We start from the raw sequence: 91,124 nt of genomic DNA on the forward strand, positions 1-91,124 counted from the left end.
ACTTAGTAAAAGTGTCACTTTATTATTTAATTCTTTATTAAAATGTGGGCCATCAGAAAAAAAATACCAAAAACCTATAATTTCATCTTTTTCCTTTTTCTCCAGCAATTCTAAAATCTGTTTGCTATTATTTAAAAAAAACAACCTTAATCCAGCCTGAAAATAACTCACTGCATCAGCATCCCATTTACCATTTCTACTAATATCAAATAGCTTTTTGGAAAAAATCGCTTTATCAATACATGTTGAAGTTTTAAAAAAAAGAGCGACATGGTCGGGTGCGAAATCGTAATAAGGAGACGCTCCTTTCTTGTCATCAAATCCGTATAATTTTTGGAAGCTATTGAAGGAATCAGGAAACGTATAAAAGAAGTCTCTTAGATTTTTCAAACTCTGATTACTCTGACATTCTTTATATAACACTCCAATTTCGTTACTCTTTTTATTTTGAGCATGACATAATAAGCTAAAGAATATTAGGCTTAAAGCTGTTATTAAGTTTTTGATTAATTTTATCATTGATTATCAATTTTAAAGGCTTACTATGCGTTGGGACCTTAGCTTGATTTATACATTGAAAGTACCATATCAACATTGCTGTTTTTAATACTTTTCAATTTCTCTATGTAAGCGTTAGCCTTTTCGGAATTGATTGTTTTTAACGCGTGAATACATTTTCTTAATGTCGGTTCCATCTCATCGTCATACTTCCTGTAAGGATCTGGCTCTGTAGCGATTATATATAAAGAATCTGTAAAAATATCATCATTTAAATTTTCTAAATAAATGGTATTTACCAAGTCCTCATGTTGATCATGCCAGGTTTCCGTTAGCAATTTGGCTATAAATTTCGTGTAGCTGCTATCAATTCCGTTCCTATAGGCAATATTTAAAGCAAACAATAATTGCGCAGGATCTTCATGTACTATTGATTCGTTAATAATATTATGGATTTCGAATTTAAATTTCTTATCCGAAAGGGGAAGTCTATCAAAGAAAGAATGTACCATGGGCCGATCTTTTTGCTCCAATTCCTTATATTCAGAATACAATTTTTTAAGGTCCATTTGTTTTTTAGACAGTTGTGTACGCAAGTTAGGCAAAAGAACCTTACATAAAAAAGCCCTCAGAAAATCTGAAGGCTATCTCCAATGCAGGTTACTACATTTATTCGATTCATACCACGTCAACCATTTCTTTTTATCCGCATAAAAATCTGTTTTCTTTCGGTATCTAAAAATATAGCCATAATAAACTGAACTTCTAATCCCTGAATTTCTGATCACATTGTCAATACATTTACCAAAGTCCGTCCTATCCTTTCTTTTCCCTTCTACACATTCTTGAATATATCGAATGCTTTTAAAGTATTTAGATTTAAAAATGCTATTTTCAATACAACTGTCTGTAGAATTGATAAACCTAGGAGAACCCGTCGGGCTAAGTTTATTGGCATAGACATTCGTAACGAAAAGAAAAGCAAGATTAAAGAAAAACAAAACACTGGCCCTCATATCGCTTTATTTTAATAGTTAAGCTGGCTTGCTGATTTTATAATTCCATTTACGATCACATCCTCTTCACCTTTTTTACTAGCCTCACAGTTATACGAAACAAACATAACATCGTTCGATTTCCTGAATAACCAATAGCGCCAGTATGTTTCATCTTCATCTGTTACATTAAAATATGCATAGTTGTTAACTAATTCCACGTTTGCCTCCTCATATTTATCTTCTAAATAATCTTGAAGCTCTTCAACTATACTGACGGAGATTACATTTGGGGTTTGATAAATGGAGAATTGCAAAGCTCCAACTCCATTTTTTTGATTATAAAGACTGACAACGCCATTATCTTTTTCTCCATTCCAGCTGTCTGGAATTTCTACCGTAAAACTTTCATTCAGAGGAAATAATTTCATAGACCAATTTAAACGAATATTTATTCAAATCCAGGATATACAAAATCATATTCTCCTTTTTGAATTCTATGCAAGATACTATTAGGGCTAACAACTCCTCCAATTTCGGCTTTTTTATTAACACCTTTTAGCTTACCAACACTGTTAAACTGAGCATTTCCGAAACAAATTGTTACTTATTTGAACAAATGTCACTTTCAAACATGTAGTCCTGGTAATCTGGATTCGGCTTTTTATATTAACATTCTTATTTTTGGATATAAGATTTTGCTTTTACATAGATTTCAAGTTTTGAAACGATTTCATTTTTAAACCTATCCTCTATTCTTTTCTTTTCCTTGTCACTGTATTCCTTGTTTTCTTTCCAGTATCCATTTCCTATTTCAACACCTCTAATTGCAATCCTAACATATTCCGGATGCTCTGTATAGCCTGCGTCAACTAGAGAAATATAATACATCTCTTCAGGGGCACTTTCAAAATAGAAAATAAAAATCTTATTTCTTATATAGCCTTGTTTAATCCAGTCTTCGCCATAATTTTTCCACTTGTCAGGCATTGCATAATTCGGATATTCTTTGAACAACTTATCTACTGCGACATCCAGCTTCTTTGGCGATATAGGAAATACGATTGTATTCCACCCAGAAAATGATCCAGCGTCAATAAAACGGCAAGAAAGAAAACAAAAAAACGAGGTTAAAAAGAGAAGTTTTTTAAGTGATTTCATAATCTAAATTATCTAGGAAGCGGTATAGGAAATTCATTCTTTAACCCCATCTTAACGCCAGCATACCAAGAAAATTGATCGTAAAATTCTTTCATAACTTATTTAGCTTTGTCAACACTTCATTTCCGCTGTATAGTACGCCACGATTCCGCTTCAAAGATTATTTATCAATATCTCTATAATCTAGAACCAGTTTAGTATTGTTTTTTTTATAAACTTCCAAAATGTATGAAGATTTGTTTTTGGATAAAGAATCCCCGGTTTCTATAAAGCGTTCCCATGGCCTAATAATTGGGCAAGTAGTATGATTATTTAACACCGCATATTTTCCATTATGATTTCTTTCATCAAAATAGAAAGTATCAATTCGCCCTGAAAAATACTGTTCGAAATCTTCCTTCATCATTAATTCTTTTCTATTAGGCCCATGAAACATCGTATATAAACCATAGAAAATCAAAATAATAAGTGGTATACCTATTACTGAATAAATAATTAAATAGTCTTTTTTAACCATTGAGTTCCCTCCATACCTTCAGAATCAATGAATCTAATCGGATTATTGAATATATAATGACTTCGCGTCTTCTCTGCCAGCCAATCATAGAACCGGACTCCATAATCTAAAAACCACTAAGAATAAATCTACCCGCGGGTCTAAAATCTTTTTACTTGAATTGATGCAATCTGGACAAACAGACCGTGGTTTTTTGTTCACAAACATATTTTTATCCCCATTTATTCCAGCTTGATTGAAGAGATTCTCTCCAGAGCCCTTTACCTAAATCCAAATTAATCGCTGGTGTGAGCGTTTTATCTATACCTAAAATTGTTCCTAAGGACACAATCCTCATTTCGTCCTCTTTTACATCTGGACCTGCCCCAGCAAACATCTCCCACTCGTTATTTTCCCACCTGGTTACTTCGGTAATTGTATCCCCTAACAAAGCACTAATATTTGAGACAACTGTTGAATCCTCCGGAACCTTGTAATTCCATGTATGCACCAACCATTTCCAAACAGGTTCTGATGAAGCATCAAATATATTTGACAGATTTGGTATATCCAGAGTATAATGAGCTTTATCCGGCACTATTTGCATGGCCTTTATATGATCAGTTTCATAATAATCAAATACACCTAGCATCATTAGTTTGCTCCAAGATGGCTCCACGTTAGTAAGTGTAAATTTGCCAAAAGAATTCACATTAATGTTTTCACTATTTGTATTGTTTTTTCCCCTAAGTACCTTAACAATTTCATCAATAATCTTTAATGCATCCTCCTTTAGATAATAAATACCGCCCGCAAATATTAATTCAAATCCAATTGATTTACTTAATCCAATTGTATAAATATATCTAGGTTCGATTGTAGAATTCACTATTGTTATATGATACCCGTATTTAATTATATTAGACTGGATTAAATCCAAAAAACGACTCTTTTCATCCATAGTTATTCATGTATTTTTATGAAAATGTCTTGTAGTTGTTCCATTTTTCTGTTAATTTTTCCGCGTCTTTGCATCCAAGCCATTGATATCTAATATTCTCTATTTTAATAATCAATAACTAACTAATCCAATGATAGTCCAAATTTGGCGTATCATAATTCTCATCTAACTCATCTAGAATTTGTAATGCCATATTTCGACATCTATTCCAATTTTCATTATTTCTAAGGCTATTAAGATCCCATAACATTTGATTATTCGACATCTCATCAAAAAGAGTGTTAAGCTCGCTCAAAAGATCAAAGCTCCTCGCAGAAATAAGGTTCTCTTCTTTTAACCGATTGGTCAGCAAATAAGAATCATAAAATGTCAAGGCAATTTCATCTGGAATTACCACAAAATCAGGCATTGATTTAATTTGGGTATCAAACGGAGAAGCCACAAGTCTTAGACTTTTAACTAATTTAAAATAAAAATTTTTCACTTCCATAATCTGGACCATAACCATGCGTTTATTTGTATCTTATCAAAGATGTTTCGTTGCCAAATATTTCAACGTAGCACTTTCTCAAATTACTCTGAAATACCGTAAAAGTCTGCCATATCAAACCATACTTTAGCCAATTGTTTATCTTTTTCTATACCAATGCCATAATAATATAGTCTTCCAACCTCATAAATAGACTTTTTATCTCCTAGTAAAGCCGCCTTCATATAGTTGAGAAATGCTTCATTTAAGTTTTTTGGTGTCCCAATCCCTTTCTCGTAGGAAATTGCAATGTCAAAACAGGCTTCAGCAACATTATGCTCTGCTGCTTCAAAAAGTAGCTCAAAAGCTTTATAAACATTCTTTTTAACATGGGTACCAAACAAATACCAGGTTGCCAAGGCATATGTTGCCTTATAGTTATTTACCTTTTTTGCTTTCATTAGCAATGTAAACACTTCGTCTAAATCAACATCGTCCATTAAGGCTTTCTTCAATGCCAACTGATATAACCGATCTCCTTTCATAATTTATATTTTTAATACATGAAGACTCATCAAAAAATTGGCATATTTCATCTACCTCTATCAGTCAATTGTTTTAGATCCTTCTCTAAGCTACTTATATCATTACTATTACATTGATCTTCAAATTCATCAACAACGCCAATTTCTCCTATTGTCAGAATTCTAAATTCTTCACCTAAGATACCATCCAAAATGATTTCAGCAGCAGTTAAACGTTCATCAGTACTTAGAGTTGATAATCCAGATGCCTTAAAAATCACCTTAAACATTCCATCATCAAATTTTAGCAAAGTATATTGCCAATGCCCACCATCAATCTCAATTTCCTCTCCGTTATCTTTTTGAAAAATAAATAGGAGATTCCATTCCTTTGGTGGCTTAGAATAATAAAATTCCCAACCTTCACAGGATATAGAATAAGATATTATTTCCTTAGTTTTCTTTAATAATTCAGGGTCTCCTCCAGGGGAAATCACCAACATATGGCTATGTTCTACCCCAGGACCAATTTCCCATACAAAATCTCCTAAGTTTAGGATTCTCTCATCTAATTCATTTATTAATATCTCATTTTCAAATTTTTCCCCAAAATCATTGCAATGAGCTAAAAACCATTCCCAGAAATTCTTTATTTCTCCTATCTCCTGTGCTGTTGTTTTCATTGAATTACTGAGTTATTTCTTCGAGTGTGTGAGGTTAGACTGCAAACTTTTAATCCAGGCTGCAAAATAAGCCCGTTGCTCTTCTATAGTACCTATCTCATCAATCATCGCAGGTTCGAATATGTCCACCAGATCATCTAATGTCCCCTGTTTTCCAAGTTCTAGTCGATAAGCTTTTAGTCCATTGCTCATTTGAAGTACCATTCCTGAAGGATAAACGTTCTTTGCAGCACCCATACACAATGCAAACCAATTTTCCTTTTCCAATTCTGCTCTTATCTGCTTAAAGGATTCAAAGAAGTTACTACCTGAAGCTTGATATGTTCCTAAGTCATTAGTTTTAAGGCTAAGCAAAGATTTATCTTGGTCAGTTCTTGCCTCAATATAACCCTCCGAAGAGTGGCCTTCTTTATTCGAGATAGTTATTTTTTTAAGTACTGTCATTAATTCAAAATAAAAGGCGCAACGAATTTACTATTTGATCTGACTTGGTTCTGGAACTCACTCAACATCATACTCAATCGCCCCAAAACCTATAAATTTAGATACAAAGCATACTCTTCTTGAATCATTCCTTGGGAAACAAATTTATCCATTGAAGCGCCATATTCATTTACGGAAAAATCCAATGCTTCATCTTTAGTACTAAAAGTATTTATAACACCTAGCGGTTCATCGGGATCCAGAGTGGAAAACTCGTATATATCTATAAAATCATCGCTCCCCTCATCGAAGGATTCAATGTAAGCAACACTAAATTCATCATTACGCTCCTTCTTCATACTTAACCACTTTAAAACCGTATAATCTTCCTCATGTTTGTGACCAAGCCACTGTTCAACTGTTTTGCCTAAGCTCAAATTTGTTTTAAGTTGTTGTATATCTAGATATTTCATGTAATTTTTCAATTAGCAGTAATTTCCCTTACCTCATCTTTTGCGATCAGTGTTATTTCTATGCAAAAGAATATGATCTCTTCCAGGAAGTACAATGTTTAATTCGAATATATCAAATTTAGTTACCCCAAAACCTATATATTTAGAAACAATTAGTCAGACACCAAACAAGGCCCATGGATATTGATGAAGATATTTTCAATGCCAATTTAGAACTTACGAAGGCGTATTGTCGTTTGCAGATTGAGGGGGAAGTAAAAGATAATGCTAAGGTATTCAGAAGTTATAATCCAATACTCGATGGCAAACCACTTTTCTCCTTTAAAACTGAATATTTCAATTTCGACATTGAGCCGAATTTAAATCACTGCACATTGACGACATGGGCAATTGATCCTCTCGACACTGAAAATACGGTCGAGAATCTATTTGTTGAGCAATTGGCTTTTAAAAAAGAATCTCTTTCCAATAACGAGTTTAAAGAACAATCAGCAGGAAAAATCATCGTTTCAGAAATTGACTATACCTTTGTTGATGGCGCATCAGAAATTCAATCGCTAGGGCTTATTGATCTATATGATATGCCACCAATTGATACCTGGTTCTACTTGATTAAAACTGAGGAAACCAGACTTGTATTTGCCTGGATACCGGATGAATTTGTGCATTATGCAAACGAAGCGGTATTAGTGAATTGTGTTGATTGTATACAATGGTTTGAGGATTATAGCTGATTTCCTAGAACAGAAATATCTTTGTTAAATCAAACAGCCCTTCTGGGATGACCAGAAGGGCTGTGAGAAATTTGATGTATTAGTTAATTTAATTATTCCGTACCTAATCTTGGCTAATGTTCGTTTCATTCATAAGAAAACCAAAAAAAGCTTAGAATAATAATTCTAAGCTTTCTCATCAAATTCATTTAACCCTTATACTATCCGAATTAACCTGATCAGTTATTAAGTAATACTTACTAACATCCACAGAATTAGTATTCCAAACTGGTTAAACTTGAAACCACATATTTTGAATTTTTGGGGATTGAAAATGTTTCAGGAACTTTTATAATAATCTCCTGAGGAATATTACTCTTTATCTTTTCATGATCAATAACAATAGTGGCATCAACCTTCTTCTTAGCAAAATACGGAACCTTGCCACATACGTCAAAGACATATAATGTATCATTATTCTCGTAACTTTTGCAAATATAAAGGTTTGAATTAAGCTCATTTGCTGTACAAGGATCTTCATTAGCGTATGTCTTAATTATACTTATGTCAGTGGTGATTCCTGTTCCTAAAATTGCTTTCTTAAAGTTCGAAAGATGAATCCTTTGTTTACTAAGTCTTACACTATCATGATTTGAACAACCAGAAATCATTAATCCTAATATTAGAAGACTATTACAAACTATTTTATTCAATATTTTCATTCGTATATTGGGCTTTTGTTGCTATCATTTAATTTTCCACTTCTATAAAGGCGATAAATACGGTACATCTGATCTCTTGTTGGTCCCGTTGGATTAAGGATTGTTCCCTGGTTCATAAAATTATTTGTATTCTCCAACCGACTTGTAGATCCTGGGAAAACGTCTAAAATTTTATCCATAGCCGGATGTCTAAGTCCGCCAGTGTGGCCAATTTCATGTGGAATAACCTTATCTCTTTTTCCAGCAATTATATCATCGACAAATCTCTCATTTATTGATATATTTTTTCCACTACTAGCATACCCTACGACCGACGAAGGTGCTTTTTCTGATTTAAAATCATCATCAGTTCTATCTTTAATTTCAAAAAGAGTTTCTTTATAGCCTATTGACTGTGCTTCGGCGTAAACATTTATTTTAGCCTCTGCCTCAACGGTATAACCCGGCCCACCATTTTCATCTCTTTTCACATTTATATTAAATATTTTTTCAAATTGTTTTTTAATTGCTACAGCTAGCTCTCCAGCACGACCATTTTTCTTCGATGTATTATCCACTACGGCACCAGTAAACAAGATTTTATAATGCCCAACGCCATCTTTATCAACATTAAATGTTATTGTCCAATCCTTTCCTGTTGGATCAGTTAATAATAGTGGATTATTTGCTACATAACTATAAGGGGATAATAATGAGAATTTCTCAGACATAGGATCTAACATATTGAAGCGAGCTGTTAAAGGCTCATAGAACCTTGCTCCATAATCCAATTGGTCTAAACTCAGTTCCGTCTGTTTCTCTTTACCATTGTACCTGTATAAGTTATTTGGGCTTGTTCCTTTAGCATTGCCTGGATTCATCTCCAATCCAAAGGCATAATAGTCCTGTACCTGTGAAATCTCACCATTCTGTTTCACCATCGCTCTGATATTACCCAAATGATCTTTTATCATGTATTCATAGGTATAGCTGGAACCTGGGATTGCCCTGCCTTCTTCGGTCTGAATGAATTCTATAGAATTATTGCTGTATTCTATTCCACTTATGTAATCGCGAATACTGCTTCCATAAACCTTTCTCAGCTTCTGGCCTGTGGCATCATAAGTGTAGTTCAGGGTTTCTCCTGTACTGGTCTTGGTGATGGTTTTAGGCAGGTTCAACATATTGTAAGCGATTGTAATTCCTTTACGGCTGTCTGATTTCTGGTTTCCATTCTCATCATATTGGTAGTTGCTGCTTTGGGCAGCGGTACCCGCATCTGTTATTCCCATCAACTGGTTCCCTTTTACAGTTCCGTTGGTATAATTATAGGTAAAATTATTGAAATATGCAGTAGAGCCATTGGTTCTTTTTAAGGTATTCATGTTACCCATCACATCGTAGCTGAGCTCTTCATTGAACCTATCTACTGCTCCAGATGTCGCATAACCAGCTTTGGTTAACCTGTTTAGATTGTCATAATCATACAAGTAATTTTGTTTGTTTTCTGATAATCCGAGGCCTGCAGGCACTTTTGTTTTCCAGTTCATTCCGCTGATGTTTCCATTGAAAGCGTTGGTGCGGTCGGCATAGGTCAGCTCCATTCCGAATACGGTTTTAGCATCCACGGTATTGGGATCATTGACCTTGGTCATCCAGCCTCTTGAATTATAAGCATAGGTATTGCTTTGAGTGAAATTGCTGCCATCTGTGCTGTGCACGGATTTTTTTAACAATTGCCCAACTTCATTATAATCCAATTTATTCAACACAACCTCTGCTGCTCCATTGATGGCTTCAAAGGAAGCCAGTTTCCTACCCATATGATCGTATTCATAGCGGTTGGCAACAGTAGTGACTGCAGTCCCCGCATGATGAACGCGGTTACTGGCCGTGAGTTCTCCTGCAAAATTGTAGGTGTTTTCTATTTCATCATAATTGTTCACATTAACGGCTCCGCCAAGGTAATGCTGTTTATAGATCTTTACTATTCTAGCCTCTTCATCATAGTAGTTCACCGTCCACAGGAAATCGTTTGTGGTGTTCAGTACTTTTACTTTGCTGGCCGTAAGTAACGTTTTCAGCTTTTTACTGTAACTGTCACTTTGGTTATTTGGAAGTCCCGGAATACTGTAGTCGTCATAGTAATTGATGAGCTGGGATTCTGTTCCATTTTGTGGAAAAGCCACATTCGTATAATCTGCTGCTGACCTGCTTTCCCAGAGTATGGTTTGCCCGTCCACCAGGCCTTGCAATGCAGCCCGGGAAAGTGTGGTGGTATTGGTATAGATTCCTGAACTTACGACCCGACCAAAGGCATCGTATTTACTGTATACCCATTGTTTGTTTTTACTGAGCAGACTATCCTGGCTGAGCACCACCTGATCCAGTTTGTTGTAGACCATCCGCTCCCATTCTTTGCCCGGGATCTTTTTTTCTATAAGCCGCTTTCTGCCGTCATAATGATATCCATAGATAAAGCTTTTAAATGCAGCATCACTCTCCGTAAAACTACTGATCGGGCTTTGCCCATTCTCATTGACGGCCGGAGGCAGTACATAACGAAGATTGCCCAGGTCATCATACACATAATAAGTAGACAGGGATTTGGTATCGGTTTCCCAAATCCGTTTGAGCACCAGATGGTTCTCAAAATCTTTGTATTCATCAATGGTACCGCCTTTAAGATTACCCTCCACCCAATTCTCATCCTTTGTCGTTGTTTTGTATAACTTCCCCGCAGCATAGGTGCCTGATGTGGCCCCGTTTGCAGTCACCGTCCACAGTTTAACTTCTGCAGCATTGATACCATAGCCCATCACCACAGTCCTGCCGGCTAAGTTGGTCCGGCTGGCGGCAGGCTGCCAGACATCTCCAGGAGCGCCTTGCTCCAGTACCCGGTTTAAAGGACTGGCTTCAAAAACCGTTTGGCTATAAGGGCTTGGGATGGTCGTATAGTTTTGCCCGGTCTGAGCGTAAAATGTCTTTTGAGCACTGGTGCTATAACCGCTGGCTCCGCTTAAAGCATCAGGTCTGTAGCTTCCGGCGGTACCGCTGGTACTGTAAGGAAGATATTTGGTGGCCTCTCTGCCAAAAGCATCATAAGCTATAGGCTGAACCAAGTCTTTAAAGCTCGGACTGCCCTGAGTAGTCACCGTTTGAAGCGGACGTCCAAGTCCGTCAAAATACTGAATGCTTTGGTTCACCTCACAAACGTTCCGCTGGGCATCTATATTTACATCTGAGACATTCGGAACTTTAAAAACCCGGGTACTGATGTAATTCTGGTTTGCGCTGGGTACACCGGCAAAAGTCGCACAGTTCTTAAAACTGATCCCAGTGATGTAAATTCTCACGTTTTTACCGGATGGAATATAAAAACCAGGTTGTAAAGTGACGCTCGCTTTACCGGTGATTTCTGTTTCGTTGTTATAAATATTTACAATGTTGTCCTGCACTTGCGCTTGAGTATTCGAGGCCAGAAAAAGCGAGGCAACTACTGCAAAGGAATATTTGATCCGCTTTGCCATGTTCGTTGATCTTGTTTTCATATGGAGAGCTGGTTAGGGTTTATAATGGTAGATGTTGTTCTTGATGATATTTCCGTTTTGGTCTTTTACGTTCTTCAACCGCTGGAATTCATCGTATTCATAATAAGTGGTCTGGCCTTTGGCATCGGTCTGACTGGTTGTACCTACCATTGGTGCATAGGTATAGGTAGACATGGAAGCCTCTGAAGGGTATAATCGTACTTCATCAATAATACCTGTACCAGCTAGTTGTACTGTAGCCGCTCCCATAATTTGGTGTTCATACAAGGTCCAGCCACCAAATAATGGGACACTTGTTGCAGTTCCTACTGTTCCTGCCACGGTAAAAGGCGCCGTGTTTTTTGTCCTGTAACTTAGAATATAGGTCTTTCCGCTGGCTAGACCGGATTTACTAAGAGCCCCGCTACTCAACTGATACACTAGGTTTCCTGTAGCTGCTGTACCTGAGACAATCGCTGTACCTGAAAAAGTCCAATTACCTTTTCCTTCAGCCTCAAAACTTGTATAAGCAATGTCGTTTTGAGCAGCGTTAATTGCCTGTGCTATTGGCATTGAAGAATCATAGTCCCAAATCAAAGAGACTTTTATCCCATCTACTGCCTGGTATTCGAGGATATTTGATTTAGCATCATACAGATTTACTTTTAATTTGCTCTTATATAAAGGATCTGCCGAAAATACTGCTGCTGTTCCTGCCGGAGAGAGTATACCGGAGGAAGCCCTGTTGGATAATTTAAAAGTGGAAAGTGCAAGAGGTGCTGCTGTTTCTATAGCCTGGTCTTCATCTTTGAGCCCCTTGCCTCCTGTTTTATATTTGGTGATACTGCCGCTTATGATTTTTATATCGCCTGTTGCATTGGCGGTATATTTTACTTTTTCAATTGGATAGTTCACGATATGGGCAGTGTTCATATCATCTATGAAAGCTGTTCCTGATGCATAGTCCAGTGGGTAGTTTATAAGTTCTGTTTCCTTTAACCCATTACTTTTTGTGGTTTCTACCCTGGTTAGTTGTGCGTGAACAGGGTTTTCATATTTAAATGCTTTTGATATCATTACCGGATTTTGTCCATTCATATCGTATTTAACAGTTTTAGTCGAGTCCTGATAATACCAAAGAGTCTCATATTCAAAAGGATATTCGTTAAAGGTATCTGGAACAAAACTCCAGCCCCTTTTAAAATAGGTGAATTTAGAGCCTTGAATTTTTTTTCCATTGGCAGAGACATCTACCATATAATGATTAGAGATCTCACCGACTGGAACTTTTAGCCCCCCTGCCGTTTTATAATCAACCTTCTTTAATAACAAACCCCTTATAAAATCATATGTGGTAGATGGAGGGGTTATAAGTTGCGTTCCCAACTGATCAGGAAAATCATAAAAAGTAGTAAATTTGGATAAACTACCAGATCCATTACTCTCTTCAATCACCACTTCCCTATAACCAACATACCCCCCTTGCGCACTTCCCAGATAATGTGGTATTGATGTTCGTACATAATAAGCACAACCTAAACCGTCAACATAATCGATGAATCTGGATTCATAAACTGGTTCTCCTGCTATGACCCCACTGGAACGTGCAGGCTCATCACTCATGTTATACTTAAAAGTTCTGATCAGATCAGGTCCGCCACCTGAACCATCATGATCTGTAATTTTTGCGATCCTCAAACCACCTACTGGTTTATTAATAATGGGAATACTAGTCCTCCCCTCGAAAGATAAGAATCCCCCTGTCCTTGTGGTCGGATTTTCTGAATAAGCAACCAGTTTATATGAACCTTCGGGAAGCGATAAACCCAGAGAGCCAGAACCTACGGAAAGTAATTTTACAATACTATTGTCAGCATTATTATATAAAGCTACGTACTCATTAACACTGGGCCACTCGCCTACCTCTTCTGTGATATTGATCTGAAATTGTAATTGAACATCTTGCGCATAATCCAGGACAAAGTCTTGTTCGTCCATTTGGGTTGAAGGAGTAGCGGTTACCCCTACATTTTGGGTAGTATGTTCCCAATCCTGAACTTTTGTAATATTTATAAATCCATAATTGTTGAGTTCATATTCAAACTGCCTGTATCCACCTGTTTTATAGGTGATCTTATTTAAAACACCTGAAGTGGTTTTTGAAAAATCAGGAGACCGGTCAGCTCCCGGATAAAATATGACGGAGTTGTAATTATAGATTTTACCCGGAGGGATTAGCGTTCCCGCACTATTATTATTATAAAACCCCCAATGATCTTGAGCCTTAGAAGTTATGCAAGGCACTGTTTCTGGATTTATATAATCAAAAATATAAAAAGGGCTATAGGTGCTCGTTAATAAATTATATTCCTTAATCTGATTTAACTTCAATTTATTACAGCCAAATGCACCATAGTCAAAAAGATACTTTTTGACCAATTTGTTATCATACTTAAATTCCAATCCTTCCAGTCTCATCTCACCACTAAAATTTGGAAGATCTATTCTTTGTGTATTGGCAATGAAATTCACTATATTTTTACCTATGGAAATTTCTCGTAACCTGCACGTAGTAATTTTATAAGATCTTAAGCAACTGCCTTGGCTCATTCTGTTAGCACAGGCTATTGAAATGTAGTTCGTTTCTACCGGATTTATATTTTGAATCGTTATTCCAGCATCATATTCAAAACCGGCTGTTTCCCCCGAAGGCATCAAAATACCACTCAAATACCAGCTTGAGACAAATGCTGGAGGCGGATAGGTCTCGCAAGCATCCAAAGTCTCTGTATATTCTTTTGCTTCAAATGAGTATTTTATACCAGATTCATCTGTAATTGTAAATCCTTCTGTTGTTTTGACAATCTTAAGATTCTGGTAGGGAGAAATGGCTGGATTCCCGTCAGCGTCAAAAATGATCTTGCCCGATTTGCCCTGAAAGTTAAACAAGTATTGATCCGGTTCGGTATCATATAACCCATCGGCACACCATTTCATGTAAGCCCTGTCTGTATTACTATCATAAACATGATTTTTATGATCGCTCATTTTTTGTTTCATGTAATTATAGCCTACGAGGTTTCCATCACTTACCTCATCAGGCAGTCCTTTAACAACTCTGGTAATTACTCCGGTGCCGGATAATGTCCATCCTAGCCCTACCCATGAGGCAACTTCCTCTACTCTCGCTCCTCCTGCATGATAGTTTAAAGAAATGGGTATGGATAACTCCTTTCCACCAATTGAGCCCAGCGGAAGCGAAATTTGAGGTATACCCGATGCCTGACTTACTGGAAAGTCCACATATTTAGCCAATGCAGCAGGGTTCGGCGAGGGTGGTATTACTTTAATTTTAATAGAACCATCTGAGGAAGATTGGCCCCGCACATTAATCATGAGCAAGCAAAGAGCCAGAATAATAATTAATTTTTCTTTTAACATATGGGTATGGTTTGTTTGATATACGTTCAACTGTAGCCTTCTATTTATTTTTCTTTTCGATCTGGGTTACTCTTTTACTTAATTGGTTATTTTGTTTTTTAAGTTCTATCAGATATAAAGTCAGCTCTTCGATTTTCTTAAGCAGTTTTGCATTCATGTCTCCGACTTCAATTCCTTCAGCTTTTACTTCAGCTTCAGAGGGAATTCCGGGTAAATGACCTTTTTCTTTGATATGCTTTTCTGTTTGCTCCAGCGTTGGAAGTTCATAGTCTTTTTTAAAGACATAGTCGGCCCAGTTTGCGGTTTCTACCCTCACCTCTTTGGTTCGAATCTTGCCGTTTACGGCCAGATCATAGTCTCCCGGTGAAGTTGTTTTTATGCCCACTTTGCCAGCGAAATATTGTTGATCTGACGCTCCGGATTGAATGCCCAATAATTCCATAATAGAGGGTTCATTTCCATTCACAACTTCTACACGTGGCGCATACATATATTGAAGATCAAGCACATTTGTATTATAGTATTGAAAAGCACGGTGATTTGTTGTAGTTGCCCCGGCAGCAAATTTGAAGTCTTTCATATCGACAACTTTTTGTCCAGTCACACCATCATAGATTGCACTATAGTTGTCATTAGAAGGGTCTCCACTTCCATGGATATACCCTACCAGTAAATACCACTTATTTATTTCCGGTAGCTTTCCATACCAGAAATATGGATTTGAATCAGGAACCCCGGCTAGACTCTGAACATTGGTACAACCAAAATAGATTAAACCATCTTTAGAGTTTGTTTTCTTTATCCAAACGGTATATCTGTACATATATAATGGATTAATTGGGAATTGGCTTGTTGCCCAGCCACCATCTGCATCATAAGCGCCGTCAGCCTGTGCCTTCCAGAGAATTGATCTTTTTCCATATGGGCCGTCGCCCCATTCACGAGTACTTTCAGAATCCTGTCCTACTTTAGTAAAGATTCCTGTTGTACCTTGCCCGGGTACCCAATTTTGCAAATCCAGCAGGTTTTGTGCAGAGCTCTGTTTAGAAAAAAATAAACTGGCCAATAATAGACCTGTTACTGGTAATAATAATTTCCTTCTCATACTATTGGTTAATTTGATTTTGCTTTTAGTTCTTTTACCTCTTTTTTGAGTTCAATGAGGTATAATGTCAGTTCCTCGATCTTCTTGAGTAGTTTGGCATTCATGTCTCCGACTTCGATACCTTCAGCTTTCACTTCTGCAGCAGAAGGAATTCCGGGTAAATGACCTTTCTCTTGAATGTGCTTTTCTGTTTGTTCCAGGGTTGGAAGTTGGTAGTCTTTTTCAAAGACATAGTCTGGCCAATTGGCAGCTTCTATTTTGAGTTCCTTAGCTCTGATATTGCCATTTACTGAAAGTCGTTCCCTCGGTGTATCAGTGCCAATACCAACATAACCATTGCGGTTGACCGCAAAAATGTTGCTATTGGGAATATTGCCTACAGAAAATAGCTTATCGACATCAAACTCTACTACATTATATCCAGATGGTACTTCACCCGGCGTCCAATTGATTAATTGCCAGTCTGAAACAGAGAGTGGATTAAAAATATAGGCATTAAATGCTTGGTTATTATTGATATTTGGTTTTACATAGACTTCCAGATACGAATCTGAATATGCAGAACTAGTAATGAGCCTGAGCTTTAAAAAAGCAGGTAAAGAATAATAACTATGGCTAGTTACCGTAAGTGAAGATCCAATTGCATAGTTGTAGCTAGATCCTACTTCAAATCTCAGGGTAGAATGTTGCGAATTGTCTCTGAGTTCAAATGTGGCATTTGCTCTGGAACTCGTTCCGGTAGACATTGCAATTCTATACCATCCCGGCGGACGTTGGGCCACATCCCATCCCGGAATTGTAGTTACATTAATTAATTGTTTGCCATTAAAAGTAGGTGTGTTTTGGGCATAAGTCGCAATTCCTGTAAAAAAGAAGAGCAGGTAAAATAAGGTCTTTTTCATAACGCCATTTGATTTAGCGCTAAGTAAAATAAACTCAGTGCGACCACACTGCACTTAAGAAAATGTTGATAACTTTTTTAAATTGGCTCTGAGTACTTTAAATTGACCTCTATTTACTGCTTTAGTATCATGATAATGATGTCTGTAATAAAGTGGTAACTTCGGTAATTCATTATATTAGGCCTACATGATCCCAAGAGGAAAACTGGATATATCTTTTTTTGCATTACTTAGAGGAATGGGTTATTGTTTCTCGGAAATCCTCGGTATTAAAGATTCCAAAAACACTAAAACGGAGGATCATCAACTATACACTCTTTCTGTTAGAACAGGCTTAGACCTCATTTTAACATCTCTGGATTTTGAGCCTGGCGCAGAAATACTGGTCACCAATGTCAACATTCCAGACATGTTTAGCATTTTAACCGCCCATCAATTGGTTTCCATTCCTTTAGCTGTTAACAAACATTCCCTTGAAATTTCTACAGAGCAAATGGCGGCTTCGATAAGGCCTTCAACTAAAGCGATTCTGATTACTCATTTGTTTGGGGCTACAATGAATACCGAAGCCATCGTCAAACTGGCTAAGGAGCATGGCTTAATAGTATTGGAAGATTGTGCCCAGGCTTTTAATGGTTTGTATGCTGGTCATCCCTTGTCGGATGTAGTGATGTATAGTTTTGGCCTGATTAAAACCAATACGAGTTTAACTGGTACAATGCTCCGGTTTAATAATCCCAGCTTATATCACAATGTTGTTTTGCTCAATGATCAACTTCCTATACAAAGCCCCAAATTGTATTTGAAGAAGTTATTTAAAGCGCTGGCCATTAAAGTGATTACGTTAAGATGGATATTTAGTATGCTTTATGTATTTGCCAGAGCATCCAATAGAGATTTCGACGATGTACTGGCTGGCTTTACAAAGGGTTTTCCCGGGGCTGATGTTATGAAGAAAATCAGATACAGACCTTGCCAAGCGAATTTAAAACTAATGGCAAGACGCATTGATCATTTCCCTGTAGACAGCACACAAAAAAGAAGAGAACTTGCTTTGTCCATATTGAGCAATGTACCTGATGAAATGAAGATAGGTCGGCTTAATCTTCATCATACCTATTGGGTGATTGCGATAGAATCACAAAATCGGGAACAGCTCATTAAAGATTTAAGAGCGCAAGGCTGTGATGCAACTGCAAAGGCATCAAGTTTGGTCAAAATGGAGTCTGCAGCTGCTTTTGATAAAGACGAACTTGATTTGGATAAACTTGTTTATTTGCCTATTGATAAAGCAACAAGGAAAAAACTTCATTCCATACACATGTTCAGTTTTTAGTCAAAAACTGGACATATCACCATTATGTGTTCAGTTTTTGATCTAATAACTGTGACATGTTCGGATTTAAAAGTCATCTATGAAAGAATCTTTCACCTTAAAAAGAGGCTAATTTTAAGGTGAATGGTATTTTTCACCTTAAAATCAATTGACATTTTGATCTTTCACCTTAAAAATAGGCCAACTTTAAGGTGAACGGCATTTTTCACCTTAAATTAAGACAACGGGTAGCAGGCGTCAAACGGCGGAGTGGTCGTGTCGAGAATTGAACTCTAACACTTTCGTATATTTATGAGCCAAGCGTCAGTTTCAAAACTGGCAATAAAAAATTATGAAGAACATTTGTCTATACTTTGTATTCATTTTGATTTCAGTCCAAATGGATTTATTCGCTCAAAAAATCAAACATAAAGACAATTATACTTATCAAGTAAGGGAAGAAAACGGCGATTTAAACAATGATGGCAAAATGGACAAAATACTGGTTAAAATGGATATAATAGACGAAACAAGGCCATTAATACTGCAAATTTTTCTATCTCAGCCAAATGGAAAATTAGCTTTAGCTGTATCTTCAACCAAAATAATTGAACCACAATATCCTCTTGAGAACCAAGGGAAACATAATGAATACCAAATTCCAGATTTTTTCATTGAAAAAGGGATTTTAACCATGTGGAGTGAAATTAAAGGAGGAAATATTACTTACGATTTTAAATACCACAATGGCAATTTTGAATTAATTAAGGTAAAAAAGTTAACTAATAACGCAACCAAAGGATACATTGACGAAAACACAATATTTACAGAAACTAGGTTTAACTTAATTACAGGGCTCAGAACCGAAACTGATGAAAAACTAGGTTCAAAGAAAGTACTAAGTAAAAGAAAAAAAGTAGTTTTAATCAGACCCCTACCGAAAATACAGGATTTCAAATTTTCCGATAAAAAACTATATTAAGTTGACCTCCCCTTTCCATATTTGAATTTCGCAAATAACCGATTGATTTGTCCAAACACCTGCCTCTATTCCTACCCGATATTTGTACCATAAATTCAAAGAAGTCGACATGGAAAACAAAAATCAAATAGCACTGGTAACCGGCGGAAGCCGCGGATTAGGCAAAGACATGGCTCTTAGACTGGCCGAAAAAGGAATTAATGTTATTCTTACCTATAACAATAAAGCGGATGATGCCCAGGAGGTTGTTCATCAAATACAGCAAAGTGGGCTAAAAGCGGTAGCCTTACAATTAAATACAGGTGACATCAAAAGCTTCGGCGCATTCATAGAACAGTTAAAAAGCATTTTGAAGGATACATTTGGTACTGATCATCTGGACTTTCTCATTAACAACGCTGGTACCGGCCATCACGCTCCCATCAGCCAAACTACAGAAGAAGCTTTTGATGAGTTGCTGAACATTCACTTCAAAGGTGTTTACTTCCTGACTCAAAACATTTTACCCATCTTGAATAATGGCGGTGGTATTGTTAATATCTCCTCAGGTCTGGCGCGTTTTGCTATGCCGGGTGCATCGGCCTATGCTTCTATGAAAGGGGCTATCGAAGTGTTTACCCGTTACCTGGCGAAAGAATTGGGTGGCCAAAAGATCCGCGCCAATGTTGTTGCTCCGGGTGCTATCGCGACTGATTTTAACGGCGGGCTTGTTCGTGACAATCAGCAGTTGAACGAGTCGATAAGCAGTATGACGGCTATGGGTCGTCCGGGTGTGGCGGAGGATATTGGTGGTGTAGTGGCCTTTTTATGTACTGAGGATGCCAGATGGATAACCGGTCAAAGAATCGAAGTATCAGGCGGCATGCATGTATAGTTAAGCTTTAAATTTTGTAACTTGGGTTTGATTTCGCTGATTGATTTGTGCAATATGAATGCAATCGGTGAAATCACTAATTAAAATAGACATGATCGGCAAGACATCATTAAATGAGTTTTATCAGGAAAGCGCTGCGCCGCTACCTAGTGATATTGCCAAAGAAATAGGCCATTTTAATGTGTTTGTTACCGAGTCGCTGTTTGATAAGAAGACCGGTGCCCGGCAAATGCCTTACAGCCGCAGGGCCTATTATAAAATAAGCTGGATAAGAGGGAAAAGCAGGGCAGAGTACGCGGATAAAACTATTGATATCCCAGAAAGTGCCCTCCTTTTTGCTACGCCTAAGATCCCATATAACTGGATCCCCGAAGAAGGCAACCAGACCGGCATGTTCTGTATTTTTACTGCTGATTTCCTGGCACAGGGAAAAACAGGTGCCGACCTGGATGACTTACCTATATTTCAACCCGGACAGGTACCGGTATTTCAGTTGGATCCGGATGAAGTTAAGGAGATCGAATATATCTTTAAAAAGATGCACAAAGAGATCGCTTCCGATTATCGTTTTAAATATGATTTGTTGCGCAACCTGGTACTGGAGCTGATCCATTACGGCCAGAAACTGCAACCTGTATCTGTTGTAGAAGGTGCACATAACGCTTCTGACAGGATCTCGTCCTTATTTATCGAGTTATTGGAAAGACAGTTCCCCATTGAATCACAGCATCAGCGCTTAAATCTTCGCACGGCAAAAGATTATGCAAACCGGTTGGCTGTACATGTAAACCATCTCAACAAGGTCCTGAAAGAGATTACCGGCAATACCACTACCCAGGTCATTGCCAACCGCATTGTGCAGGAAGCTAAGATCCTGCTCAAACAAACCAACTGGAACATTGCCGAGATTTCTTACACACTGGGTTTTGATGATATTGCGCATTTTTCTAATTTCTTTAAGAAACAGACATCCGTAGCGCCAGTAGCATTTAGAGTCCTATAGAACCAGTTCATATCTCACCGATCTCCCTGCTCCTTCTGGAGCAAAAACACCCCATTCATGAAGTTCCTGGAGGTCTCTGGTTGCTGTAGCCTTAGATGTTTTGGTAATGCTTATGTATTTTTTAGCCGTCATCCCACCTTCAAAGCCATTAGCACCACTTTCCAGCATACGCTGAATTACTTTTAACTGGCGTTCATTAAGTTGCTGAGTATATTGATCAAAAAACTTCGCTTTTTTGAGTGTAAACTGTATCAGTTCTTTGGCATCTTTTTGAGCTTCCAATATCATTTCAGCAAAATAATTTACCCAATCTGTGATATCTAAAGTCCTTTGTGCAAGCTTCAGTTGATCGTAATACTTATTCTTGCCTTGCTCAATCGTTTTTGACATGGACAGCAATGCTGGGCTTTTCAGGCCTTGAGAAAGTGTAAATTCAGCTAATGCACGGCCAATTCTACCATTGCCATCTTCAAAGGGGTGAATGCTTTCGAAATACAAATGTGCGACGGCCGACTTTAACAAAGCTTTAGAAAGATGATCCTTAACAGGTAATTCCGAATTATGGTACCAATCCATAAAACCCTCCATTTCTGCAGGTATATCTTCTGATGGCGGTGCTTCATAATGCACCACCTCTCTACCATAGGCACCCGAAACAACCTGCATAGGTTCTGTTCCTTTACGCAATTCGCCTGCATTAATTTTTGGATCATATTCCATTAAAATTTTATGCCAGCTGAGGATTTTTTCGAGGTTTAAATATTGATGAATATCCTGGTTGACTTCAAGCATCAGTTTTGCAATACCCGAAACTCTTTTATCTTTAACAATGACGGTAGATTTTATGCCTAAGTTGTTTTTAATAGAAGACATCACATCTTCCCTGCTCATGTATTCGCCCTCGATTTCTGAAGTCTTAATTGCTTCTGAAATTAAAATTTCCAGCACGGTTTCTTGTTTAAGTTCTTCATTTAAACCCAAAACCAAGCCATTTACCAGGCCCAACTCTTGGGCAAATAAAATTGCTATTTCGTGCAATCTCTCTACTTTATAAGTAAACTTGGGCCATTCTTTATGTTGCCAGTTATACATCTTGAGCCAATCAATTATACTAATCGGCTCAAATATAGCAAAATTATGAGCCGATTAGCTAAAATAATCGGCTCATCATTTCACAAACGGCAGTTAAGTCTATGCTATAAAATTGCTTGCTATTCTAATCCTATGTAATTTAGAAAAACTGAAATCCATTCTATGAATACGAAAAGCAGCATGAAATCTATAAAACTCTATTCCTTAGTTACTTTTCTAATTGTAGCTTCACTATACTCCTTTAAGCCTCTACCTCGTAAAATAATCCGGGACGATTTTAAAAAATTCTATGATAAGTATAAAGTACAGGGCTCGTTCATGATGTACGATCAGAAGAACGACCAATATACGATCTACAACGAAGCACAAACTTCTGTACCCTTTACACCAGCATCTACATTTAAAATATGTAATTCATTGGTGTCATTAGAAACCAGAGTTGTTAAAGATGAGCACGTCGTTTTTAAATGGGATGGAAAGGAACGCATGCTTCCGGTGTGGAATAAAGACACAGATATGAAGAACGCATTTAAAAACTCTACGGTATGGTATTACCAGGAGTTGGCGAGACGTGTAGGCGAAGAGCGAATGAAGAATTGGCTGCATAAGGCCAAGTATGGTAATGCCGATATTGAAGGTGGTATTGATGCTTTCTGGCTGTCTGGCAAACTTAGGATTACACCCAATGAGCAAATTGATTTCCTGCGCAGACTACACGACAATAAACTTCCTTTCTCTAAGCGATCAATGGATATAGTAAAGGACATTATGATTGCTAAGGATACCTTAGGTGCTGTACTAAGAGTAAAAACTGGTTCTGGCAAACAAGATCAGCAATATGTGGGTTGGTATGTTGGTTACATTACAACTAAAGATAATGTCTATTATTTTTCAAACTGTATTCAATCTACTGATAAAAATCCCGATTTTGGAAAGGCCAGATTGGATATTGCAAATGATATTATTGAGGAATTAAAGGTCTTGAAGAAGTAGAACCGAATAAGCTTTATTCCGATTATATATTTGTATATCTATATATATATATATATATACAAATATAATCTCTATTTCTAAATAACAACAGACATGGTCAAATTGACCAGCAGTTTGTCTTCCACTTCTTTTATGGCATGAACTGTTTTCATAAAAGAATCTGGTGTAACTGATATGGAATCAATTCCTTCTTCTACCAGAAACTGCGCAAAATCCGGGTAATCGGATGGTCCTTGCCCACAAATCCCTACTTTTACATTCATCTTTTTGGCAGATTTGATCAGATTGGAGATCATCATTTTTACGGCATCATTCCGTTCGTTATACAAACCGGCTACCAGGGAAGAATCTCTGTCGAGCCCGAGTACCAATTGTGTAAGATCGTTTGAACCGATAGAAAACCCGTCAATATGCAAGGCAAACTGTTCGGCCAGAATCACATTGGAAGGAATTTCTGCCATTAAATAAACTTCCAGGCCATTCTCTCCACGTTTTAAACCATATTGGTTCATGACCTCATAAACCTGCAAAAGTTCGTTAACGGTTCTGCAAAATGGAATCATCACCACAACATTATCAAAGCCCATAATTTCGCGGACTTTTTTGATGGCTTTACATTCCATTCCAAAGGCTTCTTTATATGCCTCTGAATAGTACCTGGATGCGCCCCTCCACCCTATCATCGGGTTTTCTTCTCCGGGCTCAAAGTACTTACCTCCCGGCATATTGTAATATTCATTGGTCTTAAAGTCTGAAAAACGGACAATGACTTTGTTTGGATAATAAGCCGCAGCAATTTTTGCTACACCATAAGATAGCTTTTCAATAAAATAGGTCTCTTCGTCTGTATAGCCGGCAATTGTTGATTTAATATGTGCGGTTAGGTCTTCATCGTTCAAACTTTGATGTTTGAGGAGGGCCATGGGATGGATCTTGATGTAATTGTTGATAATGAATTCCTCCCGGGCAAGCCCAACGCCTTTTGCAGGATAACTGGCATATTGAAATGCAATATCGGGTGAGCCGATATTCATCATGACCGGGGTGTTGATTTCTGGCAAATCGGAAAGATCGTGTTCAATCTTTGTAAATGAAATTCTCCCTTGATATACTATTCCTGCCTCTCCTTCTGCGCATGAAACGGTAATTTCGTCGCCTGTTTTCAGCATTTCTGTGGCATGATCACATCCCACTATGGCCGGTACGCCTAATTCTCTGGCGACAATGGCTGCATGGCAGGTTCGTCCGCCTTTATTGGTAATTATGGCTGAGGCTTTTTTCATGATGGGTTCCCAGTCGGGATCTGTCATTTCAGTAACCATAATATCGCCTGGCAAAAAGTTGATTTCGTGGATGAGGTGTTTTTCAAGTCCCTGTAGGTTGTGTACCCGGCCAAAGGCAATTTTATCGCCAACGGCAATGCCTTTTAACAAGATGTTTTGATGTCTGTTGGCCTCTGTGATGCGGTATTCTGTAATGTAATTTATCTCTTTGAGGGAATGAATGGTTTCAGGTCTTGCCTGCACGATATAAAGTTGCCCGGAGGCTCCATCTACTGCCCATTCAATATCCATTGGGCACCATTTTCCTCTGAGCTTGGTGTAGTAGTCTTCTATGATCATTACCCAATTGCTGAGTTGCAGGATTTGGTCATTGGTTAAGCAAAACCTGGAGGAATCTTCTGCGGGTGTTTCTATAACGGTTACGGCTGTTTCTCCGGCTCCGTAGATCATCTTCTCTTGTTTTTTACCTAATTTCTTTTCGATGATGGATGGAAATCCGTTTTTTAGCAGTGGTTTATATACAATAAATTCGTCTGGGTTAATGGCGCCCTGTACAATCAGTTCGCCCAGTCCATAGGAACCGTTGATAATTACGGCATCTTTAAAACCAGTTTCGGTATCAATAGAAAAAGCGACGCCTGAAACGCCTATGTCTGAACGGACCATTTTCTGGATGCATACGGAAAGGCCAACATTAAAATGGCCAAATTGGAAGGACTCTCTGTAGCTGATGGCTCTGTTGGTGAACAATGACGCAAAGCAGTTTTTGATGGCGGTTAACAGGCGTTCTTCTCCTCTGATATTCAAATAAGTATCTTGCTGGCCTGCAAAGGATGCATCGGGAAGGTCTTCTGCGGTAGCTGATGAACGAACGGCAACGCCTATAGAGTAATCGCCATAGGGTCCCATGAGTTTTTGATACGAGGTCAAAATTTCGGCTTCCATTTCTGCAGAAAATTTACCGTTTTGTATCAGTTGCCGGATCTGATCGCCGCTCGAAGACAGCATCTGCAGGTTGTCAATATCTGAATGTTCAATAATGTCTCTTATTTTCTGATCCAGGTTATTGTCATTTATAAATTGAAAATAGGCAGAGCTTGTAAGAATAAACCCATCGGGTATTTTTACACCTAGTGGAGTCAGTTTTTGCAGCATCTCTCCAAGGGACGCATTTTTTCCACCTACTAATTCGATGTCTCCAATTGAGGCTTCAATGAGCCCCATTGTAAATCTGTTCATGTTCATCTATTTATTGTTTTTCCTGTCAGCTGAAACTTTTGATGAGGGTGTATCATAATGCGGTCGTCATCCTGAATTCATTTCAGGATCCCGCACCTGCTATTCAAAAAACTACTTAAATGAGATCCTGAAATGAATTCAGGATGACTATGAGCAGAAGCACGTGGGCAAAAGCATTTTTGATATAACCTCATATTGAGTTCATGGCTTAATTATCTTAAGCAAATGTAGAGGTCAAGCCAGATGTGCCTTTGTTATATATTAAGAGGAAATGATATTATATTAATAACTTTATTGATATTTTTATCGTTTTATATTTATATAGTATAAATGAAGGAATTCTTTGGGCAGGTTTTAAAAGTTGAAAATTCGACGTTCACATTGGCAGATGCCAATATGTACCACGCGTTGAACAGTTTTCACAGCCACCAGGAAATGGAACTTATTTATATTAAATCGGGTGAAGGGACATTTTCTATCGGAGATACTTCCAAAAGGATTTCGGGCGACACCATGATTTTGATAGGCCCGAATGTGCCGCATATGTTCAAATTTGAGACCAACAGGTATTATGATTATGCGATGAAACATGCGAAACCGCCTGTGCCCTTGCAGTTGCTGACTTTACATTTTGATCCAAATAAATTAGGCCATGATTTTTTAACCCTTCCGGAAAACAGGATCCTGAAGAACTTGCTCACGGAAGCAAAGAAGGGGCTTTTGATCGATAAGGGTTTAAAGATGACCGTGGTTGAGTATCTGTTAAAGATTGAAACCTCGCTTTATTATGAGCGCTTGCCTTTATTGCTGCAGTTACTGAATAAGATTGGGGAGAGTGAAGAAATCTTGAATTTATCGGATTATAAAGATACCAACCTGTTTAAAAAGATTGATGAAACCAGGTTAACGATGATTTATCTTTTCACCATGGATAATTTCTACAAGGAAATTAAACTTAAAGAGATTGCGGCTATTGTTCACATGGTGCCTAATGCGTTTTGTTATTATTTTAAATCGCGTACGGGGCGAACTTATTTTGATTTCTTGATTGCGGTTAGAATTGAACATGCCTGCAAGTTATTAAGGGAAAATAACGAGAGCATTACCTCGGTCTGTAATGATGCTGGTTTTAGTAATCTATCAAATTTTAACCGGTATTTTAAATTACAAACTGGAAAATCGCCATTGGAATACCGCCGGACTTTCAGGCATTAAGGTCATTTATGACTTTACAAAAGAATCTATGACAGCGCTTAAAAGTCCTATTGTGATGTAAACTGTGATTATACCTAACATAAAGGCAGCGAGTGCTTTTAAATAGCTGCCTATTTTCTTTTTATCAAAAAATTGTCCAATTGCCCAGGTACAATAAGCCACTTCTATCATTCCGGAAGCTTTGGTTAGGTCTATTTTTGTGATTCCTTGAAGAACGGCAAAAACGGTAATGATCAGCATCCCCATTCCAACAATAAAACATAACAGAATTAACAGTTCAAAAAAATTGTATTCATATTTTTTAAAAAATAGCTTCAGCCAAAAAGCTATAAATAAACCCATTATAATATTGGCATAACCGTAATGACTTTGTACCCAACCGAAAATTACACCTACGGTAGTTGATTTGGCCTCACTGTATTCAATGTATTCCTTTTCGATATGGAAAAAATGGGCGGTTATCGTATAGATTAAAGAAGTGATGATGATAAAGACGACCGGCTTTACGAGTCTGCTCCGGTTATCGGCAATAAACTCTTTGACGCTTTTTTCGGGCCTGATCAGCAATTCTTTTACAGTATATAATATACCTTTCTCGAAATGTAAAATATGCTGAATTTCGTGCAGGACATAATGGCTGTCTACTCTTTTAACTTGTACAGGCTGGCCGCAATTGCAGCAAAAATTGCCATTGACCGCAGTGCTGCAGTTCCTGCAATTGATCATATCTATGGGCATTATTGCTTGTTTTGTTTTATCATTCCTCTTACAATAACAAAAACTGAAAAGAGAAAAGTTAACAAATAGAGGGTTCCCAGGGCTGGTTTTTTAAAACTCAACTGTTCAAAATCTATTTCTTTATATACGGCTACTCCCAAGATAAATGCGATTATCGCAAAAGGTAGCGAGAATGTACTTTTTTTACTTTCCATGCTTTTATTTTTAAAGAAAATTCCATGTTCTTGTTCTTCCTATAGTTAGGTTCAACCTCTATTGAACCTGTATTTTAAACTACAAAAGGACTGTTTCCTACAAAAGTCAACACATTTTCTTTTTCAAAGACTACACTTTAGTGTAGATTTGTTTCTCATCCTATTGCGCCTAATGAAATCTAACGTTAACTCGAGCCTGCTGACCAAGAATCGGATTAAAAAAACATCTGAGGAGGATCACCTTCAGCAACAAAATTATTTGGAGGTGGTAAAGTCTTTTGCCAGGTTAACGTATGAAAGCGTATATGTTATCGATTATGAAAAGATGGGTTTTGAATATGTTTCAGAAAACCCATTGTTTTTATGTGGATACTCTTCTGAGGAAGTGTTAGAGATGGGCTATGAGTTCTATTTTAAAAACGTGCCTGAAAAGGATTTGGAATTGCTGAATCTGATCAATGAAGCTGGATTTGATTTCTTTGCCAAATTGCCTTCCGAGGAGAGAAAACAATATAGCATCACCTACGATTTTCATTTGATTAACCAGGATGGAAAACATATTCTCATTAATCATAAGCTTACTCCTTTGTTTTTGACCAGCGATGAAAAGATATGGAAATCGATGTGCATAGTTTCTATTGCGCACCATAAAAATGCAGGTAATGTTTATATTCACAAACAGGGTACTGACGAAACCTGGGAACTCAATACCGAAAATGGTGTTTGGCGTAAGTCAGAGAAACCGAAGCTAAGCAAAAGGGAGATAGAGATTTTGAGGCTGCATGCGCAGGGTTTAACAATCAACCAGATTGCCGAAAAGGTCTTTGTTTCTTCTGACACGGTGAAGTATTACAGGAGGCGGATTTTTGAGCGTTTGGGTGTGAGTAATATGGTGGAAGCGCTTTCTTATGCGGTGAACAACAAGATGATTTGATTTTTGTCGCGATACCGAGTATCGCGACAGATATCTCTTCCAAAATATCATTGATTCCGATCTGGAACGAATCCATCTTGATTTACATCATCCAATACTACATAGGCCCTTAGCCAGCTTTCTTCACTCAACATTCTCCACTTGTGCCCTGTTCCTTCAACGTCGGTCGCAATAAGTATATCTCCTGGGTTTACCACAAAGGTACTTCCGTCTGTTACGGTAAATTCCAGAGAACCTTGTAGGGTTAATACATATTGATTCCTTGGCGCAGCATGCCAGTCAAATTCCCGGTGTGCGGGGTCATCCTGCTGGAAAAAAGTATAGGATGTGGGAACGCGTTGAAGTGTGGTTATTATTCCCTTTTGAAAGGCTGATCCTCCGTTTGCGGTGTTGTAAAGTTTGTAAGCAATCATAAATATGTTTTCGGCTGCAAAGATAACCCATTCAGTCCTCTTCGATAAACTTCTTAAAAAGGTTAATCAAGAAGTACAATTTACCCGAATCTCCAGCTCCAGTAAATTTTTCTCCATCTGAACTAACTTTATACCAGTCATTATCATCATTCAACGACTCTATAAATATCTTTTTACCTTCATGAGCGGTATCTATTAAATCTGCTTCAAATGACCATCCAGGATTATCCAAAGTATCGATCTTGACACCATATTGATGCTCCCAATCACCATCACAATTTGATTTATACCAATTAGAAAGCCATTCTATTATTTCCATTTTTTTGATTATTGATTTGGTATTTCATCCTCTCCTTCTTTTACATCAGATATAGACTTTAGTTCTATTTAAAATATCAAAAAGTTACTATTCAAACTTGTCTTGAAAAATTTCAATTCCACTAATTTGAAATATTGGGAACTTAACTCCATCAATATCTAAAAGAACAAGCCTTCCCTTTTGAACTAATTGTAGTAAACCAATATGAACATCTTCCAAACTAAAATCTAAGTTGTTCCACTTCTCGTTAGTTCTAATAAATTCATACATTTTCCAGCTGGAAAACTTAACAGGGAAATCATTCTCTGGTAAAAAATCAAATTCGCAAATAACCCCCTCTTTTTCAAGTCTACAACCGGCACCATGATAAAGGAAATTGTAATTACCAATTTTCCCATTATTCGTAAGTATGTAGTCCGCCTCAGTTTTATTTTGATTTTTTATAAGATTCTTATATTCTTCAATAAAACTGATGTAATCAATCAAAACTTCCTTTAAATAATTCTCCATTATAATAATACCATCATAACTCTTTGTTCAGCTTCTTAAAGTACACAAAGATTATTTCCCATGAACAAGATAAATAATTTTACCATCAGACTTCTGTATTTCTAAATGTGGAACGCCTCCTTTTTGCTCTTTCAAGGTGCCTTCTACAACCCAAATATTTCCATTTTTTAAGGTTGCAACAAATGGTTTCTTTTTAAGAACCTTCTCCCCATAAACCCGAACGAAAAGTATTTGCGCAATTTGTACAGCTGTAGTGCTATCGGGTACATACCCTTGACTGACATCCCACTCTTTTTGTTCTGTACTGTGTTGGCAACTTGTTAGGAGAAGCATCGTTATTAATACAATCGACAAAAAGGCAGTTTTCTTCATAGATAGTTAGTTTATTACCTAGTTTTCATCTCCAAAACCATGCAAGTGGAATAACAATAGCATTGAAAATCCCGTGTAATAAAATTGAATACTTCAGGCCATATTTTAATCGGATATATCCCATACTTAGCGCACCAAATGATTGAGATAACATATAAATCACAAATGAAGGGTCAGTTAAGGTAAGACCTTTTACGTTTCCTAAATGTATAATTCCGAAAACCAAGGCTGTAAAGTAGAAATGAAATCCATAATATTTACGCCAGAGGCTGTGTATCTCTCTCTTTCTCATACTACTGACTGTAGCATAAATTGTAATTCCCAGAACAAGGAATACAGCATAGATCACAAACTTGATATTTTCATCCTTAAAAAAATAAGCCATGATCGCTGACAAAGAAATCATTATAAAACAAATTGCCAATTTCCATTTTCGCAATTGATAGCGGAATATGGATTCCTCAATTACCGGGGCCAAGACACAACCTAGAATCATCGCGCCTAGAAATCCATATTTGAAAAGATCAAATGTTTCATAAGTTCGGATCAGGTGATATTTTTCAAGCAGGAAGTATATGGAAACTAGAATTCCGGCAAAAAGGAGATCCAACAGGAGCAACCAAACCAAATCTTTCCTGGCTAATTTGCTGTCTTTACTAAATCTTAGCAGACGAGGCTGTTTTAAAAATTGCCAAAAGGCGGAGAGCGTTTCTTTCATTAAATAATCAGGTTGGGTACTTTCCAGTAAAAATAATTAAAATTACTCTGATCATCACGCGATACTACCATCTGTTACTATACTTTCAAGCAAACCTTGTAAAACTTACAATTAGCAGCGTATAAACATTATGTGGCATAGATCAACCCTCCTCTCGTTATATAAATATCGGTTTCTCAATACTCAATGCCTGAAGCATATTTGAAATTCTTTGCAAATCATAAGGAATTAAATCATCTGACTGCAGCGATTTTTGAAGAGTCTTCCAGTCATCAGTTAATTGTCCTATTGAGAAATCCCCAGGCTCCTTATTGACATCGTAAATCTCCCTTTCATCAATTTTCCAATAATAATCACTTTCTATTTCAATTTCATTCCCATGAAACTCTTTATATTTCAAAAGAATTGCAGAAATCATCTGCTCTATATTGTCCAAGTTTAATTTCATCTTGCCTATCCTTTTTAATATTGGCTTTTGTCTAATCACCCAATGATTTCTCAAAAGTGACGCAAATCCAATAGCAAATAACATTACTATTTAATTCTCTAAATCTGATCGGTATATTGGCATTTTATTAAAGCAATGAACACTCGTATATGACAAATAACGAAAAGCAATTTTGGGATTGGTTTAAAGCTAACGAAGCAAAATACTTTTTTCTCAATCAAATTGATGATGAGAATGAAAGGGAGAGACTTCTTGATGAGTTACTTTTTCATTTACAGGAATACTGTGACCAGTTGTTTTTCGAGGTTGGAGGAGTTCCAGATGAAAAGCAAGACCTAATTCTTTCAGCGGGAGGAAATACCGATTTTTTCAATAAAGTTGACGATCTTGTAAGTCAGGCACCGTCATTAGAATACTGGAATATAATTGCTTTTAAGCCGGCTAGAGAAGATTACAAAATTGAATACAATGGGATTAAGCTAAATCCGGATGAGATGTATTTTATTCCCCTAAGCAGTAAAGCATCTCAACAAATCGGACTTAGAGTATACATAGAGGATTACAATTCCATCAACCAGGCTGATTTTCTAGTGGCTACCTATTTAGTTCTGGACAATGTTTTAGGCGAAAAGTCAAGTGCCCTAGATATTGGCTATGTGGAGATTGAAGACCTATCAGTTATTTCTGAAATAGCCGAGCTAATTGAATTGGTCAAGCTCCCAAGATATATTAAGTGGAAGAAATCTAAGTAACATGTATCACGTACCAAATGATCTCCAGATCCCTGATTTACTTAAAAACAACGTATCTGTTTTTGACTACCACATGCAGCAATCCTCTGGTAAGCTCATGACAGTACTCAACAGGAATGTGATCAGCTTTCTATTGGAAGGCAGCAAGGAGATTTACTATGGTAAGGAATACGACCATACGAACCAGGACCAGTTCATGATGATCTCTGCGGGGAACTGCATTATGACGGAAAAGACTTCAATAAACAATAACTACCGAAGTGTGCTGCTGTTTTTCAATTATACTGCGGTATCCAACTTTATAAAAAAGAACAATATCCTTGTTTCTAAATCAGATAACAATCCTTTCCTTGTTTTAACCTATGATGAATATATCCGCTCTTTTGTACAATCGCTGTTAAAAACAGAAACCATTTCAGACCTATTACTACCCAATTTTATGGAAAACAAACTCCATGAGTTTTTGTATTACATGGTTAGTAAAATAGGTCCTGCTTTTCTTCATCCTTTTCTAGCTAATCATTCAGATGAAAAGGAACAATTTCATGAGCTTATTGAAAAGAACAGTTTAAAAAAGCTTTCTATTGAAGAGCTCGCATTTTTAAACAACATGAGCCTGTCTACTTTTAAAAGAACGTTTACCAGGATATACCATATGCCGCCTGGAAAGTGGTTTTTGAAAAAGCGCCTCCAATTCGCTACGGACTTGCTTTTGAAAGAAGGAAAACGCCCCTCTGAAATCTATGAGGAACTTGGGTTTGAAAGTCTGTCTAGCTTTACCCAGGCTTTTAAAACAGAATACAAGGTAACACCTAGACAATTTAAAGCTTAAAATTGAACTTTTAGCAACATTTTTTGAGCTTTAAGAGATCGTAAACCGAGCTCTTTCTTGCTTCCTTTGTTTAAAAATTTGTTGTATGAAAAGGATAATTTTAACGGCTATGGCATTGTTCACTTTGATAGCCATAACAAATGCACAGACCTTTACTTTGAGGAGTAAAGAGATTGGAGGACAAGGAACAAAAAAGCAGGAGTTTAATGGTTTTGGCTGTGATGGAGCCAATGTATCACCACAATTGTCCTGGGAAAACGTACCTGAGGGAACAAAAAGTTTTGCGGTAACGGTATATGATCCTGATGCGCCAACTGGCAGCGGTTTCTGGCATTGGGTGGTGTTTAATATACCGGCTAATGTAAAGGAATTGGTTAGCGGCGCAGGGAGCCTGGACGGCAAATTGCTTCCGGCCAATGCAGTGCAAGGTATTACAGATTATGGCATTAAAGGCTTTGGTGGCCCATGTCCGCCTGTAAATCATGGTCCGCACCGGTATATATTCACGGTTTATGCCTTAAAAGCGGACAAATTGGATATTGATTCCAATACAAATCCTGCTGTTGTTGGTTTCAATTTATGGTCTAACACCATTCAAAAGGCATCTATTGTGATGTATTACGAAAGGAAGAGCTAGATATTGACTTTGATAAATGGCTGGTCCTGCCATTTATCCTGTAACTAATCTAAATGCAGGAGACATCGTTTCCTGCTCTGCTTGGGATATACCCAATTTCGATGCTAATACTCGCCAATCCTTAACTGCAGTAACGATTTCATGGAGAATTTGATCCATCTGATCTTCATTAAGTTGAAAAAATTGACCAACACTTTTAGCTAGCTCAAAATCCAGTGCATTATTATCCATGTCAACATTTAGAGCCAGCCCATTTTTATCTATTGAGGGGTTAATATCATAGGCTGGCGACAATCTCCAGCCTTTTTCTTCCAGTAAAAACCCGTGGTTCCTAAAATGCGCCCAATAAGAAATCGATCTCATAAAGTTTTGGTGTCGACTCTCCTTTTATGCGAGCTGTTTGTGCAGCACGACGAAGCATGAGCTTTCTACCCCAGGTATCGGGCATTGAATCCATAAATACACCAAAATTGTCTTTTTTAACTGGATATTGAGTACCTGAATATAATCCAATTTCTGGATCAAGTAAGAATACCTGATTTGACTTTAACCAATCTTTATTATACTCAAAACCGAATATCCTGCTCCCTTTACTTTGCTGTGCAGATACTACACCAATGCATTTTGGGCTGGCCATTCCCTTCCAATGAGCGTACACCCATATATCTGTTTTTGTCGCTGCCATTACGTTAACAGATCTAAGTCCTGAAGTTTTCTGCCAAGTTCATCGTCTACAGCGAGTTTAAGGAAATCCTCTTGCAAATTTAATGCTCTCAGAACATTAAAATAAGAACCCATAGAGACAGTAGGATCACCCTGTTCTATCTTGCGGAGGGTTACCCGGTCAATAGCAGCACGTTCGGCAAGCTGAATAGCAGTTAGTTTCCTACGTTTTCGGGCTAACTTGATATTTTCACCAAGTTGATCCCAAATTTTTTGATACTTGGGAAATACAACGACCTTCCTTGATTTCATAATGGATATTATTATATCCAAATATAACTAAAATGAATATAATAATATTCATTTTGACAACAAGATTGAATAGTTAGCATAATCGAGATACGATACAACCTCCTGCCATTCCTTATTCCACTTCTGTAACATCTCTCGCTATAAAAAGATAATCAGTCAATTCTCCTTCTACGGTTACATTTTTCCCTGCGAAACTTTCCAGGTCAGAACATTCAAATGGATTTTCTTCCTTCCGCTGAAGGAGGTAATCTCCTGTAGTGGTTTCCAGGTACACCGCATCATGCTCACTTTTGGAGCCTGTCGCAAAGGGTTTTAGAATGATCTTTCCGGTAAGTTTCATCATTTACCTGCTTAAGTATTCGCGGTAGCCCATGAACTGATTACCACGTTCTTTAACAACAAGGACTTTCAGATCACAGATTCCATTATCAAAGATACTTCCTTTTTGGAACACATGGTAGCGAACTTTCTGTTTACCAGCCAGATTGGGTATATTAAAGGTATGAGCTGCAATAGCGAAATCGTTAGTGAATACTTCATCAACCTCAAAAACTGTTTTCAGATCGGCTACTCCAAATTTAACCAGGTTTTGGAGTGATGGAAACTCCAATAACGGGTTTTGAGATCTCGAATCGCTGATCTTTTCGGTGTTGGGAATGGTTAGACCGAGATTGATACCTTTTGCCTGTAAGGTCATCCGCCTGTCTTCGATGGTGTTCATTTGCTTAGGCTCTGGAGATTGTACGGGATGTATAGACGGGTCTCCCAGAATATGGAATTGTGCCAGGGTTTTCAATTCATGGAAGTCAAGGGTGGGCCCACTTACGCTGAGGAACTTTTGACGTGCAGACAGAAGCGCACTACCGCTGGAAGAACCATTCAGGATATTGATGCTGAAATACTGACACATCAGATCTGCCAAGCCTTGACCCGATGCCGGACCATAAGCTACAGTAGAGCTGCCCATAAAGACCGTAGCTTTGTTTAATAGATAAGTGCTGGCGATGCTCATCCCTGTCCCTGTGGTTAGTAATTGTGCGCCGTAGCAACATTCCGCAGAGACAAAGGCTCCTTGGCTGACTTTTCCCAACAGATCGGCCGGGCGTAATGCTTCAGGATAACTGCCTCCTTTTTGCCCATAAAAGTTTGGCCGGCTGAGTGCACCATGGAGGTTAAAGAAGTGAGGAAGGGTACCTATTTCGCCAGCATTATAGCTCCCTGCCAGATCCGGTGGACTGATTTTCATCTGGAAAGCATTGCTAAAGGTATTTCGCAAACTGATCTGTGTGGATCCTGTCCAGACATCGGCAGAAATGGCAAAATAATTTTTAAAAATACCTGGATCTGCGGGTACTGAAGTGTTGATGGTTTCGATGACCGTTTTTACATATTCAATGTCTCCGGTTCCTTCTTCCTGATCGTTTAAGGGCATATCAGGAATTCTGCCAACCACACGTGTAGGACTGGTAAAGGCATTACAGTCGGTACTATAAGGGGAATCACAGGCATAAGGAAGATCTGACGGAATAAGTACATCGGGGTCGCTGCCTGACACACCTGGCTGGTGAAGCTGATTGACCAGTTGTTGAAAGGGAAAGATGTCCTGGGCACCAAAAATGGCCAGATACTCGGGGCTTTCTTTCCAATAGATCTGATCTACAATATTCTTACAGGCCGCTTCATCAAAGGTTGCTGGAATTGGATAGCCATATTTCCCGGCGGTTGCCACATCATCGACATAAAGAATTAGCGTTGATAAACCCTTTGCAGCATCTGCGGCAACCAGGCTGCTAAATATGGTTTTAAGCTGGGCTATATTGACCCCATATTTCTTTTTGAGTTTACCTTCCAGGGTAAGGACGATCTTCTTTGCCATCTCTATATCGTTATGGGGTTAATTCAATTGAATTTACTTTTTAAAAATGCTTTTAGTGTTTTCGATGCCGCGGGATGTTCCATTACTGCATTTGCAAAGGAATCCCAATGGAGTGCGCTGATTTCGTTAAAGTCTACCTCATCATCACTAATTTGCCGGGCGAGTTCCGGATAGCTGTACAACAATTGCCATAACTCGGTATTGAACATGTCTAGCCTGGACTGTTGTTTTTCATCAGGTACTTCTTTGAATATAGTATTTAAAATCGGGAACCAGGGGGAGCTGTCTTCTGGTGTTTGGGCGATATCGGTCTTAACGGGCACCTTCAAGGCATCGGATGCTTGAATAATTCCATTACCGAAGTATTGGGAATAATCGCCAAATCCAGGTTTAACAGTCTTTTTTGCAGTGCTGAACAGGGCATTTCGAATGGCTTCAACACGTTGCCAGGGTTCGGCCGCGTCTAGCTCCTGGTGGTTCTTTTTATAATAAATGGCAGCAGCGGCTGCAATTTGCGGTGTTGCAGAAGAGGTTCCTGCACCGTTGAATTGTACTGTTCCGGTTGTGTAATTAGCCCAGAGTATATTGGGTGTAAAAGCAGCGAGTGCCTTTTGCATGTCTTTGGACGGTCCGTAATTGCCTTGCATTTCATTGATCAGACTGGTGTAATAGGGCGCGTTATTATAGGTTACTCCACAGGCGGCAATAACCCGATGGAAACGGGCTGGGTAAACGACATGGCGGGTTGGCAAGCCTGCAAAGTTATTTCCGGCAGCGGTTACAATGGTTATGCCTGCCTCATAAGCTGCGTTTACGGCATCGGCCCATGCCCTTGAGGGTGCACCTCCCATGCTCATGGATACCACATGCACCTGGGTTCCGTTATGTACAAGATCTGTCAGGTAATTCAGTGCTTGTGCAAAGGCGCTGGTTTTAAAAAGAATAACTGATTTGGAGATCCGGCAGCTGATCACCTCTGCAAAATAGGCTGCGCCCAGATAATCATTAAACTCGCCGGTAGCTGTGGTCAACTGGATTTTATCGCCGGCTAAAATACCTCCGGTTCCAGTACCATGATAGGGCTGCCTGAGCATTCCTTTGCTTCCAATATCCAAGGCTTTGTCTGCTTGCTCGTCTTCTATAAAATTCTGCTGATAAGGATTGTCTCTTATTTTCTGCGGAATGGCAAAATGATCGGTATAGCCGGTATCCAGATGGCCTATCCGGACAACATAGTCATCAAGCTCGGCTACTTCTTTTCGAGCGCTTCCAAGTTGTGAATGGTCATCGTCAAGATGCCAAACCAGGTTTTGTGATGGCGGCCAGTCTGGGTCTACGTCATCTCCTTTGGCTTCTGTACCAAATGACTTGGCGGAGGTGGTATCGAAATGATCTGGCATCTTATCGTCTACCGTATATTCCTGCCACAGATCGGGCTCTATAAACCGGTAATTGTTACCAGAGTTCAAAGCGGCATGGGCAAGATCCCAGGGATGTACTTCTACATCGTTCACCGCAGTTCTAACGGTCACCTTGGTGGCCAGCACGGAATCTGCGGGCAGAGCTTTGGATTCAACAACTTGTTTAAACAGGGGGGCTGTTTTTTCCACCGGAATACCTGCGGCTTCCAGATCGGCCGCGATATCAGGTACCGTTTTCATCAAAGGATCCTGGCGGTATTCTATGATGAGTTCAATGGGTTCGTTGTATCTTTTCATAATTTCTACTACAATATCGCCATAATTATGTTTGCATAAAATAGCTAAACCTAGTCATTACAGAATGTTAATATTCAGTTGTTTTAAAAGAAATTTAGCCTTTAGATAATGCCAAAAGACACCGCAAATTTGATGAGCTGGGAAAGGGAGTTGGTTTCCAGTTTGTGAATGATGTTTTTACGGTGGTTGTTCACGGTATGGATGGACAGGTACAGACAGGAGGCAATTTCAAAGCTGCTCTTCCCTTCTACAATAAGCCGGATAATTTCTTTTTCTCTCCTGGACAAGAGGTTGAACCGGTGGAGGTTTTTCCGGATAAAGGCATCGTCTTCTACAAGGTTACTGAGTTTCCTGCCTGCATAACTCATGTTATTTACGGAGAAGGCTATATGGATCATTTTAAGGGCATTTCCGGGTTCGTTTGAGGGATAGAGCCTGGAGGTGGTGAAATACCATTTGTAGTCGTTGTTTGCGTCTGGTCTTACCCGTTGGAAAAAAGAGTATACTTTATTGGCGTCTCCTTCATTAACGAATTGAAAAAGGTCATTTTTGATCAGGGTGATTTCTTCGGCCGGAAAAAACCGGCTGAAGTATTCCGGCCCCATTGCTTGTAGTTCTTCTTTGCTGTGTTTAAGGTAATCGCATCCGGTCTGGTTCATATAGGTATTGGTGAGGCTACTGAGGTCCTGAACCATGACGCTGCCGGGGATGTAGTCTCCAATGTCTTCGATCTTAAGGATTTTGCTGGCAATATTATTCCCTAAAGACAGAATCTGTGCCTGGCAATGTTGCTGCATCTCCAGTTGGGAGAGAGATTTAATGGCCATAGTTCAAAGCGTTAATATGAGTAAACTATATTATACAGATTGTGAGACGATTACGTAAAGATAATCAGGATTATTGACAAATGGGATTATTTTTTTACTTCCGGAAACCAAGCCATTGGAATGTCTGCTTCAAATGAAGTACCGTTATTGCTGATTCTTTTTTCAAATCTTCCTTCAATTCGAAAACCGAGTTTTTCATATAATTGAATGGCCTTTGAATTCGTTTCCCTCGCTATAAGTTCAACTCTTAAAATTTCTGGTCTATTGGATTGAACTTCGGCCAACAATGTCTGAAACAACTTTTTGCCCAGCCCTTTGCCTTGAAAGTTAGGATCTACGGCAATGGTAAGTTCGCTTAAGATATGTCTAAAAACCTCAGGTTCTAGCTTGTAACAGTGAATTTCAGCAATAATTTTATCTTCATTCCATCTATCGGCAACAATAAACTGTAAGCCATTTTCAAATGCTTTCTTAGTAAAGTGCTCTACATAGGCTTTTGTGATCTCAGTCTCCGTACGGGCAAGGCCTCCAATTACCTTACTAACATTTTTGTAGAGTTCAAAAATTTTGTGGATGTCTTTTACTTCGGCTTTTCTAATCAGTAATTGGTCGGTGTTCATTTAATGGAGCTTAGTGTATTTTGATTTGGAGTGAAAATTATCTTTTCTATCTAGGACCTGATCCATTTATTCAGAAGCTTAGTTAAAAAAGGCATAACTACCCAGGTTAACATCAGAACCATGCAAGTTGCTGTAATCAAAAGTCGGACTTCTATTGGAAAACCTTTGATCAATGGACCAATTGTATACGACAGAAAAATACTCGTCGGGAAAACTCCACACAGCGTTACAACGGCCATTTTCCATCTTGGAGGTGCTATTGGCGAACGAAACCAGGCTTCCAGCCCATTCAATTCACGATAGACCGGTGCTTCGGTTATCGTCGATGCATAGGCTTCCCAGTCTTGAAATTGTTTAGAAGCATAGAAAGCGTCTTTTTCTGCCTTGTCTTTAAATGTTCTTAGAATTCCAATAGTACCATCATCAACACCTGGAAGCCCTGTAATCATACTGGCTCCGTGCACACCATGATGGTCAAAGGACTCCCCCATAAACTGATGCAAAGCTGCTTTAAATTCTTCTTCCTTTCCAGGTAAAACCTTTCGGGTGATGGCAATGTGAATGGGCATGTCTTTCTTCTTTAACCAAATTTATGAAAAAGATTTAAGCTGTGCTCAACTAATAGGTACGAGATCTATGCGCAGCATTTCTCCAGGCAGCCCATGCTCCCGTGCTCCAGAGCGCCTATATGACTAGAACCGGCTGAAACGATTATCGTATTTTGTTTAATATCGTTTACTTTAACCTATTAAGTTTTTCAGCCCAGATGCTTCTATAAAGGGTACACTGGCTAACATATCAAAATCTTTTCTGCCGAGTCCTTTCTTCTTGCCATTCAGACTAAGCGCTGCATCCTTTGCCCAATTATCATGAATGCGAATCTGTCACTTCGCTAAAAGAGATCCTGTTTCCAAAAGGATCATGTACTGTAACCAGAATCTCGTTATCATTCCACTCAGGTACCATTATACCCGGACGGTTGTATTTATATTCTTTATCAAGAAGTTGCTGATGATAGTCCTTTAAAGACTTAAATTCCTCAATCCGTAGATGTGCTCCAGGGCTGGAATCACCATGATGCTCTGATAAATGAAATACAATATCCCGCAGCGAGATCTGCATATAAATAGGAGAACCTTCTGGGCTATGCTTCCAATCTACTTTGAAACCAAGCCAGTCTACATAAAACTCGATTGCTTTATTGTAATCGAACATGCGGAGGATAGGTATTATCAGTGTCATATAAAGATTTTTATGATTTCACTAATCTACAAGTTTATCAATCTATCTAAAAGAGATTTGCCTCAAAAATGTATCTAATCCTACCTTCTTCATAACCCTTCTATAAAGGAATATGCTTGTAGCTTTAATACAGCTATGGGGAAGTGGGTATGAGATGGTGAATTCTGTAAACGGCATTCCCAAAAGGGTTGTACAATTATACTTCTCCTCTAATTTGCGGTCTTTACAGATTAATACGTTCTATCCATTTTAAATCAGGATGTAATTCCTGATTACAAAACTCGATGTGAATTACCCTTCTTTTATGATTACTGGTCGTTCTGCTGGAGCTATGCATTAACAAAGGCTTCATAATCATAATTCCCCCTTTAGGTACATTGCAGCTAACTTCAGATTCAATAGACCAGTCGATATCTTCAGATCTGTAAATCTCTTTTAAATGTGATCCGGGTATAACTTTTAATGCTCCATTGTTTTCATCCGTATCGTCAAGATGTATACGAACGGTATAGATTTTCTTTAAAATATCCAGGGGAGGTTGAACGGCAAATTGATTTTGCTTTACGGTCCACATTCCATATCCTTCCAATTCTACCTTCTTGTCAACAGAAATAGTGAGGTCCTGATGGTAGGATACAAACCAGTTAGATTGTTCGGGCTTATCAAAATAGATTGACTTTACAATGCAGTAGTCTTTTCCAAAAAGATCTTGAATCAAGGCTTTAAAGTCAGCAGTAAAGATCAATTCGATTGCACCTGGCAATTCCTTTAAAAATTGCCTGATGGCAAACAAATCTGCAGATTTCCTGAATGTTTTTCCAGACGTATCTGCCTGATCAATCACCTGTACCAACTGTTTAACCTGTTGTTCCGTAAAGATATCCGGAATCATTACAAAGCCATCATTTTCAATTTTTGCTGTATAAGAATCGAGCTTTAACATTAAAACGAAGATACAGATTCTATCGATAGAACAAATCAAAAAGGCACCGTGTTCCGGTGCCTTTTTAGATATATTACTAGAAGTCGATCTTATTGATGAAGATCAAACCGGTCCAGGTTCATCACTTTATTCCAGGTGGCTACAAAATCTTTTACAAACTTAGCCTGGGCATCGGTACTTCCATATACTTCGGCAATAGCTCTGAGTTCTGCGTTAGATCCGAGTACAAGGTCTGCACGAGTTGCCGTCCATTTTGGTTGTCCGGTGGAACGGGTACTGCCTATATATAGTTCTTTGTCTTCCGAAGCTGCTTTCCATGCCGTATTCATATCAAGCAAATTGATAAAGAAATCGTTGGTCAGCTGGCCTGGCCTTTGAGTGAAAACTCCATTTTTTGAACCGTCGAAATTTGTATCCAGCACACGTAAACCACCAATAAGCACCGTTAATTCTGGAGCGGTTAGCGTCAATAAATTGGCTTTATCGATCAGGAACTTCTCTGTAGAAACTGTAAATCTTGATTTACCATAATTGCGGAAGCCATCTGCTACCGGCTCCAGGTAACCAAACGATTCTACATCAGTTTGTTCCTGAGAAGCATCCATACGACCGGGTATAAAGGGAACTGTAATTGAACTTCCCGCAGCTGCCGCTGCTTGTTCGATACCTGCATCACCGCCCAATACAATCAGATCCGCAAGCGAAACTTTCTTGCCATCTGCCTGCGACCCGTTAAAGTCTTTTTGAATGCCTTCCAGTACGTTCAGTACTTTTTGTAGCTGTGTTGGGTTATTAACTTTCCAGTCTTTTTGAGGGGCCAGGCGAATGCGGGCGCCATTGGCACCACCACGTTTATCGGTACCGCGGAAGGTGGAAGCTGAAGCCCATGCGGTAGAAACCAGTTCAGCGATACTCAGTCCGGAGGACAATACTTTTGCTTTCAATGCAGCAATGTCGTTCTCATTGACCAGTGGGTGGTTCACTGCTGGAATTGGATCCTGCCAAAGTAGCTCTTCCTGTGGTACATCAGGACCCAGGTAGCGTTCTTTTGGTCCCATATCGCGGTGCGTTAACTTATACCATGCACGGGCAAAAGCATCAGCAAACTGATCCGGGTTTTCCAGGAAACGTCTTGATATCTTTTCATAAGCCGGGTCGAATCTCAGAGAAAGATCGGTGGTAAGCATTGCTGGCAAATGTTTTTTTGAACCGTCAAATGCATCGGGAATAATGGCTTCTGCATCTTTTGCTACCCATTGATGCGCGCCTGCCGGGCTTTTGGTGAGTTCCCATTCAAAACCGAACAAGTTTTCGAAGAAGTTATTGCTCCATTGGGTTGGTGTTTTTGTCCAGATTACTTCCAGGCCACTTGTAATGGCATCTGCGCCTTTACCTGAACCATAACTGTTGCTCCATCCAAATCCCTGGGCTTCCAATCCGGCTGCCTCAGGTTCTTTACCTACATGATCTGCCGAAGCAGCGCCATGGGTCTTACCAAAACTATGTCCTCCTGCAATAAGAGCAACCGTTTCCTCATCATCCATGGCCATGCGACTAAAAGTATCCCTGATGTCTTTGGCCGCAGCAATTGGATCAGGATTGCCATCGGGTCCTTCAGGATTCACATAAATCAATCCCATTTGTACAGCAGCAAGTGGATTTTCCAGGTTACGGGAGTGAATGTCACCATCCTTATCATCATCAGTAACAACTACGCCATGTGCTTTATCTGCACCTTCAGAACCATGTGCATAACGGATGTCGCCGCCTAGCCAGGTCGTTTCTGAACCCCAGTATACGGATTCATCTGCCTCCCAGGCATCTTCGCGTCCACCGGCAAAACCAAAGGTTTTAAAGCCCATGGATTCCAAAGCGATATTGCCTGTAAGAATGATTAAATCGGCCCACGAGATCTTGCGGCCATATTTTTGTTTTATTGGCCAAAGCAATCTGCGGGCTTTGTCAAGACTTACATTATCTGGCCAGCTGTTTAGAGGTGCAAAACGTTGCAGTCCTGCTCCTGCACCTCCACGGCCGTCTCCTACCCGATAGGTTCCGGCACTGTGCCATGCCATACGGATAAACAAACCACCATAATGACCAAAGTCTGCCGGCCACCAGTCTTGTGAATCTGTCATGAGCGCATGGAGATCACTTTTTACCGCTTCCAGATCCAGGCTGTTAAAGGCTTCGGCATAGCTAAAGTCTTCATCCATCGGGTTAGACAAAGGCGAATGCTGACGCAGAATGCTGAGTTTTAACTGATCGGGCCACCAGTCGTTGTTCCTGGTTCCCCCACCGCCAACGTTGTCCTTCAAGGTGCCATTATGAAATGGGCATTTGCTGATGTCATTTGATCCGTTTTCCATTTTAATACTATTTTTAGATAAATACTTAATTCTCTTCTTTGAGTTGATATAAAGTTATAACATTAGATAAAACAATCACAATCAATTAATTCTATAGTGCAATAGCTTCCAACTATTAGAGTAATCTCTTTTACCAATTCCAAAATGCGTCCGCATATTTATCCTCCGCCGGGTCAATAATTTCTTCAAAAGGCTCCTCTACGGGTTCTAGACCAAAATTTTCCATCAGCCATTCGATATAGGCTTCTATGTTGTTGCTCGTTGCATAGCTGTCTCTGTCATTACTCAGTTTAAAAGTTTCACCATCCAGCACAGGTTCTATATCATAGGTGAGCAGACGCAAGAACTGCAATACATTTTCGGCAACCACATCTCTGCCATTTTCTATGTCTAAAACCACAACAGGCATATCTTTAGTTTCCTTACCGGATCCATCATCCCAAAGGGCATAAATTGCACCAAAACTGGTCGCTCTGGCAAAAGGAATAATAGCTTTCTGAAAAGCTTCGTTCTCACTCCAGTTTCTTAAAATGGATAGGTCATATCCCCTCAAGAGGAAATATTGTGCGTAATTGGGATGGTCTTGCTGGAAGTCATATAAAAGAACCAACTCCCGGGGGACTTCCCTTCCTTGAAAATTCTTTTCAAAAGCACTAAAACTCCTGTATTTCTGCAGGCCCTCAAATCCCTCATCCACATCAATATCGTATTTTATTAAAAAGTCGTACAGACTATCGGCAAACTGATCGCTTGCAGCTTTGAGAATAAGATCAGCCTCTTCGTCTGTTGTCACAGGATCCAGTTCTAAGCTTGCTTTTAACCACTGTACAAATGCTTCCCGGTTTTCGCTTTCTTCCTCGCGCCATTCTCCTTTATAGAAATAGACGGAATCCCAACCTACGGTGATTTCGACATCGTAGCTCAGCAGCCGGAGGAAGTCCTCCGTATTTTTTGCCACCGGATGTATCCCTCCTTCGTCACCAAAAACCACAACAGGACATTTGTCGAGGTTTTCATTAATGACCCAAATCGCGTAGGTACTTCCGCCTGCTGTTGCAGTTGCAAACTCAATAAATGAACGCAGGAAACTTCCTTCTTCTGAATAAGTCTTTAGCCCTGTTTTATCTATCGTGGTCAGACAGAAACCATCAGCGTAAGTACCTCCGCCATGCTCGCTTTCAAATTCAAATAATCTTTCCAGATCATAAGGTACTCCATAGATGCCAAACTGTTTCTCAAATGCGGCGTAACTATCCTCTTCCAAATCACCTTCCTCTTCTGCTTTTTCTATATAATCTACAATGGCGGTCCAGGTTTGCCAGGCAAATTGTCTAATATGCTCCGGACTGGCCGCCTCCAGAATTTTAAAGCTATCTTCTTTATTTTCCCGATAAAATGTAAACAAAAAGTCAGATTCTATTCGCATAGAGATGCAGAGACCATTATCGTGTAAAATAAAAATGCTATTGCCCATCTGATCACCATCCGCGTCGATATATGGTTTCTTGATCGTGATTTCCGCGTTGCCGAACTCCAGATCCAGCCCACTGTTGTCATGGGCAGGAACGGCATCTGAGTTAATGATTCTGGTAAAGTTGCTGATATAGAAATCGTATTTCATGGTCATGATTTTTTGTTAAAACAAGATTTAGTTTCTCCATATGGTTTCCCCTAATTTAAGTTTCATAAAAACAGGCAGCAAGTTTCAGCAGGTTACAAAGTATCTACCTCCAGTACAAAGGCATCTACAATATGTCTACATAGCCCATAAACAATTCACAAACAACAAATTACAAGCCTATATTTTTCTCCGTATTGCACAGGCTCTTATCATTTTATAATTAAATTTGAGAACTTATGAAATATTTAATCTACCTATTTTCTGTTCTGTTTTGCCTGACGATCCCCGTGATTGGCTTTGCCCAAACGGAGTTAACGGATAGCTTGACCGCTGTTTTGAAAAATCCTTCCCTGGCCGAAAAAGAAAAACCTGTATTGTTAAATCAACTGGCCGAAATATACAGAACCAACAAGAACTATGGGCTTGCGGAGAGCAAGGCCGGTGAAAGTGCCAGGATTGCATTGCAGAATAAAGATTATACCGATGCGGTAAAAGCCTACACGCTACTGGTCAATATCAAAACCTCTACCGGACAACTTTCATCGGCAAAACGAACCAGCGATTCTACATTAGTTCTGGCTAAAAAGGCTAAGGACCCTGTCGCCATGGCCTATGCTTATTATGCGCAGGTTCTGGTCTATAAAATTTTAGACGATGCACAAAATGTGGTGAAGTTCTGCGGTCTCGCCTTAAAACAACTGGAAAAAAAATCAGATCCTTATATCGCATCCAAAATATATTACAGGCTGTATGCCGTTTATTCTGGCTGGAACAATGAAGCAAAAGCAAATTTGTATGCTTCAAAAGCTACTGAAAATGTGCTTCTAACCACCGATTATAATCATTTAAGTAATTGTTACACGGCATTATCTGTTGCCCATGAGTACAACTACAATACTTCCAAAAACAAGGCCGAGCTGGATAGCGTTCTGTTTTATCTTAAAAAATCGGAAATGCTTTATCATCAATATCCCGGTCATGTGGCCAATCATACTTATGCGATAGCTTGTATTGATATTGCAAGCTTCTACCTCAGATACTTTTCTCCAACTGACCTACAGGCAAAAGACCAGGCCATGCATTATGCCAATACGGCCATATCGGTTTTAAAGGGTGTGGATAACAGCCAGGAAATACTGGCCAGTGGTTTAGGTATATTGAGTGAATATGCAAAACGGGCTGCAGATTATGGTCAGCAGGAATCGTATTTATTACAGGCATATGAAGTGATAAAAACTGGGAAACCTATTTATTATTATACCATGCTGAATGTAGTGCAGGCTTTAGCTGATTTTTATGAAAAGAAGGGTGATCTTAAAAAGGCTATAGATTTTCAGAAAGAGATCACCACTTATACCCTAAAGAGCTTTAATGAAAAACAAGCTTTAAATGCCCAGAAACTGGAAATACAATACGAAACCGAAAAAAAAAACAATGAGATGAATCTGCTCAAAGAAAGAGAGCAGAGTCATAAACGGCAGAACTATTTATATGCCTGCGTGGCAGTGATTTCTTTTTTTGGCTTACTGTTTATGTTCCGGTCTTATCATTTCAAATTGCGTTACTCTTTACAACTGGAGAAACAGCTTGATCTGGAAAAGCAGGATTCTGCTCTTAAGGTTAAACTGGAACAGGAAGAACAGGCCAGGCTAAAAGCAGAACAGCAATTACTGGAGACCCAGCAGCTGCAATTAAAAAAGGAAGCGATGGCCAATGTGTTACAACTGGAACATAAAAACCAGATGCTGCTTCAGATAAAGGAAAAACTGAATGATGGAAACCCGGTCAATATGCAAAAACTCTGGAAGGAAGAAATGGTGCTGGACAGTGATTTTGAAGATGCTAAAATGCAGATACAGAAGGTTCATCCTGATTTTTTCAGCCTGATTAATCATAAAGCGGGAAAGAAGCTCAGTGCACTGGACCTAAAGCTTTGTGCATACATTTATCTTAAAATGGATACCCGGCAAATTGCCCAGATGATGCATATCGAAGCCAAAAGCGTTCGAATGAGCAAATACAGGATCAAACAAAAGTTAGGCCTGGACAAAGAAGAAGACCTGAATGTTTACTTACAAGAAATGGGAACTGTATAGTCTTATTTCCTGGAAATTTTAAGGTTTCTGAAAATCCCCGGGGAGTCATCGCCTGTAAAAAAGCCTATTTTTCCGGATTTCAGATCGCCCAAGGAAGTGATTTCTAAACAAGGCCGTGTCTGATCATTGGTAAATACACTGATTTTACCCGCTTCAACTTTAATCCTGACTTTAAACCATTCATTTGGATCAAGGTTTTCGCCAACAGGCTGCTCATATTGTAGCGGATGATGATCTCTTAAAACTTCCCAATCGTAATTTGGAAGCGAGACATATTGGACTGCATGTTTTTTGCGCAGTTCATCTGTTGTTCTGAAATTAAATGGGCGGAAATAGATGGCTTCATAGTTCTTTTCATTTTTGATATGGAACGCGAAGCCAACAAAACTTTTTTGATGGACATCCTGCCCTTTGACTTCAAATTGAATTTCCCCGTTTTCAAAAGTGGGATACTTGATCATTATAATTCCGCCCCCAGGCCCTGGATTAACAGATAGAATATGCTGTTTATCTACAACATTCATACTAATGGTTCGATTGATGGTGGTCGTTACCTTGGAGATATCGACATTTTCCAGCTTTTGGGCATATAGGTTTGTACTGACTGAAAAGCTAAGGATCGAAAGAATAAGCAGGAAATTGAATTTGTGCATGTCTATTGTTTTCCATTTTCATTCAAGCCTTGTGCCAGATAAATTTATAGGGTATAGAAGGGCTTCGAGCTCATAGCCTACTTAAACGTTGTTCGTAAATGAACATTGGCATGTACATTTACGAACAATGAAAAAGATATAAGCTTTCTAAAACGAAAGTTCGAAGCGTCTGTTATGGCCCGATTAAATGGCATTGACAGTAACCACAATTTTCCCCTGTGTTCTGCCTGTTTCAAGAGCACGGTGCGCATCTGCCATTTGTTCAAAATCAAACACCTCAGAAACATGAGACTTCAGTGTTCCATTTTCCAGCAGTCTGGCAATTTGCTGCATGTTATGCCCGCTCGATTCTACCATAGTAAAGTATCCATTAATCCCCATTGCTTTTGCTTTTTCTGCAACGGCTTCCCTCAATCCGGAGGGAATACTGATGATGGTACCACCCCTTTTAATCACTTTTAAAGATTTGTCAATATTTTCACCTCCTATGGCATCCAGCACAAAATCAACGTCACTTGTAAATTGCTCCAAAGGACCTGCTGTATAATCAATATGTTCATCGGCACCCAAACTCAGTACAAATTGTTTTTTTGCTGCGGAGGATGTTCCAATTACATAGGCACCAAGGTGTTTAGCGATCTGCACGGCGTAATGCCCAACTCCTCCTGCTGCTGCATGGATCAAAACGCGGTCTCCGGCTTTAATTTTAGCATGATCTACCAACACCTGCCAGGCCGTTAGGGCGGCTAAGGTAGCTGCTGCTGCATCCGTATGACTGGTTTGCTTTGGCTTTAAAGCCAATTGATTTGCAGGCGCCACTACGTATTCTGCATAGGCTTTACCATGGCCGGGAAAGTTGACCATTCCAAATACTTCATCGCCTGCTTTAAATTCTTCAGATTTGGACGCCTCTACAATTCCAGAGATGTCCCAGCCAAGGATCATCGGATGTTCATCTTTGATCTTTCCTGCCACTCCTTTTCCTTCGCGGGTTTTTATATCTACAGGATTAATGCTGATGGCTTTAACTTTTACCAATACTTCCTGATCTTTTATTTCCGGGATCTGCAGTTCCTGAACTTGTAACTGAGCTGTGGATCCAAATTCTTTTAAAATGATTGCTTTCATTGTATTCTGTTTTATACGTCAAAATTAGCGGTGTTTTTACAAATTCATTTGTACATTCGTTCGTTAAATCAGTAATTTTACACCATGCATAAGGAAAGTTTATATGAACCCTTTGAGATTGTTTTTAAAGAATTGAATGAATGCCCTAAAAAGGCTCATGAACATACTTTCTTTGAATTGGTTTATATTGTTTCGGGTACCGGACAACAATGTATTAATAAAAATAAATTTTCTTATCACAAAGGGCATATGTTTCTGATCACACCAGACGACTGCCATTCTTTCGACATTGAAGAAACTACCCAGTTTTTGTTCATCCGGTTTAACAATATTTATATCAGGAACAATGTCTTGCCTCAAGACCATATCCAGAAGCTGGAGTTTATATTGCAGCATGCCAATCATCAGCCTGGCTGCATACTCAAAAATCAGGTAGATAAAACATTGGTAGAACCGATGATCAATGCAATTATACGGGAATACGTTAACCGGGACCTGTACAATAAAGAACTCATCCGTCAGTTGGTGAACACATTAATTGTAGTTGTGGCCAGAAATATCGCAAAATCTCTACCCGAAAAAATTAATGAGCAATCGGAAGAAAAGGCACTTGATATTTTGGAATATATACAGAGTAATATTTATACGCCGGAAAAACTCACAGCCGAACATCTCGGCGCATCGTTTGGGATTTCAGAATCCTATCTGGGTCGCTATTTTAAAAAGCATGCCAATGAGACGCTGCAGGACTATGTGACTCGGTATAAATTAAAGCTGATTGAAAACAGGCTGTTGCATAGTGAATTTCGTATTGGTGAAATTGCAAGAGAATTCAATTTTACAGATGAAAGCCATTTGAACAGAATTTTTAAGAAGTATAAGGGAGCAAGTCCATCGGCTTATCGTAAAGCAAGAAAACCGGTGGCTTGATCAATAGGTTTCTGATATTTCTCAAGAGTCTATCAAAATAAGCAATCGTGATGCAACTATTTTTATAACTTAACGTCTAATGGCTAAATGGTTATGAAAAAACTCTTTATCCTACATTTGCTCCTGTATTGCCTGGCCGGTCATACTATTGCCCAGAAAAGATATGTACCGAAGATAGAATCTTGCAATTGCCGGTTTCTGATGGACAGCAATTTTGTGAAGACCGCGCCTGCTTCGCTTAAATTATCCTTTTCCACGCCCTTTGAGAAGATAGACAGCAGTTTTAAAACCAGATGCGGTTACCTTATTGTTCCGGAAAACAGGTCAAAGAAATCATCCCGAATGATCAAACTCCCTTTTATTGTGGTGGAGAGCAAGAACCCTGATAAAAGAAAAGATCCCTTATTATTTACGGCTGGCGGCCCGGGAGGGAGCTCTTTATCCTGGGCTATTGGTGCAACAAAAAGTGAAATCATCAAAGATCGTGATTGTATCGCTTTTGAGCAACGCGGCACACGCTATGCTGTACCTCATTTAAGGGCATTTGACCTAGATCTTGCCATTAAAGAGTCCTACCGCAAAAACCTCAATAAGGACAGTATGGTCCTGGTTGGCCTGAAAAAATATAAACAGACTCTCGAGGCCAAAGGAATTGACCTTTCCGGATACAATACCGATGAAACGATTAGCGACATCCATGATTTACTGACCGTTCTTAAAATTGATTCTGTCAATTTATATGGTGCTTCCTATAGTGGCGGCCTTATGACTGCTGTATTAAAGAAAGACCCAACACGGATCAGGTCGCTCGTCCTGGATTCTCCATTGCCAATTTTCACACCTATTGATGAAGATGAACCTGTTAATTTTAACGAGGCCCTGAATGTATTATTTAGTCATGTAGAGCGGGATTCTACAGACAGACAATTATATGGGAATCTTAAACATCGGTTTCTGGATTACTTTAATGGTATCGCCAATAAAATATTTTATCAGTCTTATCTTGAAAAAGGAACAACCGATTCTGTTAAGATAGCTTACACAAAAAACGAGTTGCTGGCAGAAATTATGAATGCCATGTCTAACAACATGAAGAGAAAAGAGGTCCCTTTTATGCTAACCGAGATGATCAGAGGGCACCATCAGGTGTATATTCAGACCTTTCTTGATAATCTATTCCAAAAAAACCAGGCCCCGGATGGCATGCGAATTTCAGCCTATTGTGCAGATCAAAGTACCTATCACAGCGAGGAAGTGATACAGCAGATCTATAGCATATACCCTTATTTAACGGGCTACCGCATTAATGATGTGATTAAGCCTATGTGTGATTGCTGGAAAGTTCCCCCAGTTAAAGCGACGACCAAAGAGCCTTACTATTCTCTAAAGCCAATTTTGCTTGGTGATGGCGAGATGGATCCGAATTGCCGGCCTATCTATATTCAAAGAATAAACCATTATATGCCCAACGGACAAAGTTTTTTGTTTATCAACAGAGGGCATGGTGTTGGTAGCAAAGACTGGTATGATATGGTTCTTCAGTTTTTGAACCATCCCTATAAAAAAATCTCTCCGCCAAATGAAGGAATAGTGCGTATTTAATATTTATCTCCAGTTTTTACCTTTAATCAGGTAACTCACTGTATTAAAAACGATGGATTTTCGGGCACAAAAATCAAGGACCGTTTTCCTGCCCTGAGCACCAATACCTTTAATTACATTTAAGTCTTTAGGATGCAGGAAGGATAGATCTGGTACCTTCACGATTCCAGCATTGATCAGTGCGTTCCTGGTTAACACAGAAAATTCGTCGACATCCTTGATGAGTTCTTTTTGCAAATTTACTTTTCGTATCATATTCTAATATTTGTATGATCTGTTCCGTATGTCCCGGTCCATCGGCAAAAATCTACCGCTGAAACAGATGAAAATTATTAAATAATAGCTTTCCAGATCTTCTTAACTCAACGCAAACGTTTGCGAACCAAAGCCTATAGAACCTAAAATCAAGCTTTTCCAGATGACTTGTTTCGTTAGCTTAAAAATATCTTGCTTCACAGAACAAATTCATTTCCTTTAATTGTCTATTTGGTTCATTTCACGTTCCAAGCTCATTTATTTGATTAAAAACGAACTTATAAGATGATCTACGAAAACGATTGCGTAAAAATATAAAAAAATCCTTTCCTAGTATCTATTGACAAAAAAATAGCTTTACTTAATCCGCCTGCAGAAAAACTACTATATTTAAATATCAGTCATTATGTATGACACAAAACCCATCACGAACACATGAAACCACCATTTAAACTGATCGCTACACTGCTCTTTTTGAGTTTAACGGCACGAAGCTATGCTCAGGGAGAGAAAATTTTACCGCAGCCACAGCAATCGACTTTTACAGGCAAACGCTTTATCCTGAACCACACCTATAAGTTGAACGGTTTGAAAAATCCGGATCCGGATGCCATTGTTTTATTAGAGCATGCGCTCAACAATAGCAGGCCCGCTAAAAAAAGTTTGCCGCTTTTAATTACAACTATCGATAAAAAGGATACGATTTTACAAAAGTCCGGTGCTTACCACCTGGACATTTTACCCTCTAAAATCACCATTTCCGTATTTGATAACCGCTCTCTGTTTTATGCTGCTCAAACCCTCTCCCAGCTTGTTCATAAAGAGGCAGATGGCAAAATTTCTTTACCAGAGGGTGTAGTGAATGATTTCCCGGACATCGCTTTTCGCGGAACTGTGGAAGGATTTTATGGAGAACCCTGGAGCCACCAGGACCGTATGGAGCAATTCCGTTTCTACGGTAAGCTTAAGTTGAACACCTATATCTACGGCCCTAAAGACGATCCTTATCACTCTTCCCCCAACTGGCGCCTGCCTTATCCCGACGATAAGGCAAAGGAGATTAAAGAACTGGTTACCGAGGCTGGTAAAAATAAAGTAGATTTTGTTTGGGCCATTCACCCGGGGCAAGACATCAACTGGAACTTAAAAGACAGTCTGGCAATCGTAAACAAGTTTGAAATCATGTATCAGTTGGGTGTGCGTTCCTTTGCTGTATTTTTTGATGATATATCTGGTATTGGAACCAAGGCAGAAAAACAGGCAGAACTGTTAAACTATCTGCAGCATGAGTTCGTCAATAAAAAGAAAGATGTTTCGGCACTGATCATGTGTCCAACGGAATACAATAAAAGCTGGGCAGACCCTCAGCCAGGATCTTATCTTGATATTCTTGGAGATCAGCTTGATCCGGCTATTCATGTAATGTGGACCGGGAATACAGTAGTTGCCGACATCACCAAGGAAGGTTTGGAGTGGGTAAACCGCAGAATTAAACGTCCGGCCTATGTGTGGTGGAATTTTCCGGTAAGTGATTATACCCGTGACCATTTGCTGATGGGGCCGGCATATGGTTTAGATACCCAGGCTTCGAAAGACATGTCTGGCTTTGTATCCAACCCTATGGATAAAGCAGAAGCCTCTAAAACGGCCATATTTGGTGTAGCCCTGTATGCCTGGAATTTGGCAAAATATGACCCACAGGCGGCATGGGAGGCTGCAAACCAATATATTATGCCAGAGGCTCCAACTGCCTTTAGATTGTTCAACAGCCACAACAGTGATCCAGGAGCCAATGGACATGGCTATCGCCGGGATGAATCTGTAGAGATAAAACCTGCTATAGATCTTTTTCTTGCTTCCTTTCAACAGGGGGATTATCGCCCCGATCTGGCGGCTCAGATTAAAGCAGAATTTTCGAGAATAATTCCAGTTGCCGCAGAAATTAGAAGCAAGAGCACAAATAAGCGGTTGGTAGAACAAATTTCTCCGTGGCTGAACCAGTTTGAATTACTGGGTAAGGCCGGTGTTGCCAGTATGTCTATGCTCGAAGAATGGAATGCGAAAAATTATACCGCAGCAGCAAGTTCTTATTTGAAAGTAGATCAGCTTCTGGACAGTATGAAACAAGCGGATAAAAAGGTGAGTTCACCGGGCATCAAAACAGGCTCATTGGTATTAACGCCTTTTGTAAAGAATGTCTTTAAGTTAATGGGACCACAAATCAGTAAAACGAGTTCCATTACCATGCCCCCATCTTTCCTTTTTGAGCAGGCTATAGAACGTTCTGTAAATTACAGCAATTCAGAAAAGCTTCGCAATCAGCCCTTGATCTTTGAGGAGAACAGCGTGGCTATTTCTCCTGCTTTAGAGGTAAAATCTCTAAACAAGGGAGAATATCTGGGCATAAGTATCGATCCTAAATTAAAGATTACGCAGTTGCAGTTTAACCTGGAGTCGCCCGATTTGTTAGCTTCCGGTCTTTTTCAATCCTCAGCGGATGGTAAAAACTGGCAGACTTTAAAGGTCGATGAAACTAAGGGAAAAGGCAATTATGCTACTTTTACCGGAGTAGAAAAATATGTACGCTTTTTAAACGAGTCTGAAAAGACGAAAACCTTTTATCTGAAAAGGTTCAAAATAGTACTGGAGGCGGTAAACCAACAATAACATGTTGGCTATCTATTTAGATGCAACACAATCGTTTGCATGCTTATATTAAGCACTATTTATAATCTATTATTTATATCAAAAGATCTATATTTATAGATCTTTTGATATAAATAATAATGCTTTTAAACCATAGCTATATCGGTTTGATCCAGTAACTATAATTGTAATCTGCAAAAGGAATTCTGTATTCCTTTAGGGGTTGTGCTCCCCAACTATCAATTCCCTGAACTCCGGATTGGTTTAAATCTATATGGAGATAAGCTTTGTCTTTCATCACCAGTTCGCCAGAATGGTATTGTTTTTTGTCTTGCTCAGGGTCTAAATCATCAAGGCTATAAGGCAATGCCGAAACGCTCAACAAATTATCCTGATGTAGAATTTGAATCCCCCTACCTTTGGCATTGGTTAAACTCAGCCATCTAACGTCTGTTTTATTGCCGCTTTCCTGAGGACGGGCATAAGGGAAGTACTGGTCTTTGAGTTTTTGGTTGTACAGACCGATTAAAGAAGCGCTTTTCCTGTCTGCATAGTTTTCCCACGGCCCTCTGCCATAAAAGCTAATGTTGCTGTATTGTTTATCCAGTTCCAGATTTGTTCCTGCTCTTAATAAAAGCGGATATTTCCCTTTAACGGCTTTAAAATGCAAGTCTGTTTTTAATGTGCCATCTCCATAAACAGTGATCTGCTGTTCCTGAATCGCGTCACCTCCCATAAGTTCCTTTTTAAAACTTACCGTATAACTTCCGTCGCTATTTAAAACAGCCTGTGCAGACAACAACTTGCCTTCCTTATAAGCGGTACGCCATTTACGCAGATTTTTATTGAATCCGGCACCAATATCATTATCAGTTGGCGCGCGCCAAAACGCGGGTTCAGGGCCATTTTCCAATAAGAGATCTCCTTTGTAAATATAGTTTTTCAGCAATCCGTCCGTTCTGTCAAACACCACCTGAAAGTTCTTACCCTTAAGGGTATAGACCGATTCAGTCTGGTCAAGCTGTAGCATACTTTTAGAGGGTACAGAAACTAAAGAAGACGATTCGGCTGTTTGAAGGGCGAACTGATCATAGGCAATTTCATATCCTTTTTCCAGAAAGGGTTCCGCTTGCTTAAACACGTAATGTACGTTTAGAAAGTACTCTTTACCGGCTTGTTTCTTTGTTTTGACAGGAAGAGAAAGTGTAAGACTTTGACGTGGTGCAATATCCAGACTGGAAATGCTTCCCTTTTCTGTTATCCGGCCATTTTCAGTGATCTCCCAGTTGAGTTGGACATTACTGATATTTCTGAAAAAGTAGCTGTTGTTGATGCTGATCTTATCGTCGCCTAAATATTTGGTTTTGATGAACTGGTTGGTCTTTTTTACCTGCACAGCCATTGGGGTCAGTTCGCGGTGTGCCGTGACAACACCCTTTACACAAAAATTGTTATCACTGAAATTCTGATCTACCGGCCCTTCAAGGGGAAAGTCTCCTCCATAAGCCAATATTCTTTTGCCATTTTTCACGGTATCAATCCCCTGGTCTATCCACTCCCAGATAAAGCCTCCCTGAAGTTTAGGGTGATTTTCAATGGCCTCCCAGTATTCATCATAATTCCCCAGGCTATTTCCCATAATATGGGCAAATTCACTCATGATCAAGGGCCGGGTTTCTTTACTGTTTGAATATTCAACCAACCCTTGAGGATCTGGATATTGAGGAACAATCATGTCTGTATTAAAGTCTTCCTCTGCGCGTTCGTACTGTACGGGTCGGGTTGCGTCGGTCTTTTTAAGCCATTCGTAAGCCTCGTACATATTGATTCCGTTTCCAGCTTCATTTCCTAAAGACCAGGTAACAACAGAAGGATTGTTTTTATCCCGTTGATACATGCGGGTAATCCGTTCAAAATGCGCATTACGCCATTGCTTATCGTTTGCAAAAGTATAAGCAAGGTCATAGCCTCTTCCGTGCGACTCGATATTCGCCTCGTCTATAACATACAATCCATATTCATTACAAAGCTCCATCCAATAAGGATCCGGCGGATAGTGAGAATGCCTAACTGCATTCACATTGAGCTTTTTCATCATTTCCATATCCTTGCGCATATCCGCATGGGTAAGCGTATGTCCTTGTGTAGCATTGTGCTCATGCCTGTTCACTCCTTTTAGAAAGATGCGTTTACCGTTGACTAAAAAGTCACTTCCTTTAATTTCAATGCTTCTAAAGCCTACCTTTTGCGGAACGACCTCCAGCACTTCATTCTTATTGTTTTTTAAGGTGATATACAAGGTATACAGATAAGGAATCTCTGCAGACCAAGCCTTTACACCAGGTATTTCTTTCTTAAAACGAACTTCAGTGTGATAATTACCCAACACTTCTTTGGCCGGCGAAGCATCTTTCCAAAGTGAAGTGCCATTCGCATCCGCCAACTCCAGTTCAACAGAAAAAACATCGGCTCTGCTGTGGAAGGTATTTTGGTCCATCCGGTAATCGTTTACTTTTACCTCCACATCCAGCAAACCATTGGTGTAGCTTGGATCAAGGGTAGAGTTCACTCTAAAATCATTCACATTCAATTTAGGTGTAGAATAGAGGTATACATCCCTCTCTATCCCTGAAATCCGCCACATATCCTGGCATTCCAGGTAACTGCCGTCGCTCCAGCGGTAAACCTCCAGGGCTACAAGATTTTCTCCAGGCTTCACATATTTGGTGATGTCAAATTCAGCAGCGAGTTTACTATCCTCACTATAACCCACTTTCTTACCATTAACCCAGATATAAAAAGCCGATTTAACTGCACCAAGGTGAATGAACACCTGCCGGCCATCCCAGTTTGAAGGAATGGTAATTTTTTTACGATAGGATCCTACCGGGTTGTTATTTTCAGGAATATCAAAAGGTGGGTTTAACCGTGCCCCTCTTTTTCTTTGACCTGTAAATTCATAAGGTTGGTTCACATAAATTGGCAAACCATAACCATTGGTTTCCCAATTGGCCGGTACCTTGAAATCTTTCCAGCTGGCGTCGTTATAATCGGTTTTATAAAAATCAAGCGGGCGTTTGGAAGGGTCCTGTACCCAATTGAATTTCCAGGATCCGTTTAAAGACATAAAGTAGGCAGACTTTTCTTTTTCCCTTTTCTCCGCGAGCGCCTTGCTCTCAAAGGCGTAAGCTTCCGCTCGCATAGGCATACGGTTTACGGATACTACTTCTGGAGTCTGAAGTTCAGATGGCAGATTTTGCGCCCTGAGGATTGCTGGCCCCAGGGTCAAAACCATCAAACTTAAAAATTTTGACTTGTTCATGTAATCGTTCTTGTTTGGTTTAAGACATATTTGTGCATGATTTCATGCATTCAGGTTTCATTTACCTTAAATTAAAGGAGAATATTCAAGGCATAATATTTTTAACCCTGATAAATCCACACAAACGTTTGATATCAAAAACATTTAAGCATCTGAACGGAACTAACTTGCTTCAGTCCTGGTTTCTACTAACTCCCGACTTACCCCCAGGTTAGACCAGAGTAAGTCCGGGTTTTTATGGAAAAACCCGGACTTACTCTGGACTCACACCGGACTTACTCCGGCCGGACTACAAACCAGGACCACAGGAATTAAGGGCCATTCCATAACCTCTGCCTACCCACTTCTCTCTGGCAACTTACCCGATCTCTTCTACACCATGCCCGGTCACCACCCTCTCTCTGCAATTTGCTAAGGAAAATTCTCGTACGCTGCAGAAAGACCTCAGAGATCTGCGGCTTCTTCAGCCGCCTGATATCGTTAGTCTTGAAGCAGCTGTACAGAATTTTCCTCTAAATTCCCTTCTCTACAATTTTTTTTGCATCCTGATCGTCATACTGTGCAATTTGTTTGTTGAGCTCCTTTTTCATCTGATCCACAATCTTTTGATAGTCCTTCTCGCCATATACATTATGGACCTCATTCGGATCTTTCATCAGATCATAAAGCTCCCATGACTCCACTCTTTTATAGAAGCGTATGAGTTTGTATCTTTTATTCCTGATACCGAAATGAGGAGAAACCGAATGTTCCCCATTTTCATAGTAGTGGTAATACAAGTATTCACGGCCCTTGATTTTTTTATCCTTCAATACGGGCAGCATGGATTTGCCTTGTATATCTCCAGGTATAGTAACCCCCGCAGCGTCCAGAATGGTAGGTGCAATATCTAAGTTCATCACAAAATCATTGGATACGCTACCCGGCTTTATAACCCCTGGATAGCGCATGACCATTGGTGTCCGGAAAGATTCCTCATAAATAAACCGTTTATCAAACCAGCCGTGTTCGCCCAGATAAAAGCCCTGGTCAGACATGTAAATGACGATGGTATTTTTGGCCAGATGATGTTTATCCAGATAATCCAAAGTTCGTGCGATATTTCTGTCCAGAGAGGCAGCAGTACTTAAATAGTCCCGCATATAATGCTGATACTTCCATTCTGTAAGCGCTTTACCTGAAAGGTTCTTTGATTTCAAATCAGCCTCTATAGGCAGGTAGTACTGATTGAATTTGGCTCTTTGTGCAGCATTCATTCTTTTGATATTGCCATCCTTGTCTGCAGCGCCTTCTGAACCAAACATTTTCAGGTCATAGCCCATGATCATGGTTTTGGCAATGCTCATGTCTTGTACTTTAGCCGCTTCCCTGCCCTGGTAATCGTCATAAAAATTATGAGGCAAAGGAAAAGTCGTCTTGTCGAACATCCCCATATCGGCAGTATCCGGTAACCAAACGCGGTGCGTTGCTTTGTGCCCGATCACCAGGCAGAAAGGTTTGGATGGATCCCGTTTGTCCAGCCAGTTTTCAGCAGCATCTTCAATCACATTGGAAACATATCCCTCCACTCTTTTCCGGCTTCCATCCTGCATGATAAAATCAGGATTATAGTACTGCCCCTGATCGGGCAATACCTGCCAGTAACTAAAGCCCTGCGGCTCACTTTCCAAATGCCATTTTCCTATCCAGGCGGTCTGGTACCCTCCTTTTCCAAGTTGTTTGATAAAGGAGTCCTGGCTTCCGTCAAAACGGGAGTGTTCATTGTCTTTGAAGCCATTTTTGTGGCTGTACTTTCCGGTAAGGATTACTGCCCGGCTAGGTCCGCAAATGGAATTGGTTACATAGCCTTTGTCAAAACGAACACCCTCTTTGGCAATCCGGTCAATACCTGGCGTCGACATCAACTTACTCCCATATGCACTGATGGCCTGGTAAGCGTGGTCATCAGAGATGATGATGACCACGTTGGGCTTTTCCTGCTGGGCGTAGGTTTCAAACCCGCAGAAAAGTAATAGTAATGCAAATAATTTCTTCATCTGTTTTAATTGTCCTGGTTAATAGTAAGGTTCACCACCGGAAGATTGAAGGTGGGATTGACTTGTAAATTTACATTTCTTTTGACACCGGATGTATTTGCTTTTACAGTTACAGGCAATTTAAAATTTCCGGAACCATAGGTCCGGTTAACTGTTGCCCAATTGGCAGATAGATTACTGATCCACCAACCATCTGTTTGGGTGCTGATCAAAATGTTCACTGTTCCTCCTGCAGCAGGAACAACCGAATTACTTTCCAGCACTGCTGAAAAGGCTGATGCTTCCGGTTTAGCTGGTAAATCCTGTTTTTTACAGGAAATCAAGACCAAAAAACAGAACATGAGTGAAAAGAGCCGTAAGTTATTTTTATTGATACGCATTTCTTTATACAATTTAGTTTGTGTTACCATCCTGGATTTTGGCTCCAGTTTCCGCCTGTCAGTTGAAGCATTCTTTGTTGAATCGGAACTAAATAATCTCTTCCAAGGTTAAAGCCATAGCCACCTGGCAATAAGTTCTTATAGGGGTCAATATATCGTAATGCGTCACCCTGAGCTCCAGTGAGGTATAGATTTACTGATTTTCCCGAAGGAGCTGTATCATAGTACAACAAAGAGGATCCATAAAAGCCGGCACTCGTGTTTTGGCTTGCCATATCACTGCCAACAAAAAGCGCCCCTAGCGGCCGCTTTCCAGCCAGCAGGACATCGGCCGCAGCCCAACGCAGAATATCGTCCAATCGCATTCCTTCCGCTGCCAGCTCCACTCTTCTTTCTCTTCTTACACATTGAATAACCGGGCTTAAAGAATAGAATGGATAAGTGGGATCTGTATTGTATTCTTTGTTGACATCGACCAAGGGCATGCCTGCTCTTAATCGGAGTGGATTTAAGGCATTGGCAATAACCACCGGATCACCTCCAAGTTCGGCTACGGCCTCAGCATAATTTAGCAAAACCTCGGCGTACCTGAAAGCAATTGCAGGGGCCATACTTTTGAAATCGTCGGAAACAGCCGATGCGTTGTTGTATTCGAGGAATTTATACAAGGGAAAACCTGTGGTACTTCTGTTGAACCCAGTTTGATTAATAGGTGGGTAAGCTGGCACATTTACACCTGGTTTTAAGGGTTGCCCTGGCATAGCGACAGTTTGGCTTAATCTCGGATCTCTGAGGTCCGGACTAAGTTCCCTGCCGTAAACAGCTTGCGCCTGCTTCCGCTCGTTGCCGGTAAAAGGACGTCCGTCCCTGGTCAGATAGTCATCCACCAATGATAAGGTAAGCCCCATGTCTGCGCCATCGGTTGAGGTATATTTGCTAATGCTATGCCCTATATTGTCGTTGGTATTGTATTTCTTCCACAGCAAGACTTCAGAATTGGCAGAAAGATCTGTGGTAATAAATAGGTTTCCATAATCCTGTAGGGGTTTTCCTGTTGAATATACCGACCAGCGGGAACTGTTGATCACTGCGGCTGCGGCATCTCTTGACTTCTCATAATAAGTCTTTATTTTATCGTCAGTGATGTCCTTTGCAAAAAAGGCATCATTCTTTGCTTTGTGGTATTTTTCCCAGGATCCTTCATACAAAGCTACCCTGGATTTGAAGGCCAGGGCAACATCTTTATGAACCCTCATGGACGAACTATTGGACGCAACAGGCAAGAGGTCTATGGCTTTATCCAGGTCGGCGAGTATAGAGTCTACAACTAAAGTTCTGGAATCCCGCTTGACAGCCATAACTTCCTGGTCGGCGGGAAGTACTTTATTTACCCAGGTAACACCGCCATATTTTCTGATCATATTAAAATAGATATAAGCCCGGAAAAAACGGGCTTCCCCAACGTATTTATTGATCTCAGAAGCCTGCCCAGTTGCATGTGTATAATTTTCAAAAAAGTAGTTAATTGATCTTATTGTTCTGTACTCTCTAATCGATGTGGTATCACTCAGAGAAGATAAGCCACTGGTACGAGCATTCAAGGAAGAAAAGATCATATTATCTGTACCAGCATCGTTAAATGCTATTCCACTCCCTCCGACCACTGTGGGTTGGCCTGGAAATGCATTCTGATAAAATTGGTTCACGTACATCTTCAATTCATTTGTTGAAGAAAGGCTGTTGGTGGTGCTTAAGGAATCCAGGGGCTGAAGGTCCAGGAAGTTCTTTTTACAAGCAGATAATCCAAGAGCAATGCCTATGAGGGCAACTATTTTTATGGTATTTACTTTCATTTTCATCATCATTTAAAATCCAACATTAACTCCTATAGAATAGACTTTACTAAGGGGATAGATCTTTCCCGGCTCTCCTCCTGCGGTAACGTTTTGAGCATAGCTTTTCCCTGGGTCAACTGCAGCGGCTACTGTTTCTGGATCCAGCATTTTAGCCAGCTTGGTTATTGTGAATAAATTTTCTCCGGTGACGAAAATATTCACTTTGGAAAGCCTGATCTTTTTAATCAAAGAGGATGGCAAAGCATAATTTATCGTCGCATTTTTAAGCCTCAGATAAGCTGCATTCTGCAAATACTGGTCTGACACCTGCTGTGTTTTATTGATATAAGTACTGATTGATCCTGCGGGAGCTGCATATGGATTCGGATAATAGGCTCCTGGATTTTGGGGGGTCCAATAATCCAGATGCTGGTTAAATACGGTAACCTGGGCCAATGCGCCAGCTCCCCAAAAATAGACGTCGCCTGGCTTAGGGGCATAATTCATTTTTCCTATGCCCTGGAAAAGAAACGATACGGAGAAACCTTTCCACTCTACCGCGCCGTTAAAAGAATAAGCGTATCTTGGAGTAGTATTTCCTATAATGCTTAGATCACCCATGTTGCCGAGCACATTATTTCCGATATCGATCTTGTTGTCTCCATTTAAATCTCTATAGTTCACGTCGCCAGGCACCCAGGCTGAAGAGGACAGATAAGAATGGTTCATTTTATTAAATGCGGCTGCCTGATCTGCGTTCTGAATCAATCCTGAAGTACGATATCCCCAAATTTCTCCAACATTTTTACCTTCATACCAGGTGTTTGACGGATTGCTGTTTGTTGGATTTTGGTATTTGGTCACAACAGATTTGTTGTCAGACAACATGGCTCCTATGGAGTACCGGATTCCATTTTCCAGTTGATCTTTCCAGGTTAAAGACAATTCCCATCCGTTGGTTCTTAAATTTGCATTGTTGCTTAATGGCGGTATACCTCCATACATATCCGCGATGTCCAGTGAAGGGCCAAGCATATCGCGGGTATTTCTCTGAAAAACATCAATACTTCCGGTTAAATGACTTTTTAATACTTCGAAGTCCAGACCTAAATTTGCCATCTGGACTTTTTCCCAGGTAACCCCTGGGTTGAAGGGTGCGGGTGCAGCAATATAACCTTCTCTCCCATTTTGGAAATACCATTGACCTCCTGCTCCAGAAGGACCTGGAATGGTGATATTCATAGTCTGGGCATAAGAATATAATCCGGCGCCAGATTGATTGCCTAAAAGCCCGTAAGATCCTCTGATCTTCAATAAACTAATCTGATCTTTTATGCCTTCCATAAATTTTTCGCCTGCCAGGTTATACCCTAAAGACACGGAAGGGAAAAATCCCCAGCGGCTATCGGCTGCAAAGCGGGAGGAGCCATCGTACCGGCCGTTTACTTCTACTAAATATTTGTTTTTATAGTTGTAGTTCAGTCGTCCAAAAAACCCTCTGGTTCCCCAGTGCGTTCTGTTTTCCAAGGTCGTTTGACTACCGGTGGCAAGAGAAAGTCCGGGACGGGAGGCACTGATTAAATCCTGAGTAGAAGAAGAAAGAGCGCTGTACTCATTGAGCTCCTGCTGAAAACCAAACATTGCATTGAAAGTATGGTCATGATTTAAAACATAGCTGTAAGATGTGTACACGTTTGGCGAAAAATAATTGGTTGCATTCATATTTCTCGTATAACCGCCAAGAATTGGAATACCATACTCTGACCTGTTGACATATTTAGGTGTTCCATCTATACCATAGATCAGGCCGGGCAATTTCAAAATATCCTCATTGGTATTGGTCCGCAGAAGGTTAAAATCTGCCATGATCTTCCAGTTTTTTACGGGTTCCAGTTCCAGTCCGGGTAAAATGGCCAGTGTGTAACTCTTGGTTTCATCTTTTGAGCCTGATTGCAGGTAGGGCACCATAGACATTTCTGAAAAGTTACCATTGAGGTCATAAGGTGCAACATTTGGCCGCATCCTGGCCAGGTTGTGAAAAAACAGCGATTCGAAACCGGAAAATGGAGAGACGTAATCAGACTGTGTGAATTTGGTGTTTAGTTTCAACTTGATCCAGCTGTTGAGTTGGGAACTGATACTGGCATTCAGGTTATAACGTTTATAGTCAATATCTGCATAGCGTAAACTTCCGCCTTCTTTATAGTAAGCCCCCGATATAAAATATTGGGTATTTTTGTTACCGCCGCTCGTGCTCAGATTGTGCGATTGACGCATGGCATAAGGCTTATAATGGAAATCAAACCAATTGGTATTGGCCACACCATTTGCAGAGTTTTCCCAATTGGAATAGTAGTTATCTGTTACCTCGGGAAAAATATTCATTCCTGCAGGGTTATTCACATATTGCTGGAGTAAGGCCAGTTTATCATCAGAATATTGTTTGCTTCCGGTGGCATTGGATGTTGCTGCATTAAAATATTTTGCAAATTCATAAGAATTGGCCATTTCCGGCAATTTTACCGGAGAGGTGAATCCTATATTGTTGGAATAGGATAACGTGGTTTTATCTGCTGTTCCTTTTTTTGTAGTAACCAGGATAACACCATAAGGGGCTCTTGCGCCATATATTGCAGACGCTGCTGCATCTTTCAGTATCGAAATGGATTCGATGTCATTTGGATTGACATCTGATAAGGACATCGCCAGGCCATCTACGAGTACAAAGGGACTGTCGCCCCCATTGAGGTTTCCTGCCCCCCGTATATTTAAGTTGAAGCTTTGCCCCGGCTTGGTATTACCGCCAACAGATACATTTAAACCTGGTGCAACACCCTGTAAGCTTTGGGTGGCATTCGTAACAGGCCTGTTCTCCAGATCTTCTCCCTTTACCACAGATACAGATCCGGTGAGGTTTATTTTCTTTTGGGTGCCATAGCCCACTACAACCACTTCATTCAGTTGACCGGACTCTGCGGTTAAACTAATAGTCAATGGCCCCTTTCCTGTAATTTTAACTTCTTTGCTCACATAGCCTACATAGGACACCAGCAGAATTGCATTTTCATCAATTCCAGTCAAACTAAATTGCCCGTTGGGGTCTGTAATTGTTCCTTTCGGGCTCCCTTTAACTTTAATACTTGCCCCCGGAATTCCTTGTCCTGTTTCATCCAGAACTTTTCCTTTAATATCGACTGGGAGGACCAACATGGGATTTGATTTATCGGCACTGATCTTCTTGTCTTTCACAATCACAGCCTTACCTTTGATGTCATAGACAATTAAAGGCTGATTCCTGAAACTCAGTTCTAGTGCCTGTTCCAGGCTCACTTCTTTAACTTGGATGGTGACTGGTTTAGCATATTGCAAAGCATCGGAGACAAAAACGAGGTCGTAACCACTTTGCCTGCTGATTTCCTTTAATACTTTTTTAAGGGAAACATTTTTCTCAGTCATTGTAATTCTATTTTGGGCAAAGCCATTTGCCACCACCTGGAAAGTAAATGATAACAGCAGTATCACTGTAAGTTTCATGGTCAACAGAATTTTACGTTTCATACGGCAATGACCGTAGAAATTAAGAGTTAAAATTTCATACATTTGGTTAGTTTGGGTTGATTTGGTTGGGACACAGCATCTACATGCCGCTACCCTTCCTGGTTAATGGATAATTTACTTCTCTCGATAGAAAATGGATTGCCTGTAACCCAATATTGATCAGAGGCGGCTCAAACGCCTCTGGTCTTTTTAATTACAGGCCTTTGTAGCATTAAGGCATAACTGTAATCCTCCTTCCTTCTATTTTAAAATTAAGCTCATCGGTTGCTCTTAGTATCATCAAAACATCATTCAGGCTTTTTGATTTGGATACCGATCCTCCTATATGCTTCCGGCTCAGATTGCCCTGGTACACCACCTCTATGTCGTACCAGCGGGCAACTTTTCTCATAACGGCATGGATATCTTCATCCTGAAATAAGAAATATCCGTTTTTCCAGGCAATAACTTCATCAAGATCCGCATTGACTACGTTTAGACCGTTCTTTTCATAAACAGACTGCTCTCCCGGTTTCAACAGCGCTGAACTTTCAGACCCCATTATCTTTACCTTCACACTTCCTTCCAGTAAGGTCGTTTTTATACTTTCTTCGTCTTCATAGCCGTTGATATTAAAATGGGTTCCTAATACGGTGATTTCCTGTTTTTTTGTACGCACTTTAAAGGGCATATTTTTATTCTTGGTAACCTCGAAATAGGCCTCTCCAGAAAGTTCTACCTTTCTTTCCGGTCCGGAAAAACTTGCCGGATAACGCAAAGAAGAGGCAGAATTTAACCATACTTTGGTTCCATCTGGCAACTGAATCTGATATTGTCCTCCTTTTGGAGTAGAGATTTGATTGACTGCTTTGCTGGTTGGGTGGTTGTTTACAGCATAGATAATTTCTCCTTGTTGGGTTTTTGTAATGGTAACTCCCGATTGATCAGCGATACGACCATCAGCAGCTTCGTCCAATATAATATTTTCACCATCAGACAGGGTCAGAACAGCTTTGTTCCGGCCTGGAATAATAGGCTTAGTTCTAGCCAAAAGTTTAGTTTCGGACATTTGTGAGGTTGCTTTATATTTATAAACACCAACACCTAATACGATAAGTAATACTGCAGCTGCAGCTACAATCCGCCATAAAACATGCTTTGTTAACTGAGGGGGAGAAAGATGCTGCTCATTTAGGAATTGCCATACTTCATCCAGTTGTTTTTCTTTGGCTTCTGCAGTAACTTCAGGTCGTTCGGCTTGCTCATACTTCATATACCAGCTCTCTAGTAAAGCCCTCTGTTCTTCGCTGCAATTCCCTGAAAGGTATTTTTTTAGTAGGTTCTGAATGTCTTCCTGCATGGTATTTCCCTTATATAAAAGCTAAGACAGCTAAGGGGTAGGCTTACAGGTAGATGGAAATTAAACAAACAGAATAAAAACTGTAACAAACAGATTATCAGTATTATAAAAAATAAAAAAACATCCCCAGTTTCACTTTAAGAATTTTTAAAGCGTTACTGATCTGCTTTGAAACTGTTTGAGGCGATAGATGAAGTTGTTCCGCTATTTCCTTATGTGAAAGGCTTGAATTTCTGCTGAGGATGAATACTTCCCTCATTTTTTCAGGTAAATCGTCAATTTCTTTTTGTATGATCAAGGCAAATTCTCTTTCTCTTATCAGCAGATCTGTAATATAGTTGTCTTCGTTGATAAAATGCTGAAGCGACTGAACATATCTGGATTCCACTTGTTTATGGGATAGGATATTAAATACCTTATTTCTTGCAGAGGTATATAAATAAGCCGCAAGATCTTGTGTTAAAGGGATTTCAGTTCGTTTTGTCCAAAGTTTTGTAAAAAGCTCCTGTAAGACATCTTTAACTTCTTCAAAATCGCCCAGTTTTTTATAAATATGCCCCTGAAGCAGGCTTTTATATCGATTGTATATTTCTGTATATGCTCCCTTGTCTCCCTCCTTTAGCAGGGCAACGAGTTCCTGATCTTTTAGTTCTTTGTAGGGTAGCATTTTTATGTTCTCAGAATAGTTGGGCTTGTAAAAGTTAAGCAAAATACTAAGTTATAATTATGTGTGATATAAACTATTTAAAAATTTAGCTTAGATCTCAGTTATTGAATATCTGCACAAGATACTAAAGGCAGAATCTAGTGGAATAAACAATAAAAAAGCAAAGCCGCCCCATCCGGGCGGCTTTGCTTTTTTATACGGTCGCTCATTTAATTTTTTTCCACCACACAGGTTGGCTCGTGCCGGATTGGGAAATTACAGGAATTTGCAATGAAACACATTTTATTGGCCTGCTCATGTAAAGCATTTGCTTTTGAGACAGCGCCTTCATCGGTGATGGTCACTACCGGATTTAAGATCACTTCAGTAAAATACCCGCTACCGTCCGCATTCTCGGTCATCTTTCCAACTGCGTTATCCTTATAGTCCAATACAATGATATCATTCTGGGAACATAGGTGGAGGTACCAGAGCATATGACAGGAAGATAATGATGAAACCAGCAGGTCTTCGGGATTGTGCTTGGTCCTGTCTCCCATAAATGCAGAGTCTGACGAGCCATAAATGTCATTTTTATGTTCAATAGAAATCACATAGCTTCTGTCATAAGAACGGTAGTCCATCGTTCCTGATCCTTTATTACCTGTCCAAACAAGGTTCGTTTGATATTCGTGCGTCTTAGCCATAACTGATCTCTTTATTCTTAATATTTAGTTGCCTCCAATTTAAGATTCTCCCCCCTCTTTTCCCAATTTTTCGCATTAATTTTCGCTCATCGGGGTTAAAGATTGGCTGGCCGTATTTGAGCAGATCGGCAGGATACAATACATTCTACTATGATTTTGGGCAGTGGTGAGCGAGATTTGCGATATAAAATACATACAAGCAGTTCAAAATCAACAACATTTATAAAAAAATAATTTTCAATAATAGATTATTTTGTATCTTTGCAGTCCCTAACGGGAAAAGGAGATTAAATTTTTAATGGCAAAAAAACAAGTAGCAGAAAAAGAACTAGAGGCTAAAAAAGCCGAATTGCAAGGTGCAGACGCACGTCTGACTGAGAAAGAAACCATTGAGTCAGAAGCTGATTCAGTGTCGATCGAGCAGATCAAATCATCATTAGCTACCCCAGATCAAGACTTTGATTGGGATGCAGACGACAAAGTTTTCGGAAAATATTCTGACGAGGACCGTAAAAAGTTCGAGGATATGTACACCGATACTTTCAATCAAATCAACCAAGGTGAAATCATCAGCGGTATTGTTGTGTCTATCAACAATAAAGATGTAGTATTGAACGTAGGATTTAAATCTGACGGTCTTGTGTCTACTTCTGAGTTCCGTGATACACCGGACCTTAAAATTGGCGACAAAGTTGACGTTTTCGTTGAAGCACCTGAAGATGCAAATGGCCAGTTAATCTTATCTCGTAAAAGAGCTAAAACCCAAAGATCATGGGAGTCTATCAATGAGGCTCTTGAAAACGACAGAATCATCAACGGATTTGTTAAAAGCCGTACTAAAGGTGGTCTTATCGTTGACATCATGGGTGTTGAAGCTTTCTTACCTGGTTCTCAAATTGACATTAAACCTATCCGCGATTACGATGTATACGTGGGTAAAACAATGGAATTCAAAGTTGTTAAGATCAACCACGAGTTTAAAAACGTAGTTGTATCTCATAAAATCTTAATCGAAGACGACTTAGAAAGCCAAAAAGTTGAAATCGTTTCTAAACTTGAAAAAGGTCAGGTATTGGAAGGAACTGTTAAAAACATTACTGACTTCGGTGTATTCATTGACTTAGGTGGTGTTGACGGTTTACTACACATTACTGATATTTCTTGGGGCCGCATAGAGCATCCAAAAGAAGTATTGAGCTTAGACGAGAAAATCAATGTTGTTGTTCTTGACTTCGATGATGAGAAAAAACGTATTGCTTTAGGTTTAAAACAATTGACTCCTCACCCTTGGGAATCTTTAGATGCTAACTTAGCTGTTGGTTCTAAAGTTAAAGGTAAAATTGTTACTGTAGCTGATTACGGTGCTTTCTTAGAAATCATCCCAGGAGTAGAAGGTTTGATCCACGTGTCAGAAATGTCATGGTCTCAAAACTTACGCAGCCCTCAGGAATTCCTGAAAGTTGGTGATGAAATCGAAGCTGAAGTTTTAACTTTAGACAGAGACGAGCGTAAAATGAGCTTGGGTATTAAACAATTAACTCAAGATCCTTGGCAAAATGTTGCAGAGAGATATCCTATCGGAAGCAAACATACTGCAGTTGTTAAAAACATGACTAACTTCGGTGTATTTGTTGAAATTGAAGAAGGAATTGATGGATTAATCCACATCTCTGATCTTTCATGGTCTAAAAAAGTAAACCACCCTAACGAATTCACTAAAGTTGGTGATACATTAGATGTTGTTGTTCTTGAATTAGACGTAGAAAGCCGCAAATTAAGCTTAGGTCACAAACAATTAGAAGAAAACCCTTGGGATACTTTCGAAACTATCTTCACGATGGATTCAATCCACCAGGGAACTGTTGTTAAAGTAACTGATAAAGGTGCTGTTATTGCTTTACCTTATGGTGTTGAAGGTTTCGTACCTACAAAACATATGGCTAAAGAAGATGGTTCTGTAATCAAAGCTGAAGAAACTAATGATTTCAAAATCATTGAGTTTAACAAAGATGCTAAACGTATCGTTGTTTCTCACGCCCGTATCTGGGAAGAGGCTAAAGCTGAAGCTGTTGCAGAAGAAAGAGCGACTAAGAAAAAAGAAGCTAAAGCATCTAGCAGTGCAGTGAAAAAAGTTAAAGATTCTGTTGAGAAATCAACATTAGGCGATTTAGGTGTACTTGCTCAATTAAAAGAGCAAATGGAAGGTGAAGAAAGCAAAAACAAAGCTAAATAATCTTTAAAGCTTATATTATAAAAAGCATCCCCTAACCGGGATGCTTTTTTTTTGCTATTTTGGGGAATCAAACTAAATTTATCATGAAGATCCTCTATACTTTTATACTCAGCCTGTTCTTATATCAGGCCAGCCAGGCGCAACTTCCAAACCTGATCCCTCAACCCGTAAGCTTAAAAGCAGGCACTCTGGAAAACAACTTTTCTTTAACCAGCGGCACGACCATTTTAATCAGTGATACTGCACTGAATAAATCATCGGCTTATTTAACCGGCTTTCTTCAAAAATATTATCATATCTCCCCTGCTACAATACCGTACTCAGTTAACGAAAACAAGACCAATGTGATCAGTCTGATCAGAACGGCAAGTGTTAGTCCGAATCAGGATCAATATACTTTATCTGTACTAAAAGATGGTATTACCATTTCCGCCTCAACCGATGAAGGCATTTTTTATGGTGTGCAAACACTGATCCAGCTACTGCCGCTTACCGCAGAAAACACACTCTCCATTTCAGCTGTAGAAATTGTGGATTACCCGAGATTCAGCTACAGAGGTATGCACCTTGATGTCAGCCGACACTTTTTTGACGTGACCTTTGTAAAGCAGTATATAGATTACCTCGCCCTGCATAAAATGAATTACTTCCACTGGCACTTGACCGACGATCATGGCTGGAGGATTGAAATCAAAAAATATCCACGTCTTACTGAAGTGGGTGCCTGGCGGGATGGATCTATTATCGGCTTGTATCCTGGAACCGGAAATGATCATATCAGATATGGTGGTTTTTATACCCAGGAGCAGATCAAAGAGGTCATCAAATATGCCCAGGAACGTTACATCACCATTATACCTGAAATCGAAATGCCAGCGCACAGCATGGCCGTTCTCGCAGCCTATCCTGAACTTGGAACTGAACCATCTAAAAAGTACGAAGTGGCCCAGACCTGGGGAATCTTTAACAAATTCAATAATGTACTGCAGCCCACCGAACAAACCTTTAGCTTCCTGGAAGATGTGCTTACAGAAGTCATGCAGCTTTTCCCCTCTCCCTATATTCATATTGGAGGAGATGAGGGCTCAAAGATCTGGTGGAAACAATCTGCACTTTCGCAGAAAATTATGAAAGACAATAAATTGAAAGACGAAAGTGCACTGCAGAGTTATATCATACACCGAATAGAAAAATTTGTAAACAGCAAAGGGAAAAACATTATTGGATGGGATGAGATACTGGATGGTGGACTGGCGCCTAACGCGATTGTAATGAGCTGGAGAGGAGAAAAAGGGGGAATAGCAGCAGCCAAACAACAACATAAGGTGATCATGACGCCGGAAAACATGATGTATTTTAACCACAGCCAGTTCATTAAGGATGACTCACTTACGGCAGCAAAATATTTACCGCTGGATGTGGTTTATAATTATGAGCCTGTCGCTAAAGAACTTTCTCCGTCTGAAGGAAAATATGTCTGGGGAGGCCAGGGTAACTTATGGTCTGAATACATCACTAATCCAGCGAAGGTAAACTACATGCTTTTCCCAAGATTAGATGCCTTGAGTGAGGTCCTGTGGAGCCCAAAGGAAAGCAAAAATTTCACCGACTTCCAACGACGCTTAAAGACCCAGTTTAAACGCTATGATTTGATGAATATCAATTATAGTAAAAGATACCTGGATCAGTAGTTATAAAAATTTCGCTTTGAGTTCTGGGGAAGGTATCATACAAGTTTCCGATCGTCCCCAGATCTTGTAACGATATTTAGATATTGTCTTATATACAACATCTCTTATAAAAGCAGGAATGACAATCAGTCCATAGCACAAAGGCCATAAGCCGCTGAGTTGTCTGGCAATCCTCAAAGCTGCTGTAGAACGGGTATAAAGCTTACCATTTTCAAGCAGAAGGATAGTACTTGAATTTAAAGAGCTGATTTCAAATTCCTTTAAATGTGCCTTTGCATACTCATTCTGTAAAGCAGAAAACCTAAAATGATCTTTAACATCTCTCTTGATTACAAACTGCACAGAAGCATTACACAAATTACAAACACCATCAAAAAAAATTATTGCCCGCTCCATCCTCAAAGTTAAGCTTTTAGCATGGAACCGACAGTCAAAACCATATCAATTCACAATTAAATTGAAAAAGCAATTACAGATTTCAATTCGATTTTCTATATTTGCCTAATCCTTTAGTCAATGCAAAAACGAACCCTGCTAGACGGAAAAAAATTCCAGATCACAATTAAGCGACTTTGTCATCAGCTAATTGAGAATCATACTGATTTTTCAAATACTGTTCTAATTGGAATACAGCCAAGAGGCAGTTATTTCGCCGACCGAGTTAAACAAGAACTTTCCGAAATTCTCCAGACTTCTTCTATCAAGAAGGGTAATCTCGATATTACTTTCTTCAGAGACGATTTCAGAAGGAAAGACGGCATTGTTTCGGCCAATAGCAATACCATAGACTTTATTATTGAAGACCAGAACGTAATCTTAATTGATGACGTGCTTTGGACCGGCCGTACCATTCGCGCTGCGCTGGATGCGCTTCAAGCTTATGGAAGACCCGCAAAAGTAGAACTCATGGTGCTTATCGACAGAAGGTTTTCCAGACACGTTCCTATTGAACCTGATTATATTGGTCAACAGGTAGACAGTCTGGACTCTCAGCTGGTTAAAGTAAGCTGGAAAGAGACAGAAGGTGAAGACAAAGTAATTTTATTATCAGAAAGACATAAATAGAAATGGCAGCAGACAAATTATCAACCCGACATCTTTTAGGCATTAAAGATATTAACCGGAATGATATTGAATTGATTTTCGAAACTGCAGACAATTTCAAAGATGTCATCAACAGGCCGATCAAACGGGTACCTTCTCTGCGCGACATCACCATAGCAAACATCTTTTTCGAAAACTCTACCCGGACTAAACTGTCCTTTGAGCTTGCCGAAAAAAGGCTATCTGCTGATGTGGTTAATTTTGCTGCTTCCTCCTCTTCTGTAAGCAAAGGGGAAACGCTGATTGATACCGTAAATAACATCCTGGCGATGAAAGTGGACATGGTGGTGATGAGACACCCCTATGCCGGTGCCGGCGTGTTTCTGAGTAAACACATTAACGCTCAAATCGTAAACGCAGGAGATGGTGCACATGAACATCCTACACAGGCCTTATTAGATGCCTTCTCTATTCGTCAGAAACTGGGGGATGTTGCTGGCAAAAAAGTAGTGATCGTTGGAGACATTTTACATTCCAGAGTAGCCATTTCCAATATTTTGTGCCTTCAAAAATTAGGTGCAGAAGTCATGGTTTGCGGACCAACTACGCTTATCCCTAAATTCATGGGTAGCCTTGGCGTAAAGATTGAACATGACCTGAGAAAAGCGCTGAACTGGTGCGATGTGGCCAATATGCTGCGCATCCAGCTGGAAAGACAAGACATCAAATATTTCCCTTCTTTAAGAGAATATGCCATGATGTACGGTTTGAACAAACAGATTCTGGATAGCCTGGACAAAGAAATTATTGTGATGCACCCGGGTCCGATCAACAGGGGCGTGGAGATCACCAGCGATGTAGCAGACAGTAAGCAATCTATTATTCTGGAACAAGTAGAAAATGGAGTAGCGGTCAGAATGGCGGTACTTTATCTCCTTGCTTCTCAACGGGATTAAACTCCTTTTAAGCTTTTTTATACCAATTTTAACAAGTTTACGTTAAACTGTGTTATCAACACATGTTAATTTCTAATGTTAATAAGCAGCTATAGTATATTTATATTAGCAGCAACCATATTTGAAACCCGATGCAGAAAAAATACCTTTTTATACCGCTTTTATTAGCAGGAAACTTTACCGCAGGCTATGCCCAGTTCGGTCCTTTAGTGAACCTCAATAAAAATTACCAAAGTGGGTTAGAGTTACTTGACAATGAGAAATATGTAGCAGCAGCACAGCAATTTAAACTGGTAGAACAATCCAGATTAAAACCAGCTGCGCAGCAGGAAAGCAATGCAGAACTCACTTTGTTAAAAGAAAATGCCAAATTCTACGCCGCTGTTTGCGCGCTGGAGCTGGGCAATGCCGATGCAGAAAACCTGTTTCAGAGCTTTATTAAAGATTATCCTCTGAATCCAAATACAAAGCTTGCTTATTTTCATGTTGGCAAATCTTATTTTGCACAGAAAAACTATCAAAAAGCGCTGGAATGGTTTGAAAAAACTGATCCTTCTACCCTTTCTCAGAAACAGCGTGTGGAATACCAGTTCAAACAAGCTTACTCTTATTTTGAGCTGAATAACCTTGAAAAAGCAGAACCTCTTTTTGAGGCCGTTAAGAAAGAAGAGTCTCCTTATAAAGAGAGTGCCATCTATTATTTTGCTTATATCAATTACATCAATAAAGAATACAAAACTGCGCTGGCTAATTTTGAAAAGTTAAAAGGTTCGCCTACATATCAGGCCAGTTATCCTTATTACATTACCTCCATGTATTATCTGGACGAGCGCTATGACGATGTAATCAGCTACGCCATTCCGGTTTTACAAACTTCAAAACAACAGTATGAAGCGGAAATGCTAAGCCTGATTGCCGCTTCTTACTTTGCAAAATCTGACTATAAAAACGCAGAGAAATACTTTGCCGATTATTATGCAAAAGACAAATCCGGAACCGTAAACAATTTATTCATTTACCAGTATGGTTATTCTTTATTCCAGCTAAAAAAGTACAAGGAATCGGTTGCAGTACTTGAAAAATTAAACAATGATGATGTTTATCTGCAAAGTGGTATGCACACGCTTGGACGTGCCTTCCTGGAGCTGAAAAACAAAGAAAAAGCAAGAAGCGCATTTTTCAGAGCCTCAAGGCTTGATTTCGATAAATTTATACAGGAAGATGCCTGGATCAATTATGCAAAATTGAGTTACGAACTGGAATTTAACCAACAGGCACTGGAAGCCACCCAAAATTTCTTGAAACAGTTTCCAGGTTCTAAGAAGATCAATGAGGCCAAAACCCTATTGGGAGAAATCTTATTGAGCAGCAAGAACTACCAGGCCGCTATCGATATCCTGGAACCTATTTCCAACAAATCGCCTGAAGCCAAAGAAGCCTACCAGAAAGTAACGTATTTCAGAGGTTTGGAATTCTATAATGAACGTGCATTTCCGAATGCATTGTCTATGTTCCTGCGCTCGGCTAAGTTCCCTGAAGATCCAGAGATTCTTGCTTTAAGTACTTACTGGAGAGCAGAAGCAGCTTATGAGCTGCGTAAATTCGGGGAGGCCGTTAAAACATTCGAGACATTCCTGTCTATGCCTGATGCGGACAAAACTAAGGTGTACAATTTTGCAAACTACGCCCTGGCCTACGCCGCCTTTGAAGATGAAAAATATTCTAAAGCAGCCGATTATTTTGAACGCTTTTTAAATGGAAATGACAAAGACGAAAAAACAGTTAATGATGCAACCATCAGGCTGGCCGACTCGTATTTTGTTAATAAGAGCTATGACAATGCTTTGGTGAACTATAATAAGATCATCAGCCGTAAAACAACCGGAGAAGATTATGCCTTATTCCAGAGAGGAATGATCCAGGGACTGGAAGGTCAGGATGATGCCAAGATCGGAACAATGCAAGATTTGCTGAAACAATTCCCGGGTTCAAACTATGCTGATGATGCTGGTTTTGAAATGGCTTATACCTATTTCAATAAAGGCGATCTGGACAAATCTAAAACAGATTTAACCGGTTTGATCAGCAAATACCCGCACAGCAGTTATGTACCACGCGCTTTGGTGACTATTGGTCTGGTACAATACAACCAGGATCAGGATGATGCGGCCCTGGAGAGCTTCAAAAAAGTCATTAACGAATATGGCAGCAGCGAAGAAGCTAAACAATCCTTAGAATCCATTAAAAACATCTATATGGACAAGGGAGATGCCAATGGCTTCATTGCTTATGCGAACACCACTCCTATTGGAAATTATACCGTTGCAGACCAGGACAATATTGTATTCCAGGCAGCCAATAACCGTTACCTGAAAGGTGATTTCCAAGGAGCATTCGAAGCCATCAATGCTTACTTCGATAAGTATCCTAAAGCCATCCATGATAAGGAAGCTAAATTTATCCGTGCAGAGTCCCTTGTGAAATTAAACAGAGGTGATGAAGCCGTTCCGGATTATGAATACATTTTGAATGACTGGACCAGCGATTACACAGAACGTTCACTGGTGAGTATTTCTGAACTTTTCTTAAAACAGAAAAAATACAATGAAGCCATCGTTTACTTAAAAAGACTGGAAACCTCTGCCGATTACAAAGTACATTACAACTATGCATTAAACAATCTGTTAAAGGCTTATGCAGCCTTAAACATGCCTGATGATGTGATTAAATATGTGCAGTTGATTAAAGAATCTGATAAAGCTTCGGAGGAAGAAAAAAACAGTTCAGATTTATATGCTGGTAAGGCTTACCTGTTAAAAGCAGATACCACCATGGCCATCAAATCTTTGAGCAGCGTGGTCAGCAAAACCAAAACCTTGGCTGCAGCTGAAGCAAAATATACGTTAGCTGCGCTTCAATATGCCAAACGTGATTACAAGACATCTCAAAAAACATGCTTTGATCTGATCAACAATATGCCTTCTTACGACTATTGGGTAGCAAAAGCATTTATCCTGTTATCGGATAATTATCTTGCCCTTAAAGACAAACTACAGGCAAAAAGTACGCTCCTAAGTATTATTGACAATTACGATGGCAAGGATGATATCGTTCCTACGGCCAAAGCGAAACTAGAAAAAATTAAATAAGCGACCAGACATGAGATTCAGCAAATTACTATATACAACAGCCCTTTTTATTACTGCAGGAACTTTTAGCCTGCAGGCCCAGGATACCAAGACAACGGAGAAGAAAAAAGACGATAAGACCATTGCCGAAGAAATTGAAGTGGTAAGGCCGTACAAACCTGTTTTGGCAGAAGCCGTAAAATTAAGACGGAGCCCGGACTTAAACGATGTAAAGACTTACAAAGCAAAGTTCAATTATGGTTTAACTGACCGTAAACTGGAACTCAATTCTGACATCAACAAACTGCAGGCACAACAACTGGCAGATGAGCGCAAAGCCGAGCTGGTGAATAATTATCTTAAAGCTGGTTTTGGTAGTGCTTCTACCAGTATGGCAGAGGCCTATATCAACCTTGGTGGAGACGAGGCCCTGCAAGCAGGAGGTTTCTTCAGACATTTCGCACAGTCAGGGAAACTAAATGAGCAAAAATTTAACCAACAGGAACTTAGTGTTTTTGGCAGAAGTATTCTTGATCAGGTTACCCTGAGCGGCAGATTGAATTACCAGAGAAATGGCCTGGCCTTTTACGGACAGGATCCAAATAATTCCTTTCAAAACCTCAGCCCGGAAAAACAATCTTTTAATTTCTTCGAAGCAGAAGGTGAAGTCGCCAGTAAATATACAACCGATGAAAATGCATTGAGCTATGCTGCAAAAATAAACGGTTATATCTGGGGCGATAAGTTTAATGCAAAAGAAAACTCTGTCGTTTTAAATGGTTATTTGAACAAACGCATCAGCAGTTTCAATCTAGGTTTGGCTACTTCTATTGAACTGGGCAAAACCCAGGATCTTTTGGTCAGCGTAGGCAACAATATTTTTAAATTGAACCCTTACATCCGCTTACAGACCAATGGCATAAAGATCAATGCCGGAATTAACTTTGTACAGGAATTTGGGGCCTTCTCTGAAACCAGGATTTTTCCTGCAGTAACTGCAGATTTTACCCTGATTCCAGATTATCTGCAAATTTTTGGGGAGTTAAAAGGCGATGTTAACCGTACATCTTTAAAACAATTAACAGATGAAAACCCATTTTTAAACAGCAATATTGAAATTCAGAATTCCGTAGAAAAACTAAGTTTTGCGGCAGGTATTAAAGGTACAGGGGGTCCTGGATTTGGGTACAAAGTAAAAGTATACCACAAGGAAATTTCACAAATGCCTTTGTTTGTAAACAATTTTGCTACACCTTACAAATATGATGTGATCTATGACTTTGGAAACATGAAACTTCTAGGCCTGGAAGGTGAAATCTCCGTGCAGGTCAGTAACGCCTTAAAATGGACAGGTAAAGTAAATCTGGAAAACTACAAACCTGCTGCTGAATCGGAAAGCTGGTTTAAACCTCAGCTTAGGGTAAGTTCTAACTTATTGTATAACTTTAATGATAAGTTGAGCTTCAATGCAGCAGTAGCCATTCAGGACGACAGCAAAGCCAAAATCTACACTGCGCAACCTGCTGTTCCTTATGTAATTCCTGACCGTGATATAGAAAGCACAGTAAACGTAAAAGGTTTTGTAGACCTGGGTGTTGGTGCTGGTTACAAGATCAACAACAAGTTCTCTGTTTTTGCAAAAGCCAACAACTTGCTGAATAATACAACCAATGGCAGATTCTTGTACTATCAGCCAATTGGGGTTAATGTCTTCGGCGGATTGACCTATTCTTTCTAGCCGGTTTTCAATTAATAATTGGTTGATAAAGAATTAAAATTTATTTTTACCAGAATGGATATATTATTGTACTTAGCAGAGCTCCTTCAAACCCATAAAGAGGTTGGACTTCCGGAACTGGGAACTTTCTTCAAAAAGAAGTCCCCGGGACGGTATGATGCTGAGTTACATTCTTTTTTGCCACCCAGTTATGTATTGCTTTTTAAGCAGGAAGTAGCTGAGGAGACATTATTATCCGAATATATCAGTAAAGAACATCGTATATCCTTAGACGCCGCTCATCATTACCGCGACCAGTTCATTTCAAAACTGAAGCAAGAGCTGGAGCAAAATGGAGAAGCCGATTTAAGTTCTTTAGGTAAGTTGCACAAATCTGCTGATGGGATCCAGTTTGAAGCCGATCCTAAGGCCAATCTGGGTTTCGACTTTTACGGACTTCCTCAGGTTAAAGAGGTAGAAAACCTGACAACATCTGAACCTCTTACTGCTCTTGAGGAGGTCATAGTAGAAAATACGGCAGAAGAAGAAAGACAGGTTGAAACTACACCTCCGACACCTGTAGTTCCGGTTTCAGAAGAACCTGAAGAAGAACAGGTCCATGAGGAAATTGCGGAGGCACCTGTTGCTCCGGCCCAGATCGTTTCCACTCCTGCGCCAGAGGTACAACAACCTCCTGTTCAAACCCCTCCTTTCTACAAAGAACCGGATGTTCTTCCGGAAGAACCTAAACGAGGAACGCCAGTCTATCTTAAAGTCATATTGGGCGTATTGATTGCCCTGATTGCTTTAATGGTTGCTTTTCTGCTTCAGCCACAATGGTTTGACATCCTGACTGGCAATAAGATGGCTCCCGAACAGAAAACCGTACCACAAAGCCATATTAAAACCGATGTTAAAGATAGTCTGAGCACTAAAGCAGATTCTCTTACATCTTCCGACTCCATCAAAAAAGACACGCTAAAAACAACCACAAAAACAGCTCCTGTAAAGGAAGCCCCAGCTAAAACAGCAACTGCTGCACCTGAAACTCCCCCTGCGGCCCATCCCGAAGGCACCACTTACGAAGTTATAGGTTCTTCTGTATATGGAGAAAAAGCTGCCCAGGATTTTATAGCTTATATGAAAAGACAGTGGGGCATAGACGCCAAAATTGTAGACCAGAGACCCGGAAAGAAAATAAAGATCAGTATTGCTTCGTTTAAAGAGGAGACCACTGCCCGTGCAGAGCGCAAAAGATTAGAAGAGAAAATAAAGATCTCCGGATTATACATTTATACCGACACACACAAATCAAAATAATATGATCACATTGCTACAGGGGGCCAGTGATACTGCGAACCAAATGATTGATACCGCTAACGCTGTAAAACAAGCCGTAACGACCGCACCACCGGAACTTCATTTTATTGACCTTTTATTTAAAGGGGGCTGGGTAATGATCCCACTTGCACTCCTTGCTTTTTTAGGATTGGTTATTTTTACCGAAAGGTATCTGACCATTAGAAAATCCTCTAAAACAGAAACTAACCTTATGCTCCAGATCAGACAGTACATCCATGATGGAAGGCTGGAAAATGCTATTGCGCTTTGCCGCAACACCAATTCTCCTCTTGGACGAATGCTGGAAAAAGGCCTGAAACGTATCGGACGTCCGATTAAAGATATTGAAGCTGCCATTGAAAACGTAGGTAAACTGGAAGTTTCCAAACTCGAAAAAAATATTGGTATTCTAGGTATCATTGCAGGTATCGCACCTATGCTTGGATTCGTTGGAACGATCATTGGGGTAATTACAATTTTCCATGATGTATCCATCAAAGGAGCAATTGAGATTGGAACCATTTCGGGTGGTCTGTATACAAAGATGATTACCTCTGCAACAGGTCTTATTATTGGTATCATCGCTTACGTATTGTACCATATCCTGAACATGATGGTAGAAAGGATCATACTGAGAATGGAAACTGACGCAATCGAGTTTATTGATTTATTAGAAGAACCAGGAAAATAATGAATCTGCGTAAAAGAAAAAAAGGCACAGTTGAAGTGCATACCTCTGCACTTAACGACATTATGTTCTTTCTGCTGTTGTTTTTTCTGCTTGCATCTGCAGTAGTTAATCCAAAGGTTGTGAAGCTTTTGTTGCCCAGATCTGAATCCGGACAACAATCTAATGCACAAAAAACAATCACCGTTTCTATTGACGATAAACTGAATTATTTTGTAGAGAAACAAAAGGTAACTTTGGAAACACTTAAACCAGCTGTAGAAGCTTATCAAAAAGCTTCTCCTGATTTAACCATTGTACTTTATGTAGCAAGAGGGGTTTCCATAGAAAACACCATGCAGGTTTTTGATGTTGCAAATCAGTTAAAACTTAAGGTAGTATTGGCTGTTGAACCTAAAAAGTAATGACATACAATAAAGAAGAAAATAATTATCCAAAGGCACTGGCCATATCCACCGGGATCATGGCTGTGTTGCTGCTTCTCAGCTTTTTCATTGTAATAGGTTCTTTTAAACCTGTAGAAGAAGCTGGAATGGGCGGTATGGTTGTGAATTACGGTACTTCAGTTACGGGTATGGGCTCTGATTACACCAGTACTGAAGAACCTTCCGCAGATCCTAATGCCAATAAAAAAGCCCCGGATAAAGTGGTTCCGGAAAAACCGACCATTGAACAACCCGTTACACAAACGAGCGAAAAAGAAGTGGTTACCCAGAACACAGAAGAATCTGTAAATATCCATACCAAGAAAACAAAAACTACCGCTCCCCCTACAGCAACGGTAGAAGACAAAAAGCCGGCAAAGCCAACCATCAATCAAAATGCTTTGTATAAGGGTAAAGCCAACAAAGGAACTGGCCAGGGTGATGGAACCGGAGATACGCCGGGCAACCAGGGTAGTGTAAACGGCGATCCGCTGAGCAACAAATACGGCGAGGGCGGTTCTGGTTTTGGAGAGACTCCTATTGCACTGAGAAGGTTCACCAATTTAGTTACCCCCCATGACGATGGACAAAAGACAGGAAAGATTGCTGTCCGGATTTCCATCAACAGAGATGGAGTGGTTGTGAATGCAGTACCTGGTGTTAAAGGCACAACCCTGAATGACCGTGACCTATGGCAGAAATGTAAAGAAGCCGTAATGGGTGCCCGTTTAAACCAATCTGACAATGCACCGGATTTGCAAATCGGTGTCGTAGTTTTCAACTTTAAAGTAAAATAGCCATTCCAATTACTTTTGTGATGACCTACCCGCAAACCCTGGATTATCTGTACAGTAAACTCCCGATGTTTACCCGTATTGGAGCAGTCGCTTTCAAAAAAGACCTTCACAATACACTGGCCATGTGCCAGGAACTGGGAAATCCTCAGCATAAATTTAAGACCATACATGTTGCCGGAACAAACGGCAAGGGATCTACTTCACATATGCTTGCTGCCATCCTTCAACAGGCGGGTTATAAAACAGGTTTGTATACCTCCCCTCATTTGAAAGATTTCAGAGAGCGGATCCGGGTAAATGGAAAAATGGTTTCAAAACGCTTTGTAACCAATTTCGTTGAGCAACAACAAGCTATTATAGAATCCTTGCAGCCTTCCTTTTTTGAGGTTACAGTTGCTATGGCCTTCTCTTGTTTCGTAGAAGAAAAAGTAGATATTGCTATTATTGAAGTCGGTTTAGGTGGAAGACTGGATTCCACCAATATCATCACTCCGGAAGTATCTGTGATCACGAATATCAGCCTGGATCACACCAATATGCTGGGCAATACTTTAAAAGAAATTGCTTTTGAGAAAGCTGGGATTATTAAACCTGGAATTCCTGTGGTGATCGGAGAACATCATCCGGAAACAGATCCGGTATTTATTCAAAAAGCAACCGAAACCGGGAGTCCGATCTTTTTCGCAGAGGATGAGTTGACCTTGTCTTCCATAAGAAACAGCAAGGCTTACCTTATCACTTCGATACTCAACGCTACAGGCACATTGCTCAAAGATCTGCAGCTGGACCTGACCGGAACTTATCAGTTAAAAAATATCCTCACTGTTATACAAACTGTACAGCTTTTAAAAAAGCTCGATTATGCTATCTCAGACGAGGCTCTCTTTGAAGCCCTCAGAAGTGTTAAGAAAATCACCGGTCTTCAGGGCAGATGGCAAATCCTTAGTCAATCTCCACTCATTATTGCCGATACAGGGCATAACATTGCTGGTATCACAGAAGTACTCCAAAACATCCGCAATACGCCACACCAGCAACTTCACATGGTTATCGGTATGGTGAAAGACAAGGACATCAATGGTGTATTGTCGCTACTGCCAAAAGACGCCATCTATTACTTCACTCAACCAGATCTGGAAAGGGCATTACCTGCTGAGGAACTGGCTTCACAAGCTGGTCAACATGACCTGAAGGGCAAAACCTTTAAAATCATAAAAGAGGCTTTAAGCAATGCAAAAGCTGCTGCCCATCCTGGCGATCTGATTTTTGTAGGCGGAAGCACCTTTGTTGTTGCTGAAGTTATATAATTTCTTTACAATTGCTTAATGAACGACTTCCAAAGGAAGTTGTTACATTTGCCTCCTAATCCATTCAACTGCAAATCCGGCCTGACCAATCCTCATGGAAAACAGGTTTGATTAAAAGAAATTAAGTACTAATGAAACAAACATTCCTAAAATTTTCTGCATTGCTCCTGTTGTGCACACCCGTATTGGCACAACATAAAGCAGCTAAAAAACCTTCATCCACCAGCATCACCAGCTACCCTGCTTCTGTTAGCCGTCCTAAACTCGTTGTTGGCCTGGTTATAGACCAAATGAGATGGGACTATCTTTACAGGTATTATGAAAGATATGGCTCGGGTGGGTTCAAAAGACTGATTAACGAAGGTTTTTCTGCAGAAAATACTTTTATTCCTTATCTGCCTACCTATACCGCTTGCGGACACTCCAGTGTCTATACAGGATCTGTTCCTGCAATTAACGGTATCATTGGAAACAACTGGTACGATCCGGAATTAGGCAGAGATGTATATTGTACAGAAGATAAGGATGTAAAAACCGTTGGCAGCAGTTCAAATGCAGGAGAAATGTCTCCAAAAAACCTGCTGTCCAATACCATTACGGATGAACTCCGGCTTTCTACAAATTTCAGAAGTAAAGTGATTGGTATCTCCTTAAAAGACCGTGGCTCTATCCTGCCGGCCGGACATTCTGCCAATGCAGCCTACTGGTATGATGGTGTTTCCGGCAACTGGATCACCAGCACCTATTACATGCAGGAACTACCTTCCTGGGTTTCCAATTATAATCAACAGAGAAAACCAGATACTTACTACGCTAAGGACTGGAACACTTTATATCCAATCAATACCTATATACAAAGTTCAGGTGACGATAAGTCTTACGAAGGGTTATATAAAGGTGAAGACAAGACCACTTTTCCACATGTCCTGAAAAACTCCGTCGGTAAAGATTACGACCTGATCAGAAGCACACCTTACGGGAATACCATGACACTTGATCTGGCTAAAAAAGCCATTGCTGCTGAAAACCTCGGTAAAAACACAGTTACGGACTTCCTTGCAGTAAGTTGCTCTTCTACGGATTATGTTGGCCATCAATTTGGACCTAATTCTATCGAAGCTGAAGATACTTACTTAAGGTTAGATAAAGATCTGGCAGATTTCTTCACTTACCTTGATCAAACTGTAGGTAAAGGTAACTATCTGTTTTTCCTTACTGCCGACCATGGTGCTGCCCATGTCCCTGGCTTTCTGGAAGAGCACAAATTGCCTGGCGGAATTTTAAGCAACAGACAACTGGCAAAAGAGCTGAATACCGAAATCGAAAAAGAATTCAAGCTAAAAAACAGTGTACTGATCGTTATGAATAATGAAGTGATCTTTGATCACCAGCTGATCAGCGATAACAAAGCAGATTTTGAAAAAATTAAAGCTTTGGCTATTAACCATCTCAAACATCAGAAGGGTATTATGGATGCTGTTGACCTGACTAAAATCAGCAATGCCACCCTACCTGAAGAATTAAAAAGAAGGCTGTCTAACGGATATAATGCCAGAAGAAGTGGTGAAATTTACTTTATTTCCAAACCAAACTGGTTTGATGGTGGAAACACTGGAACAACTCACGGTGCCTGGTACCCGTACGATGCGCATATCCCATTGGTATTTATGGGCTGGAAAGTAAAAGCCGGTAAAACCAATAAAACCCATTATATGACGGACATTGCCTCCACCCTGGCGGCAATGCTGCACATTCAGATGCCAAACGGCAGTATAGGCGAGCCCATCACAGAGCTCACTCATCAATAAATAAGAAAGCCGCACATAACCTGCGGCTTTCTTATTTTTAGTACCTTTGTTCACCAAGTATAATCCAATCTATGGAACACATTCAGATCTATAAACCTAAAAATAAAATACGTTTTGTAACTGCCGCTGCACTATTTGACGGACATGATGCAACCATTAATATTATGCGCCGCATTCTTCAGTCCTCGGGCGCAGAGGTTATTCATCTGGGACATAACCGTTCTGTTGATGAAGTGGTAAACTGTGCTATCCAGGAAGATGTTCAGGGTATTGCCATGACTTCCTATCAGGGAGGTCATATGGAATATTTCAAGTACATGCATGACCTGCTTAAAGAAAGAGGCGCACCACATATCAAAATATTTGGAGGTGGTGGCGGAGTTATTCTCCCTTCCGAAATCCAGGAACTTCAGGATTATGGAATTACCAGGATCTACTCACCAGATGATGGAAGGAAAATGGGTTTGCAAGGTATGATCAACAACATGCTGGAACAAACTGACTATGTAACGACGACTTCAATTAATGGAGAACTAAAGAAAATACCCCACAAAGAAGTAAAGAGCATTGCTGCAGCCATAACTGTTGCAGAAAATGACCCGGAAGGTGCACAAGTCTTTGTGAATGAGCTAAAAAAACTTACTAAAGCCAATCATGCCCCCGTTCTGGGTATCACAGGAACTGGTGGCTCAGGAAAGTCTTCCCTGGTAGATGAACTGGTCAGAAGATTTTTGATCGAAGTCAAAGATAAAACCATGGCCATCATTTCGGTTGACCCTTCTAAAAGAAAAACCGGAGGTGCCCTACTTGGCGACCGGATCCGGATGAACGCCATCAACAATCCAAGGATATATATGCGTTCCCTGGCCACCCGCCAAGCCAATCTGGCCTTATCCAAAAACGTTCAGGAAAGCATCGACATTTGCAAGGCAGCGGGCTATGACCTCATCATTGTGGAAACATCCGGTATTGGACAATCGGATACAGAGATTACCGAACATTGTGACGTGTCTTTGTATGTGATGACCCCAGAATTTGGAGCAGCTTCCCAGCTGGAAAAAATCGATATGCTTGATTTTGCAGATCTGGTTGCCATCAACAAATTTGATAAACGCGGCGCACTTGATGCCCTCAGAGATGTGCGCAAACAATATAAACGCAACCACAATCTGTTCGATGCCAAAGATGAAACCATACCAGTATATGGTACAATGGCCTCTCAGTTCAACGACCCTGGAATGAACAATTTGTTCACTTCTTTAATGGAAAAAATTAAAGAAAAAACAGGGGTGGACTTTAAAGCCCAGATGATCCTTACATCAGAACAGTCTGAGAAGATCTATATCATCCCTCCAGACCGGATCAGGTATCTTGCCGAAATTGCAGAAGCCAGCCAAAGCTATAATGAATGGGTTGACCAGCAAAGTACCATTGCACGGAAACTTTACCAGTTGCAAGGGGTTTTAAGCCTTTCTAAGGAAGGCAATTCTCCAAAAGCTCCATCGATCAATTCAGATATCCATAAAGCGCTGGAAGAGGTTTATAATCATTTAGAGGAGCAACTGGATGGGCAATGCCGGAGATTACTGAGAGAATGGCCGGAAACCAAACTCAAATACAAAGCTGAAAACTTTATTTATAAAGTACGCGATAAAGAAATCAAACAGCCATTATTCTATGAATCTTTATCCAAATTAAAAATACCAAAGGTTTCTCTGCCAAGATATGAAGACTGGGGAGATATTTTACGCTGGCTGCTCACCGAAAACGTACCTGGTGAATTCCCTTATGCTGCAGGTGTTTTCCCCCTTAAACGTGATGGAGAAGACCCAACAAGAATGTTTGCAGGAGAAGGTGGCCCCGAAAGGACAAACAAGCGCTTTCATTATGTCTCTTTAGGACAACCTGCGCACCGCTTATCTACTGCATTTGATTCCGTAACCTTATATGGAGAAGACCCGCATGTACGCCCGGATATTTATGGGAAAATTGGAAATTCGGGGGTAAGCATTGCCACACTCGATGATGCCAAAAAGTTATATTCTGGTTTTGACTTATGTGCACCCTCCACATCCGTTTCTATGACCATCAATGGCCCTGCGCCAATGCTACTGGGCTTCTTTATGAATGCCGCCATTGATCAGCAGTGTGAAAAATACATCGTTGACCATGGACTGGAAGAAGAAACAGAACAAAAAATTGCTGCTATCTACCAGCAAAAAGGGATTACAAGACCTACCTACAACGGAACATTACCTGCAGGAAACAGTGGATTGGGGCTTCTGTTACTTGGTGTCACAGGTGATCAGGTTCTGCCTGCAGATGTCTATTCAAAAATTAAAGCACATGCCATCAGCACCGTTAGGGGTACTGTCCAGGCAGATATATTAAAGGAAGACCAGGCACAAAACACCTGTATTTTCTCTACAGAATTTGCCTTACGTATGATGGGCGATATTCAAAAATATTTTATAGAAGAAAAGGTCAGAAACTTCTACTCTGTATCCATATCCGGTTATCATATTGCAGAAGCGGGTGCAAACCCAATTTCACAATTGGCCTTTACCCTAAGCAACGGCTTCACCTTTGTAGAATACTATTTAAGCAGAGGCATGCATATTGACGATTTTGCCCCTAACCTATCTTTCTTCTTTTCTAATGGTATAGATCCCGAATATTCCGTTATAGGCCGTGTAGCCAGACGAATCTGGGCCAAAGCCATTAAAAACAAGTACAAGGGTAATGACCGTTCGCAAAAACTAAAATACCATATTCAAACCTCCGGCCGTTCGCTGCATGCGCAGGAGATTGATTTTAATGACATCAGGACAACTCTGCAAGCCCTGTATGCGATCTATGACAACTGCAACTCTCTACATACCAATGCTTACGATGAAGCCATTACCACACCTACAGAGGAGTCTGTAAGACGGGCTATGGCCATACAACTCATCATCAACAGGGAACTCGGACTTGCCAAAAATGAAAATCCCCTACAGGGTGCCTTCATTATCGAAGACCTTACTGATCTTGTTGAAGAGGCTGTATTGCAGGAATTCAAAAGAATTAATGACAGAGGCGGGGTACTTGGGGCGATGGAAACTATGTACCAACGTGGCAAGATCCAAGAAGAAAGCCTCTACTACGAAACCCTTAAGCATACGGGTGAATATCCTATAGTAGGCGTAAATACTTTCCTGAACAAAAATGGGTCTCCAACAATTGTTCCCGGTGAAGTAATTCGGGCTACAGAGGAAGAGAAACAATATCAGATCACCGCATTAAAAGCTTTTCAAGACAGGAATTCATCTCTTACTGAACAAATGTTAGCCCAATTGCAAAAATCAGCTATAGAAGGTAAAAATATCTTTGAGGAACTTATGGAAGTATGTAAGATATGCTCGCTTGGACAAATTTCAAATGCACTCTACCAGGTTGGCGGACAATACAGGAGAAATATGTAATCAACCTCCAATTTTATAAAAGAAAAGGCCTGAATAAAATTCAGGCCTTTTCTTTTATAAAAAATTCTATTAAGAGTGTATCCAGCTAAATTTATAATCCATTGTTGGATTCTTCATTCTTTCTGCAATACGTAATAATCTATTTGGTAAAGCCATGATATAATCACGTGCTTTTTCACCTGCTTCGTTAAGATCACGCATACCTTCCAGCTTCCATTCTTCAATAAGCTGTTGCATAATCTCTACATAATCAATAGCAGTATATACGCCTAAACGTTGAGCGGCATCTGTAAAATGGCCAAAAGTCTGTCCGATCTTCAAACCCATCTCTCTCAGGAAATGAGCAGGCATTACAATCTTCTTGCGCATCATATCTTCAAAGGCGATCATCGCTTCATTCTGATCTACCTCAAATATTTTACTCATAAAATCTTTATACGCTTTTGCATGTCTCGCTTCATCAGATGCAATGACACCGCACATTTTAGACAGCAATGCATCACCATCCTTTTTAGCAAGGGAAGCTACTCTTCTGTGAGATATATTTGTAGCCAATTCCTGAAAACTGGTATAAATGAAGTTTCTGTATGGATCATGCCCTGTGCCGATATCAAAACCATCTGCAATCAGATACTGAGTGGAAATCTCCATCTGTCTCATATCCACCCGGCCAGACAGATAAAGGTATTTATTTAAAAGATCCCCATGACGGTTCTCTTCTGCGGTCCAATGGCGTGTCCATTTCATCCAACCCCCATGTTCACTCTTATTCACCCCTTCAACCATAGTCAACCAGGATTCGTAAGTAGGCAAAGCCTCCTCTGTAATGGTATCACCAATAAGAACAGCTACAAGATCATAGGAAAGATCTTTTGCATTTTCTCTTAAGGATTTTATATCTTGAAAGAATGTGTCACTCGTAGAGTCTGGTAAAAAATCAGATGGCTGCCAATTCGTATCAATTGGTTTAAGATAGGTATGCATTACATCCAGCATATAGCCTTCAATATGGAGCATCACTTCTCTTCTTTTCTCTGCGAAAAAACTCATTGTTTTGTGTGTTTAAATTAATTGCAAAGATAACCAAAAAAATCGCATAAAATCTGACATACATCATTTTATTATTCATTCCAAATTACGTTCCCTGCTTAGGCTAGTCAAATTTTTAAAAAAACAGGGTTAAGTACAGATAATCAGAACAAAAAAAGAATCAAGCCTCTGAAAAATTATATATAAGCAGTTGACCTTATCCACCCAAAAAAG

At 39.8% G+C, this 91,124-nt stretch carries 80 protein-coding genes (1 of these 80 cut by a window edge); 28 read left to right on the forward strand and 52 right to left on the reverse strand.

From position 1 onward, the window contains the following. The 11 genes from R2S08_RS07175 to R2S08_RS07225 form a co-directional block, all read right to left on the reverse strand. Positions 1 to 519: the 5' portion of a hypothetical protein gene (locus R2S08_RS07175; protein ID WP_316834518.1), read on the reverse strand. Its footprint begins 69 nt before the window's first position; only the first 519 of its 588 coding nucleotides appear in the window; the start codon lies at positions 517 to 519; its stop codon lies off the left edge, out of view. A gap of 38 nt (positions 520 to 557) precedes the next feature. Continuing rightward, positions 558 to 1,067, reverse strand: coding sequence for a hypothetical protein (locus tag R2S08_RS07180; protein ID WP_316834519.1), 510 nt, complete (start codon positions 1,065 to 1,067; stop codon positions 558 to 560). A 458-nt stretch (positions 1,068 to 1,525) separates the two neighbouring features. Further along, positions 1,526 to 1,924 (reverse strand): hypothetical protein, encoded by a 399-nt coding sequence (locus R2S08_RS07185; protein ID WP_316834520.1) that lies wholly within the window; start codon positions 1,922 to 1,924, stop codon positions 1,526 to 1,528. A gap of 247 nt (positions 1,925 to 2,171) precedes the next feature. Continuing rightward, positions 2,172 to 2,654 carry a hypothetical protein gene (locus tag R2S08_RS07190; RefSeq protein ID WP_316834521.1) on the reverse strand — a complete coding sequence of 161 codons (483 nt, stop codon included), beginning with the start codon at positions 2,652 to 2,654 and terminating at the stop codon, positions 2,172 to 2,174. 160 nt (positions 2,655 to 2,814) lie between these two features. Continuing rightward, positions 2,815 to 3,060, reverse strand: a complete 246-nt coding sequence (locus R2S08_RS07195; RefSeq protein ID WP_316834522.1) for a hypothetical protein — start codon at positions 3,058 to 3,060, stop codon at positions 2,815 to 2,817. 322 nt (positions 3,061 to 3,382) lie between these two features. After that, a complete protein-coding gene (locus R2S08_RS07200) occupies positions 3,383 to 4,111 on the reverse strand; it encodes a DUF4262 domain-containing protein (RefSeq protein WP_316834523.1) in 729 nt (242 codons plus the stop codon). 118 nt (positions 4,112 to 4,229) lie between these two features. Then, positions 4,230 to 4,613 carry a hypothetical protein gene (locus tag R2S08_RS07205; RefSeq protein WP_316834524.1) on the reverse strand — a complete coding sequence of 128 codons (384 nt, stop codon included), beginning with the start codon at positions 4,611 to 4,613 and terminating at the stop codon, positions 4,230 to 4,232. 71 nt (positions 4,614 to 4,684) lie between these two features. Then, a complete protein-coding gene (locus tag R2S08_RS07210; protein ID WP_316834525.1) occupies positions 4,685 to 5,125 on the reverse strand; it encodes a tetratricopeptide repeat protein in 441 nt (146 codons plus the stop codon). Between the two features lie 47 nt (positions 5,126 to 5,172). After that, positions 5,173 to 5,787, reverse strand: a complete 615-nt coding sequence (locus R2S08_RS07215) for a hypothetical protein (protein ID WP_316834526.1) — start codon at positions 5,785 to 5,787, stop codon at positions 5,173 to 5,175. Between the two features lie 12 nt (positions 5,788 to 5,799). After that, positions 5,800 to 6,231 carry a hypothetical protein gene (locus R2S08_RS07220; RefSeq protein WP_133784526.1) on the reverse strand — a complete coding sequence of 144 codons (432 nt, stop codon included), beginning with the start codon at positions 6,229 to 6,231 and terminating at the stop codon, positions 5,800 to 5,802. A gap of 89 nt (positions 6,232 to 6,320) precedes the next feature. Then, complete coding sequence (locus R2S08_RS07225; RefSeq protein WP_316834527.1) at positions 6,321 to 6,683, reverse strand: hypothetical protein; 363 nt, start codon at positions 6,681 to 6,683, stop codon at positions 6,321 to 6,323. 176 nt (positions 6,684 to 6,859) lie between these two features. On the opposite strand from R2S08_RS07225, the gene R2S08_RS07230 reads away from it, so the two are divergent. Further along, positions 6,860 to 7,417: a hypothetical protein gene (locus tag R2S08_RS07230; RefSeq protein ID WP_316834528.1), complete on the forward strand. Its 558-nt coding sequence runs from the start codon at positions 6,860 to 6,862 to the stop codon at positions 7,415 to 7,417. Positions 7,418 to 7,671: 254 nt separating this feature from the next. Here R2S08_RS07230 and R2S08_RS07235 read toward each other — a convergent pair whose 3' ends face one another. The 5 genes from R2S08_RS07235 to R2S08_RS07255 are packed head-to-tail and all read right to left on the reverse strand — an operon-like array spanning position 7,672 to position 17,075. Beyond that, entirely contained in the window at positions 7,672 to 8,118 is a 447-nt protein-coding gene (locus R2S08_RS07235; RefSeq protein ID WP_316834529.1) for a hypothetical protein, read from the reverse strand. Next, positions 8,115 to 11,648, reverse strand: coding sequence for a DUF6443 domain-containing protein (locus tag R2S08_RS07240; RefSeq protein WP_316834530.1), 3,534 nt, complete (start codon positions 11,646 to 11,648; stop codon positions 8,115 to 8,117). The genes R2S08_RS07235 and R2S08_RS07240 overlap by 4 nt, the downstream gene beginning before the upstream one ends. A gap of 12 nt (positions 11,649 to 11,660) precedes the next feature. Then, positions 11,661 to 15,068: a hypothetical protein gene (locus R2S08_RS07245; RefSeq protein WP_316834531.1), complete on the reverse strand. Its 3,408-nt coding sequence runs from the start codon at positions 15,066 to 15,068 to the stop codon at positions 11,661 to 11,663. A gap of 40 nt (positions 15,069 to 15,108) precedes the next feature. Beyond that, positions 15,109 to 16,173 carry a hypothetical protein gene (locus R2S08_RS07250; RefSeq protein WP_316834532.1) on the reverse strand — a complete coding sequence of 355 codons (1,065 nt, stop codon included), beginning with the start codon at positions 16,171 to 16,173 and terminating at the stop codon, positions 15,109 to 15,111. Positions 16,174 to 16,181: 8 nt separating this feature from the next. Further along, complete coding sequence (locus R2S08_RS07255) at positions 16,182 to 17,075, reverse strand: hypothetical protein (protein ID WP_316834533.1); 894 nt, start codon at positions 17,073 to 17,075, stop codon at positions 16,182 to 16,184. Between the two features lie 187 nt (positions 17,076 to 17,262). Here R2S08_RS07255 and R2S08_RS07260 point away from each other — a divergent pair, with 187 nt between their 5' ends. From R2S08_RS07260 to R2S08_RS07275, 4 genes are all read left to right on the forward strand, one after another. After that, positions 17,263 to 18,411, forward strand: coding sequence for an aminotransferase class V-fold PLP-dependent enzyme (locus tag R2S08_RS07260; RefSeq protein ID WP_316834534.1), 1,149 nt, complete (start codon positions 17,263 to 17,265; stop codon positions 18,409 to 18,411). Positions 18,412 to 18,790: 379 nt separating this feature from the next. Further along, positions 18,791 to 19,372, forward strand: coding sequence for a hypothetical protein (locus R2S08_RS07265; protein ID WP_316834535.1), 582 nt, complete (start codon positions 18,791 to 18,793; stop codon positions 19,370 to 19,372). 109 nt (positions 19,373 to 19,481) lie between these two features. Beyond that, positions 19,482 to 20,246 (forward strand): SDR family NAD(P)-dependent oxidoreductase, encoded by a 765-nt coding sequence (locus R2S08_RS07270; RefSeq protein WP_316834536.1) that lies wholly within the window; start codon positions 19,482 to 19,484, stop codon positions 20,244 to 20,246. A 91-nt stretch (positions 20,247 to 20,337) separates the two neighbouring features. Then, positions 20,338 to 21,249: a helix-turn-helix transcriptional regulator gene (locus R2S08_RS07275; RefSeq protein WP_316834537.1), complete on the forward strand. Its 912-nt coding sequence runs from the start codon at positions 20,338 to 20,340 to the stop codon at positions 21,247 to 21,249. Here the strand turns inward: R2S08_RS07275 and R2S08_RS07280 are convergent. Continuing rightward, complete coding sequence (locus tag R2S08_RS07280) at positions 21,244 to 22,341, reverse strand: Fic family protein (protein ID WP_316834538.1); 1,098 nt, start codon at positions 22,339 to 22,341, stop codon at positions 21,244 to 21,246. The two genes, R2S08_RS07275 and R2S08_RS07280, sit on opposite strands and share 6 nt — an antisense overlap. Positions 22,342 to 22,503: 162 nt before the next feature. Between R2S08_RS07280 and blaOXA the strand changes: the two genes are divergently transcribed. Continuing rightward, the gene (blaOXA, locus tag R2S08_RS07285; protein WP_316834539.1) at positions 22,504 to 23,334 is read left to right on the forward strand and encodes a class D beta-lactamase; all 831 of its coding nucleotides are present in this window, start codon (positions 22,504 to 22,506) and stop codon (positions 23,332 to 23,334) included. 77 nt (positions 23,335 to 23,411) lie between these two features. Here blaOXA and ppsA read toward each other — a convergent pair whose 3' ends face one another. Then, a complete protein-coding gene (gene ppsA, locus R2S08_RS07290) occupies positions 23,412 to 25,856 on the reverse strand; it encodes a phosphoenolpyruvate synthase (RefSeq protein ID WP_316834540.1) in 2,445 nt (814 codons plus the stop codon). 330 nt (positions 25,857 to 26,186) lie between these two features. Here ppsA and R2S08_RS07295 point away from each other — a divergent pair, with 330 nt between their 5' ends. Then, positions 26,187 to 27,071, forward strand: a complete 885-nt coding sequence (locus R2S08_RS07295; RefSeq protein WP_316834541.1) for an AraC family transcriptional regulator — start codon at positions 26,187 to 26,189, stop codon at positions 27,069 to 27,071. Positions 27,072 to 27,077: 6 nt separating this feature from the next. Here R2S08_RS07295 and R2S08_RS07300 read toward each other — a convergent pair whose 3' ends face one another. After that, complete coding sequence (locus tag R2S08_RS07300; protein WP_316834542.1) at positions 27,078 to 27,809, reverse strand: DUF3667 domain-containing protein; 732 nt, start codon at positions 27,807 to 27,809, stop codon at positions 27,078 to 27,080. Continuing rightward, the gene (locus tag R2S08_RS07305) at positions 27,809 to 28,003 is read right to left on the reverse strand and encodes a hypothetical protein (RefSeq protein ID WP_316834543.1); all 195 of its coding nucleotides are present in this window, start codon (positions 28,001 to 28,003) and stop codon (positions 27,809 to 27,811) included. The genes R2S08_RS07300 and R2S08_RS07305 overlap by 1 nt, the downstream gene beginning before the upstream one ends. 172 nt (positions 28,004 to 28,175) lie before the next feature. Here R2S08_RS07305 and R2S08_RS07310 point away from each other — a divergent pair, with 172 nt between their 5' ends. Next, positions 28,176 to 28,937 (forward strand): helix-turn-helix transcriptional regulator, encoded by a 762-nt coding sequence (locus R2S08_RS07310; RefSeq protein ID WP_316834544.1) that lies wholly within the window; start codon positions 28,176 to 28,178, stop codon positions 28,935 to 28,937. A gap of 47 nt (positions 28,938 to 28,984) precedes the next feature. On the opposite strand, the gene R2S08_RS07315 is transcribed toward R2S08_RS07310, so the two are convergent. From R2S08_RS07315 to R2S08_RS07340, 6 genes are all read right to left on the reverse strand, one after another. Next, positions 28,985 to 29,350: a hypothetical protein gene (locus R2S08_RS07315; RefSeq protein ID WP_316834545.1), complete on the reverse strand. Its 366-nt coding sequence runs from the start codon at positions 29,348 to 29,350 to the stop codon at positions 28,985 to 28,987. Between the two features lie 31 nt (positions 29,351 to 29,381). Beyond that, positions 29,382 to 29,669: an immunity 53 family protein gene (locus R2S08_RS07320; RefSeq protein ID WP_316834546.1), complete on the reverse strand. Its 288-nt coding sequence runs from the start codon at positions 29,667 to 29,669 to the stop codon at positions 29,382 to 29,384. Between the two features lie 87 nt (positions 29,670 to 29,756). After that, positions 29,757 to 30,179: a DUF6896 domain-containing protein gene (locus tag R2S08_RS07325; protein ID WP_316834547.1), complete on the reverse strand. Its 423-nt coding sequence runs from the start codon at positions 30,177 to 30,179 to the stop codon at positions 29,757 to 29,759. A 51-nt stretch (positions 30,180 to 30,230) separates the two neighbouring features. Continuing rightward, positions 30,231 to 30,551 carry a YbbC/YhhH family protein gene (locus tag R2S08_RS07330; protein ID WP_316834548.1) on the reverse strand — a complete coding sequence of 107 codons (321 nt, stop codon included), beginning with the start codon at positions 30,549 to 30,551 and terminating at the stop codon, positions 30,231 to 30,233. Between the two features lie 25 nt (positions 30,552 to 30,576). Beyond that, positions 30,577 to 31,269, reverse strand: a complete 693-nt coding sequence (locus R2S08_RS07335) for a type II CAAX prenyl endopeptidase Rce1 family protein (RefSeq protein WP_316834549.1) — start codon at positions 31,267 to 31,269, stop codon at positions 30,577 to 30,579. A gap of 157 nt (positions 31,270 to 31,426) precedes the next feature. Next, positions 31,427 to 31,717: a hypothetical protein gene (locus tag R2S08_RS07340; RefSeq protein WP_316834550.1), complete on the reverse strand. Its 291-nt coding sequence runs from the start codon at positions 31,715 to 31,717 to the stop codon at positions 31,427 to 31,429. Positions 31,718 to 31,866: 149 nt separating this feature from the next. Between R2S08_RS07340 and R2S08_RS07345 the strand changes: the two genes are divergently transcribed. From R2S08_RS07345 to R2S08_RS07355, 3 genes are all read left to right on the forward strand, one after another. Then, the gene (locus R2S08_RS07345) at positions 31,867 to 32,469 is read left to right on the forward strand and encodes a hypothetical protein (protein ID WP_316834551.1); all 603 of its coding nucleotides are present in this window, start codon (positions 31,867 to 31,869) and stop codon (positions 32,467 to 32,469) included. A 1-nt stretch (position 32,470) separates the two neighbouring features. Next, a complete protein-coding gene (locus tag R2S08_RS07350) occupies positions 32,471 to 33,301 on the forward strand; it encodes an AraC family transcriptional regulator (protein ID WP_316834552.1) in 831 nt (276 codons plus the stop codon). Positions 33,302 to 33,386: 85 nt separating this feature from the next. Further along, complete coding sequence (locus R2S08_RS07355) at positions 33,387 to 33,938, forward strand: YbhB/YbcL family Raf kinase inhibitor-like protein (protein WP_316834553.1); 552 nt, start codon at positions 33,387 to 33,389, stop codon at positions 33,936 to 33,938. Between the two features lie 33 nt (positions 33,939 to 33,971). On the opposite strand, the gene R2S08_RS07360 is transcribed toward R2S08_RS07355, so the two are convergent. From R2S08_RS07360 to R2S08_RS07420, 13 genes are all read right to left on the reverse strand, one after another. Continuing rightward, on the reverse strand, positions 33,972 to 34,301 hold the full coding sequence (locus R2S08_RS07360; RefSeq protein WP_316834554.1) for a HipA domain-containing protein: 330 nt from the start codon (positions 34,299 to 34,301) through the stop codon (positions 33,972 to 33,974). Beyond that, the gene (locus R2S08_RS07365) at positions 34,270 to 34,623 is read right to left on the reverse strand and encodes a hypothetical protein (protein ID WP_316834555.1); all 354 of its coding nucleotides are present in this window, start codon (positions 34,621 to 34,623) and stop codon (positions 34,270 to 34,272) included. Before R2S08_RS07365 ends, R2S08_RS07360 begins: the two co-directional genes overlap by 32 nt. Then, positions 34,623 to 34,913, reverse strand: a complete 291-nt coding sequence (locus R2S08_RS07370; RefSeq protein WP_316834556.1) for a helix-turn-helix domain-containing protein — start codon at positions 34,911 to 34,913, stop codon at positions 34,623 to 34,625. Before R2S08_RS07370 ends, R2S08_RS07365 begins: the two co-directional genes overlap by 1 nt. A 112-nt stretch (positions 34,914 to 35,025) precedes the next feature. Beyond that, on the reverse strand, positions 35,026 to 35,256 hold the full coding sequence (locus tag R2S08_RS07375; RefSeq protein WP_316834557.1) for a hypothetical protein: 231 nt from the start codon (positions 35,254 to 35,256) through the stop codon (positions 35,026 to 35,028). Then, positions 35,257 to 36,789 carry a C25 family cysteine peptidase gene (locus R2S08_RS07380; protein WP_316834558.1) on the reverse strand — a complete coding sequence of 511 codons (1,533 nt, stop codon included), beginning with the start codon at positions 36,787 to 36,789 and terminating at the stop codon, positions 35,257 to 35,259. It lies immediately after the preceding gene. Positions 36,790 to 36,812: 23 nt separating this feature from the next. Further along, entirely contained in the window at positions 36,813 to 38,507 is a 1,695-nt protein-coding gene (locus R2S08_RS07385; protein WP_316834559.1) for a S8/S53 family peptidase, read from the reverse strand. A gap of 101 nt (positions 38,508 to 38,608) precedes the next feature. Then, positions 38,609 to 39,334, reverse strand: coding sequence for a helix-turn-helix transcriptional regulator (locus R2S08_RS07390; protein ID WP_316834560.1), 726 nt, complete (start codon positions 39,332 to 39,334; stop codon positions 38,609 to 38,611). 86 nt (positions 39,335 to 39,420) lie between these two features. Beyond that, positions 39,421 to 39,954 (reverse strand): N-acetyltransferase, encoded by a 534-nt coding sequence (locus tag R2S08_RS07395; protein WP_316834561.1) that lies wholly within the window; start codon positions 39,952 to 39,954, stop codon positions 39,421 to 39,423. A gap of 50 nt (positions 39,955 to 40,004) precedes the next feature. Continuing rightward, positions 40,005 to 40,523, reverse strand: a complete 519-nt coding sequence (locus R2S08_RS07400) for an antibiotic biosynthesis monooxygenase (RefSeq protein WP_316834562.1) — start codon at positions 40,521 to 40,523, stop codon at positions 40,005 to 40,007. 298 nt (positions 40,524 to 40,821) lie between these two features. Further along, positions 40,822 to 41,196 (reverse strand): glyoxalase superfamily protein, encoded by a 375-nt coding sequence (locus R2S08_RS07405; protein WP_316834563.1) that lies wholly within the window; start codon positions 41,194 to 41,196, stop codon positions 40,822 to 40,824. Between the two features lie 223 nt (positions 41,197 to 41,419). Continuing rightward, a complete protein-coding gene (locus R2S08_RS07410) occupies positions 41,420 to 42,139 on the reverse strand; it encodes a phytanoyl-CoA dioxygenase family protein (RefSeq protein WP_316834564.1) in 720 nt (239 codons plus the stop codon). An 89-nt stretch (positions 42,140 to 42,228) separates the two neighbouring features. Next, the gene (gene katG / locus R2S08_RS07415; protein ID WP_316834565.1) at positions 42,229 to 44,508 is read right to left on the reverse strand and encodes a catalase/peroxidase HPI; all 2,280 of its coding nucleotides are present in this window, start codon (positions 44,506 to 44,508) and stop codon (positions 42,229 to 42,231) included. Between the two features lie 130 nt (positions 44,509 to 44,638). Further along, positions 44,639 to 46,129 carry a hypothetical protein gene (locus tag R2S08_RS07420; protein ID WP_316834566.1) on the reverse strand — a complete coding sequence of 497 codons (1,491 nt, stop codon included), beginning with the start codon at positions 46,127 to 46,129 and terminating at the stop codon, positions 44,639 to 44,641. A gap of 236 nt (positions 46,130 to 46,365) precedes the next feature. On the opposite strand from R2S08_RS07420, the gene R2S08_RS07425 reads away from it, so the two are divergent. After that, positions 46,366 to 48,225: a hypothetical protein gene (locus tag R2S08_RS07425; RefSeq protein WP_316834567.1), complete on the forward strand. Its 1,860-nt coding sequence runs from the start codon at positions 46,366 to 46,368 to the stop codon at positions 48,223 to 48,225. Positions 48,226 to 48,227: 2 nt separating this feature from the next. On the opposite strand, the gene R2S08_RS07430 is transcribed toward R2S08_RS07425, so the two are convergent. Next, positions 48,228 to 48,878, reverse strand: a complete 651-nt coding sequence (locus R2S08_RS07430) for a family 16 glycoside hydrolase (protein WP_316834568.1) — start codon at positions 48,876 to 48,878, stop codon at positions 48,228 to 48,230. Between the two features lie 183 nt (positions 48,879 to 49,061). Beyond that, positions 49,062 to 50,006, reverse strand: coding sequence for an NADP-dependent oxidoreductase (locus tag R2S08_RS07435; protein WP_316834569.1), 945 nt, complete (start codon positions 50,004 to 50,006; stop codon positions 49,062 to 49,064). Positions 50,007 to 50,090: 84 nt separating this feature from the next. Here R2S08_RS07435 and R2S08_RS07440 point away from each other — a divergent pair, with 84 nt between their 5' ends. Together R2S08_RS07440 and R2S08_RS07445 are read left to right on the forward strand one after the other, a co-directional pair. Beyond that, a complete protein-coding gene (locus R2S08_RS07440) occupies positions 50,091 to 50,936 on the forward strand; it encodes an AraC family transcriptional regulator (protein WP_316834570.1) in 846 nt (281 codons plus the stop codon). 93 nt (positions 50,937 to 51,029) lie between these two features. After that, positions 51,030 to 52,538, forward strand: a complete 1,509-nt coding sequence (locus R2S08_RS07445) for an alpha/beta fold hydrolase (RefSeq protein WP_316834571.1) — start codon at positions 51,030 to 51,032, stop codon at positions 52,536 to 52,538. Between the two features lie 3 nt (positions 52,539 to 52,541). Here R2S08_RS07445 and R2S08_RS07450 read toward each other — a convergent pair whose 3' ends face one another. Beyond that, complete coding sequence (locus tag R2S08_RS07450; protein WP_108553869.1) at positions 52,542 to 52,793, reverse strand: hypothetical protein; 252 nt, start codon at positions 52,791 to 52,793, stop codon at positions 52,542 to 52,544. A gap of 435 nt (positions 52,794 to 53,228) precedes the next feature. Between R2S08_RS07450 and R2S08_RS07455 the strand changes: the two genes are divergently transcribed. Further along, positions 53,229 to 55,460 carry a beta-N-acetylglucosaminidase domain-containing protein gene (locus R2S08_RS07455; RefSeq protein WP_316834572.1) on the forward strand — a complete coding sequence of 744 codons (2,232 nt, stop codon included), beginning with the start codon at positions 53,229 to 53,231 and terminating at the stop codon, positions 55,458 to 55,460. Between the two features lie 136 nt (positions 55,461 to 55,596). Here the strand turns inward: R2S08_RS07455 and R2S08_RS07460 are convergent, their stop codons facing one another. The 8 genes from R2S08_RS07460 to R2S08_RS07495 form a co-directional block, all read right to left on the reverse strand. Then, the gene (locus R2S08_RS07460; RefSeq protein ID WP_316834573.1) at positions 55,597 to 58,761 is read right to left on the reverse strand and encodes a glycoside hydrolase family 2 TIM barrel-domain containing protein; all 3,165 of its coding nucleotides are present in this window, start codon (positions 58,759 to 58,761) and stop codon (positions 55,597 to 55,599) included. 512 nt (positions 58,762 to 59,273) lie between these two features. Beyond that, entirely contained in the window at positions 59,274 to 60,797 is a 1,524-nt protein-coding gene (locus R2S08_RS07465; protein WP_316834574.1) for a sulfatase, read from the reverse strand. 5 nt (positions 60,798 to 60,802) lie between these two features. Further along, positions 60,803 to 61,177: a BACON domain-containing protein gene (locus R2S08_RS07470; protein ID WP_316834575.1), complete on the reverse strand. Its 375-nt coding sequence runs from the start codon at positions 61,175 to 61,177 to the stop codon at positions 60,803 to 60,805. A 23-nt stretch (positions 61,178 to 61,200) separates the two neighbouring features. Next, positions 61,201 to 63,030, reverse strand: coding sequence for a RagB/SusD family nutrient uptake outer membrane protein (locus tag R2S08_RS07475; RefSeq protein ID WP_316834576.1), 1,830 nt, complete (start codon positions 63,028 to 63,030; stop codon positions 61,201 to 61,203). 12 nt (positions 63,031 to 63,042) lie between these two features. Further along, entirely contained in the window at positions 63,043 to 66,546 is a 3,504-nt protein-coding gene (locus R2S08_RS07480) for a TonB-dependent receptor (protein ID WP_316834577.1), read from the reverse strand. 235 nt (positions 66,547 to 66,781) lie between these two features. Then, positions 66,782 to 67,909, reverse strand: coding sequence for a FecR family protein (locus R2S08_RS07485; protein ID WP_316834578.1), 1,128 nt, complete (start codon positions 67,907 to 67,909; stop codon positions 66,782 to 66,784). Between the two features lie 103 nt (positions 67,910 to 68,012). After that, a complete protein-coding gene (locus tag R2S08_RS07490) occupies positions 68,013 to 68,576 on the reverse strand; it encodes an RNA polymerase sigma-70 factor (protein WP_316834579.1) in 564 nt (187 codons plus the stop codon). 209 nt (positions 68,577 to 68,785) lie between these two features. Continuing rightward, positions 68,786 to 69,262, reverse strand: a complete 477-nt coding sequence (locus R2S08_RS07495; RefSeq protein ID WP_133784568.1) for an OsmC family protein — start codon at positions 69,260 to 69,262, stop codon at positions 68,786 to 68,788. A 298-nt stretch (positions 69,263 to 69,560) separates the two neighbouring features. Between R2S08_RS07495 and rpsA the strand changes: the two genes are divergently transcribed. Together rpsA and R2S08_RS07505 are read left to right on the forward strand one after the other, a co-directional pair. Then, positions 69,561 to 71,495 carry a 30S ribosomal protein S1 gene (gene rpsA, locus R2S08_RS07500; RefSeq protein WP_133784566.1) on the forward strand — a complete coding sequence of 645 codons (1,935 nt, stop codon included), beginning with the start codon at positions 69,561 to 69,563 and terminating at the stop codon, positions 71,493 to 71,495. An 83-nt stretch (positions 71,496 to 71,578) separates the two neighbouring features. Continuing rightward, complete coding sequence (locus tag R2S08_RS07505) at positions 71,579 to 73,186, forward strand: beta-N-acetylhexosaminidase (RefSeq protein ID WP_316834580.1); 1,608 nt, start codon at positions 71,579 to 71,581, stop codon at positions 73,184 to 73,186. Here the strand turns inward: R2S08_RS07505 and R2S08_RS07510 are convergent, their stop codons facing one another. Continuing rightward, positions 73,187 to 73,582 carry a thiol-disulfide oxidoreductase DCC family protein gene (locus R2S08_RS07510; protein ID WP_316834581.1) on the reverse strand — a complete coding sequence of 132 codons (396 nt, stop codon included), beginning with the start codon at positions 73,580 to 73,582 and terminating at the stop codon, positions 73,187 to 73,189. A gap of 120 nt (positions 73,583 to 73,702) precedes the next feature. Between R2S08_RS07510 and pyrR the strand changes: the two genes are divergently transcribed. From pyrR to R2S08_RS07565, 11 genes are all read left to right on the forward strand, one after another. After that, on the forward strand, positions 73,703 to 74,251 hold the full coding sequence (pyrR, locus tag R2S08_RS07515) for a bifunctional pyr operon transcriptional regulator/uracil phosphoribosyltransferase PyrR (RefSeq protein WP_133784560.1): 549 nt from the start codon (positions 73,703 to 73,705) through the stop codon (positions 74,249 to 74,251). 2 nt (positions 74,252 to 74,253) lie between these two features. Then, positions 74,254 to 75,186 carry an aspartate carbamoyltransferase catalytic subunit gene (locus tag R2S08_RS07520; RefSeq protein ID WP_208300952.1) on the forward strand — a complete coding sequence of 311 codons (933 nt, stop codon included), beginning with the start codon at positions 74,254 to 74,256 and terminating at the stop codon, positions 75,184 to 75,186. Positions 75,187 to 75,317: 131 nt separating this feature from the next. Continuing rightward, positions 75,318 to 78,335, forward strand: a complete 3,018-nt coding sequence (locus R2S08_RS07525; protein WP_133784557.1) for a tetratricopeptide repeat protein — start codon at positions 75,318 to 75,320, stop codon at positions 78,333 to 78,335. Between the two features lie 10 nt (positions 78,336 to 78,345). After that, positions 78,346 to 80,052 carry a hypothetical protein gene (locus tag R2S08_RS07530; RefSeq protein WP_316834582.1) on the forward strand — a complete coding sequence of 569 codons (1,707 nt, stop codon included), beginning with the start codon at positions 78,346 to 78,348 and terminating at the stop codon, positions 80,050 to 80,052. A gap of 54 nt (positions 80,053 to 80,106) precedes the next feature. Continuing rightward, positions 80,107 to 81,351, forward strand: a complete 1,245-nt coding sequence (locus tag R2S08_RS07535; RefSeq protein ID WP_316834583.1) for a hypothetical protein — start codon at positions 80,107 to 80,109, stop codon at positions 81,349 to 81,351. A gap of 1 nt (position 81,352) precedes the next feature. Further along, entirely contained in the window at positions 81,353 to 82,063 is a 711-nt protein-coding gene (locus R2S08_RS07540) for a MotA/TolQ/ExbB proton channel family protein (protein WP_316834584.1), read from the forward strand. Then, positions 82,063 to 82,464 carry an ExbD/TolR family protein gene (locus tag R2S08_RS07545; protein ID WP_108550295.1) on the forward strand — a complete coding sequence of 134 codons (402 nt, stop codon included), beginning with the start codon at positions 82,063 to 82,065 and terminating at the stop codon, positions 82,462 to 82,464. Before R2S08_RS07540 ends, R2S08_RS07545 begins: the two co-directional genes overlap by 1 nt. Next, positions 82,464 to 83,282, forward strand: coding sequence for an energy transducer TonB (locus R2S08_RS07550; RefSeq protein WP_316834585.1), 819 nt, complete (start codon positions 82,464 to 82,466; stop codon positions 83,280 to 83,282). Before R2S08_RS07545 ends, R2S08_RS07550 begins: the two co-directional genes overlap by 1 nt. Positions 83,283 to 83,302: 20 nt before the next feature. Further along, positions 83,303 to 84,589, forward strand: a complete 1,287-nt coding sequence (locus tag R2S08_RS07555; protein ID WP_316834586.1) for a folylpolyglutamate synthase/dihydrofolate synthase family protein — start codon at positions 83,303 to 83,305, stop codon at positions 84,587 to 84,589. Between the two features lie 131 nt (positions 84,590 to 84,720). Continuing rightward, complete coding sequence (pafA, locus tag R2S08_RS07560) at positions 84,721 to 86,397, forward strand: alkaline phosphatase PafA (RefSeq protein WP_316834587.1); 1,677 nt, start codon at positions 84,721 to 84,723, stop codon at positions 86,395 to 86,397. A 71-nt stretch (positions 86,398 to 86,468) separates the two neighbouring features. Further along, positions 86,469 to 89,861 carry a methylmalonyl-CoA mutase family protein gene (locus tag R2S08_RS07565; protein ID WP_316834588.1) on the forward strand — a complete coding sequence of 1,131 codons (3,393 nt, stop codon included), beginning with the start codon at positions 86,469 to 86,471 and terminating at the stop codon, positions 89,859 to 89,861. Between the two features lie 69 nt (positions 89,862 to 89,930). Here R2S08_RS07565 and R2S08_RS07570 read toward each other — a convergent pair whose 3' ends face one another. Then, complete coding sequence (locus tag R2S08_RS07570) at positions 89,931 to 90,911, reverse strand: acyl-ACP desaturase (protein WP_108551353.1); 981 nt, start codon at positions 90,909 to 90,911, stop codon at positions 89,931 to 89,933. Positions 90,912 to 91,124: the final 213 nt, after the last annotated feature.

The sequence above is a fragment of the Pedobacter nutrimenti genome (assembly GCF_032678445.1).
In the GTDB taxonomy this organism is placed as follows: Bacteria; Bacteroidota; Bacteroidia; order Sphingobacteriales; family Sphingobacteriaceae; genus Pedobacter; species Pedobacter nutrimenti_A.

Excerpts from the sequence above, each read along its gene's own strand:
- R2S08_RS07505 (WP_316834580.1), top strand. The coding sequence starts at position 71,579 with ATGAAGATCCTCTATACTTTTATACTCAGCCTGTTCTTATATCAGGCC.
- R2S08_RS07435 (WP_316834569.1), bottom strand. The coding sequence starts at position 50,006 with ATGAAAGCAATCATTTTAAAAGAATTTGGATCCACAGCTCAGTTACAA.
- R2S08_RS07255 (WP_316834533.1), bottom strand. The coding sequence starts at position 17,075 with ATGAAAAAGACCTTATTTTACCTGCTCTTCTTTTTTACAGGAATTGCG.
- R2S08_RS07265 (WP_316834535.1), top strand. The coding sequence starts at position 18,791 with ATGGATTTATTCGCTCAAAAAATCAAACATAAAGACAATTATACTTAT.
- R2S08_RS07475 (WP_316834576.1), bottom strand. The coding sequence starts at position 63,030 with ATGAAAGTAAATACCATAAAAATAGTTGCCCTCATAGGCATTGCTCTT.
- R2S08_RS07390 (WP_316834560.1), bottom strand. The coding sequence starts at position 39,334 with ATGGCCATTAAATCTCTCTCCCAACTGGAGATGCAGCAACATTGCCAG.
- R2S08_RS07300 (WP_316834542.1), bottom strand. The coding sequence starts at position 27,809 with ATGCCCATAGATATGATCAATTGCAGGAACTGCAGCACTGCGGTCAAT.
- R2S08_RS07360 (WP_316834554.1), bottom strand. The coding sequence starts at position 34,301 with ATGAGATCGATTTCTTATTGGGCGCATTTTAGGAACCACGGGTTTTTA.
- R2S08_RS07315 (WP_316834545.1), bottom strand. The coding sequence starts at position 29,350 with ATGATTGCTTACAAACTTTACAACACCGCAAACGGAGGATCAGCCTTT.
- R2S08_RS07310 (WP_316834544.1), top strand. The coding sequence starts at position 28,176 with ATGAAATCTAACGTTAACTCGAGCCTGCTGACCAAGAATCGGATTAAA.
- R2S08_RS07205 (WP_316834524.1), bottom strand. The coding sequence starts at position 4,613 with ATGGTCCAGATTATGGAAGTGAAAAATTTTTATTTTAAATTAGTTAAA.
- R2S08_RS07520 (WP_208300952.1), top strand. The coding sequence starts at position 74,254 with ATGGCAGCAGACAAATTATCAACCCGACATCTTTTAGGCATTAAAGAT.
- R2S08_RS07460 (WP_316834573.1), bottom strand. The coding sequence starts at position 58,761 with ATGAACAAGTCAAAATTTTTAAGTTTGATGGTTTTGACCCTGGGGCCA.
- R2S08_RS07380 (WP_316834558.1), bottom strand. The coding sequence starts at position 36,789 with ATGGCAAAGAAGATCGTCCTTACCCTGGAAGGTAAACTCAAAAAGAAA.
- katG (WP_316834565.1), bottom strand. The coding sequence starts at position 44,508 with ATGGAAAACGGATCAAATGACATCAGCAAATGCCCATTTCATAATGGC.
- R2S08_RS07325 (WP_316834547.1), bottom strand. The coding sequence starts at position 30,179 with ATGGAGAATTATTTAAAGGAAGTTTTGATTGATTACATCAGTTTTATT.
- R2S08_RS07480 (WP_316834577.1), bottom strand. The coding sequence starts at position 66,546 with ATGAAACTTACAGTGATACTGCTGTTATCATTTACTTTCCAGGTGGTG.
- ppsA (WP_316834540.1), bottom strand. The coding sequence starts at position 25,856 with ATGAACAGATTTACAATGGGGCTCATTGAAGCCTCAATTGGAGACATC.
- R2S08_RS07490 (WP_316834579.1), bottom strand. The coding sequence starts at position 68,576 with ATGCTACCCTACAAAGAACTAAAAGATCAGGAACTCGTTGCCCTGCTA.
- R2S08_RS07270 (WP_316834536.1), top strand. The coding sequence starts at position 19,482 with ATGGAAAACAAAAATCAAATAGCACTGGTAACCGGCGGAAGCCGCGGA.
- R2S08_RS07340 (WP_316834550.1), bottom strand. The coding sequence starts at position 31,717 with ATGAAATTAAACTTGGACAATATAGAGCAGATGATTTCTGCAATTCTT.
- R2S08_RS07210 (WP_316834525.1), bottom strand. The coding sequence starts at position 5,125 with ATGAAAGGAGATCGGTTATATCAGTTGGCATTGAAGAAAGCCTTAATG.
- R2S08_RS07555 (WP_316834586.1), top strand. The coding sequence starts at position 83,303 with ATGACCTACCCGCAAACCCTGGATTATCTGTACAGTAAACTCCCGATG.
- R2S08_RS07430 (WP_316834568.1), bottom strand. The coding sequence starts at position 48,878 with ATGCACAAATTCAATTTCCTGCTTATTCTTTCGATCCTTAGCTTTTCA.
- R2S08_RS07450 (WP_108553869.1), bottom strand. The coding sequence starts at position 52,793 with ATGATACGAAAAGTAAATTTGCAAAAAGAACTCATCAAGGATGTCGAC.
- R2S08_RS07185 (WP_316834520.1), bottom strand. The coding sequence starts at position 1,924 with ATGAAATTATTTCCTCTGAATGAAAGTTTTACGGTAGAAATTCCAGAC.
- R2S08_RS07280 (WP_316834538.1), bottom strand. The coding sequence starts at position 22,341 with ATGTATAACTGGCAACATAAAGAATGGCCCAAGTTTACTTATAAAGTA.
- R2S08_RS07525 (WP_133784557.1), top strand. The coding sequence starts at position 75,318 with ATGCAGAAAAAATACCTTTTTATACCGCTTTTATTAGCAGGAAACTTT.
- R2S08_RS07365 (WP_316834555.1), bottom strand. The coding sequence starts at position 34,623 with ATGGCAGCGACAAAAACAGATATATGGGTGTACGCTCATTGGAAGGGA.
- R2S08_RS07375 (WP_316834557.1), bottom strand. The coding sequence starts at position 35,256 with ATGATGAAACTTACCGGAAAGATCATTCTAAAACCCTTTGCGACAGGC.
- blaOXA (WP_316834539.1), top strand. The coding sequence starts at position 22,504 with ATGAATACGAAAAGCAGCATGAAATCTATAAAACTCTATTCCTTAGTT.
- R2S08_RS07400 (WP_316834562.1), bottom strand. The coding sequence starts at position 40,523 with ATGCCCATTCACATTGCCATCACCCGAAAGGTTTTACCTGGAAAGGAA.
- R2S08_RS07215 (WP_316834526.1), bottom strand. The coding sequence starts at position 5,787 with ATGAAAACAACAGCACAGGAGATAGGAGAAATAAAGAATTTCTGGGAA.
- R2S08_RS07220 (WP_133784526.1), bottom strand. The coding sequence starts at position 6,231 with ATGACAGTACTTAAAAAAATAACTATCTCGAATAAAGAAGGCCACTCT.
- R2S08_RS07180 (WP_316834519.1), bottom strand. The coding sequence starts at position 1,067 with ATGGACCTTAAAAAATTGTATTCTGAATATAAGGAATTGGAGCAAAAA.
- R2S08_RS07230 (WP_316834528.1), top strand. The coding sequence starts at position 6,860 with ATGGATATTGATGAAGATATTTTCAATGCCAATTTAGAACTTACGAAG.
- R2S08_RS07295 (WP_316834541.1), top strand. The coding sequence starts at position 26,187 with ATGAAGGAATTCTTTGGGCAGGTTTTAAAAGTTGAAAATTCGACGTTC.
- pafA (WP_316834587.1), top strand. The coding sequence starts at position 84,721 with ATGAAACAAACATTCCTAAAATTTTCTGCATTGCTCCTGTTGTGCACA.
- R2S08_RS07465 (WP_316834574.1), bottom strand. The coding sequence starts at position 60,797 with ATGAAGAAATTATTTGCATTACTATTACTTTTCTGCGGGTTTGAAACC.
- R2S08_RS07420 (WP_316834566.1), bottom strand. The coding sequence starts at position 46,129 with ATGAAATACGATTTCTATATCAGCAACTTTACCAGAATCATTAACTCA.
- R2S08_RS07565 (WP_316834588.1), top strand. The coding sequence starts at position 86,469 with ATGGAACACATTCAGATCTATAAACCTAAAAATAAAATACGTTTTGTA.
- R2S08_RS07370 (WP_316834556.1), bottom strand. The coding sequence starts at position 34,913 with ATGAAATCAAGGAAGGTCGTTGTATTTCCCAAGTATCAAAAAATTTGG.
- R2S08_RS07250 (WP_316834532.1), bottom strand. The coding sequence starts at position 16,173 with ATGAGAAGGAAATTATTATTACCAGTAACAGGTCTATTATTGGCCAGT.
- R2S08_RS07305 (WP_316834543.1), bottom strand. The coding sequence starts at position 28,003 with ATGGAAAGTAAAAAAAGTACATTCTCGCTACCTTTTGCGATAATCGCA.
- R2S08_RS07235 (WP_316834529.1), bottom strand. The coding sequence starts at position 8,118 with ATGAAAATATTGAATAAAATAGTTTGTAATAGTCTTCTAATATTAGGA.
- R2S08_RS07405 (WP_316834563.1), bottom strand. The coding sequence starts at position 41,196 with ATGACACTGATAATACCTATCCTCCGCATGTTCGATTACAATAAAGCA.
- R2S08_RS07195 (WP_316834522.1), bottom strand. The coding sequence starts at position 3,060 with ATGATGAAGGAAGATTTCGAACAGTATTTTTCAGGGCGAATTGATACT.
- pyrR (WP_133784560.1), top strand. The coding sequence starts at position 73,703 with ATGCAAAAACGAACCCTGCTAGACGGAAAAAAATTCCAGATCACAATT.
- R2S08_RS07550 (WP_316834585.1), top strand. The coding sequence starts at position 82,464 with ATGACATACAATAAAGAAGAAAATAATTATCCAAAGGCACTGGCCATA.
- R2S08_RS07345 (WP_316834551.1), top strand. The coding sequence starts at position 31,867 with ATGACAAATAACGAAAAGCAATTTTGGGATTGGTTTAAAGCTAACGAA.
- R2S08_RS07570 (WP_108551353.1), bottom strand. The coding sequence starts at position 90,911 with ATGAGTTTTTTCGCAGAGAAAAGAAGAGAAGTGATGCTCCATATTGAA.
- R2S08_RS07445 (WP_316834571.1), top strand. The coding sequence starts at position 51,030 with ATGAAAAAACTCTTTATCCTACATTTGCTCCTGTATTGCCTGGCCGGT.
- R2S08_RS07395 (WP_316834561.1), bottom strand. The coding sequence starts at position 39,954 with ATGAACACCGACCAATTACTGATTAGAAAAGCCGAAGTAAAAGACATC.
- R2S08_RS07355 (WP_316834553.1), top strand. The coding sequence starts at position 33,387 with ATGAAAAGGATAATTTTAACGGCTATGGCATTGTTCACTTTGATAGCC.
- R2S08_RS07385 (WP_316834559.1), bottom strand. The coding sequence starts at position 38,507 with ATGAAAAGATACAACGAACCCATTGAACTCATCATAGAATACCGCCAG.
- R2S08_RS07470 (WP_316834575.1), bottom strand. The coding sequence starts at position 61,177 with ATGCGTATCAATAAAAATAACTTACGGCTCTTTTCACTCATGTTCTGT.
- R2S08_RS07510 (WP_316834581.1), bottom strand. The coding sequence starts at position 73,582 with ATGGAGCGGGCAATAATTTTTTTTGATGGTGTTTGTAATTTGTGTAAT.
- R2S08_RS07240 (WP_316834530.1), bottom strand. The coding sequence starts at position 11,648 with ATGAAAACAAGATCAACGAACATGGCAAAGCGGATCAAATATTCCTTT.
- R2S08_RS07260 (WP_316834534.1), top strand. The coding sequence starts at position 17,263 with ATGATCCCAAGAGGAAAACTGGATATATCTTTTTTTGCATTACTTAGA.
- R2S08_RS07245 (WP_316834531.1), bottom strand. The coding sequence starts at position 15,068 with ATGTTAAAAGAAAAATTAATTATTATTCTGGCTCTTTGCTTGCTCATG.
- R2S08_RS07545 (WP_108550295.1), top strand. The coding sequence starts at position 82,063 with ATGAATCTGCGTAAAAGAAAAAAAGGCACAGTTGAAGTGCATACCTCT.
- R2S08_RS07485 (WP_316834578.1), bottom strand. The coding sequence starts at position 67,909 with ATGCAGGAAGACATTCAGAACCTACTAAAAAAATACCTTTCAGGGAAT.
- R2S08_RS07455 (WP_316834572.1), top strand. The coding sequence starts at position 53,229 with ATGAAACCACCATTTAAACTGATCGCTACACTGCTCTTTTTGAGTTTA.
- R2S08_RS07335 (WP_316834549.1), bottom strand. The coding sequence starts at position 31,269 with ATGAAAGAAACGCTCTCCGCCTTTTGGCAATTTTTAAAACAGCCTCGT.
- R2S08_RS07275 (WP_316834537.1), top strand. The coding sequence starts at position 20,338 with ATGATCGGCAAGACATCATTAAATGAGTTTTATCAGGAAAGCGCTGCG.
- R2S08_RS07540 (WP_316834584.1), top strand. The coding sequence starts at position 81,353 with ATGATCACATTGCTACAGGGGGCCAGTGATACTGCGAACCAAATGATT.
- R2S08_RS07320 (WP_316834546.1), bottom strand. The coding sequence starts at position 29,669 with ATGGAAATAATAGAATGGCTTTCTAATTGGTATAAATCAAATTGTGAT.
- R2S08_RS07410 (WP_316834564.1), bottom strand. The coding sequence starts at position 42,139 with ATGTTAAAGCTCGATTCTTATACAGCAAAAATTGAAAATGATGGCTTT.
- R2S08_RS07425 (WP_316834567.1), top strand. The coding sequence starts at position 46,366 with ATGAAATATTTAATCTACCTATTTTCTGTTCTGTTTTGCCTGACGATC.
- rpsA (WP_133784566.1), top strand. The coding sequence starts at position 69,561 with ATGGCAAAAAAACAAGTAGCAGAAAAAGAACTAGAGGCTAAAAAAGCC.
- R2S08_RS07330 (WP_316834548.1), bottom strand. The coding sequence starts at position 30,551 with ATGAAGAAAACTGCCTTTTTGTCGATTGTATTAATAACGATGCTTCTC.
- R2S08_RS07440 (WP_316834570.1), top strand. The coding sequence starts at position 50,091 with ATGCATAAGGAAAGTTTATATGAACCCTTTGAGATTGTTTTTAAAGAA.
- R2S08_RS07190 (WP_316834521.1), bottom strand. The coding sequence starts at position 2,654 with ATGAAATCACTTAAAAAACTTCTCTTTTTAACCTCGTTTTTTTGTTTT.
- R2S08_RS07535 (WP_316834583.1), top strand. The coding sequence starts at position 80,107 with ATGGATATATTATTGTACTTAGCAGAGCTCCTTCAAACCCATAAAGAG.
- R2S08_RS07200 (WP_316834523.1), bottom strand. The coding sequence starts at position 4,111 with ATGGATGAAAAGAGTCGTTTTTTGGATTTAATCCAGTCTAATATAATT.
- R2S08_RS07495 (WP_133784568.1), bottom strand. The coding sequence starts at position 69,262 with ATGGCTAAGACGCACGAATATCAAACGAACCTTGTTTGGACAGGTAAT.
- R2S08_RS07225 (WP_316834527.1), bottom strand. The coding sequence starts at position 6,683 with ATGAAATATCTAGATATACAACAACTTAAAACAAATTTGAGCTTAGGC.
- R2S08_RS07530 (WP_316834582.1), top strand. The coding sequence starts at position 78,346 with ATGAGATTCAGCAAATTACTATATACAACAGCCCTTTTTATTACTGCA.
- R2S08_RS07350 (WP_316834552.1), top strand. The coding sequence starts at position 32,471 with ATGTATCACGTACCAAATGATCTCCAGATCCCTGATTTACTTAAAAAC.